An 85,068-nucleotide genomic window follows, 5' to 3' on the forward strand; every position below is an offset into this window, starting at 1 on the left:
TGGATGGGGTGCTGCCGACAGTCCCAGATGAAACAGGAAGTTTTTGTTAATGAATGTTAGCAAAAATCGAACGGCAATGAGGAAGCCATAATATCAAAGCGCAGGTGAATCGCAGTTGCCACCTTATTGACATTTTGGCCTCCAGCCCCCTGAGAGCGAACTGCACTCATCTCAATCTCATGTTCTGGAATGGTCACTGTCTTGGAAATTTGCACTATAGCTAGGGACTCTCTTGCTAGGGGCTAGGGTAAGAAAGCTTTATTATCAAGGGTTTGGTGGAATTAAGAATGCCTTGACACGGGCGGTTGCTATATATTCAATATTACTTTCTATGGGGTGTGGTCATAAGTAGTTGGTTGAAACGAAAAGCTTTTCTTCTAGGCATTGTCCTCCTTGTCTCCCTTGTCTCCCTTGTCCCCCTTGTCTCCCTTGTCTCCCTTGTCTCCCTTGTCTCCTACATCACCAACGGGTGAGAAACTACACCGCTTTCTATGTGAGCGCGATCGTGAGCAATGCCGCTGCCGCCAGTGCCGCTGCCGTCCGAATGTGGTTCCAGAACGTCCAGTTGGCAAGGTAGCTAGCCCATAGGCTCGCGCCGTCAGTGCTGTCCGGCTTGACGGTCGCGAGCGCATCGTTCAGCGGCACATTGAACGCGATCGTCACGCCTACTGTGCCGACGAGATAGAGTAGGCTGCCAAAAAGCAGGTAGGCTGCACCGGGCTGATGCCACTTTAACAGCGAGGAGATAGCCAGAAAGATACAAGCCGCAGCCGTTCCGAACAGCGCCGTCATAAACAACGGATCGATCGCTGTGATGTTGATAGCTTGCATAGCGGCAATGCCCTGTGATGGTTGGAGTCGGGCAAGGGCGCTCATCACAAAGGTAGAGAAAGCGAAAAAGACTCCAGCCATCAGCCCGCAGCCCAGTGCCGCCAAAAGCTTCAATGCGAACATAAAACCTCCTTTTTCTCAACTAGAAGATTGCCCCTTTACAGTTTTTCCAGAGGCGATCGCGTGATACCCCTTTTGTCCAACTTTTGCTCTAGTTCTATGATGAATGCAAAGTCTTCTTGTGGCAAAAGCTGGTTTCTACTGTTGGCTTCACCTACTGTTGGCTTGTTTTCTAGAAAGGAGAAAGCCTGCCTAAATTGATGCGGACTTGCCTGAATGGGAGAATGAAAGTGGCAGGGAATAATTTGCTGGAAATTCCAACTCGCTACTTTATCAGCCCAGTCGAGGGTTTTCCTGGGTGCGTGGTCGAGAATAAAGGTTTGCAAAATGGGAGCTACAAAAGGTCTTCCGCCCCCTCGCAGTCGATCGAACGATCGCTTCCAGTCATCTTTCCACCGGAACGGATACAAACCAAAATAAGCTTTTCTTGACCTATCCGGTGCTTTCATGGCATCGCGAAACGCCTCTTTGGGCGAGATTGCTTCCAATGCGATCGGTGCAAAGTAAAGTGCAAACAGGGAAATGCGCTGCCATCCTTTGCGGCGGTTTTCCTCGTTATCAGAGATTACATCTAAGGCACTGTCTCTGGCGTGGAACAGCAAGGGATAGGGGTCCAGTTGAACGCAAGCAGGTGGCTCTTCTGGCACTGTTAGCACTGTATCTGTTAGCACCAGCGTGCGTGTCTTTTTGTGGAACAATGCCACTTCCACAAACGACCCCCGTCCCAGATTGATGTTCAATATGGCATAGTCAAAATCAACAGCAAAAGGTACTAGGCTGCTATCCTCCGGGAGTACCTGAGTCCGATTCCGAGGGAAACCGAGCCAACTTAAAGGCAAGTTCATCGGGTAACTCCACTGAGAAGGCGCTACAAACACCAGTGCAGAAGGAAAGTGTCTGGCAAAGGGGCCTACGAAAACTTTGTGTTCCAAGCCAGAGGCTGTTGGCAGGATGATGTACTTGACATCGCCGTGAATAGCTACCAACTCTTTGACAAGCCTGATACACTCTTTTGTCGGTGCAACTGGGGCATAGACTAGCAGACCGCCTTCTGAGAGCTTTACAACGGTCATCCGAATCGGCACGACAGTGTACAAGATGCCTTGTATTTGATCGAATGTCCAGATAGTGTCTTCGATCGCTTCTGTGCGAACTGTCCGACGCTTGCTGTAGGGGTAGAGTGGCACCAAAGGCCAGAAAGCCCATGACCAGTCTCCAGCATTAATGCTCGAACTAACCCGTTGAGCTTCGATTTCGAGCCCTTTTTGAAGTGTTTCTATCGGCTCCACGCTCCTCTCCCTAGTTTTTAAATTTTTATTTTTCTACTTTTTATCGACTTTTAGGAACTAAAACCTATATTATAGCCAAATTAGATTGGATGAAACAAAAAACTTACTTAAAATTTAAAATTGATTGACAGAAATTTCAATGATAAATTCGGTTCCCTTTCCTAGTTCTGAGTTACACTTTAACTGTCCTGCGTGTTGTTCTACTACAATTTGGTGCGAGACAAACAACCCCAAACCAGTACCGGAACCTACAGGTTTAGTAGTAAAAAAAGGCTCTAATATTTTAGAGCGTATTTCTCCTGTCATACCGATGCCGTTATCTGCGATCGCTATAGCTATGCGTTCTGAATTTACCCGATAAGTCCGAATCCAAATTGTTGGTTGTTGGTTATAGCCTTTCTCATATCCTTCTGCCAAAGCATCGATAGAATTATTTAGCATATTCATAAATACTTGGTTTAGCTGTCCTGGGTAACAATTGATTAAGGGCAACTGTCCGTACTCTTTAATAACTTGAATCTCTGGAATTTTTACTTTTCCTTTTTGCTTTGTAAAAATCGGCGAATGCAGACGATGCTGTAAAATCAGCAGCGTGCTGTCGATACCGGAATGAATGTCAACTTCTTTCTTTGCACTCTCATCGTGGCGAGAGAAGTTCCTGAGCGATCGCACTATTTCACTGATGCGTAATGCCCCCACACTCATAGAACTGATAACTTTTGGCAAATCATCTATTATAAATTCTAACTCTATTTTATCGGTAAATCCAGCTATTTTAGCTGTAGGATTTGGGTATTCTTCCTGATATACGCGAATCAAATCTAACAGATTTTGAATGTAATTGCAAGTATATTCAATGTTGCCATAAATGAAATTAATCGGGTTGTTAATCTCATGGGCAATACCCGCTACCATCTGTCCCAAACCGGACATTTTTTCGCTTTGAATTAGTTGAGCTTGAGTTTGCCGCAGTGACTGCAAGGTCAGCTGTAACTGATGCGCTTTTTCTCTTAACTGCCCTTCCGATTGACGCAAAGCTTCTTCTGCTAATTTGCGATCGGTGATATCCTGTACGGTGCCAAACAGCTTAATCGTTTTACCTTCATAGTTTTTAATAGCCTGTCCTTTTGCCGCCACATATCTGATCGAATCGGGACGCACGATCCGAAATTCTATTTCATAGGATTTTCCTGTTTGAATAGCTTGCTCTACAGAGGTATTTAACAGTTGCCAGTCATCTGGATGAATCAACTGTTCGTGTTCTGAAAAAGTTGGCTCTAGTTCCTCTGGATGACGTGCAAAAAGGCGAAATAGTTCATCTGACCAAATAATTTTATCTGTTATTAAATCAAATTCCCAGTTACCCAAATGTGCCAATCTTTCAGCATCAGCCAGCCGAGCTTCTTTCGCTTTTAATTGTTGCGTGCGTGCTTCTACGCGCTGCTCCAGTTTACGCGAATAATCTTCTAATTGCCGATTGGCTACCGCTAAATTCTCGTAAAGTAGGGCATTTTCTAATGAAATAGCAGCTTGAATGGATATTATGTTTAATATTTTCAATCTGTCCAAACTAAAAGCACCGACAGTTAGATCGTTTTCTAAGTAAATAATAGCGATAAATCTGCCTTGATTAAAAATCGGAGTACATAAAATAGATTTCGATTTTTTACGCGCAATATAAGGATCTTTGATAAAATTTCCTTGTGTAGCAGCATCGCTTAAAACTACGTTAGATTTAGTTTTGAACACATAGTTGATTACTGTTAATGGCAAATCTTGATTTAATTCCAATGGGATAGATTTGCGAACAACAAATTCTTCTGAATCTACCGAACCAGCAGCTTCGATAGCCATTTTTTTACCTTTGGACAAAAGTAAAACTCCTTTTCTGGCTCCGGCATTTTCTATTGAAATTTTGATTAAAGAAGCAAGTAATTTATCTAATTTAATTTCTCCCGATATTGCTTGCATTGCTTTAATCACTGTGGATAAATCCAGCATTGAATCGGTGGAATTATTAACAGTAGTTGCATTAGAGATTGTAGAAAATGAGTTGCTGGATTGAATCAAATTTAATTTGGGAGCTTCTGTACGGTAAATTAGATCTGGATATCTTGAGTCCAAATCTTTAAGTTTTGCCACCGCACCCCAGCGCATATAAGCATAGTAAGCATCAGTCATATAAGTTTTAGCAATTTTTTGCCTACCGAGAGCTAGATGAAATTCTGCCGCAAGTTCGCAAGCTAAAGCCTCTTCTTGAACATATCCTTCCTTAATAGCACCCTGAATTGCTTTTTCATACAAATCCATTGCTTTTTCATTTTGCCCCAAAACCCTGGCTTTCTCTGCTTCTACTAGCTCGTATTTATGCTGAAAATTGCGGGGTTCAAAAGATGCCCAATTTTGCAATATCTTTTGGTTTTCTTCCACAATTTCCATTTGGGAATTTGTTTGCGGGTACTGTGCTAGAATAGCCAGAGAATGATAGAAATTCTGTTCGCAAATGTCGTTCATACCACCAACAGAGGAGATGTTATGTTTTGCTAATGCAGCCTTAGTAAGGGCTCCCTGATAATCTTTAAATAAATACCTTAAAGAATAAGATCCGGGCTCCACCCGATCGCTCAAAAAATTATCGGGTATGTTTAGAGAAGTACCTGGATTGTACAGGCTATCATCAACTTTTTGATTCTCTGATATTTCTGGAGCGAATAAGGGGATTTTGTGGTCAACTTGCTCTTGACGACCGTACAGTTTTGGCGAGATGAGTAATTGACTGGATAAATCTTCTCGACCGATGGGAAAATATGCAATTTTGCCTGTCTTTTCTAGCTGATTCAAACAATTTTCTAAGTCTACTTTCAGACCTGCTGCACTTTGGTAGCGGTCTTCAGCAGTTTTTGCCATCAATTTCATTACAATGTCAGAAAGCACTTGAGGAATTCTGCTATTTATCTGCACTGGCGCTACTGGTTGAACTGCTATATGGCAGTGAATTAATTCGAGAGCGTCAGTAGTTTTAAATGGTAGTTTTCCTGTAAGCATTTCATAAAAAGTGACACCCAAAGAATAAAAATCGCTACGGTAATCAATTGAGCAATTTATTCTCCCGGTTTGTTCCGGTGGCATATAAGCAAGGGTGCCTGAGAGTTGGTTGGGATGACTGATATTCCTGGTTTCTTTTGCTAGGCGAGTGGCGATGCCAAAATCGTTGATTCTTACCTGCTTTGTTTCCGAATTTATCAGAATGTTGTGAGGTTTAAGGTCTTTGTGAATGATATAATTATTATGCAGTTCAGCTATGCTTGATACCAGTTGAATTCCTATTTCTAAAAAATCTTGGATTTTTAGAGGGTGTAAAGTAATTATATTTTGCAAAGGCATCCCGTTAAAATATTCTAAAACCAAGACAAATTTGTTACCGAACTCTTTTAAATCGATAGCTTTAACAATGCCATTTATATTTAAGTTTTTAGTAATTTGATACTCTTGTCTTAAGCGGGTAACTTGTTCGATACTGGGATATTCGCTTCTGACCTGCTTGAGAATTACAGGCTGTAGGTCTGACTCTCGGATCGCTTTGTAAATGAGTGTGTGTATGCCTTGATAAATTTCTGATATGGCTTGATACCCTGGAATATAAAGCATAGTTTTGTTCATGTTGATTTTACTGATATTCAGCTATTATGGTATTAGATGGAGTGCTAGCGATCGCAGAGGATGAAGATCTATTCGTAAAAATAGTTTCGGGGGGTTTTATGAATGTAAATCCACCGGACATGATATTAATGGATAAGGAGTTGACCAATTCAGCACGTTATTTACCTCTTCTGGTTTGAGATATACAATACGAAGCAACATTTCTTGCGCTCTTTGGTTGATGGTATACCACTCTCTACTAGCCAATTTTAAATTTTCTTCTATGTGGTCAAGGTTTGACATATTAGATGCGTGAATTATTTCTTGCTTAAAGCTCCTAATGCCAGCAACAATAGACGACCATTCTATACTGAGTGCCTTGTGAGCTTCAACCATGTAATTGGTAGTTTCAAACAGTGACTCAAAATGATAGGCTACAGCATTGATTAAGGCTATATTTGCGTATATATCTGTGTTTTTGGGGTAATGTTTCCGCAGTATTTGCTGGATTTGTTGTTTAGTATTTTTGCTGCAATCGGGAATATTAGAAATTTCTTTTAGAAGAGAATTGATCTTTTGATCGCATCCCTCCAATTCAGAGTTAAAATTATCCAGATCCATCTTAAGTTCGGCATTAAATTCAGTCAAAATATTGTAAATAGTTTGAGCAGTCTTTTGCCTAGTTCGCGCTTCTTTTTCTAATTGATTTAATAAAGCAATGATCTGATAAGGAGGCTCGTTTTTTCTGGCAATTTCTGGGATAATATCGAGAGATGCTAGTTGGACTGATTGAAATATTTTTCCATAGTCATTAATATTAGAAATCCCCCAAGTAATAGAAGGCGTCAAAAAAACAATAATATACTCAGCGTGTTTTTTAAATAGTCTTTGGGAGAAATATAAGTTGTCAATAATCGCGTGGCGATCGCTAATGTTTAAGCTAATCTCCGATTGCTGAAGTATCCGTGTAGCGTAAGTTTTTATTAGCACTAAAGCGCTTACGGTTTTTGAGATATCTTCCTTTATGTATCTGGGTACAAGCGGGTTATACGCTAATTTTGATGGGTTGTTAGTTCTCGGTACAGTCATTGAGTTACTCCTTTTTCAATCCAACAGGATTGTTACACTAAAATCAACTTGTAGGGTGCGTCAGACTTTCGTTATAGATCTTGAATGAGGATTTCAGCCTCTGACGCACCCTACTCTATGTGCTTTAGCGCAGGATCGCACAGACCTTCCTGCCAACACACGAGTAAACTTTTTTGTCGCTTGCCCGTATTAGTTCAGTAAAAACACTTGATTTAGTTTGCACTGCCTAACCGGATTGCACAACTCAAGTTTTGCTTTTTAAGATCGCAAGTTAAGATCGCAACTTAAGATTATCCAGATTAATTAGCCAAACGCTTTAGCATCTATGGGTTTGGGCATTGTAAAGTTTTTCCCATCATCAAGGCCAACTCGCTTAACTTGCTAAAATTTCCTTATCTTGCAGATCGAGCGTCATAAGATGATAGTGTTACAACATCAACACAAAGATAAGCGCAAACGTGGTGTAATCCTTACGCTACAAGGATTGCAGAAGTTAGAGGCAGCTAAGGCAGACGCAGAATTTGAGGGCAACAGCGGAATTCGGTATACTTTGGAACAAATGAGCGATCGCACGCGGTTAGCCATTAATACCGTGATGAAGATATACGCTCGCGAACTAGGGGTCGATCGCACCACGCTCAAAAGGTGCTTTAAAGCTTTTAATCTAGTTCTGGAGCAAAGTGATTATTCCTGGGTTTTTCCTCAGATTGAGGAGGTTGAAGAATCGGATACCTCACAACCACAAGAAGAAGAGATAGAGCCGGAATTACCGGGGGGTCAAGTTCCCCTCAATTCGCCCTTTTATGTGGAGCATGGCCCGATCGAATCTGAGTGTTACAAGACAATTTTGCAACCGGGAGCGCTGATTCGCATACTCGCTCCCCGGCGGATGGGGAAATCCTCGCTGATGGCGCGGATTCTCCAGAAAGCTGCCCAGCAAGGCTATCGGACAGTTCCTATAGATTTTCAGTTAGCGGATAGAGAAATTTTTCAAGATTTGGATAAATTCTTGCGGTGGTTCTGCGCCAACGTCGGTTTGGGTCTGCGACTACGCAATCAGATTGCAGAATATTGGGATGAGCTTTTTGGCAGTCAGGTTAGCTGCAAGATGTACTTTGAGCAGTATTTGTTACCCTCAACAACCAGACCTGTAGTGTTAGCTTTGGACGATATCGATCGCTTATTTCCCTATCCCAAGCTGGCGAGCGACTTTTTCGGACTGTTGCGAGCTTGGCACGAGGAAGCCAAAAATCGAGAAATTTGGCGAAAACTGCGGTTAGTCGTGGTACACTCCACTGAGATGTATATCCCGCTGACTGCCAATAGATCGCCCTTTAATGTAGGATTACCGATCGAACTACCGCCATTTAATAGCGAGCAAGTGCAGGATTTGGCGAAACGGCAAAGACTGGATTGGTCACCTGAAGATGCTAAACAACTGACGGCTTTGGTAAACGGCAATCCCTATTTAGTACAGGTAGGGCTTTATCATATCCGGCGCGGTGAAGTCACGCTAGAGCAAGTGTTGCAAACTTCTCCCATCTCAGACGGGATTTATAGCGATCGCCTACAACGAGAGCTGTGGAACCTACAACAAGATCCTGATTTACTAGCAGCATTTGTGCGAGTTGTCAACAGCAGCACACCTGTGGAGTTGGATTTAGTGGAGGCATCTAAGTTGCAAAGTATGGGATTGGTAAATTTACAAGGCAATTTGGCGACGGTAAGTTGCGAGTTGTATAGGCAATATTTTTGCGATCGCTTCAGTAGCAGTTGATACGATTCGGGATTATCAGGAGTAACAAAAGAGCTATGAAGATTATTCGGTTCCTGAGTTTAGTATGCCTTGTAACAATTATTTCTGTTTTTTCAGGGTTTGTAGCCTCCTATCGTGCTATGGGAGTATTTGATAGCCGCTATTTACCTCCACCTATAAAGCTGGAAAATTTCAAAGAGCCGCCACAAATCCCTCTTTCCAATAATGCGTTTGCTTTTGCCGACATCGCTTGGAGAACATTTGTAACTTTGAATTGGCCTGCTAATGATGCCAGGCCATTAGAGGAACTTGCCTTGGGTCAAGCACCGCTCGCTCCACGGGTGTGGGAATTTTATCGAACTCCTGAAGAAGTGTTTCTTGCCAATGGTGAAAACCCTTTGCTAAATATATCCAACCCTTTTGCCAGAACCTTAAAATTAGACTTGATCAAAGGGCAAGGAGCGGGTTCGCCAGAAAATAATGTGGAATTGCGAAAAAATTTACAAAATAGCCGTGCTTGGATCGAAAAAGTTATTAAGAGTAAGGAGTGCCCAGCCAAAATTGAGGTTAGCGATGAAGAAAAGAATTTGTTGCTCAACAACATTCCTATTGTCGATCGACAAGGAAATTACATAATAGTCGAGAGTCATTTGAACCCAAATGAATTCAAGCAAATTGTTGATAACGAATGGTACAATGCTAGCAAATTGGCTGAGTACAACGAAAAGAAGAATTTCCAGTTTAAATCCACCAATTCAAGTATAGATGCACCCATAGAAGTTAAGGCAGCTTGGCGGGTTTTTGATGAAAGCTCTAGCCCAGAGGAAAAAGCTCGGTACTATACCACAAAGCGGGTATTAGCTATCTCAGCAGAACAATATGTTTGCACTACCGATAATTGCCGTACTGACGATCCTGTACTTGAAGAAGTTGAAGTGGGACTGATTGGCTTCCATATTGCCTATAAAATACCTAAACAGCAAAGTTCAACTCCTGGATGGGTTTGGGCTACCTTTGAACAGGTGGATAATCTCAAAGTGGATAATGGGCCTCTAGGATTGAAACCAACCCTATCCAACCCAGATTGCGATCCAAACGATCCAAATAAGGGGTCTTGCCTACCTAACTATCCATACGTAGAATGGCCTTTTCTTTGGCGCGATCGATCTCCCCATGCGGTAACGCTTACCCAGGATGGGAAAATAAAGCCACAAATTCCTACCCAGGCTGTACGACTCTCCGAACAGCGCAATTGCAGAAGCAACCAACTCAGTGACTCCGTAAAGAAATCTCTCCAACAACAGAATGAAAATTGGCAGAAAAAATTCCAAAACGTGGCTCGTAATTCTGTATGGCAATACTATCAACTTGTGGGAACTCAATGGGTGCAAAATCCTCCTACTGTTAGTCAACTTACGTCTTTGACAAGTGATAGGTTAATATCAAACAGTAGAACGGGGACTACACCAGGACCGCTATTCAATGTAGCTATGGAAGCTTATTCCCAAACCCAGGTCAACGGTGATTCCTGTATTGGCTGCCACGTCACTGCAACACTACCAAGTTCTAGCGGTACTTCTGAAAAAGCCATGTCAGATTTTAGTTTTCTATTGCAACGTGCTAAAAGTTCGAGGAATAATGTATCAAGCGATGGCAAACCAAATTCCTGAACTTAGCGTTGATTGAGAATCAAAAGTTTGGAGAGAGCAACATATCATCGCTCTGGTTACAATCTTAAGGAGAAGATACAATGTCTGAATTCAATACAATCCAAAGATTAGTCAGTCCTGATCAGCCAACTAAAGCTGAAGATGAGCTAAAGACGCTGCTCGAAAAAATGAAGCTTGACCCAACTGAGACAACACAGCAATTCGCCGCTCAATGGTCGCAATTGGTTGCTTGGTCTTGGCTTGAGCCTCATGAGTATAGCGAAAATAAGCCAAACGAAGCGCAGGAAAATCTCCGACAAGAGTTTATCAATGCAGTCAAAGAGTTAGCCCGTACCTGCATTCAGGAACATTACTGTCCGGGTATGTTTGTCGATCAAATAATCGCACAGAGCGATTGCCTGTCTGAATATTTGGCTGGAAAATTACCGAAGAGCGGTCTAACTTTACCTAACCTTTACCATGATCTCACCAATCTAGAGGATTATGCTTTTACGGAAGAGTTAACTAAACTTTTTTTGTGGGTAGTAACTGTCGATCGATTTAATGGCTGGTTGGCTGGTTACAACAAGAAGGAAGATAAGTTTGTGATGGTAATAGCTTATCCACCTCGCCCCGCACTCAGTCCATCGGTTTTGACGGTATCCGAGCTGCGTGATTGGAGTCAGGGCAAGGGAGATGGGGGGTACACTCCTCCTAATCCCTATATTCCCACCTGTATTTGCTAAGGTCTGATTAGGTACGTTGTTGCGCTTTAGCGCTAAAGCGCAACAACGTACATAGAATTAATACAATAAATTTCCTGGCATGATGTATCGCGATTACAAGCCAAAATTTAAGGATTGCTTTCGCATCGAAACTGAAAGAACAGAAGGAGTTTTCCTTTTGTCTGAAAGGAATGCGGCTCTACTAAGCGACCCTATCTACGCCCAATTAGCTCCGTTGTTGGATGGCAATCATAGCATTGATGAAATTGTCAATCAATTGCAAGATCGACTGCCGACATCTTATATCTACTATGGCCTAAATCAGTTAAAAAATCAGGGTTATCTGAGCAACGGTGATGAATTTCTCTCGCCATCGTTACAGCTTTTTTGCCACCAACTGAATATTAGCTTTGCAGATGCTCGCGATCGCTTACAGACAACCAAAGTTGCAGTGAAGGCAATTGGTTCTATTTCCGCTGCTGAATTAATTGAAACGCTCGAATCGCACCAAATCCAGGTCAGCGAGGATGCCGATTTGGAGGTTGTTCTGTGCGATGATTACCTGCAACTGGATCTAGCCGCCCTAAATCAGGTTGCTTTAAAACGATCGCGTCCCTGGTTGATTGTTAAGCCGATAGGGACAATTATCTGGCTTGGCCCGCTGTTCTATCCCAGAAAAACTGGCTGTTGGGAGTGTTTGGCGCAACGCTTGCGATGCAATCGACCCATTGAAGGCTATCTTAAGAGACGCACCAACGATACCGCACCTCTGACACCTCCCTTGGCAAAAATACCCGGTGTTTTGCAAACGGCTTTGGGGATGACAGCGACTGAAGTCTTAAAATGGATCGTTCAGAATCGGGAAAATAAACGATTGGAAGGCGTATTAATTACTCACGATAGTCTAACGCTAGAGACTCAAAGCCATATTCTCACTAAGCGTCCTCAATGCCCGATCTGTGGATTCAACAAAGGTCAGAACAGTGCAAAACAACAGCCATTAATTCTCGGTAGTCGTAAGAAAACGTTTACCGCTGAAGGCGGACACCGTTGCAGTTCCCCCGAAGCCACCCTCAGCAAATACCAACATCACATCAGTCCCATCACGGGTGTTATTCGAGAATTACAAAAGTTACCCGATCGCTTAGATGGTTTTCATAATTATGTAGCCAAACATCATTTCGTTTCCATGTTTGATGACTTGAGAACATTGACTCAAAACATTGGCGGTAGAAGTGGAGGTAAAGGAAAAACGGATATTCAAGCACGAGTTAGCGGTTTGGGGGAAGCTATAGAAAGATATTCAGGCGTTTTTCAGCGAGACGAAATTAGAATTAGAAGCAGCTACCAGCAACTTGGCGATCGCGCAATTCATCCCAACGCTTGTATGAATTTCAGCCAATCCCAATATAGCGATCGCCAAAACTGGAATGCCAGTTGTCAGAGCCTTTCTCAAAGAGTCCCCGAACCATTTGATGAAACCAACGCGATCGAGTGGACACCTGTTTGGTCTTTAACTCAACAAGACTTTAAATATCTCCCAACAGCTTACTGTTACTTTGGTTATCCCAAACCACCAAAACCTGACTGTTGGGCAGATACTAACGGGTGTGCAGCAGGTAACACCCTGGAAGAGGCGATCTTACAAGGTTTTATGGAATTAGTCGAACGAGATAGCGTGGCGCTGTGGTGGTACAACCGAATTCAAAGACCAGCAGTAGATCTAGATAGTTTTGACGAACCTTATTTTCGCTCTCTACAACAATCTTATCAGTCCATCCATCGGGAACTATGGGTTTTGGATATCACCAGCGATCTGAATATTCTTACCTTTGTGGCTGTTAGTAAATGTTGCGATCGCAACTCGGAGGATATTCTTTTAGGATTCGGTTCTCATTTCGATGCAAAACTTGCTGTTGGCAGAGCGCTAACGGAAATCAATCAACTTTTGGGTGTTGTCTTACCAACTAACGCCGATGGTAAAAGCCAGTACGCTTCCTCAGCAGAACCCTTAGCATTAAATTGGTGGCAAACTGCAACGGTGGAGACTCAACCCTATTTACTTCCCGATCGAAGTAGTAGGAATAAAGTTTATTCCGATTACGATCGAGAATGGAGTGACGACCTACTAGAAGATATTAAGCGCTGCCAACAAATCCTAGAACAAAAGGGAATGGAAATGTTAGTTCTCGACCAAACTCGTCCTGATATTGGGTTGAAGGTCGTCAAGGTAATTGTGCCTGGAATGCGACACTTTTGGAAACGTTTAGCAGCAGGACGGCTCTATGATGTCCCCGTAAAGATGGGATGGTTAAATGAGCCGATATCTGAAGAGAATTTGAATCCAATTCCAATGTGGTTATAAATTTACCCTTACGCGAAAAATGTTTAAAGGCTATAAAATTATCGATGCCGATGCTCACGTTTACGAACCCCACAGCATTTGGGAAGAGTATCTCGAACCAGCTTTCAAGCACTTTGCTCCTTCGCCAGACTTGAAAATTCAAGGGGAATCTATTATCAATAAGTTCTCCGAGCAGTATTTGCGTCAATGGGCAAAACCATTTTTGGAAGTAGAGCCGCTAGCTGGTGCTGACCCTCAAATTCAGGTGCAAGCGATGATGCAGATGGGGGTTGATGTGGCATTTATTTATCCCACATCTCTTTTATTTATCACTGCGGTGGATACGATGGCTCCTCAATTGGTGGGTGCTTTTGTGAGGGCTTATAATAATTGGCTGCGAGATTTTTGTAGTTTTAATCCTCAAATGCTCAAAGGTGTGGGCAGCATTAATCTTCACGATCCAGAAGAGATGGTGCCAGAATTGCTCCGCATCGTTAATTTTGGTTGGAAAGCCGTCTTTTTGCGTCCCAACCCCGTGAAAGGAAGAATTTTGAGCGATCGCGCCTACGAGCCATTTTGGACAAAGTGTGAGGAGTTGGCGATCGCTGTTGGCATTCACGAGGGAACTCCCAGCCGTCTGCCTACTGCTGGGGCAGACCGTTTTCATACTCGCTTTGCCTTACGTGCCTGTTCCCATCCGATGGAACAAATGATGGCTCTGCTAACATTGATTGAAGGTGGCGTACTCGAACGCCATCCCCAACTCAAAGTTGGCTTTTTGGAGTCAGGCGGCGGTTGGTTGCCGTATTGGTTGTGGCGACTCGATCGAGAATACGATAGTTCGCGCTGGGAAGTGGCCGATAATGTGAAGATGAAGCCCTCTGAGTATTTCCGCCGTCAGTGTTTTGTTTCTATTGAGCCTTCGGAGCCACACTTATCTCAAGTTCTGGAGTATATCGGCTGCGATAACATCCTATTTGGTTCTGATTATCCTCATGGAGAATACGAATCGGATATTGTGGAGCAAGTGGTTGCCCTTCAGGGGCAGCTACCGCCAGGAACTGTAGAAAAGATTTTGTGGGACAATCCCGCTCGTTTCTACGGGATCGGTTAAATGGCATGGAAACCTAACCCCCCAGCCCCTAGCTATAATATGTTCAACGAACCGTTTCCAGTTGCAGAAGTCGATGAGCGTTTACTGTTCGATCTCAGTTGCTCTAGAATCATCGGGCCCGTCATAACATTAGCTCAAGAACTCAATCTATTTAAGCTGCTAGACGCAGCGCCTCAAACCATAGAAGAAGCTGCCAAACAGCTTAAAATATCACCCAAAATCGCTGAAGCTTTTATTGCAGTTCTTGCCGCATTTGGACTACTCGAAAGGCAGAATGATGGACGGCTTGCCCTCACTAAGGTAGCAAAAACATACATGATTCCAGATAGCCCATTTTTTTATACAGGGTTTTGTCCTCCCCATGAATGGTATCTGGATCTGCTGCGGATGAAATTAATCGGTGGCGCTCAACCACCGATGCCGATGGCGGTTGCGATGAATCAGCACAAAATTGAGGTAGTGCAGAGCTTCATCGAGCGGATGCACGCGATGATACTTCCAACCGCAGCCGATTTAGCCAAGCAACCTGTTTTCGGTCAAATATCGCATCTTCTTGATGTGGGAGGCGGTTCAGGAGCGCTGACGATCGCGATCGCCGCATTTAATCCCCAGATTCAATGCACGGTTATGGATCTTAAGCCTGTATGCGAGATTGCACGCAAAAATATTGCTAAATACGGTTTAGAAAAACAGATTTCTACCGTGGCGCGAGATATGTTTGAAGATATGTGGCCGGAAGAATCTGATGCCATTCTATTTAGCAATGTTTTTCACGATTGGGATTTAGAACATTGCTATTTACTGGCTCAACGAGCATTCGACGCGCTCAAATCTGGTGGAAAAGTGTTGTTACATGAAATGCCGTTGAATGACACGAAAGATGGGCCGCTCACGGTTGCCTGTTTGTCAGCCATATTACTGATGTATGAAAAAGGTAAGCAGTATACTTTAAAGGAAATAGAAGAAATATTGTCGTCAGTAGGCTTGATCGATTTTCAGTCAATACCTACGCATACTTATTATCATTTAATTAGCGCTAAAAAACCATAATTTTTGTTTCTAATTTTTATTGAGGAGATTTTAAAATATGGAAACGTTTTCTAATTACCAAATTATCGCCCAAATTTATGAAAGCTCGAATTCCCTAGTTTATCGGGCGAATCGCCGCGATGACAAGCAACCTGTTATTCTCAAGGTTCTCAAGGAAGATTATCCTACCCCAGCGGAGCTAACCAGATATAAACAAGAGTATGAAATTACTTGCTCCCTGGATATAGATGGAGCGATTAAAGCATACGACTTGCAAAAATATCATAACACATTAGCAATAGTTTTAGAAGACTTTGGAGGCGAATCGTTAGAAATTATCCTGAAAGCTCGAAAGCTTAGTTTGCCTGAATTCCTTTTGGTTGCTATTAAAATAACGAAAATTTTAGGTGAAATCCATGCTGCTAATGTTATCCACAAAGATATCAATCCTGCCAATATTGTTTGGAATTTAGAAACGGATATCGTCAAAATTATTGACTTTGGCATTTCTACAGTATTTACGCGAGAAAATCCCACCCTCAAAAACCCAAATATCCTCGAAGGGACACTGGCTTATATGTCACCCGAACAAACAGGCAGGATGAATCGGGTACTCGACTACACTACAGACTTTTACTCGCTTGGTGCGACATTTTATCGAATACTAACTGGTTATTTACCTTTCGATACAAGCGATGCTTTGGAATTAGTACACTGCCACATTGCCAAACAGCCTGTACCGCCTCACGAACTCGATCCCAATATACCCAAAGTTGTTTCTAACCTAATTGTGAAATTGTTAGCCAAAACAGCGGAGGAACGCTACCAGAGTGCCTTTGGCATCGCTGCCGATCTGGAAGAATGCCTCAGACAGTTTCAGATATGCGGAGAAATTGCAGATTTTCCGCTAGCACAACAAGATTTTTCTGACAGGTTAAGTATACCGCAGAAACTTTACGGTAGAGAGCGAGAAATTGAGACATTATTATCAAACTTTGCGCGTATTGCCTCAGAAAATAGCTCAGAAGAACCGACACGAAAGTGCGTTGAAATGATACTTGTTTCCGGCTATTCTGGCATCGGTAAGTCTGTGCTGGTACAGGAACTCTACAAACCAATTACAGATCGGCGAGGCTATTTTATTTCTGGTAAGTTCGAGCAGTTACAGCGCAATATTCCCTACTCTGCAATTGCTGATGCTTTTCGCTCTCTCATACAGCAAATTTTAGCTGAAGATGAGGCACAGCTATTAGAATGGCGTGAAAAACTACTGGCAGCATTTGGCTCTAACGGTCAAGCCATTGTTGACGTGATTCCTGAAGTAGAACTAATAGTTGGGCCTCAACCTCCTATTCAGCAACTGGAGCCGATGGAGGCGCAAAATCGGTTTAACTTGGTGTTTCAAAAATTTGTTCGAGTGTTTTGCCAAAGCTCACATCCACTGGTCATTTTTTTAGATGACTTACAGTGGGCAGACGCAGCTAGTTTAAAGTCTATGGAATTAATGTTGAGTGACGAGCAGATGAAATATTTGCTCCTGATTGGTGCTTATCGAGACAATGAAGTTAGCCCCACCCACCCTTCAATCTTAACCCTCAATCGTTTAGAAAAAGAGGGAGTCATTCTCAATAAGATAACATTAGCCCCCTTAGCTGCTCCTCACATCGCTCAATTGATTGCCGATACTCTCCACAGCAATCTAGAATTGGTAGAGCCACTAGCTGAGTTAATTTATCGCAAAACATCAGGTAATCCTTTCTTCGTCAATGAATTTCTCAAAACTATATATCAAGAAAATTTATTAAAGTTTGATTGGCAACAGCGTTGTTGGGTCGGGGATATCCCGCAAATCGATGCTTTAGGTATCACAGAAAATGTTGTGGATTTGCTGATAGACAAATTAAAAAAACTACCTGATGCGCCTCAGCAAGCGTTGCTTCTGGCTGCCTGTATCGGCAATAGCTTCGATCTGAAAACTCTTTCTATCGTCTGTGAAAAATCCCTGACAGACACATTTGTAGATTTACTACCTGCTATCCACTCCGGGCTGATTCAACCGACTTCATCGCTAGAAACAACCTCAAATAATTCCATCGATTCCTCTTTGATTATCCTAAATTATAATTTTCAACACGATCGCGTCCAGCAAGCCGCCTATACCTTGATTGATGAAAATCACAAGCAAACCGTTCATCTTAAAATTGGCAGAGTGTTACTTGCAAATACACTTTCAGATGCACAGGAAGGAAATATTTTTGCTATAGTTGATCATCTTAATAAAGGAAAAAACTTGCTCAAAAGCAAGGCAGAAAAAGTGCAGTTGAGTCAATTGAATCTACAGGCAGGTAAAAAAGCCAAAGAATCTACTGCATATACGGCTGCTAGAGAATATTTTAGATCGGCTAATGAAATTTTCCCCGTAAATATATGGAAAGGGAAAAAAAATTATAAAATTGCTATCTATTTATACAAAGAACTAGCACAAGTTGAATATCTCAACAGCAACTTCCAAGAGTCAGAATTGCTGATTGAATTGGCTATTAATAGAGTGAAGTCAGCGCTAGAACGCTCGGAATTCTATTATTTGCTAATCGAACTATATACCATGCAGGGCAAATACTTGGAGGCGATTCAAGTCGGTCGAATAGCTTTAGCACAATTGGATATCGACTTTCCCGATCGCGACTTTGACAAAGCTGTTGAAGCTGAATTAGGTAAGTTTAGCGAAATTTTGGGAAAACGAGAAGTTGCTTCGCTGATTGACAATCCAGAAATGGAAGACCCCATCCAGCAGATTGCCTTAGAGCTATTGATAAAAATGCTACCTCCAGCCTACTTAGGCGCTCCAGAAATTTCGGGCGTCGTTATGGCTAAATCTGCCAATCTGAGCGTTGAATACGGCCATACATCCAAATCTGCAATCAGCTACGGTCTATTTGGTGTATTGCAGGCAATACTAGGAAACTATCAATTAAGTTACGAACTCACCCTGCTAGGATATCAGTTAAGTAAGAAATTTGATGATTTATATTCGATAAGCCAAACAGCTAACGTACTTGCCAATTTTTCTTGGTCATGGGTTAAGCATATCAAGCAAACTGAAAATATTAACGCAGAATCAATTGAAGCTGGTTTACAGTCGGGTATGCTTCAATATGCTGGCTTTAGCATGACTCATACTTTATTAAATGGAATTTACCAAGGCAAAAATCTATTTTTACTTCCTCAAGAGGCATCTGACATCCTCCCTTTCTGCCAAAAAACCAAAAACCAATGGTCTATTGATTGCACCTTGGGACAGAAAATAATCTTACAAAAGCTGCTCGGACAAACGCAGGATCGGCTTGATTTTAGCTGCGATGAGATTGACGAATCCGATTATCTAAATCAAGAGGAAGTTAGCCGAAACCCAAACGCAATCTGCTATTATTACATTTTCAACGCTCAAGTTCTCTATTTATATGGCGAGTTGCAACTAGCGTTAGCATCCATAGCCAAAGCGCAGGAACTGTTAGGGTTTATTTCTGGTAGTATTCAAGTTTCTAATTGCAACTTTTACTATTCCCTGATTTTAGCTGCACTCCATCCATCTGTTTCTCCAGAAGAGCAACAAGAATACTGGAGTCAAATCGAAGCTAATCAAGCGCAAATGAAAAGTTGGGCAAATAATTGTCCGGCAAATTTTCTCCACAAGTATCTTTTAGTAGCCGCAGAAATAGCACGTCTCTCCGGTCAGTGGTATGAAGCAATCGATTTATATGACCAAGCGATTAAATCTGCTAAAGAAAATGAGTTTATCCACGAAGAAGCACTCGCCAACGAACTAGCCGCCAAGTTTTGGTTTGCCCAAGAAAAAGCCGATTTTGCCCAAATTTATTTAAAAAAAGCACGCCAAGGTTATCAAATCTGGGGAGCTAAACGCAAAGTAGAGGATTTAGATGAAAAATATCTCCAGTGGCTTGGTTCAAGAACAGATACTCAAAATAATAGCATCAATCCGGTCACAACCTCTGGAAGATCGTCGGGGGAAGCGTTGGATTTTGCCGCCGTAATGAAAGCATCCCAAGCTATCTCTGGCGAAATAGTTTTAGAACAATTGTTAAACCAGGTGATGAAAGCTGTAATTGAAAACGCTGGCGCACAAAAAGGTTTTCTCATCCTAGATAAAAGCGGGAGTTGGGTTATAGAAGCTGAAGCAGCAGTAGAACGCGATCGCATTACTATTTTGCAATCCATTCCCATAGATTCCGTAGATCCATACACTCAAATTCCCCTGCTGTCAACCGCCATAGTTAACTACGTCGCTCGCACCCACGAAAATGTAGTATTAAATAATGCCACAGATGAAGGACAATTTACCCGCGACTCTTACATTACCGCAACTCAACCCAAATCGATCCTCTGCACTCCCCTACTCGATCGCGGCAAACTAGCTGGTATTCTCTACTTAGAAAATAATCTCGCGATCGGCGCATTTACCCCCGAAAGAGTCGAAACTTTAAAAATCATTGCCGCTCAAGCCGCCATCTCCATTGAAAATGCAAATCTCTACGAACAATTAGAAGATTATAACCGAACTTTGGAGCAAAAAGTCGAAGAACGCACCAAAGAACTCTCTCACACCCTGGAAATTCTCAAAGCAACTCAAGCTGAATTGGTCATCGAAAATGCTTTGCTCAGAACTGCGGAAGAACCGCCTGATTACGATTATCAAGTCGGGGGAAGTTTGCCTCTAGATGCACCGACTTATGTCGTGCGATCGGCTGACCGACATCTATACAAAGCTTTAAAAATCGGTCAACTTTGTTACATTCTCAATACCCGACAGATGGGTAAATCCAGCTTGCGCGTCCAAATTATGAAAAAGCTGCAAGCAGAAGGTTTTGCTTGTACCGCGATCGATATTTCTGTAATTAGCAGTCGCCAGATCACTTTAGAGCAGTGGTATGCAGGTTTTGCCTACCTCTTAGTTAGTGGATTGAACCTGTTAGATAAAGTCAATATCCGGGCTTGGTGGCGCGATCGCGAATTGTTATCGCCTGTTCAGCGTTTATCAGAATTTATCAATGAAGTATTGTTAACCGCTATTTCTGAAAAGATTATTATTTTCATCGATGAGATTGATAGCGTCCTGGATCTTCAGTTTGACAGCAGCGCATTTTTTAGCATCATCCGAACTTGCTATAACAAACGCGCTGACAGTTCCGACTATCAGCGTCTAAATTTTGTGATGTTAGGCGTAGCGACTCCTTCCCAATTAATTCAAGATAAAAACCGGACTCCCTTTAATGTCGGTCAAGCGATTCAACTCAAGGGTTTTCAAGTACACGAAGCTCAACCCTTACTGCAAGGATTGACCAAACGAGTCACCAATCCGCAAACGCTACTGAAAGAAGTCATCGCCTGGACGGGAGGACAGCCTTTTCTCACCCAAAAAGTCTGCAAGTTCATTTGTAGTTCTTCGTCTCCGATTCCCACTAACGATGAAGCAGTTTATGTGGAGGAATTGGTGCGATCGCATATTATCGAAAATTGGGAATCGCAAGACAACCCAGAGCATTTGAGGACGATTCGCGATCGTCTACTGCACGATAAACAGCGTGCTGTTGAACTCCTAAAACTTTACCGAGAAATTTTACATCAAGGACAGGTTGTGGCTGTTGATAGTCCAGTAGAAACGGAATTAATTATGTCGGGGTTAGTAGTTAAGCGAGAAAACTATCTCCAAGTCAATAACCGGATTTATCAACTGGTATTTGACGATGGTTGGCTAGATAAACAGGGCAAATTTTTGTAGCATAGCTAGGGACTAGGGGCTAGGGGCTAGGGGCTAGGGAAGAAGGAAGAGGAAAAAGCTTACTCCGTAAGAGATTATGGACTAAAGGTATAGCTAGGGACTAGGGGCTAGGGGCTAGGGACTAGGGAAGAGGGAAGAGGGAAGAGGGAAAAGCTTGACGAAGTAAGGGATTATGAACCAGAGGTAAGAGTTGGAGTTGCCCTAACCGACGAGAGCGATTGCTATAACAGTTGGAGTTGCCTTAATCGCCCTGCGGTTGCTATAAGTAGCAACTTTAGGCGGTTAAGACATCCTTAATTCCTGAAGCCCTTAATTCTAAACCCTTCTTCCCCTAGCCCCAAGCCCCTAGCCCCTAGCCCCTAGCTATACTACAGCATATTCGATCCAATCAAAGCCAATTACCAACTAAAACAAAAGGTGACCAAAAAAACGGGTGGTTATAGGAAGGATTTCGGAGCAAAGTTAATTGAGCTTGGCGCAGGGCGTCGGCTTTGCCCGAAGGGCTCCTCGTTAGCTGCTGATAAAACTTAATCATTAGTTCGGCTGTTGATTCATCCCGTACAGACCAGAGGGTAGCAAGGGTACTTCGCACTCCCGATCGCAAAGCAACACCTGCCAAACCCAAGGTAGCCCGCAAGTCGCCATTAGCGGTTTGGCAAGCGCTCAATACCAAAAGTTCGATCGCATCTTTTTCGCTTTTTCCACGTATTTGAAGTAACTCATCTAGTTCCTTAACGTTAATCCGTCCATCCCAAGTAAGAAGAAAAGTTTCTGCCGGATTAGAACTAAACTGACCGTGAGTAGCGAGATGTACAACTTTAAAAGGTTTTGCTTCAATTTGATTTTTTAAGGCTGTGCGAGTGAATTGTTTGTCTAATAAAAGTTTAGAACCATTTACTTCCAAGCCGATCTGCTTAAGTTCAATGGCTACAGATGGTAAAGCCGAAAAACCTTGACGAGCTTCAGTTAGTCCTGCTGTTAAGACATTGAGTTGTTCTTTCCTTAGTGTTTGCGGCTCTAGCAGTTGCAAACCAGAACTGAAAACAACAGCGTACTGTTCGATCAGATATTGCTTACCATCGTAAAGAGCAGCCATCGGAATATTCCGCAAGAATCCATCAGGGATAAATACTAAAGTTTTAATCCTTTGACTTTGTAAATCAGCTTTGGCAGGTTGAATCAGCCAATTAAAAACTTCCTGAGAATAACGCAGGCGTTCTTGGTCAGAAAAATCGGGATTCAGCGATGAATAGAGCTGCTTTAAAGTTTTTTCGATCTCTGCTTTAGGCAGTTTGGTAGCGTAGTGTCGGAGCGGTCGATCGGGAATGGAAAGAATTACTTCCAAGCGATCGGCCAGAATGATGGGATAAATTACAGCAGCTGTAGGATCGATCTGGTCAATCTGTACGGGATTTGTATCCAGGCAAGCATCTTGGAAAAAATTATCGAGTTCTGCTAATTGTAGGGCTTCTATGACTTCGCGAGCCGTTTTAAGGTCGGATTGAGTGGAGTTTTCTTGTAGCAACAGGTCTACGAATTCCCGATGAATGGGTTCGACACTTTTGGTGAAGTTAAACTGGATATCGGAGTTAATGGCAATGAGGTCGCTCCGCAAAGCCTTGAGTGCTTTCAAGGCTTCTTTATAGGCAGCGATCGCATCTTCCCGTTTTCCCTCCTGTTTGAACAGGCGACCAACTTGCCAAGCACTGCGAGCTACTAATTCGTCTGAGCTTGTCTGTTGTGCAATCTGCAAAGCCTGTTGTGCAAGTGTTTGCGCCTCTTTTGTTTTCCCTTGTTGTGCGTACAGCTGGCTGAGTCGATCGAGTGCGTAAGCTTCGGCGGTAGAATCTTGCAGTTGTCTCGCTAACTGCACTGCTGCACCTAAGCTGGTAGCAATTTCCGGCAAAGTTGTGGTTGGAAGAACCTTCGGATCTCGCTCTACCAATCTCATTAAGTTTTGAGCGAAATTAACTCGAAGGTAAATAGATTGACGACCGGAGGGAAGGCTGGCAATTTTGGATTGAATCTGAGGTAAAAGGGCGATCGCTTCTTCGTTCTGCTGTGCTTCTATTCTAAAACTGAATTGGTTGAGGAGAGCTTGAGTTTGCAATAAAGGATTGCTAGCCAATTTTGCCGCTTCTTGATAGTATTCCAAGGCAAATCTGCTTTCATTCAAATCCCTGGCTATGTTACCGATATTGAGGAAGGTAGCGGCCCGATCGTTACTGCTTCCCGTACTCTCACTAATCGTCAAACTTTCATCTAGGATTTCATAAGACTGCCGTAAATAGCCGATCGATTGTAGGGCTATTCCCAAACTCCGCAAACCGGCTGCTCTTAGCTTTGCATCTGGATGATTCCGAATTTCTGGCAACATTTCTGACAATATAGATAGAGCGCGTCGGTGCTTTCCTAATATCCGCAGCGCTTGAGCCTGATTGATTCTGCTTCCCAGAATGCCCGTTTGATTGGACGCTTGTTTGTAAGCAGATTCTGCTTGCATCCAAGTTTCTATTGCTGCCTGAGTTTGTCCTGTTTTAGCAAGCAAGGTTCCCAGGGAGTTGAGGGCTTGTCCCTGTAGGGATAAGCCTTGCGCGTTAAGCTTGCCTTGACTTTGCAACAATTGCAGACTGCGATCGAGTGCTGTGCGAGAGAGTTCGGCCCCTCCCAGGTCTTGATAAGCCAAAGATAAATAGTTTAATACCGAAACTTGCGGTATAATAGCACCTTCAGCCTCGAAAGCTTTGGCTGCTTGTTGCCAAATAGCGATCGCATCTTGATAGCGTCCGACTTGATAGAGTTCCCTTCCCTGTTCTACAAGTTGTCTGGGTGCTGAAGTTGGTTGTGCGATCGGAACTGTAGTGGCAGAATAAGTAAGGGAGGGAAAGATTACCGTTACTGAAAATAGAGTCAATAATCCCAATCCGATATTCAAGCAAGATTGCAATAAACTTTTTTTTAAAGTCATAGTTGGTTTAGAGCGCATGGCAGTTTGAGTGTTGTAAAAAATATAGATTAGAATGGGATGCGGTCGCCACCAAAACTACTTGACCTTGTGCGTTGACTTTCCAAGTTGTAGCTTCGACTATCTGCCGTAAAGAGTTAACTGAAAATCCTTCTGTGGGATGCGTTCGTCTGGAGTTTGCTTGCTGGTTTTGAGCCAGATAATCTCCCCAATCTTGCCATATTTCCTCACTGCTAAACGGTACTGTCGGGTCTGATGGCAAGCCGCCTCTTCCGGTGACGGTAAAAGTATTGCCTCCTTTTGCTGCACAAGCGGCGATAATCTGCTGGGAAGAATCGGAAATTTCGGCTGGTAATTCGACTAATCCAGATCTCGGATTTACATCTGGTGTGTTGAGGGTGACGTTACCGGAAACTCCGAAGTCAGAACTGGCGGTGATATCGCTCAAGGGTGTTTGTTGGAGACGAAATTGAGTGCCGAAAATCCCTTGAGTGGTAATTTGAATATTGCCCCCATTTCCTTCAAAAGCATTGGCACTGATATCGCTATTTTCCAAGGCGACAATAGTACTGGCGTCAATTGAGAGGTTGCCGCCATTGCCTCTGTTGCCTGCTGCTGCTGTGATTTGGCTGCCGTTGCGAAGTTGCAGGGAATTTCTTGCTTGCAGGATAATGTTACCGCCTTGACCGGATTGAGTGGATGCGCTGATGTTACCCAAACGATCGAGGAAAATCGAGCCAGCCCCGATCGTTAAGTTTCCAGCATCTCCCGAACCATCATTTCTGACTGTAACTAGACCCCCATCTGAAACTCGCAATACTGGTGTGTTAATCGTCACATTTCCCGATGCCCCGCTGGGTTGGGGAGGCAAACCCAGAATTTCTCGCAGAAAGGGGGACAGAATTACGCCAGAAGTATCTATTTTAGAGGGACTGGGCGAGCCTGGAAGTTTGCCGCTCACCTCGACAAACTCAGAGGCATTGATAGTAACGCTGCCAGAATCTCCCGATGCTACGTTAGATGAACTGAGGCTTCCTCCATCGCGCAGAACCAACCGGGGAGTGTTAATAGTTACATTCCCACCACTTCCAGAACCGAGTGTAGAAGCAGCCACGTTGCTAGCAGCAAAAGCAATCGGTGACATCCCAATCAGTTCGATCGATTCGGTGGCATTCACTGTTACTGTCCCGCTGGAGCCGCTGCCAAAGTTTGTAGATGCGATCGCTCCTCCATTCCGATTCAGCAAGCGTGTGGTTGATAAATTTAGATCTCCAGCAGATCCAGGCGCAAAAGATTGAGTTGTAATAATGCTAACCCTAGCTTGTCTGGTGGGTACGCTATCAAGCAGTTGCACAGACTCGGAAACGTTTGCGGATATATTTCCCCCTTTGGCTACACTCAAGGTTCTTGAAAGGATTGCTGCTCCATCCTGCAAGATTAACTGTGGAGTTGACAGTGTAATATCTGCGCCATTTCCTGCTGCTACTGTTTCAGTGGTTAATCGACTCTGAATAGTTGTATCTGGAGTGCTTCCTTTCAATAGCAAGGACTCGGAAGCATTTATGTTGATGTTTCCAAGAGACTGAATTCCCTGCTGCTGAATCAACAAAACTGAGCCATCCAGGAGGGAGATTTGACGACCTTGCACTTGGATCGAACCCGATCCTGCGCCACTGGCATCGGCAAAGGCCGATCTCGTGAATTGGATATCTCGGAAGCGTTTCACACCGTCATAGTTAGAAATCCACCCCTGTGCCGTCCCGATGAGACTAACTCTGCCTTCTTCTACGCTGCCTAACTCTATTCGTCCGCTGTCGGCGCTCAGAGTGCTACCTTCAAGGGTGATATTGCCTCCTAGTAAAGCTAGCGTATTTCCCGATCGAACTCGCAGACCCTTATCGCTACTACCCCGGTTAATCGGTACACCATCTTCGATCGAAAGACTGTGACCCGTACCTTCAACCGCAATCGCGCCTGGAGTTGGCCCGAACTGCAAGCCGATCGGTACATTTACCCTTAGTAAAGGGGGTGCGTTGGGTTCGGTAGCGTTGAAAAAGCTACCATCAGATAATTGCAAACTATTGGCAGTAGAGCCAATAAACGAACCGCCGATATCGAGGCGAGCATTTGGCCCAAAAACGATGCCATTGGGATTGAGCAGAAATAGGTTGGCCTTACCGTTAGCACCAATTAATCCGTCGATATTAGAAATCGATGAACCTGTGACGCGGGTAATAATATTTTCAATATTAGTAGCGTTGTTGAACAATGCCTCAGTGTCAGTAGGAACAGAAAATTCTTGAAAACTATGGAATAAATTGCTACCTGCGGTCGTTCCCCCCTCAATAGTAAAGGTACTACCTTGACTGGTAACCGTGGAAGGGGCTGTCAGGGTCCGATCGGGAATTACTTGCGCTTGAGCGCAACTTGCCCAAACTGCGATCGCGATCGGACTCATAACGCTAATTCTGAAAAGACCGCTGACGCGATGCTGGTTAAAATCCATACTGGTATTGTTGGGTGTTCAAGCTATGAATTATACCTCGCTTACTGAGAGTATTAATGTTAAATAGAATACAAGTTGCCATTAGTTTACAAAATGCGACAGTGGGGCTTGCGACCTCATAATTTCGATGTTGAAGCCACCAAAACTACTTGACTTGACACTTCAGGGTAATTGCTGAAGGGGAATTTCGATCGCAAATTCCGTTCCTTTCCCCACTTCGGAGTGATAGAGCAATCGTCCTCGATGTTTTTAAATTGGAGGTTTCACGATCGACTCCTCCTCCTTCTCTGGCGCGAATTACGCCTTGAAAGGGAGGCGTTGTCACTAGAAACTGGAGATTTTTTTGCGTATGTGACAGAAATGACTCAATATTTCTTACTCTGTCATTAGTCTGCTTCTTAATTCGATTAAGGTTGAGTTCTGATATTGCTTGAGTAGAAGAAAAGATTCCATACATCCCGATAGTAGAAGCTGGAATAAGAGTACTTAAGACCAGCAATGCCAAGAGTTTACTATATAGGGTCTTCAACATAGAATGAAAATCCAGTGACAACTCCTACACCAACTGAGTACAGTATGGTGTAGGCTTCTCAGCGACTCCCGGTATCCCGTCGGACATTAACTGAGCTTTAAAGACGAATTGCCCTACCGCCTTGTTTTTGATATTAATAGCTGCATTGTGGTCACGGCCTAGACTACACCCACAGTGAGGGCAGTCATGCCAACGAATGTGCAGCTTTTTAGGTACTTTTTCGCCGCAATTGGAGCAATCCTGTGATGTGTTATGGGCACTGACTGGGACAACCAACAAACCAGCATTTTCGGCTTTATTTGTTAGTATCGACAGAAAGCTTGACCACCCAGCATCCAACACGGACTTAGCCAATCGTGTACGAGCAAGCCCTTTAACGTTTAAATCTTCATGAGCAACTACGTCATATTTTGATAACAGCCAGTTCGCTGTTTTGAAATGGAAATCTTTCCGTTTATCGGCAACTTTCTTATGCTGTTTCCCTAGCTGCTTGACGGCTTTCTGTCTACGGTTGCTTCCTTTCTTGCGACGAGACACACGTTTTTGGATTACTCGTAACCGTTTTTGAGCTTTCCGATAATGTTGAGGAATAGCAACCGTTTCCCCAACGGAAGTTGTCAAGAATTCCTTGAGTCCTACATCAATTCCCGTGATTGAGTCTGGGTTGAAATCTGGCTTGATTTCTGGAACTGTTTTGTCTTCTAGAGAAAGGGTCAGGTAGAAGCCGTCTGCTTTCTTGGTAACAGATGCAGTTTTGATTTTGAATCCATCTGGAATAGGACGGTGCAAGACAACTTTAACCTTCCCGAACATGGGCAAATTAATCAGGTTGCCTTGCAAGCATCCATCTTTCATTTGAGGATAAGTGAACGTGCGATAACGGTTACGAGCCTTAAACCTTGGCTTACCGCTACGTTTACCGTTACTGTCTCCTTTGAGGAATCTGTCAAATGTTGCCTTAACTCGCTTGACTACATCCTGAAGCACTTGAGAGGATATTTCGGAATACCAAGGATGAGTTTTCTTGAGTTGAGGTAGCGTTTTCTTTTGGGAGTAATAGTCTGGTTTGTCTCGCAATTCTGGCAGATGACAAACAAGAGGACAAGCGTTAACAGGAGAACGATTCTGTTCGTACCAATTAAACCTATCAGCCAACAAGTAATTGTACTGAGCGCACAACATTGCAAGCCACTTGTCAATATTGGCGGCTTGCTGTTTTGTTGGGCGTAACTTGTACTGGTAGGCTGTTCTCATGGCATTATTATACCAGACCTGACGGCAATATGATGGCATGACAAAAATAACAATTCGTCCATCTGATAGCGAGTATGAACACCTGGTGAAATACTGCAAAACAAAAGGACGAACTCAGAATGACGTACTTCGAGAACTTATCAGGAGATTGTCAATCAAAGGGGTATTGAACCCCCTTGATTGACCGCCTATCCATCCCAACGCCAACCTGGGTACAGGTATGGCGTGGGGCTTCCGGCGAAGAAAGCTAAAAAAAACTTGACGAAACATCTTTTCCTATGATTTTATAGCTAGGGGCTAGGTGCGAGCGTTGAGGGAAGAGAGAAAAGGGTTACGGAGTAAGGGATGGAAGGTGAAAAGAAGAGTTGGAGTTGTCCTAACCGACGAGAGCGATTGCTATATGTACCAAGTAGTTATGCGATCGCTAATATCCCTATGTGACCCCACTAAACTTAGATTAGCTTATTTACTGGAGTTTAGACTATCGCACCTGCGATAGTCTAAACTCCAGTAAATAAGACTTTGGTATAAATCCCTATTGTTCAATGGGATTTGAGTATAAATTAGCACTAAATCCGAAGGTAAAAGTTATTTACCAAGGTTTTTTTTGGCAGGAATAGATTCCATTTTTTTCTTATAGGTGCAAAGAATGATTGGCGATCGGTCTGGTTTTGTTGCGACATCTAATCCAATCGCAACTATAATTTGAGTTTAAATATGTCATTTAGGTAGTGCGATCGTAAATTCTGTACCTTGACCAAGTATAGAATTACAACTTATTTTACCTCCGTGTTTATCTTCAACAATTTGACGAGCGATAGATAATCCCAGACCCGTACCTTGACCTACACTTTTAGTAGTAAACAAATAATCAAAAACTTTTTGTTTGATTTCAGCAGTCATACCAATTCCATTATCTTGTATTCTAATGATGACCCGCTCGGTGTTTGGGTCTATTTCCGTAGAAATAGCGATCTTACTAGGCTGAGCTTCAATTTCTGCAAAAGTGCGATCGCGATCGGACTCTTCTAAAGCATCGATCGCATTAGCTAGTAAATTCATAAAAACTTGGTTAAGTTGTCCCGGATAACATTCAATTTCTGGGAAATCGCCATACTCTTTGATTACTTCGATCGCGGGACGCTGTTCGCTTGCTTTTAGGCGATGCTTGAGAATTAGTAAAGTGCTATCCAATCCCTCATGAATGTTAAAAAGCACTTTCGCATCGCTATCCGCTCTCGAAAAAGTTCGCATCGATTGGCTAATTTGCGTGATCCGATTAGTTCCTTCCCGCATAGAAGCAATCAACTGGGGAAAATCTTCTACTAAATAACTCAATTCAAGTGTAGATATTTCATCTGCAATTTCTGGCTCTGGCTCTGGATAATATTTTTGATAAAGTTTGATTAGATTAATTAAATCTTGAGCGTAATCATTGGCGTATTTTAAATTTCCAGATATAAAGCTAAGCGGATTATTAATTTCATGAGCTATCCCTGCTACTAGCTGGCCTAAAGATGACATTTTTTCATGCAGCACTAAATGCGATTGAGCTTTCTTAAGTTCGGCTGTGCGTTCTTCAACCTTTTCTTGCAACGAAGTATTCAGTTCGCTTAGCTGTGCATTTTTTTTAGCTAATTCTTTTGTTAGAAAATGTAGTTTCAGGTGCATATTAATCCGAGCTAATACCTCTTCCTGCTGAAAAGGTTTGGTAATATAGTCTACTCCTCCCAGCGAAAGACCTTTTACCTTATGTTCTGTATCTGATAAAGCAGTCATAAAAATAACAGGAATCATTTGAATAGCAATATTATCCTTAATGCGACGACAAGTTTCAAAGCCATCAATACCAGGCATCATCACGTCCAACAAAATTAGGTCTGGAGTAACTTCTGCCAGCTTAGACAGTGCATTCTCTCCATCTTTAGCAACCAGAACCTTAAAACCAGAATTCCTTAAAAAATCAAACAAAACTTTTATATTAGTGGGGTTATCATCAACCACGAGAATAGTTTTCTGTTCGATTCCGTTCATATTTTTGCGTTTTCAAGGGAGATATATAGCTAGGGACTAGGGGCTAGGGGCTAGGGGCTAGGGAAGAGGGAAGAGGGAAAAGCTTACTCCGTCAGGGATTATGGACTTCATGTAACAGTTGGAGTTGGCTTAATCGCCCTGGCGGTTGCTATAGTTGGATAATAATTGAGTTACTTTTTCGCTGGGTAAAGGCTTGGAGAATAAATAGCCTTGACCGAACTCGCACCCTAAGTCTTTGAGCTTTTCTAATTGTTCTGTAGTTTCTATTCCTTCGGCTACCACATCGATACCTAAATTGTGAGCTAAAGAAATAATTGTTTGTACAATTGCTGTTGTGTCTGAATTATAACCTAAACTGCTGACAAAAGAGCGATCGATCTTGAGAGTATCTATCGGGAAAGTATGAAGGCGACTCAATGAGGAATAACCTGTGCCAAAATCATCGATACACAGTTTAATTTCTTGGCTGCGAATTTGCTCTAAAATTTTAGTACCTGCATGAGCAGTTTCCAAAAAAGCACTTTCTGTAATTTCTAGTTTTATAGATGAAGGAGACAAACCACTTTGGTGACAAGTTCTAATAATTTTTTCCACTACTCCTGCTTGTTGGAATTGAATCGCAGAAAAATTCACATTTACGGTTAATGGCATCTCAAACTCCTCTTGCCAAATTTTTACTTGTTGACAAGCTGACTTTAACGCTGATATATCTAAAATTCCAATTAAGCCTATTTTTTCGGCTATGGGAATAAACTTTGTAGGTTGAATAAAACCATATTGAGGATGTAGCCACCGACTTAAAGCTTCAAAGCCAACAATTTTTTTGTCGTAAATCGAAAAAATTGGCTGATAATAAAGACAAAACTGTTCTTGTTCGATCCCCTGACGGAGATCCGTTTCCAATTGAATTCGTTCTAAAGCTTGAGATTGCATTTGAGGTGTCAGCACACGATAACATCCTTTACCTGATTCCTTTGCTTGATACATAGCTATATCCGCATCTCTTAAAATAGCTGTACAGTTATTATAGTCTAATATAGAAAAAACAATACCTATGCTAGCACTAATTACAACTTGATAGTTGCCGATCGGAAAAGGCTGTTGCAATTCTTCTAAAATATGAGATGCTGTTGCTTCAACTGTTTGGATATTTTCAGCTTCTGTTAGTATTATTAAAAATTCATCACCTCCTAGCCTTGCTATTTCTCCTCTAGAATCAACACATATCTTTATTCGATTAGAAACATTTTTAATCAATTCATCTCCGATTAAGTGACCAAAGCTATCATTAATACTTTTGAAGCGGTCTATGTCTAAGAATAAAACGGGATACTTTTTATGAGCTTGGGGTTGTTCTATTTTCAAAATTTCAGATAAACGATTCATTAACCAAGAGCGGTTGTATAAACCTGTTAGCAAATCGTGAGAAGCTTCATAAGTAAGTTGTTGTTCGCGTGTTTGTAAATTTTGTAAGGTAAGATAAAGTTCTTCTGTTCGTTTGGCAATTCGCTGTTCTAATTCTCGATTTAGTTCTTGTAACTCACTTTCAACAGCTTTCCGAGCAGCAATCTCTTCGGTAAGATGTTGATTTTTTTCTTGGAGGCTGCGTGTTAAATATCTAAGTCTCAGATGCAAGCGGACGCGGCTTAATAGTTCCTCTTGTTGTAATGGTTTGGTAATGTAATCAACCGCACCTAAAGTTAAACCTTCTACTTTGTCTTTAACATCAGATAAAGCTGTTAGAAAAATGATGGGAATTTCTTTAGTAGTTGGGTTAGCTTTTAGATGGCGACAAAGTTCAAAGCCATCCATTTCAGGCATTCTTATATCTAACAAAATTAAATCTGGCTTTATATGAGGCATTTTTTCCAGGGCATTTTTTCCATTTCTTGCTACTAAAATTTTAAAGCCCGCCTCTTTTAAAAACCCAAACAATAGTTTTAGGTTGGTGGGATTATCGTCAACAATCAAAATTAATTCAGATTCTAAATTATCCATTTGGTCTACAATATTTCATTTAGTAAGACTTTAACTGATTTTGGTAAATAATAAGTTAACTCTTTATTCAAGGGATGTTAAAGAGCTAGCAACTTGCCTGCAAGAAAAACAACGACAATTGTGACGTTGACTCCAAACGACTTTCCTTTTCCAAAAAACCCATCTCATAACATAAATTAAATTAAATTAAATTATTGTATCTTTCTTAACTAAATCAAGAATAGCTCGATCGTTAAAGTCTTGCGCTAACTCACGAATGCGATCGCCAAAGTAAATATACTCAGTACCAAGCTGTTCGATCCGATCGGCCTCTGCTTCAATTTGGTCAAAATCGCCGATTTTGGCAGCTTGGTACAGTTGTATTAGTTCTGCTTGTGGGGGTTTCTGCTGCACCTGGGCCTCTTGGTATTTCTAAGGTATAGTTGGGGTCTTACGGCGAGACTGATAAGCTGCTACGCATTTAATTTGTATGTTTAGCGGGAGTGGGAGAGTGGGGGAGTGGGGGAGTGGGAGAGGAATTGAAGGTTTGATTGCCGGATTAGAAATATCCGAATTAGATGCGTGTTAGCTTAAAAATATTTTTAGCTTCCCTGTCGCTCGATCGCGCAGTGCTTTTCTATCCATTCCAAAATGCCTCTGTCATCGAAATTCTGACCTAGTTCTAAAATCCGCTGGCAAAAAGAAGCGTATTTCGGATTCAGCTGTTCGAGGCGGCGAACTTCCGATTCTATTTGCTCGATATCGCCAATGGTGGCTGCTCGTCGCAACATTTTTAACTCCTGGTAGGAAGGCGCAACAATTTTCTGAATTTCTTCTGTTTGCATTTGGCTGTCTACTTTAGCAGTATCCACTACCCATTCTAAACCCAAACTGCTTCTCAGTTTCTCTAAAAGCTCTGATAGCTGAATAGGTTTGGAAATAAAACGGTTGCCGCCAGCCAACAATGTTTGCTGTTTATCTGTAGAAAACTTACTAGCTGACATGGCAATAATCTCCGTATTTTTTAAACTTGGGATTGCTCTAATTTGCCGGATCATCTCAAACCCATCCATCACAGGCATCACTAAATCTGTGATAATTAAATCCGGTTTAGCGATCGCTATTTGCTCTAAAGCTTCAGCTCCATTACTTGCTTCGATCGGGTCAAATCCTATCGGTTTGAGAAAATCGACTATAAGAGAGCGACTTTCTGCCTGGTCATCCACCACCAATATCTTCACCGACCGCCTGCCTGTAAAACCAACTACCGCCTCTGGCTTAGTAACTTTGATCGCTTTTATTTTCCCTGATATTGTCTCCAGGTTTAACTCAAAACTAAACACACTACCTATACCCAGCTTGGAAGATACTTCTAATGTTGAACCCATCATTTGCACAATATTGTGACTGATAGCAAGTCCCAACCCAGTGCCTTCAGCCTTGCGTTGGTTCTCTCCCACCTGCTCGAAAGGTAAAAAGATTTTGTCAACCTGTTCGCCTGTCATTCCCACTCCAGTATCTTCGACTTGGAAGCGGATTTTAACAGTAGGTTTATCCAGATTACTGATAGATTCATTCACTAGGATTGCTTTGAATGTCACCGAACCAGTATCCGTAAACTTAATAGCATTGCCCAGTAGATTAATTAAAACTTGTCGCAGGCGTTTCTCATCTGCACGCACTTGTTGAGGTAAGTTATCTGAAAATTCTACCTGAAAAATCAGAGCCTTTTGATCGGCTTTTATACGGCAAATTTCGGCTACGGTTATTAAGAAACTTGGCAAGTAAAAATCGCTTTCGTAAATTTCTAATTTTCTGGCTTCGATTTTAGCTAAATCCAAAAGATCGTTAATGAGATTAAGTAAATGGGAACCGCTTTGATAAATAATGGTAATGCCTTTTTGGTCTTCTTTACTTAGCGTTTTAGAACGCTGCAAGATTTGCGCGTAGCCTAAAATTCCATTTAGAGGTGTTCTCAACTCGTGGCTCATGCTAGCTAAAAACTCGCTTTTGGCTTGGTTTGCAGCATCAGCAGCTTCTTTAGCTATCTCTAGTTCTTGAGTCCTTTCTTTTACTTTCCATTCTAAGGTTTGCGAGTAATCAGCTAATTCTTGATTTGCTTGGTATAATTCTTTGTTAGCTTCCCTTAGCTGTTGTTGATTGTAATAGTTGCTAATTAAAATAGCCGAAGCAGCCAGCGCGAGGAAAGGAGAAAATATCGGAATAATCCACCCCTGTAAAAAAGCAATATAACTAATTCCATAAAGCGAACTACTCGCGATAATAATAATTAAAATTGTCCCGAATAGAAAGAGATTTTTTCTAAACCACGAACCCTGCAAGATATTCCAAGTTCCGATCGCGCCAATGCAAGACCAAACTAAAATCCATACTTGATTGAGCGTTCTATCCCAAACTCGTAACAAGTGGCGTCCTTCTAAAGCTGAACTGAGAATTTGGCTGGTTACGTTGGCATGAATTACCACCCCTGGAGTATAGGAAGGATTTTTAAATAGGGTACTGCTGTAGGGTGTATGGAAAAGGTCATTGAGGCTGGGGGCCGCAGGGCCGATTAAGACTATGCGATCGCGCATTAAACCTGGTGGAATGCGGTTGTTCAAGACATCCGTCATCGCTATGTTTGAAAAACTGTTAAGCCCACCTCGATAGTTCATCAAAACTTGGTAACCCCCTGAATCCCTATCTACGTAACCCCCTTCATCGCCGAGCAAGGGATGGAAAACGGCTTTACCTAAGCCAAATTTTCTCTGTTTGGGATCGAGAACTTTTAACTCGATTTTTTGTAACTCTAGGTACTTTAGCGCTAACTTAACTCCCAGTCCTTGCTGCTCTCGGCGAGACTGCAAATTATTAACCGACATAAATGCGCGACGCACTTTGCCATCTCCGTCGATCGCTAAGTCGGCTGCCCCCACTCGATCGCCTTGCGCTAAAATCGGTGGGGGTGCGATCGTTGTTGGTGCGATCTTCTCAATGCCGATTAAGTTTGGGGTGGATTTGTACAGCGCCAGCAACTCTTGATGTCCCGGTTCCACAGGCAAATCGCGATATAAATCTAACCCGATCGCCGCAGGCTGCTGTGCTTTAATATTTCCTAACAGCTGCGTCAACGTGCGATCGGACATAGGCCATTGGCCTACTTTATTAATATCGGTTTCGCCTACAGTGACAATCACAATCCGAGAATCAATGCCCTCTGGGGGACGCAGGTGAAAAAACTGGTCAAGAGTTACCCACTCCAATAGTTGCAAAGCCCCAGTAGCACTACCAACAATTACAGCTACTGCGACAGTAGGAGCAATGGCAAGGATGCCTTGCCATTGCTGTACCAATTTCGCGGTTTTATGCCACATCGACTATAGCTGTTGAGTCAAAGGCTGTTGGGCTAAATCTTTAAGCCCTACTTGCTCTAGGAGATCGGCCCATTCTTGCCTGAAGTTTGCATCTTCTGGCCTTGCAAGACGAGCTGAACTCAAAATACTCAAAGTATCATACCAGATGCCTGACTTACCATATAGAACTGCTAACTCGATCGGAGTCATAGATCCATTGGTTTGTGGCGCAGGTACGCGCTTAACCCATCCTCTGACAGCATAAGAATCTGGAAGCAACATCTCTTCTGGCCCGATAAAACTCACCGACCATTGGTAGGTTTTGCCGACTTCTAAAGCTGGTGCGTTTTGCGGAACCTTAATAGCAATGACTCCTCCGGTTTTGTTCAACTCGAAAGTGGTTTGGTAATGATACTGACGGTCTTCGCTGTACAAGCTCAAGAAAATTTGCTTGTAAGAAGTCTGGGGAATATATACAAAAAAGGTTGGACGTTCCGATGCCGTCCAACCTATATTGCTACTGGGTATTAAAGGTGTTGGGTTGACAAGTTGTTCCCTGCGAGAACCGCCCGCCATCGTTCTGCTAGGCGCTTTGTCTTCTGGAGATGTAAAACCTACTTCGCCACGAGAACCGCCACCCATCGTTCTGCTGGGCGCACGATCTCCCGAAGAACTAAAACCTACTTCGCCACGAGAACCGCCGCCCATCGTTCTGCTGGGCGCACGATCTCCCGAAGAACTAAAACCTACTTCGCCACGAGAACCGCCGCCCAGCGTTCTGCTAGGCGCACGATCTCCCGAAGAACTAAAACCTACTTCGCCGCGAGAACCGCCGCCCAGCGTTCTGCTAGGCGCTTTGTCTTCTGGAGAACTAAAACCTACTTCGCCGCGAGAACCGCCACCCAGCGTTCTGCTAGGCGCTTTGTCTTCTGGAGAAGTAAAACCTACTTCGCCGCGAGAACCGCCGCCCAGCGCACGACGTGGAACTTCGTTGGTAGGGGGCTCAAACGTGACGTTGGCTATTTTGGGAACACTATCAAGAGCTTCAACCTCAACAGCCCAAGCTGCCCCCCCACAAGCAATGACTGATGAAGTAATTACCAGTAAACTTGCAAATCGATAATTTCTCCCTGAAACCTTTTCTGTAAAATTGCTGTTTTTCATTCCCTGAAATCCCCCTGGTCTTTTTCAAGTTAATTATTACCTAATTTCGCTCCCCTTATTCTATTATTTTAAAATAATAATTTACTTTTTATGCTTTCCTACACTTTAGTAAGCTTTTCGAGCAACTTGCCAAATTTAATCAAATCTTTAGATCGAGCAAATTTTTGGTAATTTTAATTACTTTGTGTTTTAAATTACATTTATCTAACTCCCTTTATGTCAAGGGGACGAATCATTTCAACAAATGGGCTCTTACAGAGATGGTATGCTAATATATAGTAAAATACGTAATAATACGGAGATACTTCCAGAGCTAGCGCGATCGCTTTTCTTCAACAATTTTTCTGCCCTCATGCAACGCCTGGGCCGTGGTCTGTATAAGCGATCGCACCATGTTGCTTTTGTCAACCTCTTTTAGTGGACTGGCGCTCTAGCACTAGGTCACGCGATCGTAAAAGTGCCGTTTACTTATTGTTACATTTAAAGCAACTGAAATATTCATAGGCTAAATTTAACTTAGATTCGCAGGAAATACTGTTTGATAGAGGAAATCAGGAAAACCCATGCAGAAACTCACTCGACTTTTCTTTGTTACAGCCCTCACCTTGAGCCTCCTATGTTTTCCCAGCAAAGCTTTTGCCAAAGCTAAAATTCAGATTGCCATCCTGCTAGATTCTAGTAATAGTATGGATGGACTGATTGACCAAACTCGCACTCAAATCTGGCAAATTGTTAATTCTTTAACTAAAGTAACCAAAGATGGCGAAGTACCAGAGTTAGAAGTTGCTCTCTACCATTATGGTAACGATAACTTACCTTCACAAGAAGGTTTTGTCAGACTCTTAACGGGATTTTCTTCTGAATTAGATTTAGTTTCCGAAAAGCTATTTAGTATCCAAACCAACGGCGGTCAAGAATATGCAGGTTGGGTAATTCGATCGGCTATGCAACAATTAAACTGGAGTAAAGATCGGGAAGATTTTCGCGTGATTTTTATTGCGGGTAATGAACCATTCGATCAAGGCCCGATTCCTTGGCGAGAATCTCTTGCTCTTGCTGCTGGGGAAAATATCCTCGTTAACACTATCTACTGTGGTTCAGCGGAAAGTCAAGAGCGACAACTTTGGGCTTCAGGAGCTAATTTAGCAAAAGGTAATCACTTTAATATTAACCAAGACAAAAAGATTGAATTTATTAAATCTCCTTACGATGAGGAAATTGCGAGTTGGAATGCTAAACTCAATCAAACCTACATTCCCTATGGTGCAGGAGGAGAAGTTGGACAACAACGTCAGGCTATTGAAGATAGTAACTCCGGCGAAAATTTGGTAAGTCGCGGTGTCTCCAAAGCTTCTGGATATTATAACAATGCTTCTTGGGATTTAATTGATGCTCTCGATCGAGGAATCGTTAGCCTTGAGCAATTATCAGATAATGCTTTGCCGCCAGCTATGCGGGGTATGACTTTAGCTCAAAAGCGCGAATATGTAGCAACTAAGAAAGCTGAAAGACAGAGAATTCAAGCAACCATCCGCGACTTATCTCAAAAACGTAGCGAATATGTTGCTAACCAACGCCAAGCTAATGCCAATAGTGGCGACAATACTCTTGATTACGTAATTATTGAAAGTCTCCGCAAACAATTAGCAGCTAAAGGATTTAAGCTTCAGTAGCGATCAAATTGACGATCGCTTTCACCAACTCTTCTGGATCGACTGGCTTGGAAATATGCCGTTGAAATCCGGCTGCGATCGCTTGTTGCTGGTCAATTTCTGCCGCGTAAGCCGTCAGAGCGATCGCAGGCACCTGTCCCCCCTGTTCCGGTGGCATGGTTCGGATTTGCCGAATTAGCATATAGCCATCCATCTTTGGCATCCCAATATCACTCACCACCACATTTACCGTCGATGGTGAAAAAGCTTTCAAAGCTTCCAGGGCAGATTTGGCAGTTATAACGATCGCCCCTGCTTCTTGCAGAATGAACGCAACCACGTCCCGCGCATCTTCCTCATCATCTACTAACAAGACTCGAACCTCAGCGAGTGGGTAATGGGCAATGGACAATGGAGAGTAATCCAATGGCTCACTCCTTCCTTCTCGCAATTCCCTCTTTTCGAGCAGGGGTAGCTGAACAGTAAAGGTAGCACCCTGTCCTTCGCCAGGGCTGTCTGCTCGAACAGTTCCACCATGTAACTCAACCAAATGGCGGACTATTGCCAACCCCAGTCCCAATCCGCCAAATATCCGAGTTGTGGTTGAATCTGCCTGACGGAAGTACTCGAAGACATGAGGCAAAAATTGTGGAGAAATGCCTTTGCCACTGTCGCTGACACTAATTTGAGCGTAGGAATGGATAGATAAAGAAGATGAGGGAGAGTCTTTCCCATCGTTGCTATCTTCCTCAAAGTGCTGCAATCTCACCTCTACTCGTCCTTCTTCAGGCGTAAATTTCACTGCATTAGAAACTAAGTTCCAAACCACTTGTTGCAGACGCCCAGAATCTCCTAAAACCTTTCCTGTTGTTGGGTCAAGCAATACCTGGATTTGAATAGACTTAGCTTGTGCGGCTAAACGCACGGTTTCCAGTGCGGCGTTAATTGTCCAAGCTAAATCAACAGGAGCCATCTTAAGGTTCAATTTACCTTGTATGATGCGGGAAACATCCAACAGATCTTCAATTAGTTGAGTTTGGAGAAGAGCGTTACGCTCAATTGTTTCCAAGGCGGAAGCGGTTTTTGCTGCATCTAATCTTCCAGCGCGAAGCAATTTAGACCAGCCGAGAATCGGGTTGAGGGGCGTTCGCAACTCGTGAGATAACACGGCGAGAAACTCGTCCTTGATGCGGTTTGCTGCCTCGGCTTCCTCTCGTGCTGCTTCCGCTTGCGCCAGATTTTCGGCCAACTCCCGCTCCCGTTGCGACAGCAAGTTAGCCGAAAATTCTAGGGACTTACCTAATAAAGCGACTTCTTTGATGAGTGAGGGACCGATTTGAGGGCGTTCGCCTTTGGCCAAAGCTTCTGCGGCGGCGGCAGATAAGGTAATGCTGCGAGAAATCAGCCGCGAAAGTACGATCGCACCTGTGCCGCTCATTAGTAGCAATGCCAAACCAGACCCGATGACGAGCCACATCGCTTTTTGAGAAGGCCCTTGGATGACCGCAACGGGGACAGTGACGGCAACCGTCCAGCGAAAATCATCGATCCGACTAAAGGCGACATATACCCGCTTTCCTTCCAGAGTAGTGTCGCGGTACACTCCCTCAGTCGCCTTCCCAATCCGCTTCAGGAAAGATGGTGTTCCCCGCTGCCCGACAAAACGTTCGGGATTGCGAGTGCGAGCAACCACGATACCCTGACCATCAACAACTGTACGAGTCCATTCTCCATCTACAGGAGACTGTTGTTCCACGACGCTGGCAAGTGCTTTTGGGGTGATGATAGCAGTCAGGACGTACCGTAGATTGCCGTTGCGGATTACGGGAACGCGGACTGGGAAGGCGAGTGTTCCCTGCGCTCCAGGGGTGAGATTGCCCACTGTCGGCTGGCTTGTTAGGGCAACGCGCCGCAGGCTGACTGGCTCGATCGCCAGGGGCAACGGCGTACCAAAAGGTTTTTTGGTGTTCACCAACTGGCGACCATCTGGTGATAGGAGGATCGCGGTCAACCAGGTTGGTTGGGTTTGCGCCACCCGCCGAGCTTGACTGTAAAATGACTTGAGATCGCCTCGATCGAGCCGTTCAGATGCCGCCAGCGCCTGGAGTGTCCGAGATGTGCTGGCAATCTCGCGCTCTACTGTCCCCGCCAGGGTACGGGCAGCTAGAAGTGCGCGACGTTCTGATGTCGCCTGCTCCTGGTTCGACAGTTTATAGACGACGGCAACCGCAAACAAGACCACCGGGAGCAAAGACCCTGCCACAAGCAGCACCAGATGCCACCGCAGCGGAAGCGCCCAGCTACTGAACGTTGTCGAAGTGTGATTTGTGCTTGTTTGAGGCAATCGGTTCACCTAGCGTGCTAGAGAATTCATCAGCTGTAGTTTTTGTCTATCATTCATCTCCCATTCTTACTCTAGCAGGACTTACGCAACGCCTCTATAAATTGTGTGTTTTTGTAGTGGTAATTCATGAATTACCACTACAGGTAGTGTCTGTGCGTAAGTCCTGTCTAGGAGATAATTTTTGAGAATGGGAGGGGAGGAAAAAGGATAATGAAATTCGCGTAATTTAGGATACTAAGTCGTAACGATCATCTTAATAACGTACTTTACTAGCAACTTGAGTTAATAATTGAATTGTCGAAGGTATTAATAATAAATTGAAGCGGATCGCACTCCACCAATAATTTTTATTCCGCATTATTAGACTGCTGACGCTGTGCAACCTGGAGTAACATCCTCAATGCGTCATTCACTGCTGCATCATTGGGAAAAGCTTGGGCAATGTCGGGATCTAAAAGGACTAAGTTCGTCCCTGCACGATATCGCTCAACATACTTGCCTCTAACGCCTCCTTCCATCTGAGCAAAGTCATACTCAGCAAGTAATTCGTCTTCCATTTCGTTCTCTTCATCCTTGTTCATAAAACCTCTTCTCTTGGCGGGTAGCTTTTCGATCGCTGATGATTTGTACTTTTTCTGCGCGATCGGTGTGTGCAACGATTAAAAGTTGGCCAAACCTAGATATACCAATGATAACGTAGCGACTTTCTCCGATGGAATGATTAAGATCGGGAAAGGTTACAGATAGCGGGTCATTAAATACGGTTGCGGCTTCCTGAAAGGAAACACTATGCTTCTCAAAGTTTAGGATCGCTTTGTCTGGATTCCATTCAAATTCCATGTATTACTACATTTCCTTATCTTTGTTTACAAACACAAGGATATTGACTATTAAAAAGCGAGTTTTTGAAACAGATCGGCAATGGGAAGAGTAAAACCGGGGACGATATCTTCGCCATCTAGGGAGTCAGTGGACTTAAGTAGGCGATCGGGTGATTGGGCCGATCGATACACCAATACATACTTTTCTTTAGGATGAAGTACCCACACTAAACGCGCCCCATTCTCGAAATATTCCACGAGTTTGTTATGAATTTCTTCGACTGTATTGCTTGGAGACAGGATTTCTACAGCAAGATCCGGCGCACCTTCTAGGAAGCCTTCGGGGAGGTCGTCTAGCCCTTGCAGACGTTCTTTGGCCATGAAGGAGATGTCAGGCGATCGCTTATTCCCCGATTTCATCTTAAAGGCGGTGCTGGAGTCGAACATTGCGCCTAATTTTTGCGTCGATACGCAATTAAACAAGGCAGCACTCAAAATAATGGCAACATAACCGTGTTTTGCACCAGAGTTTCCCATATCAATTAGTTCTCCATTCACAATTTCGTAGCGGTGTCCATCTCGGTTCAGCGCCATGAATTCGGCATCAGTCCAGATTTTTTGCTCTGGTGGGTTTTCTATTTGGCTTTCAGCCAGGTTTTCGGGTGGGTTTTGAATTAGCGTAGACATGGGTTTCTCCTAGACTTCTGTTTCTAGTTAAACATAGTTAACTCACATTTTGCACGAGAGTCAGAAACCGGGTTTCTTGCAGTTGTCCTTACCTAAAACCCACATTTTTCGTAGAGAAACCCGGTTTGTAAGATGTGAGTTAAGCAGGAACAAGCATTCCTTTTTGTACTGCGGGTCGCTGTTGCACTGTTTCTACCCAGCGTTTAAGATTTGGGTGATTATCTAGAGTTAGTCCTTGAAACTCGTAAGTTGCAACCCAGGGATAGGTAGCAATATCAGCAATTGAATAATCACCGCAGATAAATTGATTTTCTGCCAATTGCTTATCTAACACACCGTAGAGTCGCAATGTTTCCTTTTCGTAGCGTTCAATGGCGTAAGGAATTTTTTCTGGTGCAAATCGCTTGAAGTGGTTTAGTTGACCAAACATTGGCCCGACGCCACCCATTTGAAACATCAGCCATTCCAACACTTGATAGCGACCTTTTTGGTCTGTGGGCATAAATTTCCCCGTTTTCTCCGCGAGGTAAATTAAGATAGCACCGGACTCAAACACAGCGATGTCATTTTCGCGATCGACAATGGCGGGAATCTTGCTATTGGGATTAATCGCCACGAACTCAGGCGTAAATTGCTCGCCCTTGGTAATGTCAATTTTGTGAACGTTGTAGGGAAGTTCGACTTCCTCCAGCATGACGGAAGCTTTGCGACCGTTAGGTGTAGTAAAGGTGTAAAGGTCAATCATAAATCACCACTCCAAAGTTAGAAACAGTCATTATTCATTAGTCATTAGTCAAATCAATCAGCTAAAACCAATCCCTTAGTTTCGATCGCCCAAGGCATAAAGGCGATTCCCAGCAAGGGGATAAAACCAACCCAAAACAAAGTATCTATTGCAGTAGATAAAGTATTTGTGCCTTGAGATGCTAGATATCCGATTAATAAAGGCCCGATCGCGGCAAATACCCGCCCTGCGTTGTAGCAAAACCCAGCACCAGTTGCTCGCAGTCTAGTCGGAAACAGTTCTGGTAGATAGTAGGTGAAACTACCAAAAACTCCAGCTACAGTCAAACCAATGAAAAAGTAAAAGTAAAGGCGGGTTTCTGGAGATAATGGTAACCCGAAATCAATCAGGATTGTGAGGGAAGATAAAACAAAGTAGATGGAAAACATGATTTTGCGCCCCAAGTATTTAGCAGCTGGTACTGTTAGCAGGGTGCCAATCAAACTGCCAATGCTACAGCTATTGGTGGCGATCGCTTTCCATTGTTCGATCAGAGATTGGGTCGCCGCAAGATTCAATCCCCTCTCTAGCGCCACTGAGGAGGCTAATCCAGAGGCAATTGCGGGCATGAAAGCCAGACAACTCGTTAAAGTGATCAAAGCGATCGTTGCGATCGCTAAACCGCTAATCGTCGCGGCTCGGTTGGGGAGTTGAAAAAGTTCCCGAATTCTAGCAGGATCGACGTTTTCGGCTACTTTTTGCCAACGTTCTGGCTCTTTGACAAATAAGCGCACAATCACAGCAACCGCCGCCGGAATCAAACCAAATAGAAATACAAAGCGCCAAGAAGTTTCGGGACTTTCCGGTAACAGCACTCCGGCGATTTGGAAATTAAGGAAGCTGGCTAAAAATGGCCCAGCCGATGCCGCCGTATTTAAAAGCACTCCTGCTTCTACACGCGATCGCTCTGGCATTACTTCTGCTACCATTGATGCGCCTGCCGCCCATTCGCCACCTATACCCAGACTGGCTACGATCCTACACAGCACCAAAACCCCCATATTGGGAGCGAAGGCGCAGGCAGCAGTCCCCAAAGCATAGAGTAGCATGGTGATCAGGAGGGTTTTAGTGCGACCGATGCGATCGGCTACTTTCCCGAAAACTATCCCTCCAACGGCCCAACCCAACAATAGAACGGAACTCAAAATACCAGTCCACAAAAGGGTTGCTGCTTTAGCTTCCGGCGAACCGATAGTCAAGCCCAACAGGGTAGGCACGCAGTTGGGAGCAACATAATTGAATAGTACGTTGTCGAAGATATCAAAGCCCCAACCCAGCCACGCGGCAAACAGTACAATCCATTGATAGCGACTTAATTGCAGCATTGATGATTTCAAGAAGTAAGGATTGCTGTTAATCTATCAGGACTTACGCTTTGAACTAAAAACCCATCTGGTGTGAGACGAACTATCCGAATGAGAAAAGCTATACCGATCGCAACTATACTATCTCTGCTCGTTTCTGGGTGTTCGATCGCTACTTCCCAAGTCAAGCAGTCGTCTGGTATAGAAACCTACCTCAAGGTAGCACCGATCGGCGATCGTCGCTGGGATAACACCCAAGAGGCGGCATTTAGGGCTCGCAGCTTGGCTATTCGCGAAAAATTAGCAGCCGAAGACTTAGACAAACTCGATGCTTGGTGGCGACGGGAGAAGATCGGCGACCCCCACAAGTACTTGCTTCCCATTATCCTATCGCGCCTTAGTTTAGGAGAGCGATCCGATCGCCAACACAGTTGGGATATCCTCCTGAACATGGACAAAGATAAGCAGGATTTGTATCATTTCCGCAGCGTCTTTGACATTCGCATCTTCTTTCTATTCCGGGACAAAATGCCAGGGAACGTAGCGGAATCCTACCGCCGTATGGTGGCCTCACCCCGCGTCAAAGAGTGGCTGGAAACAGGCACGGAAAACCATATGTTCATGCACCGCTTATCTGGACTCGCCTTGATGGATGGTAGCGGATGGCCTAACGAAGATCCGGCGACGCCAGCTACGATTGAAGCATGGTTGCGATCGGAACTCAACAAGTTTTTGACGATCGGACAAGGAGAATTTCATTCTTCAACTTACTACGGATATAGCATCGGCGGTTTGCTCAATCTCTATGACTTTGCCAGTACCCCCGAACTGCGACAGCTGGCAAAAGCGGGTTTGGATTGGTACGCCGCCAACATGGCTTTGCGCCTCAGCTGGGGAACTGCTGGTGGTGCGGAAAGTCGCGGATTCGATCGCAACACCTGGGATAGCGGTTTGACTGCGGTAGCTTGGATGTGGTGGGGAGATCGGGAAGTCAAAAGTCAAAAGTCAAAAGGCAAAACAGAAGAAAATATTGATGTTGTTGAAAAAATGAATAAAAGTAATGCCAGACTGGCACTATTGGCGGCGTTGAGTTCCTATCGTCCTGACCCCAGTTTGCGACAACTGGCGCGTAAGGAAATACCGCTTCCTTTTCTAGCACGCGCTGCTCATCCAGTTTATTATAGCTACCATCAAGACAACAATCTCTGGGAAACTTTTTACATTACTAAAGACTACAGTCTCGGCACTCTTCTCGAACCGCAACGATCGTACCAGATTAAAGGAACCATCAATCCTCAGAATGCCACATATAAATTAGTGGTGCGAGACCCCAAAAAGTTAAATAACGCGGTGGTTAGTTTGGGGGGAACTTTCTTCAATCTTATGGCAACTGGTCGCAGTCCGGGAGATCAATATTTACAGGGACGCAGTGCAGTAATTTATCAGTTAATTTTAAATCAAAAAGATTTGACAGCCAAGGTGCCAGCAGAGTCTCGCTTGGTTTTGCCAATTCGCTACGGTCAACCGCAAAGACACGGAGATTGGTATATTTGGCTTATTGAGGAAACCTGGCTTGTTGCGCGTCCTTGGGGTGAAAGGATTAGTTTGGTTGCACCTGTGTCGGAAAGGTATAAGGATGATCAAGCTTTGGCTGCTAGTGGGAATAAAACCGCTTGGATTACGGATGTGGCAAGATTTGCTGATTATCCAGATTTTAAACGTTTGACTGCTGGATTAGATCGGACTGTGGTAGACGATCGCGAATGGGAAAAACAAGGCAAGTTGGCTTATACTGGCTTGGAGGGCGATCGCTTAATCATGACCTACGAAGCTAATGGTGCGATCGGTCGCGCCAGTATCAACGGTAAACCGCGAGTGTTGAAAAATTGGCCTGTAATAGAAAGTCCCTATCTGCGAGAAGGTTTGAGAAGTGGCGTTTTGGAATATCGCAATCCCGTTGGAGAAAGTTGGCGTTTGCGTGTTAATTTGAACAGCCAACAACTTTCTAATGAATAATCAGCAGAAACTGGTAAGCTAACACGCATCTAATTCGGATATTTCTAATCCGGCAATCAAACCTTCAATTCCTCTCCCACTCCCCCACTCCCCCACTCTCCCACTCCCGCTAAACATACAAATTAAATGCGTAGCAGCTTATTAATTGGTGGCGGTCACCGACAATTTGCAGTCTATCTCTCATCCCGATGTTTTTGCCGCTGGCGATATTGCCACAATCGTTAATAATCCCTGTCCGAAAGCGGGGGTGTTTGCAGTACGACAAGGTAAACCATTATTTAATAATCTGTGGCAGATATTACAGGAAAAACAATTGCAGCAGTGGGATAAGCGTCCTCGCCTGTCACCCTATAAACCGCAAAAACGTTATCTAAGTTTGATTGGCACGGGTGATGGTTCTGCGATCGCATCCTGGGGGTCATTGGGATGGGAGTCCCCCCTGCTGTGGTACGGGAAAGATTGGATCGATCGCCGATTTATGGCTAAATTTAATAATTAAAGTTCACTTGAAAACACAAAAGATCTACTGAAATTGGTTAATATATAAAATCTCCCTATAGGAAGATATTTGTTTGCCAGCTATGAAAAAAACTGCTGTCCGTACCTCCGCCTTATTTGTTGCCTTCGCTTTCCTGCTGAGTGCCTGCACTCAAACTAACTCAGGCCCAGCACCCACAACCACAACTAATCCTTCGCCAACAGCAGGTTCGTCTAACGCCATTCCGATTGGAATTGCTTTAGCGTTAACAAGCAACGTTGCCTTACTGGGTCAAGAAGGCGTTGCGGGTGCCAAAATTGCCGAGAAATATTTTAACGACAAAGGAGGCATCGACGGCACCCCAATTAAATTGGTTATTCAGGACACAGGCGGAGAAGAAGCAGGCGCGATTAACGCATTTCAAACCCTGATCACTCAAAGCCAAGTTGTCGGCATTGTTGGCCCGACCCTCTCCCAGCAAGCGTTTAGTGCAGATCCGATCGCAGAACGTGCTAAAGTGCCAGTACTCGGAGCATCCAATACCGCTAAAGGAATCCCCGAAATTGGCGATTACGTTGCTCGCGTTTCTGCACCAGTAGCCATTGTTGCTCCTAATTCAGTAAAAGCGGCGCTCAAGATTAATCCCAACATCAAAAAAGTCGCAGTTTTTTACGCCCAAAACGATGCGTTTAGCAAGTCCGAAACTGGAACTTTTCAGGAAACTGTTAAAGAGCAAGGACTAGATGTAGTAACAGTCCAAAAATTCCAAACTACGGATACTGACTTTCAAACACAAGCTACCAACGCTATTAACCTAAAACCCGATTTGATAATTATTTCCGGTTTGGCAACAGACGGAGGCAACTTAGTACGACAACTGCGAGAACTGGGTTATAAAAATATCATTATTGGGGGCAATGGCTTCAATACTTCTAGTATTTTCACCGTTTGTAAAGCTCTCTGCGACGGTGTTTTAGTTGCACAAGCTTACAGTCCCGATCACGTTAATGAGATTAACAAAACTTTCCGCACTACTTATCTTAATCAATACAAAAAAGAGCCCCCGCAGTTCAGCGCCCAAGCATTCGCGGCTGTTCAAGTATATGTGGAAGCACTGCAAGCTTTGGATAAAAAGAGCGAGATTAGTAAATTACCGCTAGCTCAGTTGCGTACAGAATTGAACAAGCAACTGCTAGCTGGAAAGTATGATACTCCCTTGGGTGAGATTGCCTTCACGCCAGTAGGTGATGTGATCCAGAAAGATTTTTATGTCGCACAACTAAAGGTGGATAAAGACGGGAATAACGGAAAATTTGCCTTTTTGAAGTAGTTGCCACCATGCAAAACCCCACTGTTTATAGCTTTGCATTAAGTACGTTGTTGCACTTCAGCGCCAGATCTAGCGCTAAAGCGCAACAACATACCTTATTATCCCTGAAGTAAGCAACAGCTAAGCAAAACATCTAGCAAAACATAAAATAATATGGATATAACACTGTTTGTACAACAATTCTTAAATGGTTTGTCGATCGGCAGCATTTATGCAATTTTTGCTTTGGGATACACCTTAATATTCTCCATCTTAGGCATCATTAATTTTGCTCACGGAGCGCTTTTTACCCTTGGTGCATACTTCACTTATGCGCTAATGGGAGAGGCATTTGGTTTGAACGGATTGCTTGCCAATGCTGCATTACCCGTAAAACTTCCTTTCGCGCTGGCATTAATTCTGGGAAGCGCACTTGCTGGATTGGTTGGAGTTGCCGTTGAGCGCATTGCCTTTCGCCCTCTGCGGCGCAAGCGTGCTGATTCACTGCTGACAGTGGTTTCCAGTTTGGGTGTGGCATTAGTAATTGTTAATTTGATTCAGTATTTGGTAGGTGCAGAAAACTACACATTTCCAGGCAATACTTATGGCAATTTGCCTGCTGCAATTAACTTTGGCACAGCCGAAAAACCGATTCCCATTCGCACTGTTCAAGTAGTTATTTTTGGCGTTAGCGTGGTAATTTTGACAATCCTCACCTATTTCATCAATCGCACTAAATACGGTAAGGCGATGAAAGCTGTTGCTGAAGATCCAATTACTGCTAGTTTGCTGGGTATTAATACAGATGGCTTTATTGTGCTGACATTTTTTATCAGCAGCTTTCTGGCTGGGTTAGCTGGTACTTTGGTAGCCTCTAGCGTTAGCATTCCAGGGCCATATTTCGGCATTGCTTTTGGGCTGAAGGGATTAGCAGTTATCGTACTCGGCGGTTTGGGAAGTATTCCGGGCGCGGTATTGGGAGGTGTAGTAATTGGGTTGATTGAGGCGTTTGTTCCGGCAGATTATTCTGCTTATAAAGATGCCTTTGCTTTTGGGATATTGTTTATTATGCTATTGGTTAGACCGCAAGGTTTGCTGGGGCGTCGCTTTGTCCAAAAGGTGTAGTCGATTTCAGATTTTGGATTGAATCAAAAATCCCAAATCTGAAATCTAAAATCTAAAATCATTTTATGGCTGGATTTTTAAGTACTTACGGATTTCTGATTGTCTCTATGGTGATGGGGGCATTACTGGGGCTGTCGCTGTATTTGCCGCTGATGACTGGGCAATTGTCTTTAGCTAGCCCTGGTTTTTATGCTTTGGGTGGATATATTGCGGCGATTTTATCTACGCAGGTATTTAAAGTTAGCGATGGTTTATATCCGATTGGGCTGGTGTTATTGGAGATGTCGATCGCTGGTGTAGTTTCTGGCGTGTTGGGGGTTTTGGTGGGAATTCCGGCGCTGCGGTTGCGGGGGATTTATTTGGCGATCGCAACTATTGCTTTTGTGGAAGTTTTGCGGGTTCTCTCGCTCAACTTGGACATCACTGGGGGTGCGGTGGGCATTTTTGGCATTCCTCAGCCCTTTTTAACTCCGATCGAATATTTGTGGATTGTCATACCATTGCTTCTGATGAGTATGGTTTTGCTCTATCGCCTTGAGCGTATTCGGCTGGGACGAGCTTTCACAGCTATCCGCGAGGATGAATTGGCTGCGGGTGCAATGGGTATCGACCCAACTTACTATAAGGTTTTGGCTTTTACGCTGGGTGCTATTCTAGCAGGTGTCGTTGGTGCTGTTAGCGCCCACTTTCTGAATACTTGGAATGCCCGTCAAGGAACTTTTGATGCCAGTATAGTTTACTTAACTTCGGTGTTAATTGGCGGCACTAGAACTTTTGTGGGGCCTGTTTTGGGTGGTATGGTATTTACAGCCTTGCCTGAAGTGTTGAGAGCGATCGCAGATACCGCTGGTTTACCTCTGTGGCTAGCACAATTTTTGCGAGATGGTCGCCTGATTATTTTCGGACTGCTGATAGTCTTGGGAACGATATTTTTCCCTCAAGGCTTGGTGACGCCGGATTTATTTAAAAGACGAAAGGATCGGAAAAGTCAAAGCTAATGTTTAGGTAGTATAGCAGCAGATGATCGATGAAAATCTTACCACCAGCAATCCGATCTTAGAAGCCAAATCTCTAAACCGTACTTTTGGCGGTTTGGTTGCTGTTAATAATGTCTCTTTCACGGTAAATAAAAATGAGATTTTTGGGCTGATTGGCCCGAATGGGGCTGGAAAAACAACGCTGTTTAATATGATTACGGGGTTGATTGAACCCTCCAGCGGGCAGATGTTTTATCAAGGTGAAGAAATTTCCTTCCTTCGTCCGCACCTAATTGCTAAAGCAGGTATCGCCCGTACTTTTCAGAATATTCGCTTGTTTGGCGACCTCTCAGCGCTGGAAAATGTGACGATCGCGCGACATATCCATACTAAAAGTGGTTTTATAAGGGGCATATTAGGCTTGCCACCAGCTCCAAGCGAGGAAATAAGAAACAAGCAGAAGGCTTTGGAGTTGCTCGATTTAGTGGGTTTAAGCGATCGGGCCTTTGAAAAAGCGCGAAATTTTCCCTACGGCGATCAACGCCGCCTCGAAATTGCCCGCGCCCTTGCCTTAGAACCGCAAGTTTTACTGCTCGATGAACCCGCTGCTGGCATGAATCCGAGCGAGAAGAACCAGTTGAGCGAATTTATTCGCGAACTGCGTAGCCAGTTCAACCTGACTGTTATCTTAATCGAGCATCACGTACCCTTGGTTATGGGATTGTGCGATCGCATTGCCGTGTTAAACTTTGGCAAATTGATTGCTTTGGGCGATCCAGCCCAAGTGAGAACTAATCCTGCTGTAATCGAAGCTTACTTAGGAAGTGATTGACACTCTCAGAGGCTTTAGCCTCTGAGTTTCCCACTTACCGTGCATTTTTTATGAAACCACCTATTCCGCTGTTAGAAATTAAAGAACTTTACGTCAACTACGGTGGTATCCAAGCCCTACAAAATATCGATCTCACCGTTAACGCGGGTGAGGTAGTAACCCTGATTGGAGCCAATGGCGCTGGCAAAAGCACAACCCTGCGAGCTATTTCTAGGTTGATTAACCCTCGCAGCGGTCAGATTGTTTACCAAGGGCGGGACATCACCCGACGCCCCGCTCACGAGGTAGTGCAACTGGGTATCGCCCATAGCCCTGAAGGACGCCGAGTGTTGGCTCGGCAAACTGTTCTAGATAACCTGGAGTTGGGGGCGTACACCCGCTCTAATTTGGCAGCGGTAAGGGCCGATCTCGATCGCCAATTTGAGATTTTCCCCCGTTTGGCAGAACGCCGCCTTCAACTAGCGGGAACACTTAGCGGCGGCGAACAACAGATGTTAGCGATCGCTCGCGCCTTAATGAGCAGACCGAAACTTTTGCTTTTAGACGAGCCCAGTCTTGGGCTTGCTCCCGCCATTGTCCTAGAGATATTCTCAATTATTCGGGATCTGCGTGCCACTGGCGTTACTATCCTGCTGGTGGAACAAAACGCCAAACTTGCCCTAGAAAGGGCCGATCGAGGATACATACTTGAAGCCGGACGCATCACGCTAACGGGACAAGCCTCAAACCTCCTCAACGATGACTTGGTTAGAAAGGCGTATTTAGGCTGAAGCCACCCCAGCCCTAAAGGGACGGGGGTTCAAAACGCAATGATACCTCTTCTTGGCTCTCCCAAATATTAGGTACAACATCCAAGACCTTAGCCTCAACATTTTGAACTTTCGCTGCGACTCGCTCTGACTCTGGAAATTTACCAAAGGAAGAAGGAACTCGTCCCCCTAATTGCAAGTTAGTTTGGGTCGCCTGTCTCCAAGCCGCATACAGGATCGGTTCCGAACCTAACCAAGCATTTTGTGCTTGATTCGCTTGAAGCAGTTCATTTTCATCAACAAATTTAGCAAGAAACGCTGAATACAAATCTCTCTGACAGAGAATTCCACAATCGCATTGATGGATTCTCTCAGAGAGATTTTTCTTTTTCACAGTTCCGCATTGACAAGTTTGCGATAGTTTAGTTGAATGCGTCGAGAACTCCATCACGCTAACGCCAGCACTTTCAGCCTTGCGTTTTAAGTGCGATACAAATCCTCCCGGTGCGCGTTTCCCTACAGATTTTCCATAATTCTTTTGAAAGGATTTGTAGGATAACTTTTCTAATTTAATTGTGTTACCAAGACTGAGAATATCATTAACTAAATGACCATGCAAGGACTTTCTATGAGCAGCTAACCTTCTTGACAAATTAGATTTGACAGTTCTAGTCTTCTGGTAAATTCGAGAATTATTCCACTGTTTGCACCCCTTCTTAATAGTTCCCTTTTTCTGCTGGACTTTCTGGTTAACAAAATTGGAATTGTAGTTATTGGGATTGTTCGCCCTTCTAGACCTTTCCAACTTCCTTTGAAGTCGACGGATTTCCTTTTCAGCAAACTTCAATTCCGATGCGAATAATGTTAGTTTTGCAGATTCATCCCCAACAAGGGCAATAGTAGACGGCCCAATATCTAGTCCAACAGTTCCTTGACCAATTTGGTTTTTGGGCTTTTGGAATGGCTTACCCTCACAAACTAATTGAGCATAATAAAAGGTTTTACTATTAATCCGACGACGCACTAACCTCACATATTTAACTCGACAACTCAGACCATAACTTATTACTGAGTCGTAGGTTGTTAGATATGGCTTTAGCTGGAGATTGCCCCAAACTAAAGTTTTATTTACCCACCTAATTCCCGTCTTATTTGTCTTACCTTCCAAGGAATCCAGTTGGTTTTTCCCTTTGAACCTGACCTTTTTAGCTTGACAGAAAGCTACTCGACAAGAGGCATTGAAGGCACGGGTAGCTATTTTCTGAGCGGTATTTGAGTCAATCTGTTCTCCCATCCAAGAATTGCGAACAATCGTGCAATAAGAATGCAGATTGTATTCGCTATAACCGTAAGCCTGATTCGCTTCTTTGAATGCTGCTGTTCTTGCCTTACCCTTTTTAAGTTTCCTGGCTGACTGATATTTCTTGGATTGTTTAATCAGCTTTTGTCGTCGCATTGCCTCACCCAAGCAGGCATTATAAAGTTGCCTGCCTGCTTCAAATCTAGACGACAAAACCCCAGCATCTTCGTCGGATACCACCAAGGGTATCTCAACAATAAATGATGGGGTTTTAGCCGTGCTAGATTGGCGAGGCATTGACTTATTAATTAACTGATTTTACTATTGTATAGAAGGCGATCATATATTAGCAATAGCAAATGAGTTTAAATCAAATAACAAGATCTTATATGCTTGTCAAGATCACATTAACTTGACTGCGGTTAAAACCGCCAATCGCGTTCATTCCTATGTCTAAAGCCAGGGGCTTCCCGCTCGTTTTCCGGTGATACTCCCTTCGTACCAGAAAATTATCTATCATTCTGTTTTCCTATCCCACTCTCCCCCTCTTCCCCTCTCCCACTCTCCGTCAGTTTTGATCGTCAGCTAAAGTAATCAGTGAATCATAGACAGTGAGATTAAAATTCTTATCCAGAGTCGGTGCTAAATAAATACCAAAGTTTTTGTTTTTAATTTGGGCTTGAGAACTAATTCTTACGCCAATACATACTTCGTCGCGGTTTTGTGCAGCGAGTATGCAGTCAGCGAAGGTCAACTTGCCAATTTGGTTGGCTGGAAAGTAAAGCCATATTGGCTTAATATACAGTTCGCTACCGTCAAGGGAAAACAAATCCTGATATATTGACATCACATCAGGTTCTTGCGACACCTGAGCCAAAATTTTAGACACAAATTGATTGGTAAGGAGAAAGTCTTTTACACCAGCTTTGATTACCAAGTCAGTATTTTGCGAGTCGATTATCTCTGCAATTAAATTAGTGGTAATTTTGGTTTTTGTGGCGGTGGTATATTCTTTAAAAAATTGCCGTATTTCCAACAAAATGGTGAGCGTTTTGGCATCTATTTCCTCAGCGTTTTCCCCGCTACCTGCTAAAATTGAGATGCTGTCAAATTTATATGGTTTCAGGGTTTTTAGCTGATCGACTGAATCCACATCTACTTGCATGATTTCCATCTTGATATGTGGATAGGCTTTAGCAATATTGTCAAATTCAGCTTTAATTTCATCGTTTAAAACCTCTACCGCCAGGTTAACCTGCGAATCTTTGACTAGGCATTTCGCATATTCTTCGAGAGCGATCGCGGTTTTGCTGTTCCAGCCAATAATCAGATAATTTTCAGTTTCCATCTCTAAAGTTTGGTTGCGCTCGACACATCCAACACGGTTAAGCTGTACTACAGGTTCTGGAGAAAACTGAATAGTTGAGTCATCTTCAGCTAGGACGATCGCTTCATCATCTTTACTTAACTTATAATCTTTGTTTGTTTTGAGTGTTAAGCTGCCATCTCCATGACGAATTCCTAATGGGACAGCCTGCAATAAATGAAATGGCAATTCACCGAAGGTGATATTATTCCATCCAGATTCAGAACGATAGAAATAAAATTCGTTTCCTTCAAAGCCCACCAAGTTTAAATATACTCTAGCCAGTCCTACACTCCGCGAAGTTTGAACTAAAATCAGAGCCAATATCTCAGCTTCATTAAGAGTGGTGACTGCGCCGGGAGCAATGTTTTGAGCTAGGCGGCGATATTGTTCCAAATGTAATTCTACGATAATTGGCGGCAAGTTTTCTTCCCCATTAGCTGCCACAACTGCCAGGATTCCCTTAACCACTCTTGCATCAGATAAAGTCTTAAATTGCTCGTTATCTGAACTTTTAGAATCATTCAAAATAATAATGGATTTAGCAACTTTGACACCTACTTTATCTAGGTTAGATAAATTTGCGATCGGGCCATTGCGAGTCACCACTCGCGTTGTTTTTAGATCGGCTATATTATTCCGCAGGAAATCATCCATCTCCTCCTTATCTTTGTCAGCCAAGATCACAACGACTGCATCTGATTCTGATTCGTTAGCCAACACTAACTCTTTAATAATATCTACAACCCTATCGCCAAATCCTAAAATTAAGGTATGGTTCTCTTCCACTACCAAACTTTTCCCCTTACGCAGCAACTCTAGTCTTGATTCAAACTGCTGGGTAATGAAAGCTATTAAGCTGGAGAACAACACTAAGCCGATAAAAATCGTGATTACACCCACAAACTTAGCAGCAAAATTGGCCTCGTCTCCTGTGTCTCTTAAACCTATAAGCTGAACAAAAATTTCCCAAAGTAAGTCATCAGTACCTTTTTTAGGGCCGTTAGGAAAGAATCGTTCTACAACATAACGTGCAGTTGTCATCACCGCAAAAGCAGCAATAAATACTGACACTAATGCCAGAAAGACCGACATCCCTCCTTTCGACATAAAGTTGTCGAATTTATACTGTAGGCGCTTTTGCCAGGTGATTTCATTTTCAGAAGCTTGACTGCTGTTCTTTGTCAAAGTTAATACCAACCTTATATAGTTGTCGAAGTTATCCTTTAGGCGCTTTTGCCACGAGACTTGATTTCCAGAAGCTCGACTGCTATCGTTTGTCAAAGTTACTACCAACCTTTAAACAATACTGGACATATCTAAATCTTACAGAAACTTTGGGTGTATAGGCGTAAACCTTACCAGAAGAAGAATTATAACACACCAACAACGAAAAAGTACCGACTGTGTAGGTGGTGTCAGCGCATTCAACCGTTCCCGCTTGTCCGGCGTCTAGAACCTGTAGTCCTGGGACAATCTCACCCGCAGCGAAAGGCGTAATCGTAAAACGCCCGTTTGTCATTTCCCTAATGCGCTTGCAAACGGTGTCAGCGCCTCCGTAAGTATCTAAAATCATCAAGACTGTATCAGAATGCAGTCACTTTTAGCTCAGTTTTCCAGCCGCAATATTTGTTTTATATACTTGACTATAATGGAATTTTGTGTTTAAGAAGATTTGATTTGGGGAGCGAAGTGGAATTCCACTAAGTTACGCTGGGCAGAGCCTGGGAGCGCGAAAACAAGAGCTAATGGAACTAACTAGCAATTTGAGTTAGTATTACAGCGGCTTGCAGCCGCGTGAGGTACAATAAAATATTTTTTTAGCGCGACATTTGGGGCTTTTTTGGCCATGATTCTTGTGTGTAGGGGCGGGTTTTTGGCAAAATTTTCTGATTCTAACCCTAATCTTAGATCAACCCGCCCGTACAAAATTATCTACCAAAAGAGCCCCTACAATTTACCTGTACCTCACCCACTTGCAAGCCGCTGTAAGTCAACTTCAGTGGACTTTAGCTATTAGCCCAGAGGTTTAAACCTCCGGGCGGGCTGACAGCGCGAGTACAAGATCTGTGCTAGTAATTATAGAAATATTTTCGTCCATCAGTCCTTCCTGATGTTAAGTTCACTTGAAAATATCGTTTCGTATCCTTTTCATACCTTTAACAGTAACTTGAAATGGAACTGACCATAAATTGTCCAAACCCCAGACATCTTGTAAATACCTGGGAAAACCCATAATCTTAAATGTCGAACCTGTACTTTGAACTGACTTCAAATATTGAGAATATCTGATGATGAAAGTTTTTATGACAGGCAGCGGTTCCCCAGAGCTTAGTTTATACTCCATTTGTTCAAAAGCTGAAGGTTTCAAATCTCGAACCTTTTCTATAATTGCTCCGGGAATAGGTGCTAATAGTACTTCAGATAATATCGCGAGCATCTTTTTTAAAGGCAAAATAAATCGATACTTTTCCGCATCAGCCACCAGAACATTCCAATCTATTGAATCGGAAAATGAGTTAATAATTGTCATCCCATCAGCCACCGAACGAATTGGTGGAACTAAATTCCATATCGTTCCCTGGTGACAAAGCTGCAATAACTGATAAGTTGGGTTTAAGACATAACTTGATAAATCTTTTATTTGGGTTGCGATCGGCCCTTCTCCCAAATCAGTATTCTCTTGCCAAGGATACCAGTATATATGCCTGTAGAGATTAAGTATTTTGCCAGACTCATCTACAAAGGTAATAACAGACAAGCTAGATAAAACTTTATCTGGCACTTTTTCTTTTAGCATCCAGCCCAACTTATTCAATAAACCGAGCGCTGCATCTCCATCTGCCCAACGCACAAAAACATCAAAACTATCTATGGCATGGAGTCCATCATCTTGATAATAATGTAAAAGCAAAGCGACATCTTTTAAAATTAGTGTCTTGATGCCAGCATCCTGAAAAGAACGTATAAGTGATGTAATTTTAGAAACTAAGAGTTGATTTTCATACCATCTACGGCGGTAGACACCCTTGAGTCTTACCATCTGGTAATCTTCCACGCCATGAACAGATAAATTGCGATACAGTAATGGCAGCAACCGATAAGATTCTGGATCGAGATCCTCAATATCGACAGTTCTTTTCCATTGCTGCCAAGCATCAGTCGCATCTTTTCCTTGCTTGAGGGCAGCCAGCAAAAGCAATTCCTGCTCGGAAGTAACCCACTCAAATTTTCGATCGTTTTTAGAATTCATAAGGTGTGTAAATGATTCAAAAGGTAACGGATAAGGAAATCAACGCTAAAGAATCGCGCCCAGAAATTGAGCTACTTCTATGTTGTGCCAGAACTAGGATAGACACGGCAATGGCAGAGCGAATCAAAACCCTACTCCAAGGAAACATCGACTGGACATATCTAATAGAAATAGCATCCCAGCACGCGACAAAGCCACTTTTGTACCACAGTCTTTCCACCATTTGCCCAGAAGCAGTTCCCCAACCAATATTCGATCGGCTTCGCAACGATTACCGCGCCAACGCCCTACGGAATATGTCCCTGACGAAGGAACTGCTCAAACTCCTAAATTTGTTTGAAACGCACCAAATCCCCGCTATCACCTACAAAGGAGCCGCGCTGACTGCTGCCATGTATGGCAACCTGTCGCTCAGGCAGTTCGGTGATTTGGATATCTTGGTTCAAGAGCAGGACTTTTCCAGAGCAAAAGAACTGCTGATTTCTCAAGGATATCACCCAGACTCAAAATTTGAGTGGGAAGAAAGTTTGATCAATAATAAAACCAAAGTTAATGTAGACCTCCACAAGAGAATCGCACCGAAATACTTCCCTCTTTTACTCGATTTTGACGGTTTGTGGCAACGCCTGGAGCCTGTATCTCTTGTTGGCACAACAGTCACTACCCTTTGTACCGAAGATTTGCTGATTATCCTCGCAATGCAGATAGCGAAAGATTCTTGGGAACAGGAGCAAAAGCTATCTCAAATCTGCGATATTGCTGAATTAATTCGCTCTCATCAGGAATTAGATTGGGGAGGAATCATCAAGAAAGCTAAAACTTTAGGTAGCGAGCGAATGTTGTTAGTTAGTCTTCTTTTAGCAAAGGATCTTCTGGATGCCAAACTTTCAGCAGAAATAGAACAAAGATTGCAAGGAGATCTGTTGATAAAATTACTTGCTGTCAAACTACGTAAATGGCTTTTTTATAGTTCTGGAAGTATGAGCGAAAAAATGCAAAAATTATTTTTATTCCCTTTTGGAGTAAGGGAACGTTTGCAGGATAAAATCAATTACGGTCGTCGTTTGACATACCTCTCTTATCTGGGAATAAAAAATCGGGTGCAGGGATAGAACGTTATTTATAGAGCTTTTCAGGTGAGTGAGGTATATAGAAACCCGGTTTCTCGGAGAAACCGGGTTTCTGAGGTCGCTGTATTAAGCAAGGCTAATTCCGGGAATGTTTACTCTAATTTTGTATACCGAAGTTTGAGCAGTGATATAAAGACTCTGCCAATCTTCATCTCCCCAAGCACAATTTGCTGGTTGTTCGGGAGTCACAATTGTTCCTAGATGATTGCCTTCGCGATCGAATACCCATACGCCTCCTGCTCCGGTACAGTAGATGTGTCCTTGCACGTCTACTTTCATCCCATCAGGCAAACCTGTTTTCTTAACGTTCATATCGTAAAAGATCCGACCATTAGCAAGCGTACCATCTGTTTTAACATCAAAAACTCGAATATGACGGCGTTCTGAATCATCGATATAAAGCTGCTTTTCATCAGGTGAAAATGCCAGACCATTCGGTTTATCAAAATCATCAGCTACGACAATAATTTCGTTCACATCAGGGTCAAGGCGATAAACTCCTTGAATTGGTTGTTCCTGCTGTTCGAGTTTGATGCCATAAGGAGGGTCGGTAAAATAAATAAAGCCGTCGCTTTTGACGACAACATCGTTGGGACTATTGAGGTTTTTGCCTTGGAATTTATCGGCTAAGATGGTAATTGAACCGTCTGTTTCGGTGCGGGTAACTCGGCGCGTACCGTGTTCGCAAGCAATTAATCTTCCTTGTTTGTCTCTAGTCAAACCGTTGGAATTATTACTAGGTTCTCTGAAGATGGTTAACTTACCATAAGTAGTCAGTTGGAAAATTTTGTTAGCAGGAATATCGCTAAATAGAAGATAATTTTCTTCAGCAAACCAAATTGGGCCTTCAGTAAACTGAAATCCGGTAGCTACGCGATCGATCTTTACTTTCTTAGGAAAGAGATTTTTAAATGTTTGAGATTTTGCATCTAATCGACCCGATGCTAATTTTTTTGGAAAAGTCGAACCTAGTTGTTTTATCTGTCTATTGACCCATTTTGTGATACGCAACATTATATTTTATCCAAATAAACAGTGCTTTTTTATTGAGGTGGCTGCTGAAATACACGAGAATTAAATAATGATAATCCCCCATCAATTTTAATGACGCTTCCAGTAGTAAACCCGGAAAAATAATCTGAAGCTAGATAAACAGCTGCTCTGCCGATATAACAAGGATTGATAGAACTTTTATTCAGGGGCGTATACTCGTGACTGAATGGATTTCCTTGCTCATCTTCTGCAACCCAACCCGGAGCAATTCCGTTAACTCTGATGCCAAAGGATGCTAATTCTACAGCCAGTTCTTTAATAATCATTCCTAATGCGGCTTTTGAGGAACTGTAACTCGGCCAGCGTGCAATTTCCCATTGATGGATAGAAGTGATAAATATAATAGAGCCATGAACGTTATTAGTTACCATCATTTGGGAGATTAGTTTTGTGAGGTACATTGGCCCAAAAACATTGGTATTAAATGTCTTCTGCCATTCTCCTAAATCAAGGTTTTTTATTTTTATTGTCTCAAATTGAATCCCCACATTGTTAACAAGTATATCAATGTTTATGTGATTATCTACTAACCAACTATGTAAAGAATTATTGTTCTCAACATTTGATATATCTGACAAAAATCCTCTTGACTTAACCTGATAGCTATTTAGTTCTTTTTCTAAGTTTGTACATCGCTCCTGAAGTGCGTCAGTAAAGAAAATGTTTGCGCCTTGTTTAGCCATCTCAAGGGCAATACTCCTGCCAATATTTCTTCCGGCTCCGGTTATCAGAACATTTTTTCCTGCGAAAAGCTGATTATCTATAACTACGGAAGGCTCTGGCAGTGGTTTTGGAGGTACTAACTTTGGAGTTGTCACCGGATTTATGAAGGATTTTAAGGCAGCTTTTAACCGAGTTTTTAAGTTCATATTTAATCATCTAAATAGACTGATTATTGGCGCGGCGTCGGTCGAGTGAAGCTTTAATAAGGCGCACATAATCAGTACGCGACCGACGCTGACGAATGCTCAGATTGGTTTCGTGCAGACGCCGCCACATCAGCAGTTCTGCTAACATTCTAACACGCAATCCCAGATCGGTTGCACGTGCATACCAACTGATAAATTCTCCCATTTGCAAGTGAGTTTCAAATTGACCTACACGGAAAAAAGCATCCCGTTTAATCAGCATGGTTCCGGGGTGATATCCTGCCATTAATTCAGCGGGACAGTAGATTTTATTCTTGACGCTTTCATCTAATTCGGGACTGTGAAACTGTTGAATGTGTCCAAATACCATATCAACGTCTGGTTCGCTTTCAAAAACCTGCATTTGACGAGTCAATTTATCCTTAACCCAAAGGTCATCTGCATCGAGAAAAGCGAAGAAATTTCCTTGCGCTAAATCAGTGCCATAATTACGGGCAGCACCAGCACCGCTTTGGGATTGCAAATAGTATCGCACTGATGAGCTAAAGCGCTTGGCTACCTCTGCGCTGCGATCGGTTGAACCATCGTCTACGACAATGATTTCCAGTGGCTGATAGGTTTGAGCTAGCACGCTTTCGATCGCTTCAGCTAGATACTTTTCGCAATTGTATACTGGAATAATGACGCTGACTAAAGAAGAATCGATCATCCTTATTTCTGCTCCAATTTTTGATTACGTTTACGTTCAATTGATTGTCTCATAATCTTCAGCAAATTCTGGTTATTAACAGATGAATTTAATGAAAGATTGGTGTTATGAATGTGCTTGTGAAGCAACACTTCAGGCATGACAGCCATTGTCACATTATTATCTTTAGCACGACAAAACCAATCAACATCCTCAGCTACTATAAATTCAGGATTTAACTTGCCAATCGCTGCAAATAAGGGTTTTCGCACTACGAGAGTTTCCATAATACAACCAACACTATCGCCTGAGAGTAACTCTGGTCTAAATCCGGGTGGTATGGAATGTCCCTCCTCTAAAAAAAACTTGACTTTGGCAACTGTGTATTGAATTTCTGGATGCTGAATTAGATAATTTACCTGACTGCTTAATTTGTTAGTTGTCCAGGTATCGTCATGGGAAAGAAAGGCAATAAATTCTCCTCTAGACGCATCAATTCCTTGATTATAAGCATCTGCAATTCCCTCACCAGTTTGGCGGACGTAGCGAACCTGCTGAAAAGATTTAGCAATTTTTTCGGTGTTATCTATAGATTGACCATCAACCACAATAATTTCATAATTTTCATAAGTCTGAGCTAGAACGCTTTCAATTGCTCTAGCCAAGTAACGTTCGCCATTTTTGACGACAATAATTACACTGACGATGGGTAAATTTTCTATCATGTTATTTTCTGCAATTCTCACACTATTTTTGGTATTTCAGGAGAAGTGCCAAGGTACTCATTAATTGGCATATCTAATAAAGAAATAATTTGAGAATCTCCTCGCTTTCGGCACCGATCTAAATGTTTTTTGAAAATTCTTACAAACCCAAGCTCAACTAAATTTTTACCAGATGTCATATTATCTTTGTGCTTGCGATAAAACAGGCTTACTCGTTCCAATACAATCTTATAAATACCATTTTCCCACGCTCGGATAAACCAATCTACATCTTCGGCATAATTGAGCGTTTCGTCAAAAAAGCCAATTTTATCAAAAACTGATTTTCGATAAATTGCGCTCCCTAGATTAATATAGCTGTAAGGTTTGTAAGCAGGTTCAAAAATGGGTTGATTGTTCGCTGTCGGTTCCGATAATTTCATCTGTTGGATTAATCCCTGTACAATTTCTACTGAGGGATTATCTGCTAAGTAATTTGCTTGCAGTTTCAGTTTATCATCCGACCAGAGATCGTCAACATCTAAGAAGGCAATTACATCACCTTTTGCTATTCTTATCCCACGGTTACGAGCCGCTGCTGGCCTGCTATTTTGCTGATAAACATAGCGGATACTGTCCTTGAATTGGGCAGCTATTTCCGCAGTTTTATCTATCGAACCATCATCAATTACAATGATTTCTAATGGTTTATAATCCTGATTTTTGATATTTTGAATTGCTTCGGCTAGATATTTTTCCCCGTTGTAAACTGGGATAATAACGCTAATGAATAATTGCTTATCGTCCATTGGTTATTGCTTTGTAATGAGATTGAAAATCACTTGAGGAATTTGGTTTAAATCAGTACCGAGTTCTAGATAATAAGAAGGAACTTGTTTCAAAACTTGCATCATAATCTGGCAAGCTTCTTTACCAGCACCCGGTAATTGTATCATCGTACTCGGTGCTAGTGAAGTTAAAGCGGCGACGGCAGATGTAGCTGTTAAGGAGGTATCTGTTTTTCCAGTAATGCGAGGAACTAAAACAGCACGGATGGGGAAATTTGTCAATATTTTTTCGGGGAAATGTTGGTTGATGAAATAAAGTGCTTTTTCCTCTGAAAGGCGATCGCGATTACTGATAGCCGCCGCCAAAAACGGTAATCTGTTCACATCATCGGCATTTTTTTTGCCAGTGTTGTAGATGCTAAACACCGTCGGCGTTGGTTCGCAGGCGATGAGACTGTAATCGTCGCTGGCATAAAAAAGCTCTGAATTCAGGCAAGTTAAAGCGGTGGTAGATTTACCAGAACCTCCTTTTCCGACTAGCAACACGCCGCCAGATGGGAGTCCGACAGCACCAGCATGAACTAGCTGGATTCCCCGCTTATTCATCCAGACGTTAAAAATTGTCCGCAGCGGTGAACCTGTTTCCCAGTAAGGAATTTGTTCGGTTGTTTCAACCCAATAAATTCCTAGATTGCGATCGCTATCTAACAGACTAAGCGCAAATGCACCCCATTGGAAACTGGTGTGAATGCGATCGGTATTGTAACCGTGAATTTCTCCGCGCTTGGGATGATGATGATGTCTCTGCCAAGGTGGAGGTGGCATGACGATATTTGTCGAGGTGCTATCCCACAAACAAACTGTAAGTGCTGGATCTGAAAAAGGTTCTGTTTCTAAGTGTCCTAAAGCGGGGGTCATGTATGGAATTAAGGCATCACCAGCAAAACGCAACCGAATTTTAAACCCAGCTATACAATAAAAGCGATCGACAGCACCCCCAGACGCAGCTTCCGCTTTTTCGTATAGTTCATAGACGCGATCGAAAAAAGCTAGAGGGTCTTGTTGTTCTGTTTTGCTTTGTTTTTCGGAATTTTCCAACTCGTTTGTAACCATTACCTTTTAATTGCTTCTAATCTAATCAGAGATCCTGCTTAGCATTCGGCCAACCCATTTCATCAACTTCATGGATGGGATCTAAAGCCAGCAATTCTTCCATGTCCGTATATTTTTGTAAGGTTGGAGTTTCAAAGCTAAGCTTTTCTGTATTAGCTTTAGTTTCGATTGGTTTGTTTGTTGTATTTGAGGATTTCGACTCTTCTGTTTGTTCGATGATAATCAGTTCTTCTAACTGTAATTTATCAATCAAATCATCGACCGCATTTTCAATATTTTCGCGACTGGTCTCGTAACGCTCAACCAGATCTTCGAGAATATCTGCTCTGGCAATACCTTTTGTCAACCCTTCCCAAATATCGGCTCCTGCTTTCACTAAACTGTAATAATCTCCCCGATCGAGGTTGACAATTACCACTTCCCCATCAATCATTTCATGTACTACTTTAGGAGAATTGATTCTAAATTTTTCCGACGTTTTGATCATTTTTCTCACTTTTTTGGTTGAACAAGCCTAACGACTAAAGTCGCGGCTATACAAACGAAGTCCGCGTAAGCGGACTTTTGGCTGTCTAGAGAGCTTGGTTTGGAGTAGCCCCGATTTCAATTGGTAGGGGATTTTTGACTGCCTTGGGATAGGCAATATTTTCGTTAGACTAACATAATATTGTTGGAAATTGCGAATATTTAACCAAATCTTAATATTATTGTAATATTTGCGAAAACTCAAAAAGCGATCGATCGCTTAATCGCACCGCCAAATCTTAACAGTCATGTCATTACTGCCACTAACAATCGTCTTTGCTTGAGGACTAAAGGCAACAGAATTAACCCAGTCAGAATGACCGCTGAGGGTGCAAAGTCGTTTTCCACTGTCCACCTGCCATAACTTAACGGTGTGGTCGGCGCTGGCACTAGCTATAGTCTTACCATCGGGACTGAAGAAGACAGACCAAACATAACTGTGATGCCCAGTCAGGGTGGCTAATTCCTTCCCAGTGTCTAGCTGCCAAAGTTTTATTGTTTTATCATAACCGCCACTGGCTAAAATCTGCCCATCTAGGCTAATAGCGAGGGAAGTAACCCAGCTTGAATGCCCTTTGAGAGTGTGCAGAAGTCTTTTTTTATTCAAATGCCAAAGTTTTATTGTTTTGTCATAACTGCTAGTGGCTAAAAGTTGCCCGTCAGGACTAATTTTTGTGGAATAAACCGAATCAGAATGTCCCTTAAAAAGGTGCTTAAATCGCCCCGTATCCAGATGCGAAATCTTAATGCTATTGTCCTTACTACCACTTACTAAGGTTTGCCCATCAGGACTGATGCTAACAGACCAAACCGGGGCTGAATGTAGGGTGAATGTATTTAGTAATTTCCCTGTTGACACCTGCCAAATTTTAATGCTACTGTCGTCACCTCCACTAACAATGGTTTGCCCATCAGGACTGAAAGTAAGGCATCTAACCCATTGTGTATGACCAGTGAGAGTATGTAACAATTTGCCTGTGTCCAGATGCCAAATATTGATATCCTTATCTCTACTACCACTGGCGATAATCTGCCCGTCAGGACTGATGGCAACGCAAAAAACCCAGTTGACATGACGGAGGGTGTGTACGCATTTCCAAGTCAGAGTTTGAGGATTTGATGCAGGGGGTGGTAATTTAGGTGCGGTTTGAGTGGGCTGAGGATGTAAAGATGCGAACTTCTGCACTTCTACAATTACCTCTGATGCGGATTGATAGCGCCGTTTAGTAGCTTTTTCGATTAGTTTGTCCAGAACGCGCCCCAGTTCATCACTGACTGGTTTGGTTAAATAATCCCGCCACACCCACATATCTTCGCCAAAGGAATATAGGTCAAAAGGATGTTTTTTAGTCAGCAGATGAATGCAGATAATACCTAAACTATAAAGATTGCTGGCAAGTTCTGCTTTCCCAACAGCTTGTTCTGGCGCAATATATCGAAAGTCCCCAATTACTCTCCCCGTTATGGCGCTCGTCATAACCGTTGCATATTTAGCCGCCCCAAAATCAACTAGCACCAGTTGCCCATCGCGGCGAAGAATAATATTTTTTGGCTTGATATCGTAGTGAATGACTTTGTGAGAATGGATGAACTGAAGCACTTGCAGCAAACTGCTTAGCAAGCGGCGAACCTGCAATTCGTTGAAAGCACCTTTGGCTTCCAGTATTTGCGCTAAATTTGGCCCCTCAATCAACTCTTGCACCAAATATTGCTGATTATCCTGCTGAAAATGCGCCAGTAATTCGGGAATCTGAGGATGTTTACCCAAGTCATCTAACCGGACTGCTTCTTGTTCAAATAACTCAGTTGCTTTCTGGGCGTTGTTTGTGCCTTGGGCTTGAGATAAAAACTGTTGAATAACGCAACGCGGTTTAGAGGGTTTGTCTTCTTCCACGGCGAGAATAGTTTTGCCAAAGCCACTTTGTCCAATTACTTTAATGGCGCGATAACGCTCTTTCAGTAATAACTTCGATCCGCAATTCAGGCAAAACTTTGTTCCCTCTTGATTTTGAGGTTTCTGGCAATTAGGATTAAGGCAATAGCTCATAATGGTGATGGGTTTATGATTTGAGAGATGGGAAATTTTACATCAATATTAATCGCACCGCCAAATCTTGATGCTTTTGTCCAAATTGCCGGTGACTAAAGTCTGCCCATCGGGACTGAAAGCAATACAACTAACTGCGTCCGATCGATCGTTGATACTAGAGATTTCCTGACCAGTACTCAACTGCCAAAACTTGATAGTTTTATCCCGACCGCTACTAGCTAGAATCTGTCCATCGGGACTAATTGCAATACAACTAATCAAGTCTGTATGTCCCGTAAGAGTATAAATTTCTTTTCCAGTAGCCAAATCCCAAACCTTGATAGTTTTGTCATAACTAGCACTGGCAAGAATTTTTCCATCCGGGCTAAAAGCGATGAAACGCACCCAATTGGAATGCCCCATAAAGGTGCGGCTCCATTTTCCAGTGCTTATGTGCCACAAATGGATATTGTTGTCCAAACCGCCACTGGCGAGAATCTGTCCATCGGGACTGATGGCGATGCAACGAACCCAGAATAAATGACGGGCGAGGGTGTAGATGACTTCGCTGCTGTCTATTTGCCAAATCCTGATCGTTTTGTCGCCGCTACCGCTGGCGATTGTCTGTCCATCGGGGCTGACTGCGATCGAATAAATTGGGCCAGAATGACCAGTGAGAGTGCGGATAATTTTGCCGCTGGGTATCTGCCAAATCTTCAGCGTTTTGTCTCCACTGCCGCTGACAAGAGTTTTGCCATCTGGGCTAAATGCCACTGACCAAACCCAATTAGAATGTCCCCAGAGGGTGCGGATTTGCTTACCAGTGCCCAATTCCCAAAGCTTGATAGTTTTGTCGCGACTGCCGCTGGCAAGAGTTTTGCCATCGGGACTGAAGGCAACCGACCAAACCCAGTTAGAATGGCCGGTGAGGCTGCTAGAGCATCTCCAAGTTTTAGCTAGTGCAGAAGATTGCACAGAAGTGATGGGCGATGGGTAATTGGTAACGGGTAATTGGTAACTCTTAATTGGTGATGAAGTATTTCCAGTCCCGTAGAGATTTCCCAAAGGAATATTCGTACTCCAATTCCTTGCTGGTTTAGGCTGAGGATTTAACTCTTCCAGTATTTCTTGGGCCCAACGATAACGTCGGTTGGTTGCCCTTTCCAGCATTTTATCCAGCACTTTACCTAAATTCTCATCCTGCAACGGACTTCTCAAGTAATCCCGCCACACCCAGGCATCTTCGCTGATACTAAATAAGTCAAATGGGTGCATTTGAGTTAGCAGATGGATGCTGGTAACGCCTAAACTGTAGAGATCGCTAGCAAACTCAGCTTTGCCCATCGCTTGTTCTGGTGCTGAATACTCAGCAGTACCAATCTTGGTTCCGGTTCTGGCAAAGGCTGTTGTCGTCACGAATTTAGCAGCCCCAAAATCAACCAAAACTAACTCATCTCCCCCAACTCCTGGAGATCTGCGAATGATGTTTTCTGGCTTAATGTCGCGGTGAATAACGTTGTGAGAGTGGATGAAGTCAAGTAGCGGCAATAAATTGTTCAGCAAGTCTCGAATCTGCGTTTCGCTGAATGCGCCTTCTGCTTCCAGTGCTTGGGCTAAGTTTTGCCCATCAATAAACTGTTGCACCAAATATTGGCGCTTATCCGCTTCAAAATGGGCGAAAAGTTCGGGAATCTGGGGATGCGCCCCCAAATCATCCAGCCGCACGGCTTCTTGTTCAAATAGTGTTGCCGCTGTTTGGGCACCTGCGCCTTGGTAAAAAAACTGTTTGATTACGCAGCGCCGTTTGGAGGGTTTATATTCATCCACCGCCAAGAAGGTTCTGCCAAAGCCACCTTCACCGATGAGCTTTATAGCACGGTAACGTCCGCTTAACAGCAATTTGGAGCCGCAATTTTGACAAAACTTTGTCCCCTCTGGGTTGCTGGTGGGTTTCTGGCAATCCGGATTGAGGCAGTAAACCATATATAGCTAGGGACTAGGGACTAGGGACTAGGGGCTAGGGGCTAGGGTAAGAAGAGGCTCCTCTTTGCTTTTCCCTCTCTAGCTATAACAATTATTTGGCAAGCTGCTCTTAATGTGGTTGTGCGATCGCATTCCCGTCTTAAACTTTGGCAAATAGACTGCGTTCCGACCTTCCCTGAGACAATTGTAAAGTTTTATTACAAAATAGGGGGATGAGGGGTAACACCCCTCACTAGGGGTTATAGTAATAGATGTAGATGCACCCTGATGATCGACGCCCTCAAGTTTTGGGCGTTTTTTTATTTTTACCAATTCTGAATAACCAAGCTAGGGGCTAGGGGCTAGAACACCGATTCGGTAATCCTAGTAGGGGCGAAGCATTGGGGTAGAAAATCTATCGCTCTCTCCCTAGATTTTCTGCCCGAATGCTTCGCCCCTACAAGCTCTCAAAGCAAGGCCGGGACTGTGTTTGTACTCAGCACTCAGCACTCAGCACTTTGCACTTTCCTATAAGTAAATTTCGGTCTGTTAGGTTTTGAAAGAGCGCTGCGAACCGCCGCCGTTGTTACGGCTATCCAGCTTCCAAAGACAGCTAGAAACCAGATTTGTGACGATGTGAGCGACTATTGGGACTAACAGATTGCCTGTGGCAAGGGCGCTATATCCCAGCACCAAACCGATGACGGTTGCCCAAATCACATAAGGCCACTGTTCCAAACCGCTAAGGTGCAAGATGCCAAAGCAGAGACTGCTTAAGACTAATGCGAGGATATCCAAGCCCAACGCAGGCAGCATTACACCGCGAAACAATAATTCTTCGCTCAATCCCGGCAGGAGTGCCAGCCAGATCAAGTCCGGCCACAGTAAGGGTTTTAGCACCAATGCTAGGTACATATCGGCGCTTTTGCGGTAAGCGGGCCAAAGGCGATAGACGAGGGAACTAGCGGCTGTAATTCCCAAACCTTGAGCCAGCCCCAAGGGTAAGGCTGAGTTTGTCCATTTGACGCCCAGGATTGAGACTGCGCCAAATTGCAGCCATAGCTTGGCTACCACCAACAACAAGATTGCTGTGACGCCCATCGCGACTAAAAGTTGAGGGCGCGTCAGCGATTCAAATTCCGGATCGTTAGGTAAAGGATCTGTCACCAGTTCTTTGGGAGGCTACGTATGGGGGAGAGGTCTGGGCTGAGAGCGGATGGACTAATACCTGCTCGATGGGCTACCAATGCGCCCAGTGCCTCTAAATATGAGTGTACCCGTAATGCTTCGATCCCTACCTGCTCTGGAGGAACTTGCATCTGGGTTTGATTTTCTTCGACGGCGATGATTTGTACGGGCAGTTGGCTAAGACTGAGTATGGCACTGCCGCCGCAAGCCGTTGCGGGTACGATGAGGGCGTCTACTTGTTCAGCCCAGATATCATTTGGTGATTGATGATTGGGAGAGTTTTGACTTTTGACTTTTGACTTTTGACTTCCCGCAGGGGTGACGAACTGGGGGGCGCGACTTAAGCCGACGAGGACGCAGGGTAGGAAGGTGTAGCCCAATTCTTCGGCGGCTGAGCGGGGGGATAGGTGAGGAGAGAGGGGGGGTGGGGAGCAGGCGGGGGCGTGGGCGCAGGGTATTTGAAATGTTCTGACGATTAGGTGGCTGATGACGGCTTCGGCACCGGCTACGGGGTCAACGCCTTTGCCCTGTCGATAGTTTTCTGCGGCTTCGCTTTCTATATCTTCGGGGAAACGGGCTACGACTGCGATCGCATTTGCCCTGGCTTGAGTTATCAAAATCTCAGCCGATCGCAATAAGCTATCGGGATTTTGAATAGTACCCCAAGATGCACCGGATGCGGATGTCCGCAATTCCACCCCCAACGGGGCATCTGTCACTACATAGTCGGTGAGATTTAATCCCAGGGTGGCTCTAGCGGCGTCAGCTGCTTGCAGGTGTCGCAATCGCAAGTCTGGTTCGATCGCGCGATCGAGTATTAAACCGATTCGATTTTGATGAACTGGGCGCAATCCCCAGCATCCGGCGGCAAATTTGTCAAGTCCATAGCCTTCGACGTAGAAGGCGTTAGGCAAAGGCCAGTATAAATTGGCACCATTGAGGACGTTGGGGTGGGTGATGAGGCGATCGCAACAGGATGCGATCGCACGTGCCACAGGCAACGCATCCCCCGCATAGCCTCCGATCGCCGCCCCAATTCCTGTCGGCACAATTAATACAACCGTGTAAGGACGCTCAACCAATGTTCGATTTTAGATTTTGGGTTGTTCGGAAGCTACCGTTACCACTGCTTCAACGTGGGCTTTTTGTTGGTCAACATCGACACCAGTAATAGCCCAACGCAGGGGTTCGCCACGTTTTTGCAACTCGGCTTCAATTTCCTGGTGCAGCTTAGCTGGGGACTCTTGGAGGTCAATTTCTGCTGTGATAAAGTGTGTTGTCATTGGTTGATTACTTCTGGTATTGTCCAAATTGCAGGTAATATAGTTCGTCTTCTTTCTCAGTTTCAATCTTCAAGTCGGAGCGCGGACAAGCTATGCAGAGCAAAACATAGCCTTTTTCCTGAAGTTCTCTACTGACGCCCATCCCATCAGTTTGATCCACTTTTCCTTCTATAATTTTACCGGCACAAGTGGTACAAACCCCCGCATTGCAGGAATTCGGCAACACTATTCCGGCTGCTTCGGCGACGCGAAGAATCTTTTCATCTTCTGGTACTTGCAGGGTGTGGGTATTACCTTGGTGCTGAATTTCGACGGTGTAAGTCTTGGGCATCTTGAAACTTTACATTCAGTAGTTTTATCTCAACACTGAGGAGGCAGAGCCTCGATTCAATAGTTTGATTAAATCATTTTACCGCTTATGGGAACCTAATCGATATCGATTTCGCGGGGAGGAGAGTCGTTGTCTTCTGGTGTTGTCCGTCCCGTCTGTATATAATCTTTGTACAATTCCGCGAACATTCTCGTTAAATTGGGCAGAGATATTGTTTCTCCGTTGATTTGAGCTTTCATATATCTTTTGAGCAGCTCAATGTATGATAGACCGAGTGCCAGTGTTAGAGTTGCGGCAGTTGATGCTGCGATCGCACCACCTACAACTGTACCAGCGCCCGGTATCAGCTTGATTAAATTAGTCACAATAAATCTGCCAGCAGCCGCCATCCCCCCTGCACCGATGCTCGCAGATAATATAGCACCGATAAATGCTTTGTCAAAAGGCAATCCAAAGACAACGGTGATATGTGCCAGCATTGTAGTTTGTATTGGCACTAAAAGGAAAGCATCGGAAAACGGAATTGGAGAAGCACCAATCATAGCGGAAGAAGCTACATAACCAGCGACATATTTGAATGCTTCATCTGATTTGAGATTAAGGCTAGCAATCTGTTCTTTCACAAATGCTTTTCTGGCAACTTCCGGGAGTAGTTGAAAGGTTGCTTCTACTAAACGCTTTAAACCGTATGTTTCCACAGTATATCTACCAACTCGTTTCGGTTCCGATAAGACTGGGACAATATAGCTGACTGGGAGATTCCTTTTTTCCAATGAAATTAGGAAATCGCTACGATCTTCTTCGTCTATCGATATCGCTTGAGTTAAAATTAGAATAACTGGCACTTCTTTGATGTCGATATCCTTAATCCATTCTTCTTCTATCTCCTCAATTCTATTTGCCTCATGGTTGATGCAGTACCAAACAACATGAATATGTTCTTGGGCAGCTAAGATAATTTTATCTTCAATTAGTTCGGCAACTTCTAGCTTAACCCGATGTATTTGTTCGGCATTAAGTTCAAGACCGGGAGTATCATATACAGTGATCGGACAATCCTGTTTGGTATATTGGCGAATGCCTTGAGTAACAGGTCTACCAACACCTGTTTCCGCTAGGCGATCGCGAAAAACAGCATTTATCAGCGTACTTTTACCTACACCAGTTTTGCCTATCACCAAAACATTGCATTGTCCGACTTTAGTTTCCGCATCTTTGTAGGCATCGCTTATTTTTGTCAGAATATCATCAAAGGAAAAGTCATTGTCAGCCATTTTATTTACTCCGTTCAGTTAATGTTAAGTTTGATAGCAGTATTTAAAACGCGAAAATATTCTGTTTTTAAATACTGTTTTAACACAGGTTTGACAGTGAAAATCATTCCGTTCCCATCTTGCTTTTGAATCAGCGAACGCCGTCTCAAAGACTGAATAGCATTCAGTAAATCAGAGTTTGAAAATTGGATATTTCCCAGTAACTTAGATATAGCCACAGGCTCGTCTTCGTTTGCCAATCTTGAAAGAACATCTTTCTCTAACGGTGATAATCGATATATTTGTTTGCTTAATATATCTTTCAATTCCTCACTCAACAGTAGCGTATCGTATTTCAAAAATTCCGAAACGCTACCTTCAAATAAGTCAGCAATTATTGTAGACACAATCTGTAACCATAACGGATTACCTGCATAATGATTAATCAAGTATTCCCATTTTTCTTCACCTAAACCTTTTTCCCTTAGTAGTTCTCCTGAAGATGGAATATCTAAACCAGCCAATTCTAAAGAACGAACAGGTTTATTGTCCCCTTCTAATGTAACAATCTCTCTCGGTTTTTCCCAACTGGTTAACAAAAAGCAACTGTCGTGAGTTAATTCTCCCAATTGTTTGAATAGTAAGCTATAATCTTCATATCCAGATTGGTAGCAACCAGCTAGTTCTCCGGTGCTGAAAAGCAAATGTACATCATCAAGTATCACCAAACATCTGTATTTTCGCAAATACTCCATGAACTGCGATAGTCTAAAATCTGCGTTTCCATCAACTTCCTTTTCCTCGCGATCGGACAAAAATTGGATCGAATTTGCCTGCATTTCTGCCAAAGTTGGTTTGTAGCACAAACTGCGCCAAATCACGAATTCAAAGTTATCTTGAATTTTCTCTACTAGCTTAACGGCGAGAGCAGTTTTACCAATACCGCTCATTCCAAAAAGTACAACTAAGCGACAGCGTTCTTCTACAATCCATTTTTCTAATTTATTCAGTTCTTCACTGCGTCCCCAGAAGGAAAATACATCGGGTGCATCACTCAAATCTTGATGAGAAGAAAATAGAGAATTTTTTCCCTCATATCCCACAGAAATATCTTCATCTAATTGTTGGATATTGGTTATTTCTGGAGAATTACAAGTATTTGGAGTAACTTTGGCAGTTCGCACAAAAGCTTTTCCGAAAGGTAAGACAAAAGAAAATCTCCATCTCCGTTCTAACGCAGCGCGAAAATTTGCTTTACTTAGTTCTTCACCCAATATATTTGATAGTAATCTCCACAACTTGAAACCAACTTCTTTGACGTATTTTTCAGAGCGGTGGTGACGTTCTGCAATTTCCCGATATTTCTGATTATCCCAAGCCCCGCGTAATATAGCCTTTTGCAGACTGTCCAGATGCTTTCCAGTCATCGCAAAAACTAAATGGTCGGCAAATTCCAAAACCTCTTCAACGTCCATTGCTCGGATATATAAGTGGTTGACTCTATTTTAATCCAACTAAATCCAACTTTTTCCACCCTAACCAGCTAAATCCAACTTTTGCCGACCAATTGGGTGGAAAACTTACCTACTTTATCGAACTTTATAAGGCTGGACAGCTTGTAATTATTGGGTTACAAATACATTAGAGATTTTCTCTGGTCTTAGAGTGAGGAGATAATAGGATGAATTGCCAACAAGATAAAAAGTTATTTACAAATATCCTTGGTACGGCGGGAGCGATCGTTACCGGAATTTTTCTGGGATTTCCAGGATTAGCGATCGAACTAAATAATTCTGGAGTTACTAATCAGTGTGCAACTCAAGCAGATAATTGCGTACCCGTGAAAGCTGATACTTTTGTTTGTTTAAATAATGCCGATTCCCGATGCGGTAATCCGCCTGGTAATTTTCGCGATCGTGTTCTTAAACCTGGTTCTTTTGCCTGTGTAAATAATTCCAATACCGCTTGTGGTAATCCGCCCGGTAATTTTAGCGATAAATCTCTTCAGCCTGGTTCTTTTGCTTGTGTAAATAATTCTAATCCAGTCTGTCGCAATCCTCGAACCTATGAGATTTGTCCCTAAATTTGCTCTTGGTAACTGGTAATTCTTGATTTTTCTACTTCATAGTTTCAGGAATTAGGCAAAAACCGGGTTTCTTTCCGAAGGGATAAACCCGGTATATTGGTTTTTTTGCGTAAATACTAGGTTTATTCCAAGCAGGAATTATGAAATATGACCTTCTTAATTCTCTGTGAAAGTCCCCTTTACAATTGAGCTAAGTGTTTTTGCAAGAGTTGATGAACAAACTGATATTGCCCATCCACTCGTTGCAAAAACAGTCTTTCTGTAGCATAGTTGAGAAAACGGGCATAGTTCCGGGGAATATAGCCATTTTGCCAAAGAATCCGACATATAATAAAATGTTTGATTCCAGCAATCCCGCCCAAAGTCAGCACAACACCAATATGATATAACCGTTTCTGAGAGGGAGTCTGTAACCAATTATGCTGTATTTTTTCAATAACAACCCACTTCTGATTTGACTCATTCATTCTTTTAGCCAACCACACCAACCAATGACGACTTTGTTCTGGACGTGGTTCCTTATTTTTGCGATAACATCGGCTGGTAATTTGCAGCGTCAGCATCCGACGAATATAGGCATTTAACAAATACTCGTAGCGTTCTTTTTTGTCAGCGATGCGTTTCCAAGCATGAATTAAAATTTCCTCATACGCTAAGGTCATCATATTTAAAAGTAGCGGCGTCTTTGCCAATTCTAATAACTGCGGCTCGTTTTTGATGTTTTCCCATAATTCTCGACTTCTCGAACTCATCAAATATTCCTTAATCTGAGTTTCTTTGAGCGATCGCAAATAAATCGCCCCATGCAAACGCAACTTAGTATGGCAGCTTTTGTACTCTTCTAGGCGAGTGCAAACAACAATATGCTTCAGTTTATTTTCTCCCTCAAGTAGTTGATTAATACCTTGAAGGCATAGTTCTTGTCGCGTTAATTCTAGTTCATCCAATCCATCTAGTAGCGGTAGCAATTGTTGCTCATTAATCCACTGTTTGCCAATTTTGACGGGGATATTATATTTCGACTGTAGTTCAGATATCAACCAATCTGCAATATTTTGCTTGTCTTCTTGCCAAGATGAAATATCGAACAAAACAGGGATTGGTTTGCTGATGTCATTTTCCGCCGCAGTAATTAGCTGGTTGGCAAGTTCCAGCAGGGTTGTAGTTTTACCAGAACCCTGCGTTCCCAAAATCATCAACTTGCCGCCAGTCTGCTCAAATACTTGAACAATGCTTGCCTCTGGAGGTAGCTGGAAAGTGGAACGCCTGCCGATTTTGACATCCATATCCCAAAGTCGTGGCATTTGTTCGGGTTGGGTTTCTTTTAACAAGATAATTCGCACCGCATTGTGCAATGATTGTTCCAGCCGCGCTTTGACTTCGCTTTTCACGGCTTGAAGCAATTTATTGCGATTCCGAACACTGCGCCTAAAATAATTCATTGTGGGAAATAGTTATCTAAAATACGCTCTTCCGTACTTACTATGCTATGGCAGAGGGGGATAGGAAAAAAGAAATAAAAATGTTCTGTCACAATTGAATCAACTGGTAGGGTGCGTCAGTCTTTCGTTATATCGATAAGATGAGGGTTTTTGCTTCTGACGCACCCTACCATAATGTGCCTAACTTGAGCTAGTACGACGTCTGGATACTATATTTTTAGCTAGGAAACCGATCGCCACCAAACTCAAACCTGTAGCTGCTCCCGGCTCTGGAACTGATTTCGGAGGTTGTGGAGGTTGGGGTGGTTGTGGAGGTTGGGGTGGTTGTGGAGGTTGGGGTGGTTGTGGAGGTTGGGGTAGTTGCGGTGGTTGGGTTGGCTGGTGAGCCGTCACGGTTTGGAACTCTATTTGCCCGCTCGCAGAGGCACGTCCGTTGGGGTTTTTACTAGCTATGGTATTACATATTTCTATTGCTGACCAACGTCCCCCACACGACAAATTCCAACTACTCCCGTATGACTGCCAGTCTGCACGAGTTGCTATCCAATAGTAATTGGGGGGTCTTGTAACGCTGAAAGAAGTAATTCCCACAAGGTTACCGTCATTAAAGTAAAAAACAGGCTCTATTACACCGTAAGGGCCTGTGAATAGAGTAGGGTAAAGGGCTGCGGTAGGGCTAATGTAGAAAGCACTTGGTGAAAAAGTAGCGTTTTTGAGATCTGCTAATTTTTTTCCTTCCTGCCCAATGCCCGACAAGCTTGAATCATCAAAGCTCAACGAGCCTGTTCCCCAATCGTAGTCACCGAAATAGTGAAAAGTGAAACTGGCAGCCGATGCTGGTAAGGAATTGATTACCGTCCCCAAGGTCAGGGCGGTAGCGCCTGCGGTGGCAAAGGTTAATTTTTGGAAAAACTTTCTAGTCATACTCTCTTCCGCAAAAATTGAAAGTTAGCGATCGAGTTTAACTTCAATTTAAATTAGGGGATTTAAAAATTTTTCTGGAATTTGTATTGAATCTTTACAAAAGTAAATAAAACTTAACCGACTGACAAACTAATTAACTGCCAGGTATGTTTACTAGGCAGTAAAAAAGACGGGAAACGAAAGGGAAAATAAGAAAAAAACAAGATTAATTTCACTTTTTCTCCCTGTTTCCCTTGCTGACTCTTGCTAACTCGGTCAGATACTGAGACGTTGATAGATTTGATCCAAATGTTTGAGATGGTGTTGCGGATCGAAACAGGCTTCTATTTCTGCTGGCGATAACACTTTTGTTACCCGCTCATCTTTACTAATTAAAGCATGAAAATCACCTTCGGGTTTATTCCAAGCTTGATGAGCTAAAGATTGCACGATCGCATAAGCTTCTTCTCGCGCCAAACCTTTTTCTACCAAAGTTAACATTACCCGTTGACTGAACACCACGCCGCCGTAAACGTTCATGTTCCGCGCCATATTTTCTGGGTAAACTAGCAGATGTTTCACCAAATCGGTAATTTCTGATAACATGAAATGGGTGATGGTGCAAGAGTCTGGCAAAATCATTCGTTCGACAGAACTATGAGAAATATCTCTCTCATGCCAAAGTGCTACATTTTCTAAAGCTGCAACTGCATTACCGCGCACAACTCTTGCCATTCCGGTTAATCTTTCCGATCGAATGGGGTTGCGTTTGTGCGGCATTGCTGAGGAGCCTTTTTGTCCTTTAGCGAAGAATTCTTCGACTTCTAGAACATCTGTGCGTTGCAGGTTGCGAATTTCGACGGCGAAGCGTTCGATCGATGCGGCTAATAGTGCTAATACTTGCACGAATTCGGCATGGCGATCGCGCGATATCACCTGAGTTGATGCGGTATCGGGTTCGAGTCCGAGTTTTTGACAGGCGATCGCTTCTACTCGCGGTTCCACGTTAGCATAAGTTCCCACCGCACCGGAAATCTTGCCTACAGCAACACTGCGGCGAAGATTGACTAAGCGATCGCGATTTCGGTGCATTTCCGCCAACCAACCAGCCAATTTAAACCCAAAAGCGATCGGTTCGGCGTGAATTCCGTGACTTCTCCCAATCATCACGGTGTTACGATGCTGCTGTGCTTGGTAGCGAATCGCTTGAATGAAATCTTCCACCCGTTCCAACAATACATCGATGCTGGCTACCATTTGCAGCGCCAAAGCGGTATCCAGCACATCGGAACTGGTTAAACCCAAGTGAATGTACCGTCCCGCATCGCCTACATATTCGTTGACATTTGTCAAGAAGGCAATTACGTCGTGGCGGACTTCCGCTTCAATTTCCAGCACCCGCTTGGGGTCAAAGTTAGCTTTTGCCTTGATTTCCTCAACCGCCTCAGCTGGAGTATAGCCAAGTTCAGCTTGCGCTTCGCAAACTGCTATTTCAACTTGCAGCCAGGTTTTGAGTTTATAGGTTTCTGTCCACAGATTGCCCATTTCCGGCAACGTATAACGCTCGATCACAGTCCGCCACAGTGTACGACTGTCTAATTGTACCGCTATTTGGCACGACTGCGATCGCCATAGCTGTAGGCTGTGACAATTCTCCGAAAAATATGGCTATTTTTTATTAGTAAAGTATTGTAAATCTTGGATGACAACATTATCTAAATCAGTCATAATATCAATCAGTTAGCTAAGCTTTTATGGAACTAGGAGAGTTTATTATGGCGACATTGGGAAAGTGGAGAAAACCTTTAACATTATTCACCTTATTGTCCCTATCTTTAATCAGTGTAAAGTCTACCACGGCTACACAAATTAACCATAAACTAACCCAGTATAACCCGAATGAATATCTAGTTTCTCAACGTTGCACAGCCCGGTTTATGATGGTGATGACTCCCGATGATGGCCAGATCAATGTGCGCGATCGCAGCAATATTAATGGCAAAGTTATTAGCAGTATACCTAATAGATCTGTGGTGCTACGTAAGGGTTGGGATCGATCGGGAAGCTGGGTTAATATTGTTACGGATAGGGGACGAGGATATGAAGGTTGGGTATGGGCAAATTACCTAACTTGCGGCGCTGATTGATAACTAAATATTTTATTCGGGAATCCGTTTTGATAAAGTTCTGGCTAATTGCTGGTAGGGTGGGTATTGCTCACCCTATTTTAGTTTAGAAGTTAAATATCAAGATAATTTTTGCTATAATGAGCCTGACGGTAAAGCGAGTGCGATCGCAAACCAGTTTAAACAGATAAATTATAATGGTTGACGAAAACTAATTATATCAAGAGTCAGAAAAAAATATGAATGCGAAACAACTTTTGGAAAAGGTTAAATTTGTGGTGGATGCAGAGGGAATGAATTAGGTAGAGGAAATGTCCTTATAGTCTCTTAATAACTTAATGGGGCGGTAAATATTAAACTGCCCCTTCATAAAAGGATTACATCCGATCAAGGCCAATACATTCAAAAAAAATCAAGGAGAATTAAAATGATAGAAACTCTTGAGAAACTAATAAGTCAATATCAACATCTTGGTATTGTTAAAGCTGAAGAGCTTCTGTTGCATCCTAAAGACGCGATTCGTCTAACTGACGAACTAGAACAGAAAGGAATTTTAATTCTGGGTGTCGATCCTTGGTTCTACATCGGTAAAAAAATCGCCGAAGATCCTAGATCGTTAGATCTCAGTGAAATAACAGATGCTAAAATTAGTGTAAGGTTGGCCAGAGAATTTATTAGCAATCGCTTGCCTGAAGGAACAGCCTTTGTATCATTTGTATTGGAAGAAGATAAAACTTTTCTATAAAGAATAGCTCTTGTACTATTAGAGGAGCAAGCAAAATAGAATACTCCTCTTAGTTGGTAGGATATGGTGGTAACAAACAAGGGTGCATTAGGATCGATTTCGATCGACGAAAACCAGATGGACTGCGATATGCTACAGACTCAAACCATTAAAGCGATTTATGAAGATGGTGTTCTGCATCCCCTGCAAGCTTTAGAAGGTTTAGCAGAACACGCCAGAGTGAAAATCACGATTCACTGTGAAGAAAGTTTGCCGCATCCGCTATTGCAGTTTTCTGGTATTCTCAGCGATAAGGAAGCTGAAGAGTTACAGCTTACGATCGCAGACGAGTTTGGTAAAATTGACACTTATGGTTGGTGAAACTGGATTAGACACTTCTATGGCGATTCGTTATCTTAACGGCAACCTAGATGTGGTGGCGAAAGTGACTGCTTTGCCGACGGTTATTTTACCATTAACTGTCGTGGGTTAATTGCTATTTGGAGCAGAAAATTCGGCACGTTACCTCACAAATATTACCCGTTATTTACAGTTTATTGATACTTGTATTGTTTTGCCAATGGGACAACAAACAGCGACCTTATACTCGCACTTCCCCACAAAGCACAAGTGTGACATTTTAATGAAATCTGGCACCAGGCGATGTCAATGGCTGTACTCTAGTAAAAATAACGCCTAAGTCTTGGGAAAGCCTCAGAGAGTGCATCAGATGGGAAACCTTTTGAACAATCGCTATTGCATCCTTCAGTCTTTGGGGAGTGGTGGGTTTGGGGAAACTTTTCTGGCAGAAGATACTCAAATGCCATCAAAGCGTCGCTGTGCGATCAAACGACTCAAACCGCTGACCCAAAATGCGACATACCAAGTGCAGAAACGATTTAAGCGGGAAGCGGCTATTTTGGAGGCGCTGGGAGAGGATTGCCCACAAATTCCCCAGTTGTATGCTTATTTTGTGGAAGCGGGACAATTTTATTTAGTCCAGGAATGGATTGAAGGGGAGACGCTCAAGCAAAAGGTGCAAAAAAATGGCCCATTGAGCGATCGCACTGTCTTCGATTTCCTCTTAAAGCTTCTACCTGTGCTGGATTACGTGCATAGCAAAGGCATCATTCATCGAGATATTAAACCGGATAATATTATTCTGCGACAGAGAGATGACAATCCGGTTTTGATTGACTTTGGCGCAGTTAAGCAAACTATGGGAACTGGGTTAGATTCCGAAAGTAATGCTATTTCAAGCGTAATTATAGGTTCGCCTGGGTATATGCCGCCAGAACAGGCAGTAGGCAGACCCGTTTACGCCAGCGATTTGTACAGTTTAGGGATGACTGCTGCTTATCTGCTGACAGGCAAATCGCCCTATCAGTTGGAAACTAGCCCCATTACCGGCGAAATTATCTGGGAAAATCAGGCAGCGAATCTGGAGGAGAGTGGGGCAAACCTCAATCCCAGGTTAGCAGCAGTTTTAGGTCGATCTCTGAGAACTCACACACGCGATCGCTTTTTGAGTGCAAGTGAAATGCTGGAAGCATTGCGTACTGGGGAGTTGACCTCTCCCCCAACCCTTCTTCGCCACGGAGAGGGGAGTAATGTTTTCCAGTTAAGTCTGGATAATCCTGAAGGTCAGGTGGGACTGGAATCTCCTTTTTATGTGGAACGTCCGCCCATAGAAACTGACTGTTACGACACAATTGTAAGGCCGGGGGCGCTTATCCGCATTAAGGCACCCCGGCAGATGGGCAAAACTTCGCTGATGACCCGCATTCTCCATCATGCTAACCGGGAAGGCGATCGCACGGTATCCTTAAATTTTCAATCGGCAGATTCAGAATTTCTCACCAGTCTCGATCGATTCTTGCAGTGGTTTTGTGCCAGCATTACTGATGAATTGAATCTACCCGATCGGCTGGATGAGTATTGGAAGGGAGTTCTGGGCAGTAAAAATAAGTGTACAAACTACTTTCAAAGGTATATCTTATCAGAAATAAATAGCTCGCTGACTTTGGCCTTGGATGAAGTAGATCAAGTTTTCCAACATCCAGAAATTGCTACAGACTTCTTTGGACTTTTGCGAGCTTGGCACGAACGGGCTAAGAATGACGCAACTTGGAAAAAACTGAGATTGGTGATCGTCCATTCTAAAGAAGTTTATGTGCCGCTGAATATCAATCAATCTCCTTTCAATGTGGGATTGCCCATTGAATTGCCAGAGTTGAACTTGGCACAGATCCAGGATTTAGTCAAACGGCACAATTTAAATTTGTCTGCGGCACAAATCGAGCAAATAATGACAATGTTTGGCGGACATCCTTATTTAGTGCGATTGGCTCTTTATGAAATTACACGAGGCCGAATTACTTTAGATAGGTTGCTGCAAGTAGCTCCAACAGAAGAAGGGCCGTATTATGACCATTTGCGTCGCCACTTATTAAACTTGGAAAATGATGCTAATTTGGCAGCAGCTATTAAGCAGGTGGTGGTAGCAAGTAATCCGATCCAAATAGGGACATTAGAGGCGTTTAAACTTCGCAGTATGGGGTTAGTAAAGTTTCAGGGTAATAATGTGATGCCTTTGTGCGATTTGTATAGATTATATTTCGGCAATAGACTTAGTTAATTTCCGGTAGGGGCACGACATCAACTATGTTTGTATCTGTCCGCCAAATTTATCGCTGCCGTGCCCTACCCTTGGGTATTATATACAGGACTTACGCAAAGCCTCTATCTGTAGGGTGCGTTAGCGATAGCGTAACGCACGATCCACCATATTTAGCGTCCCTGCGTAAGTCCTGATATAGACGCAATCACATTAATTTTAGATGCAGATGGAGATAGCCAAAATGGCAAACTCAAACTATCAATATCAAGTCGGCGGCAGCTTGCCACCAGATGCGCCTACATACGTGAAACGAGAGGCAGATGATAATTTTTATGAAGGTTTAAAAGCGCTTGATTTTTGTTATGTGTTGAATTCTCGGCAGATGGGCAAATCTAGCTTGCGGGTGCGAACAATGCAGCGATTGCAAGCAGAAGGAATTGCCTGTGCTGCCATCGATATTACCGCGATAGGAACTTCGGATATTACGCCAGAGCAATGGTATGCAGGCGTAATTGATAGCATTGTCAGCAGTTTGAATTTATATGCTAATTTCGATTTAGATACTTGGTGGACTGAGAAAAGTTTGCTGTCTTTCGTGCAAAGATTCAGCAAGTTTATCGAAGAAGTGCTGTTGAAGTCAAGATCTCAAAATATAGTAATTTTTGTTGATGAAATAGACAGCATACTCAGCTTAAAATTTAATATAGATGACTTCTTTGCAGTTATTCGTGACTGCTATAATAGAAGGGCAGATAATCCAGAATACCAACGCATTAGCTTTGCCTTAATCGGGGTGGCAACTCCTTCAGATTTAATTCAAGACAAACGACGAACGCCATTTAATATTGGTCGTGCCATTGAATTAACAGGCTTTCAACTGGAAGAAGCCGCACCCCTAGCGCAAGGTTTGGCAGCAAAAGTCAGCAATCCAATGGCACTGATACCAGCAATATTTGATTGGACGGGAGGACAACCGTTTTTAACTCAAAAAGTTTGCAAGCTCATTTTTGCCAGTGCAGAAGTAATTCAAAATTCCGAAGATTGGGTAGCAGATTTGGTGCTTGCGAAGGTTATTGAAAATTGGGAAGCGCAAGATGAACCGGAGCATTTGAAGACAATTAGAGACCGCATTCTCGTCAACGATAAACGTGCTTCTCGCTTGTTGGGATTGTATCGGCAAATATTGCAAAAGGATGGAGTGCCAGCGAATGACAGTCACGAACAAATGACATTGCGACTGTCGGGATTAGTCGTGAGGCGGCAAGGACAGGTGCGAGTTGCTAACCGCATTTACGAGGAAGTTTTTAACCTGACTTGGGTTGAGAAAGAATTAGCAAATCTGCGTCCGTACTCGGAGGCGTTCGCAGCTTGGTTAGATTCAGATTGCCAAGATGAATCGCGCCTGTTGCGAGGACAGGCATTGCAGGATGCACTAGCATGGGCAAATGATAAAAGCTTGAGCGATAAAGATTATCAATTTTTAGCGACTAGCCAAGAGCTAGAAAAGCGAGAGCTTCAAAATGCTTTGGCAGCGCAAAAGCAGGCAAATCAAATCTTAGCTGAAGCGCGACAAAAAGCGGAAAATCTACTAAAAGAAGCACGGGAAGCTACAAGACTTGAGAGGGAATCCGCCAATGCTTTAAAGCAATTTGAGTTTCAAGAATTAGAAGCGTTACTGTCAGCGATGCAGACTGGGCAGGATTTGAAAGCGCTGGTTAACGACGGACGCCCAGTAGAAAAATATCCAGTTGCCAGTCCACTACTGGCTTTACAATTTATTCTCGACAATATACATCAAAGGAGTCAACTCCAAGGACATCAGAAACCTGTCCGCAGCGCCAACTTCAGTCCCGACGGCCAACGCATCGTCACCGCCTCATCCGACAACATCGCCAGAGTGTGGGATTTATCGGGTCAGCAACTCGCTATCCTCAAAGGACATCAGAGTTATGTCCGCAGCGCCAATTTCAGTCCCGACAGCCAACGCATCGTCACCGCCTCATCCGACAGCACCGCCAGAGTGTGGGATTTATCGGGTCAGCAACTCGCTATCCTCAAAGGACATCAAAGTTATCTCATCAGCGCCA

64 protein-coding genes are annotated in these 85,068 nt (G+C 43.3%); 23 read left to right on the forward strand and 41 right to left on the reverse strand.

The genetic code is table 11. The annotated features are described in order from the left end of the window. Positions 1 to 56 precede the first annotated feature (56 nt). The 5 genes from LAY57_RS08095 to LAY57_RS08115 all read right to left on the reverse strand — a co-directional run bounded on the left by LAY57_RS08095 (position 57) and on the right by LAY57_RS08115 (position 6,968). Positions 57 to 197 (reverse strand): peptide chain release factor-like protein, encoded by a 141-nt coding sequence (locus tag LAY57_RS08095; RefSeq protein ID WP_249065902.1) that lies wholly within the window; start codon positions 195 to 197, stop codon positions 57 to 59. A 292-nt stretch (positions 198 to 489) separates the two neighbouring features. Further along, the gene (locus tag LAY57_RS08100; RefSeq protein WP_249065903.1) at positions 490 to 954 is read right to left on the reverse strand and encodes an anthrone oxygenase family protein; all 465 of its coding nucleotides are present in this window, start codon (positions 952 to 954) and stop codon (positions 490 to 492) included. Between the two features lie 35 nt (positions 955 to 989). Continuing rightward, a complete protein-coding gene (locus tag LAY57_RS08105; protein ID WP_338022376.1) occupies positions 990 to 2,231 on the reverse strand; it encodes a DUF4336 domain-containing protein in 1,242 nt (413 codons plus the stop codon). A gap of 123 nt (positions 2,232 to 2,354) precedes the next feature. Continuing rightward, positions 2,355 to 5,900: a protein kinase domain-containing protein gene (locus LAY57_RS08110; RefSeq protein WP_249065905.1), complete on the reverse strand. Its 3,546-nt coding sequence runs from the start codon at positions 5,898 to 5,900 to the stop codon at positions 2,355 to 2,357. Positions 5,901 to 5,996: 96 nt separating this feature from the next. Next, on the reverse strand, positions 5,997 to 6,968 hold the full coding sequence (locus LAY57_RS08115; protein ID WP_249065906.1) for an HBL/NHE enterotoxin family protein: 972 nt from the start codon (positions 6,966 to 6,968) through the stop codon (positions 5,997 to 5,999). Between the two features lie 418 nt (positions 6,969 to 7,386). On the opposite strand from LAY57_RS08115, the gene LAY57_RS08120 reads away from it, so the two are divergent. The 7 genes from LAY57_RS08120 (at position 7,387) to LAY57_RS08150 (ending at position 21,382) form a co-directional block, all read left to right on the forward strand. Then, positions 7,387 to 8,745 (forward strand): AAA-like domain-containing protein, encoded by a 1,359-nt coding sequence (locus LAY57_RS08120; protein WP_249065907.1) that lies wholly within the window; start codon positions 7,387 to 7,389, stop codon positions 8,743 to 8,745. A gap of 35 nt (positions 8,746 to 8,780) precedes the next feature. Beyond that, a complete protein-coding gene (locus LAY57_RS08125; protein ID WP_249065908.1) occupies positions 8,781 to 10,394 on the forward strand; it encodes a hypothetical protein in 1,614 nt (537 codons plus the stop codon). 80 nt (positions 10,395 to 10,474) lie between these two features. Then, complete coding sequence (locus LAY57_RS08130) at positions 10,475 to 11,119, forward strand: hypothetical protein (RefSeq protein ID WP_249065909.1); 645 nt, start codon at positions 10,475 to 10,477, stop codon at positions 11,117 to 11,119. Positions 11,120 to 11,198: 79 nt separating this feature from the next. Further along, positions 11,199 to 13,463, forward strand: a complete 2,265-nt coding sequence (locus LAY57_RS08135; protein ID WP_249065910.1) for a TOMM precursor leader peptide-binding protein — start codon at positions 11,199 to 11,201, stop codon at positions 13,461 to 13,463. A gap of 19 nt (positions 13,464 to 13,482) precedes the next feature. Further along, positions 13,483 to 14,556, forward strand: coding sequence for an amidohydrolase family protein (locus tag LAY57_RS08140; protein ID WP_249065911.1), 1,074 nt, complete (start codon positions 13,483 to 13,485; stop codon positions 14,554 to 14,556). After that, positions 14,557 to 15,606: a methyltransferase gene (locus LAY57_RS08145; RefSeq protein WP_249065912.1), complete on the forward strand. Its 1,050-nt coding sequence runs from the start codon at positions 14,557 to 14,559 to the stop codon at positions 15,604 to 15,606. A 37-nt stretch (positions 15,607 to 15,643) separates the two neighbouring features. Further along, complete coding sequence (locus tag LAY57_RS08150) at positions 15,644 to 21,382, forward strand: AAA family ATPase (protein WP_249065913.1); 5,739 nt, start codon at positions 15,644 to 15,646, stop codon at positions 21,380 to 21,382. A gap of 388 nt (positions 21,383 to 21,770) precedes the next feature. On the opposite strand, the gene LAY57_RS08155 is transcribed toward LAY57_RS08150, so the two are convergent. The 8 genes from LAY57_RS08155 to LAY57_RS08190 form a co-directional block, all read right to left on the reverse strand. Next, positions 21,771 to 24,350: a CHAT domain-containing protein gene (locus tag LAY57_RS08155; RefSeq protein WP_249065914.1), complete on the reverse strand. Its 2,580-nt coding sequence runs from the start codon at positions 24,348 to 24,350 to the stop codon at positions 21,771 to 21,773. Between the two features lie 7 nt (positions 24,351 to 24,357). Further along, complete coding sequence (locus LAY57_RS08160; RefSeq protein ID WP_249065915.1) at positions 24,358 to 26,853, reverse strand: two-partner secretion domain-containing protein; 2,496 nt, start codon at positions 26,851 to 26,853, stop codon at positions 24,358 to 24,360. Between the two features lie 556 nt (positions 26,854 to 27,409). Continuing rightward, positions 27,410 to 28,639 carry an RNA-guided endonuclease InsQ/TnpB family protein gene (locus LAY57_RS08165; RefSeq protein WP_249065916.1) on the reverse strand — a complete coding sequence of 410 codons (1,230 nt, stop codon included), beginning with the start codon at positions 28,637 to 28,639 and terminating at the stop codon, positions 27,410 to 27,412. A gap of 720 nt (positions 28,640 to 29,359) precedes the next feature. Further along, positions 29,360 to 30,673 carry a hybrid sensor histidine kinase/response regulator gene (locus LAY57_RS08170; protein ID WP_249065917.1) on the reverse strand — a complete coding sequence of 438 codons (1,314 nt, stop codon included), beginning with the start codon at positions 30,671 to 30,673 and terminating at the stop codon, positions 29,360 to 29,362. A 129-nt stretch (positions 30,674 to 30,802) separates the two neighbouring features. Further along, complete coding sequence (locus LAY57_RS08175) at positions 30,803 to 32,671, reverse strand: two-component system response regulator (protein WP_249065918.1); 1,869 nt, start codon at positions 32,669 to 32,671, stop codon at positions 30,803 to 30,805. Between the two features lie 186 nt (positions 32,672 to 32,857). Beyond that, positions 32,858 to 33,064, reverse strand: coding sequence for a hypothetical protein (locus tag LAY57_RS08180; protein ID WP_249065919.1), 207 nt, complete (start codon positions 33,062 to 33,064; stop codon positions 32,858 to 32,860). Between the two features lie 188 nt (positions 33,065 to 33,252). Continuing rightward, the gene (locus LAY57_RS08185; RefSeq protein ID WP_249065920.1) at positions 33,253 to 36,024 is read right to left on the reverse strand and encodes a CHASE2 domain-containing protein; all 2,772 of its coding nucleotides are present in this window, start codon (positions 36,022 to 36,024) and stop codon (positions 33,253 to 33,255) included. A 3-nt stretch (positions 36,025 to 36,027) separates the two neighbouring features. Further along, positions 36,028 to 37,167, reverse strand: a complete 1,140-nt coding sequence (locus LAY57_RS08190; RefSeq protein WP_249065921.1) for a DUF928 domain-containing protein — start codon at positions 37,165 to 37,167, stop codon at positions 36,028 to 36,030. 265 nt (positions 37,168 to 37,432) lie between these two features. Between LAY57_RS08190 and LAY57_RS08195 the strand changes: the two genes are divergently transcribed. Together LAY57_RS08195 and LAY57_RS08200 are read left to right on the forward strand one after the other, a co-directional pair. Then, complete coding sequence (locus LAY57_RS08195) at positions 37,433 to 37,585, forward strand: hypothetical protein (RefSeq protein ID WP_249065922.1); 153 nt, start codon at positions 37,433 to 37,435, stop codon at positions 37,583 to 37,585. A gap of 145 nt (positions 37,586 to 37,730) precedes the next feature. Next, positions 37,731 to 38,840, forward strand: a complete 1,110-nt coding sequence (locus tag LAY57_RS08200) for a vWA domain-containing protein (RefSeq protein WP_249065923.1) — start codon at positions 37,731 to 37,733, stop codon at positions 38,838 to 38,840. On the opposite strand, the gene LAY57_RS36160 is transcribed toward LAY57_RS08200, so the two are convergent. From LAY57_RS36160 to LAY57_RS08235, 6 genes are all read right to left on the reverse strand, one after another. Then, complete coding sequence (locus tag LAY57_RS36160) at positions 38,827 to 41,163, reverse strand: hybrid sensor histidine kinase/response regulator (RefSeq protein ID WP_338022375.1); 2,337 nt, start codon at positions 41,161 to 41,163, stop codon at positions 38,827 to 38,829. The two genes, LAY57_RS08200 and LAY57_RS36160, sit on opposite strands and share 14 nt — an antisense overlap. Positions 41,164 to 41,510: 347 nt before the next feature. Continuing rightward, positions 41,511 to 41,744: a hypothetical protein gene (locus tag LAY57_RS08215; protein ID WP_249065924.1), complete on the reverse strand. Its 234-nt coding sequence runs from the start codon at positions 41,742 to 41,744 to the stop codon at positions 41,511 to 41,513. Next, positions 41,731 to 42,003, reverse strand: a complete 273-nt coding sequence (locus tag LAY57_RS08220; RefSeq protein WP_249065925.1) for a BrnT family toxin — start codon at positions 42,001 to 42,003, stop codon at positions 41,731 to 41,733. Before LAY57_RS08220 ends, LAY57_RS08215 begins: the two co-directional genes overlap by 14 nt. A gap of 50 nt (positions 42,004 to 42,053) precedes the next feature. Then, a complete protein-coding gene (locus LAY57_RS08225) occupies positions 42,054 to 42,671 on the reverse strand; it encodes a Uma2 family endonuclease (protein ID WP_249065926.1) in 618 nt (205 codons plus the stop codon). A 139-nt stretch (positions 42,672 to 42,810) separates the two neighbouring features. Further along, positions 42,811 to 43,416, reverse strand: a complete 606-nt coding sequence (locus tag LAY57_RS08230; RefSeq protein WP_249065927.1) for a glutathione binding-like protein — start codon at positions 43,414 to 43,416, stop codon at positions 42,811 to 42,813. Positions 43,417 to 43,469: 53 nt separating this feature from the next. Then, positions 43,470 to 44,780: an MFS transporter gene (locus LAY57_RS08235; RefSeq protein ID WP_249065928.1), complete on the reverse strand. Its 1,311-nt coding sequence runs from the start codon at positions 44,778 to 44,780 to the stop codon at positions 43,470 to 43,472. Between the two features lie 90 nt (positions 44,781 to 44,870). Between LAY57_RS08235 and LAY57_RS08240 the strand changes: the two genes are divergently transcribed. From LAY57_RS08240 to LAY57_RS08270, 7 genes are all read left to right on the forward strand, one after another. Further along, on the forward strand, positions 44,871 to 46,775 hold the full coding sequence (locus LAY57_RS08240) for a hypothetical protein (protein WP_249065929.1): 1,905 nt from the start codon (positions 44,871 to 44,873) through the stop codon (positions 46,773 to 46,775). A gap of 148 nt (positions 46,776 to 46,923) precedes the next feature. Further along, entirely contained in the window at positions 46,924 to 47,274 is a 351-nt protein-coding gene (locus LAY57_RS08245) for an NAD(P)/FAD-dependent oxidoreductase (RefSeq protein WP_249065930.1), read from the forward strand. Between the two features lie 82 nt (positions 47,275 to 47,356). Further along, positions 47,357 to 48,583, forward strand: a complete 1,227-nt coding sequence (locus LAY57_RS08250) for an ABC transporter substrate-binding protein (RefSeq protein WP_249065989.1) — start codon at positions 47,357 to 47,359, stop codon at positions 48,581 to 48,583. Between the two features lie 153 nt (positions 48,584 to 48,736). Then, positions 48,737 to 49,687, forward strand: a complete 951-nt coding sequence (locus LAY57_RS08255) for a branched-chain amino acid ABC transporter permease (protein WP_249065931.1) — start codon at positions 48,737 to 48,739, stop codon at positions 49,685 to 49,687. A 65-nt stretch (positions 49,688 to 49,752) separates the two neighbouring features. After that, a complete protein-coding gene (locus tag LAY57_RS08260) occupies positions 49,753 to 50,685 on the forward strand; it encodes a branched-chain amino acid ABC transporter permease (RefSeq protein WP_249065932.1) in 933 nt (310 codons plus the stop codon). 22 nt (positions 50,686 to 50,707) lie between these two features. After that, the gene (locus LAY57_RS08265; protein ID WP_249065933.1) at positions 50,708 to 51,496 is read left to right on the forward strand and encodes an ABC transporter ATP-binding protein; all 789 of its coding nucleotides are present in this window, start codon (positions 50,708 to 50,710) and stop codon (positions 51,494 to 51,496) included. 50 nt (positions 51,497 to 51,546) lie between these two features. Then, a complete protein-coding gene (locus tag LAY57_RS08270; protein WP_249065934.1) occupies positions 51,547 to 52,266 on the forward strand; it encodes an ABC transporter ATP-binding protein in 720 nt (239 codons plus the stop codon). Positions 52,267 to 52,279: 13 nt separating this feature from the next. Here LAY57_RS08270 and LAY57_RS08275 read toward each other — a convergent pair whose 3' ends face one another. The 4 genes from LAY57_RS08275 to LAY57_RS08290 form a co-directional block, all read right to left on the reverse strand. Further along, entirely contained in the window at positions 52,280 to 53,842 is a 1,563-nt protein-coding gene (locus LAY57_RS08275) for a zinc ribbon domain-containing protein (protein ID WP_249065935.1), read from the reverse strand. A 271-nt stretch (positions 53,843 to 54,113) separates the two neighbouring features. Beyond that, the gene (locus tag LAY57_RS08280) at positions 54,114 to 56,195 is read right to left on the reverse strand and encodes a CASTOR/POLLUX-related putative ion channel (protein WP_249065936.1); all 2,082 of its coding nucleotides are present in this window, start codon (positions 56,193 to 56,195) and stop codon (positions 54,114 to 54,116) included. Then, positions 56,182 to 56,487, reverse strand: coding sequence for a type 2 periplasmic-binding domain-containing protein (locus LAY57_RS36435; protein ID WP_420839071.1), 306 nt, complete (start codon positions 56,485 to 56,487; stop codon positions 56,182 to 56,184). The genes LAY57_RS08280 and LAY57_RS36435 overlap by 14 nt, the downstream gene beginning before the upstream one ends. A gap of 546 nt (positions 56,488 to 57,033) precedes the next feature. Next, positions 57,034 to 58,164, reverse strand: coding sequence for a nucleotidyltransferase family protein (locus tag LAY57_RS08290; RefSeq protein ID WP_249065937.1), 1,131 nt, complete (start codon positions 58,162 to 58,164; stop codon positions 57,034 to 57,036). Between the two features lie 11 nt (positions 58,165 to 58,175). Between LAY57_RS08290 and LAY57_RS08295 the strand changes: the two genes are divergently transcribed. After that, a complete protein-coding gene (locus LAY57_RS08295; protein ID WP_249065938.1) occupies positions 58,176 to 59,276 on the forward strand; it encodes a nucleotidyltransferase domain-containing protein in 1,101 nt (366 codons plus the stop codon). An 84-nt stretch (positions 59,277 to 59,360) separates the two neighbouring features. On the opposite strand, the gene LAY57_RS08300 is transcribed toward LAY57_RS08295, so the two are convergent. The 15 genes from LAY57_RS08300 to LAY57_RS08370 form a co-directional block, all read right to left on the reverse strand. Then, the gene (locus tag LAY57_RS08300; protein WP_249065939.1) at positions 59,361 to 60,308 is read right to left on the reverse strand and encodes an SMP-30/gluconolactonase/LRE family protein; all 948 of its coding nucleotides are present in this window, start codon (positions 60,306 to 60,308) and stop codon (positions 59,361 to 59,363) included. Between the two features lie 29 nt (positions 60,309 to 60,337). After that, positions 60,338 to 61,216: an SDR family NAD(P)-dependent oxidoreductase gene (locus LAY57_RS08305; RefSeq protein WP_249065940.1), complete on the reverse strand. Its 879-nt coding sequence runs from the start codon at positions 61,214 to 61,216 to the stop codon at positions 60,338 to 60,340. A gap of 10 nt (positions 61,217 to 61,226) precedes the next feature. Next, a complete protein-coding gene (locus tag LAY57_RS08310) occupies positions 61,227 to 61,925 on the reverse strand; it encodes a glycosyltransferase family 2 protein (protein ID WP_275993746.1) in 699 nt (232 codons plus the stop codon). A gap of 2 nt (positions 61,926 to 61,927) precedes the next feature. Next, entirely contained in the window at positions 61,928 to 62,650 is a 723-nt protein-coding gene (locus LAY57_RS08315; RefSeq protein WP_249065941.1) for a glycosyltransferase, read from the reverse strand. Then, complete coding sequence (locus LAY57_RS08320; protein ID WP_249065942.1) at positions 62,647 to 63,417, reverse strand: glycosyltransferase; 771 nt, start codon at positions 63,415 to 63,417, stop codon at positions 62,647 to 62,649. The genes LAY57_RS08315 and LAY57_RS08320 overlap by 4 nt, the downstream gene beginning before the upstream one ends. A gap of 3 nt (positions 63,418 to 63,420) precedes the next feature. Beyond that, positions 63,421 to 64,509: a serine kinase gene (locus LAY57_RS08325; protein WP_249065943.1), complete on the reverse strand. Its 1,089-nt coding sequence runs from the start codon at positions 64,507 to 64,509 to the stop codon at positions 63,421 to 63,423. A 25-nt stretch (positions 64,510 to 64,534) separates the two neighbouring features. Continuing rightward, entirely contained in the window at positions 64,535 to 64,996 is a 462-nt protein-coding gene (locus LAY57_RS08330) for a PqqD family protein (protein ID WP_249065944.1), read from the reverse strand. Positions 64,997 to 65,254: 258 nt separating this feature from the next. After that, complete coding sequence (locus LAY57_RS08335; protein ID WP_249065945.1) at positions 65,255 to 67,081, reverse strand: protein kinase domain-containing protein; 1,827 nt, start codon at positions 67,079 to 67,081, stop codon at positions 65,255 to 65,257. A 48-nt stretch (positions 67,082 to 67,129) separates the two neighbouring features. Continuing rightward, positions 67,130 to 69,046, reverse strand: coding sequence for a serine/threonine-protein kinase (locus LAY57_RS08340; protein ID WP_249065946.1), 1,917 nt, complete (start codon positions 69,044 to 69,046; stop codon positions 67,130 to 67,132). Positions 69,047 to 69,574: 528 nt separating this feature from the next. Then, positions 69,575 to 70,192, reverse strand: coding sequence for a CPBP family intramembrane glutamic endopeptidase (locus LAY57_RS08345; RefSeq protein WP_249065947.1), 618 nt, complete (start codon positions 70,190 to 70,192; stop codon positions 69,575 to 69,577). After that, positions 70,189 to 71,295 (reverse strand): DUF3326 domain-containing protein, encoded by a 1,107-nt coding sequence (locus LAY57_RS08350; protein WP_249065948.1) that lies wholly within the window; start codon positions 71,293 to 71,295, stop codon positions 70,189 to 70,191. Before LAY57_RS08350 ends, LAY57_RS08345 begins: the two co-directional genes overlap by 4 nt. Before the next feature lie 9 nt (positions 71,296 to 71,304). Continuing rightward, positions 71,305 to 71,496 (reverse strand): DUF8621 family protein, encoded by a 192-nt coding sequence (locus LAY57_RS08355; protein ID WP_249065949.1) that lies wholly within the window; start codon positions 71,494 to 71,496, stop codon positions 71,305 to 71,307. Between the two features lie 7 nt (positions 71,497 to 71,503). Then, complete coding sequence (locus LAY57_RS08360; protein ID WP_249065950.1) at positions 71,504 to 71,827, reverse strand: 2Fe-2S iron-sulfur cluster-binding protein; 324 nt, start codon at positions 71,825 to 71,827, stop codon at positions 71,504 to 71,506. Between the two features lie 95 nt (positions 71,828 to 71,922). Continuing rightward, complete coding sequence (locus LAY57_RS08365; RefSeq protein WP_249065951.1) at positions 71,923 to 73,101, reverse strand: YcjF family protein; 1,179 nt, start codon at positions 73,099 to 73,101, stop codon at positions 71,923 to 71,925. Positions 73,102 to 73,115: 14 nt separating this feature from the next. Continuing rightward, positions 73,116 to 74,555, reverse strand: a complete 1,440-nt coding sequence (locus LAY57_RS08370; protein ID WP_249065952.1) for a helix-turn-helix domain-containing protein — start codon at positions 74,553 to 74,555, stop codon at positions 73,116 to 73,118. A gap of 206 nt (positions 74,556 to 74,761) precedes the next feature. On the opposite strand from LAY57_RS08370, the gene LAY57_RS08375 reads away from it, so the two are divergent. Further along, positions 74,762 to 75,163, forward strand: coding sequence for a hypothetical protein (locus LAY57_RS08375; RefSeq protein ID WP_249065953.1), 402 nt, complete (start codon positions 74,762 to 74,764; stop codon positions 75,161 to 75,163). Positions 75,164 to 75,345: 182 nt separating this feature from the next. Here the strand turns inward: LAY57_RS08375 and LAY57_RS08380 are convergent, their stop codons facing one another. The 3 genes from LAY57_RS08380 to purB all read right to left on the reverse strand — a co-directional run bounded on the left by LAY57_RS08380 (position 75,346) and on the right by purB (position 79,083). Then, on the reverse strand, positions 75,346 to 76,608 hold the full coding sequence (locus tag LAY57_RS08380) for an NACHT domain-containing protein (protein WP_249065954.1): 1,263 nt from the start codon (positions 76,606 to 76,608) through the stop codon (positions 75,346 to 75,348). A 180-nt stretch (positions 76,609 to 76,788) separates the two neighbouring features. Beyond that, positions 76,789 to 77,532 (reverse strand): hypothetical protein, encoded by a 744-nt coding sequence (locus LAY57_RS08385; RefSeq protein ID WP_249065955.1) that lies wholly within the window; start codon positions 77,530 to 77,532, stop codon positions 76,789 to 76,791. Positions 77,533 to 77,787: 255 nt separating this feature from the next. Continuing rightward, positions 77,788 to 79,083, reverse strand: a complete 1,296-nt coding sequence (gene purB / locus LAY57_RS08390) for an adenylosuccinate lyase (RefSeq protein ID WP_249065956.1) — start codon at positions 79,081 to 79,083, stop codon at positions 77,788 to 77,790. Between the two features lie 203 nt (positions 79,084 to 79,286). Here purB and LAY57_RS08395 point away from each other — a divergent pair, with 203 nt between their 5' ends. The 5 genes from LAY57_RS08395 to LAY57_RS08415 form a co-directional block, all read left to right on the forward strand. Next, positions 79,287 to 79,658, forward strand: a complete 372-nt coding sequence (locus LAY57_RS08395) for an SH3 domain-containing protein (RefSeq protein ID WP_249065957.1) — start codon at positions 79,287 to 79,289, stop codon at positions 79,656 to 79,658. Between the two features lie 406 nt (positions 79,659 to 80,064). Beyond that, a complete protein-coding gene (locus tag LAY57_RS08400; protein ID WP_249065958.1) occupies positions 80,065 to 80,382 on the forward strand; it encodes a hypothetical protein in 318 nt (105 codons plus the stop codon). Positions 80,383 to 80,445: 63 nt separating this feature from the next. Then, complete coding sequence (locus LAY57_RS08405; RefSeq protein WP_249065959.1) at positions 80,446 to 80,742, forward strand: antitoxin family protein; 297 nt, start codon at positions 80,446 to 80,448, stop codon at positions 80,740 to 80,742. Between the two features lie 349 nt (positions 80,743 to 81,091). Further along, positions 81,092 to 82,999 (forward strand): AAA-like domain-containing protein, encoded by a 1,908-nt coding sequence (locus tag LAY57_RS08410; RefSeq protein ID WP_249065960.1) that lies wholly within the window; start codon positions 81,092 to 81,094, stop codon positions 82,997 to 82,999. A 223-nt stretch (positions 83,000 to 83,222) separates the two neighbouring features. Further along, on the forward strand, positions 83,223 to 85,068 hold a 1,846-nt coding region (locus LAY57_RS08415; RefSeq protein ID WP_249065961.1), incomplete at its 3' end, for an AAA-like domain-containing protein.

Origin of the sequence: Argonema antarcticum A004/B2 (genome assembly GCF_023333585.1) — a bacterium.
In the GTDB taxonomy this organism is placed as follows: Bacteria; Cyanobacteriota; Cyanobacteriia; order Cyanobacteriales; family Aerosakkonemataceae; genus Argonema; species Argonema antarcticum.

Excerpts from the sequence above, each read along its gene's own strand:
- LAY57_RS08405 (WP_249065959.1), top strand. The coding sequence starts at position 80,446 with ATGGTGGTAACAAACAAGGGTGCATTAGGATCGATTTCGATCGACGAA.
- LAY57_RS08310 (WP_275993746.1), bottom strand. The coding sequence starts at position 61,925 with ATGATCGATTCTTCTTTAGTCAGCGTCATTATTCCAGTATACAATTGC.
- LAY57_RS08200 (WP_249065923.1), top strand. The coding sequence starts at position 37,731 with ATGCAGAAACTCACTCGACTTTTCTTTGTTACAGCCCTCACCTTGAGC.
- LAY57_RS36435 (WP_420839071.1), bottom strand. The coding sequence starts at position 56,487 with ATGATTTTAGATACTTACGGAGGCGCTGACACCGTTTGCAAGCGCATT.
- LAY57_RS08135 (WP_249065910.1), top strand. The coding sequence starts at position 11,199 with ATGATGTATCGCGATTACAAGCCAAAATTTAAGGATTGCTTTCGCATC.
- LAY57_RS08195 (WP_249065922.1), top strand. The coding sequence starts at position 37,433 with ATGCTAATATATAGTAAAATACGTAATAATACGGAGATACTTCCAGAG.
- LAY57_RS08170 (WP_249065917.1), bottom strand. The coding sequence starts at position 30,673 with ATGAACGGAATCGAACAGAAAACTATTCTCGTGGTTGATGATAACCCC.
- LAY57_RS08395 (WP_249065957.1), top strand. The coding sequence starts at position 79,287 with ATGGCGACATTGGGAAAGTGGAGAAAACCTTTAACATTATTCACCTTA.
- LAY57_RS08240 (WP_249065929.1), top strand. The coding sequence starts at position 44,871 with ATGAGAAAAGCTATACCGATCGCAACTATACTATCTCTGCTCGTTTCT.
- LAY57_RS08250 (WP_249065989.1), top strand. The coding sequence starts at position 47,357 with ATGAAAAAAACTGCTGTCCGTACCTCCGCCTTATTTGTTGCCTTCGCT.
- LAY57_RS08185 (WP_249065920.1), bottom strand. The coding sequence starts at position 36,024 with ATGTGGCATAAAACCGCGAAATTGGTACAGCAATGGCAAGGCATCCTT.
- LAY57_RS08140 (WP_249065911.1), top strand. The coding sequence starts at position 13,483 with ATGTTTAAAGGCTATAAAATTATCGATGCCGATGCTCACGTTTACGAA.
- LAY57_RS08270 (WP_249065934.1), top strand. The coding sequence starts at position 51,547 with ATGAAACCACCTATTCCGCTGTTAGAAATTAAAGAACTTTACGTCAAC.
- LAY57_RS08265 (WP_249065933.1), top strand. The coding sequence starts at position 50,708 with ATGATCGATGAAAATCTTACCACCAGCAATCCGATCTTAGAAGCCAAA.
- LAY57_RS08320 (WP_249065942.1), bottom strand. The coding sequence starts at position 63,417 with ATGGACGATAAGCAATTATTCATTAGCGTTATTATCCCAGTTTACAAC.
- LAY57_RS08150 (WP_249065913.1), top strand. The coding sequence starts at position 15,644 with ATGGAAACGTTTTCTAATTACCAAATTATCGCCCAAATTTATGAAAGC.
- LAY57_RS08355 (WP_249065949.1), bottom strand. The coding sequence starts at position 71,496 with ATGACAACACACTTTATCACAGCAGAAATTGACCTCCAAGAGTCCCCA.
- LAY57_RS08130 (WP_249065909.1), top strand. The coding sequence starts at position 10,475 with ATGTCTGAATTCAATACAATCCAAAGATTAGTCAGTCCTGATCAGCCA.
- LAY57_RS08375 (WP_249065953.1), top strand. The coding sequence starts at position 74,762 with ATGAATTGCCAACAAGATAAAAAGTTATTTACAAATATCCTTGGTACG.
- LAY57_RS08400 (WP_249065958.1), top strand. The coding sequence starts at position 80,065 with ATGATAGAAACTCTTGAGAAACTAATAAGTCAATATCAACATCTTGGT.
- LAY57_RS08305 (WP_249065940.1), bottom strand. The coding sequence starts at position 61,216 with ATGAACTTAAAAACTCGGTTAAAAGCTGCCTTAAAATCCTTCATAAAT.
- LAY57_RS08110 (WP_249065905.1), bottom strand. The coding sequence starts at position 5,900 with ATGAACAAAACTATGCTTTATATTCCAGGGTATCAAGCCATATCAGAA.
- LAY57_RS08175 (WP_249065918.1), bottom strand. The coding sequence starts at position 32,671 with ATGGATAATTTAGAATCTGAATTAATTTTGATTGTTGACGATAATCCC.
- LAY57_RS08155 (WP_249065914.1), bottom strand. The coding sequence starts at position 24,350 with ATGACTTTAAAAAAAAGTTTATTGCAATCTTGCTTGAATATCGGATTG.
- LAY57_RS08225 (WP_249065926.1), bottom strand. The coding sequence starts at position 42,671 with ATGTCTACGCTAATTCAAAACCCACCCGAAAACCTGGCTGAAAGCCAA.
- LAY57_RS08115 (WP_249065906.1), bottom strand. The coding sequence starts at position 6,968 with ATGACTGTACCGAGAACTAACAACCCATCAAAATTAGCGTATAACCCG.
- LAY57_RS08410 (WP_249065960.1), top strand. The coding sequence starts at position 81,092 with ATGGGAAACCTTTTGAACAATCGCTATTGCATCCTTCAGTCTTTGGGG.
- LAY57_RS08120 (WP_249065907.1), top strand. The coding sequence starts at position 7,387 with ATGATAGTGTTACAACATCAACACAAAGATAAGCGCAAACGTGGTGTA.
- LAY57_RS08360 (WP_249065950.1), bottom strand. The coding sequence starts at position 71,827 with ATGCCCAAGACTTACACCGTCGAAATTCAGCACCAAGGTAATACCCAC.
- LAY57_RS08215 (WP_249065924.1), bottom strand. The coding sequence starts at position 41,744 with ATGAACAAGGATGAAGAGAACGAAATGGAAGACGAATTACTTGCTGAG.
- LAY57_RS08385 (WP_249065955.1), bottom strand. The coding sequence starts at position 77,532 with ATGACTAGAAAGTTTTTCCAAAAATTAACCTTTGCCACCGCAGGCGCT.
- LAY57_RS08275 (WP_249065935.1), bottom strand. The coding sequence starts at position 53,842 with ATGCCTCGCCAATCTAGCACGGCTAAAACCCCATCATTTATTGTTGAG.
- LAY57_RS08260 (WP_249065932.1), top strand. The coding sequence starts at position 49,753 with ATGGCTGGATTTTTAAGTACTTACGGATTTCTGATTGTCTCTATGGTG.
- LAY57_RS08220 (WP_249065925.1), bottom strand. The coding sequence starts at position 42,003 with ATGGAATTTGAATGGAATCCAGACAAAGCGATCCTAAACTTTGAGAAG.
- LAY57_RS08100 (WP_249065903.1), bottom strand. The coding sequence starts at position 954 with ATGTTCGCATTGAAGCTTTTGGCGGCACTGGGCTGCGGGCTGATGGCT.
- LAY57_RS08125 (WP_249065908.1), top strand. The coding sequence starts at position 8,781 with ATGAAGATTATTCGGTTCCTGAGTTTAGTATGCCTTGTAACAATTATT.
- LAY57_RS08255 (WP_249065931.1), top strand. The coding sequence starts at position 48,737 with ATGGATATAACACTGTTTGTACAACAATTCTTAAATGGTTTGTCGATC.
- LAY57_RS08230 (WP_249065927.1), bottom strand. The coding sequence starts at position 43,416 with ATGATTGACCTTTACACCTTTACTACACCTAACGGTCGCAAAGCTTCC.
- LAY57_RS08160 (WP_249065915.1), bottom strand. The coding sequence starts at position 26,853 with ATGGATTTTAACCAGCATCGCGTCAGCGGTCTTTTCAGAATTAGCGTT.
- LAY57_RS08325 (WP_249065943.1), bottom strand. The coding sequence starts at position 64,509 with ATGGTTACAAACGAGTTGGAAAATTCCGAAAAACAAAGCAAAACAGAA.
- LAY57_RS08365 (WP_249065951.1), bottom strand. The coding sequence starts at position 73,101 with ATGGCTGACAATGACTTTTCCTTTGATGATATTCTGACAAAAATAAGC.
- LAY57_RS08290 (WP_249065937.1), bottom strand. The coding sequence starts at position 58,164 with ATGAATTCTAAAAACGATCGAAAATTTGAGTGGGTTACTTCCGAGCAG.
- LAY57_RS08330 (WP_249065944.1), bottom strand. The coding sequence starts at position 64,996 with ATGATCAAAACGTCGGAAAAATTTAGAATCAATTCTCCTAAAGTAGTA.
- LAY57_RS08165 (WP_249065916.1), bottom strand. The coding sequence starts at position 28,639 with ATGAGAACAGCCTACCAGTACAAGTTACGCCCAACAAAACAGCAAGCC.
- LAY57_RS08295 (WP_249065938.1), top strand. The coding sequence starts at position 58,176 with ATGATTCAAAAGGTAACGGATAAGGAAATCAACGCTAAAGAATCGCGC.
- LAY57_RS08370 (WP_249065952.1), bottom strand. The coding sequence starts at position 74,555 with ATGGACGTTGAAGAGGTTTTGGAATTTGCCGACCATTTAGTTTTTGCG.
- LAY57_RS08340 (WP_249065946.1), bottom strand. The coding sequence starts at position 69,046 with ATGGTTTACTGCCTCAATCCGGATTGCCAGAAACCCACCAGCAACCCA.
- LAY57_RS08190 (WP_249065921.1), bottom strand. The coding sequence starts at position 37,167 with ATGAAAAACAGCAATTTTACAGAAAAGGTTTCAGGGAGAAATTATCGA.
- LAY57_RS08145 (WP_249065912.1), top strand. The coding sequence starts at position 14,557 with ATGGCATGGAAACCTAACCCCCCAGCCCCTAGCTATAATATGTTCAAC.
- LAY57_RS08380 (WP_249065954.1), bottom strand. The coding sequence starts at position 76,608 with ATGAATTATTTTAGGCGCAGTGTTCGGAATCGCAATAAATTGCTTCAA.
- LAY57_RS08335 (WP_249065945.1), bottom strand. The coding sequence starts at position 67,081 with ATGAGCTATTGCCTTAATCCTAATTGCCAGAAACCTCAAAATCAAGAG.
- LAY57_RS08235 (WP_249065928.1), bottom strand. The coding sequence starts at position 44,780 with ATGCTGCAATTAAGTCGCTATCAATGGATTGTACTGTTTGCCGCGTGG.
- LAY57_RS08300 (WP_249065939.1), bottom strand. The coding sequence starts at position 60,308 with ATGTTGCGTATCACAAAATGGGTCAATAGACAGATAAAACAACTAGGT.